Source organism: Alloscardovia criceti DSM 17774 (assembly GCF_000376885.1).
In the GTDB taxonomy this organism is placed as follows: Bacteria; Actinomycetota; Actinomycetes; order Actinomycetales; family Bifidobacteriaceae; genus Alloscardovia; species Alloscardovia criceti.
This window is the reverse complement of record NZ_AQXR01000008.1, coordinates 1-115,343: the sequence shown is the minus strand read 5'-3', so window position 1 is coordinate 115,343 and position 115,343 is coordinate 1. Positions and strand designations below refer to the sequence as shown.

The following is a 115,343-nucleotide window of genomic DNA, read 5'->3' as shown; positions in this document are numbered from 1 at the left end:
GCGAATTTCTATGCGCAAGCTCTAGAGAGCAGCCCTTCAAATCGATGATATTTTGTTGGTATTCACCCATGCCGTACAGATGCTCATTTGTGGGTGTCTCGAAAGATACACGTGCACCGTATCCGCCGTGAGAATGGTACAGATATTCGCGCGCTCGCAAATTGAGAGAACCACCGCGGGTAATTTCTGTGATCAGACTTGTGCCGTCTGCTCGGGCAAAATCTAGATGACAGATGAATTCAGGATAACCTGAAGCATCATTGCGCACTTGTTGCGCAGTAGCGGTGACCACGATGTTTCCATTTGAGAGCCTCAGAATCTCTGTATTCGTATCTGCATTCGTTTCAACTTTTTCGATAGAGAAGTTTTTCGAGGAGCTGTGGTCTAAGTCTGTTTTATCTAAGAGAGCCCATTGTGTGTCCTGAGGCTCATGCATCCGAGATGCGCGAACTCGGACGCTATCTGGTCCCCATGCATCGACTTGTAGATATTCTCCTTCGCCAGTCCATGTAAAACCTTCTGAATGAATAGTGAAAAAACTCATTTTGTTTCTCTTTTCTAGTCCTTAATAGCGCCTGCAGTGACGCCTGCTGCCACATACTTCTGGGCGATAATCAGCAACATTGCTGTTGGTACTGAGGCAATTACAGCGGTTGCCATCATTGGGCCCCATTCCTGATTTTGAGCGCCGATATAGTCGTAAATACCCATCGTTATCGGTCGGAGAAGACCGCCGCCTGAATTTAAGGTTGATGCAAACATAAAGTCTGACCATCCCCACAAGAAGGCAAACAGCGATACCGTAACCACCGAATTTCTGGATAATGGAACTACAACTGTGGTAAATATTTTCCAGTTTGAAGCTCCGTCTATCTTTGCAGCTTCAATAAGTGACTGTGGCATACCAGCCATGAAGGATGAAAGGAGCATTACCGCAAACGGAACGGCAATTGTAGTATCGGCGAGAATTAACCCGAATAAGTTATTGAGCAAACCAAGATTGTCGAAAATCTGATAAAAACCTAAAGCCATAACGACTGCAGGTATCATTTGCACAATAACTAATGCGAAATTAAGTCCTTGGGATTTATTTTTCCATAAGATAGCCAAGGCGTAAGAGGATGGCATAGCAATGAGCAGTGTCAAAGCGACACAGGAAAGCGCAATGACCAAGGAAGTAGCCAAGTACGGGAGTTGGTCATTGAGTACAGTGGCATAATTCTCGAGCGTAAACTGACGAGGATACAGATCTCCTGAACGGATGGCTTGCCTTTGCGTAAAGGAAATATTCACCATCCAATAAACCGGAAATAGCATCAGTGCGGTGAATACAAGACCAAGTGCGGTTTTCCACCATGTTGATCGATGTTTCATGTTTACTTCCTTAGTCTTTTCACGTTTTTTGGCTTGTCTTCATCACGTTGAACCCATAAATAAATGAAGGCGAAAATGAGCGCAATGATAATGAGAGTCGTGCCAATAACAGATGCTTCTGAATACCGAATTTGAGATGAATGGCCCTTTCCGAAAGCCATAGCATATGCCCAAGTTGCAAGTGTTTGGGAGCTTCCTGTGCCTTGCGTCATAATCCAGATGATGTCGACGGTTTTTAAGGTATATACAAAACCGAGTAAAAGCGTAATCATCGTGACCGGACGTAGAAGTGGGAAAGTAATTTTCCAGAATCGTTGCCAGGCATTGCATCCATCCAGAGAAGCCGCTTCATAAAGATCTGTGTTTATATTTTGCAAACCGGAGTAAAGAATTACGAGGTTGAAAGGGATGCCCAACCAAATATTTGCGATAATGACAGCCCATATGGAATGGTCTGCTTGTAACCACCACACAGGTGTGCCTCCGAAAGCGGAAATAATCTGATTGATGATTCCGTTATCGGCATCCATCATCCATTGCCACGTAGTACCAGAGATCATTGGCGGAAGCAGCCAAGGTACAAGGAATGCGGCTCGAAGTCCGGCTGAAAGCTTGAAGTTTTGGTTAAAAAATACAGCGAGCGCCAGTCCTAAAATGTATTGGAAAAGAATAGAACCAACCACAAAGACGAGTGTTTGACCCAGAGTTTTCCAAAATTCAGGAGACTGGTAGATTTCTTTGTATATTTCCATTCCTACGAATGGTGCTTCGCCGGTTACAAAGGTTCTTCGATCAAAACGATGAAGACTCATAGAAATGTTTTGAATCAGAGGAGCGATATAAAAAAGGATGAGGTAAATAAATAGCGGGAGTGCAAAACCTAATCCGGCAAGTTGTGTGCGACTGAGATGAAGTCTCGACCCGAAATGAGTTTTAGTATTACGCATGATTTTTCTTTTCTGCATAGTGCGCAAGTCATCCCCACCGAATCTTGAGGGGAAGCTAGAGAACTCATCAAGATTCGGCGAGATAACTTATTACACGCAACGCTTTCAGAAACTATTTGTTTAATGCATCCTGGAGTTTTTCGGAGATCTGTGCCGAGAGTGATTCGTATTCCATTCCGACTTCAGTGGTGCGGCCTTCTGCATTTTCAACGGAAGCCACCCATGGCTTCCATAATTCGTTTTGTGCAACTTGCTCTTCTCGGCTAGATTTCTTTGCGGCGAGATATCCCAGTGCTTCGTTGGTCTTAACCAAGTTTTCACTATTCGTCATGCAAGTAATAACGTCTGCAGAGGCTTTGGTTTTTTCTGTGTTTTCTGTCTTGTGATATGGCATGGCCGCAAACTCACCACCGGTAGGAACGGGTGCAGCCCCGCCATCTTTTGCTGGAATTGCTATGACTTCATAACCCTTCTCATGTGCAGATTCTGCTTGCCACGAGCCATTCTCGCCGAAACCATACTCGCCTGTCAAGAAAAGATCCCAGCTTGCTGATTGGTTATCTGTGGTCACGGATTTTGGTGCCCATCCTTGACGAACCCAGTTAGAAACAAGCTCTCGAGCTTCATCTGCCTTGGAGGAGGATGGATCTTGAAGCGTGGCTCCGGCACCCCAGTACCATGGAAGGAACTGGAATACACCTTCTTCTCCAGTAATACCTGAGAATGTAATACCCTTGCTACCGGACGCGACGACTTTTTCAATAGCGCTATTGAGGGAATCCCAGTCGGTTATGCTGGCTGGGTCAACGCCTGCTTTATCGAGGATTTCTGGGTTGTAGTATAAGCCTAATGCATTCGTTCCAAATGCTAATCCATACTGTACGCCGTCCACAATTCCTGGACCTTCGATATTTTCATCAAATCCAGCTGTATCCACACCAGCTTTGTTAAGATCAGTCAACAAACCTGCGTCAACTGCACTCGGCATAAATGGGTTATCGAGAAGAACAACATCAGGAGCGTTATCAGCTTTGACAGCAGTGGTGAGATTATTAAATAAATCGTTCTGTGGGAGACCCTGACGCTTAATTGTGTATCCGTCAGGAGCACATTTCTTTACGTATTCGTCCCAGTCAGAACCGGTCTTATGTTGTGGATATGGATCCCAGAATTCAATCGTTTTGGAGTCCGTCTGGCTTGACGAGCTCGAGCTTCCGCATGCTGTTAAACCAACGCATGCACCTAATACACAAAGTATAGATAAGGTCTTCTTCAGTCCGGTGTGTGCTGACATTTTCTCTCCTTTGATATTGCTTCTTTACAATATGGTTCAATGTTCTTCATTGATAATTGAACCGGTTCAATAAATATATCATATCGAAGTTAGGAACGCCAAATTTTTGATAACTATCTATGTATAGATGTCACGGATCCGTTGTCTACCAAGGGCTGATCGATGAAAATTTGTTCAGGCGCGAGGTCTGCATTGTTCATATGTGTAATGAGTAAATTCACTGTATCGAGAGCGACTTTATCAATATCAACCTCCACAGCGGTGTAAGGAATGTGCATGCCTATTCCCATTTGGTCCGGTACGATGCAAACCACGGACAAATCTTGTGGAACGGAGATTCCGATACTCGTCAGTTCTTGAGGGAGAGAGATAACCGCGGCATCATTGTGAACAACAATGCATGTAATGTCCGGATTCGTTTCCAAAGCATTTCTAATTTCATTAAAGGTTCCGAAGGTATCGGCTTGTGCTTTGAGCACATGTAATGTGATGTTCTTTTCCTGTGCTGACTTAATCGTGGTGTTATGGAAGCGCGTGACGAAGTTCAGATGAGCCTTGTACATTTCCTCTGGCCAAGTAATAAGAAGAATCTCCTTGTGTCCTCTGGAATGCACGTGTTCAATTATGGAGGTTGCTGCTTGTTCGAAATTGGTGTCTATGACGTTGAGGCCTTGGTTGTTGGTCGTTGAGCCAAGGAGTACTACTGGGAACTTCTTATTGCGAATGGCGTTGACACGTTGATCATCGTCATGGATATCCATCAGAATTAATCCATCAACTTTTCGTTCTCGAATCGCCGATTTCATAGATTCGACGTCGTTATCTCCAATGAGCAACAGCGTATCATAGCCAAGGCTACTAGCAGCATGTCCGATGCTGTAAAGATATGCGCCGAACGATAGTGAAAATCTTTCCCCGCGATGGTCGGGAGCAACGATTCCAATCGTTTTGGTTTGCTTTGTAGAAAGAACGCGTGCGGCGTGATTCACCGAGTATCCGAGTTTTTTCATGGCTTTGCGGACACGATTGGCAGTTTTTTCACTAATGAGCGGACTGTCAGCAAGTACGTAGGAAACCGTTGCTTTCGATACGCCTGCCTCTTTAGCGACGTCTTGAATGGTAACCATGTGATGCTGACCTCCTGCCGAGTATTAGAAGTATTCTAGCAAAACACGGGAGGTCTGTGAGAAAGGAACACAGGATAGAGAGCTTCAGCGATGTGGTACCCATCTCACATTCCGAACCAATAATCCCATTCTTAACCGTACTTGTAATACAACGGTATTTTAATATTTTTAAGAGTTTCATTCATAAGCAAGAAAAAGCTATCCAGCGGTTCAAAAAACTACGGAGGCTTGTTATGTATGAAAGTAGATACATACATACAGAGGATCTGATGGAAAGAGGAAAGAGAAATGCCACATTTCACTGCTCAGTAAATGTTGCATTTCATATCGTGTGCCGTGCTAAAAAGCGCATGATTGAACTCAAAACGAACATTAAATATGTGCGAAATGCATAGTCGAGTTCATCTTTCGCAGTCTTCAGACTGTACGTATCCATTACCTATCTCATACTGCAAAGTTCTATGGCTCATCGCCTGCGGTCGTCATAGGGGCAGCCACACATCGTCGGAGGAAAACATGGTCTCAGGTGAAAATCAGTTTCATTCCTTGGATTTAACCGTGAAACAAGCGGATGGTTTATACAATCCACGCTTCGAGCACGATGCGTGCGGCGTCGGTATGGTGACAACTCTCAACAAGGTTGCAGAGCATCGCATCGTGGATAACGCCTTGGAAGTGCTCGAGAATCTCGATCATCGCGGTGCAGTGGGGGCAGAGGAAAACACTGGCGACGGCGCCGGCATTATGATGAGCATGCCGGATGAATTTTTACGGGAGGTCTTCGAGGCCGATTTGCCTAGTGAAGGCGCATATGCCGCGGGCATTGCGTTCCTAGACCAGGACATCGCGCTCGCAGGTCAGCAGCAGCAGGCCATCTCGCGCATTGCTACTGAAGAAGGACTGGAAACGCTGGGGTGGAGGTTAGTGCCGACTAATCCGGCTAGTTTGGGTCTGCAGGCTTTGGCCACAATGCCTGCCTTCTATCAGATTGCGCTGAGTGACCCGGACGGCGAAAAATCTTGCATTGCATTAGACCGTGTGGCGTATCGCATTCGCAAACGTGTGGAGCATGAGGTGGGCGTGTATTTTGCTTCACTTTCCACGCGGATGATGACGTACAAGGGCATGCTGACGACTCAGCAATTGTCTGAATTCTTCCCAGATCTCAACGCCATGAGTATGAAGGCGCGTGTAGCCATCGTGCATTCGCGCTTTTCTACAAATACTTTCCCGAGCTGGCCATTGGCGCAACCTTTTAGGATGATTGCGCATAACGGCGAAATTAACACCATCCAGGGCAATAGAAACTGGCTAGCAGCGCGCTCCGGAAATTTGCAGAGTGCATTGCTAGGGGATATGAAGCAGTTGTTGCCATTGGATGTACCGGGCAATTCAGACTCTGGCACCTTTGACGAAGCCTTGGAATTGCTGAGCTTATCGGGGCGTTCGTTGCCGCATGCAGTTTTGATGATGCTGCCGCCGGCGTGGGAAAATAACCCCGACCTAGACCCGGATATTCGAGCATTTTACGAGTACAACAACACGTTGATTGAACCTTGGGATGGCCCAGCAAATATTGTCTTTACGGATGGCACGCTTGTGGGTGCTCAACTGGATAGGAATGGTTTCAGGCCGGGGCGTTGGCAGCTGGACAAGGACGGATACATCGTACTGGCTTCGGAAAGTGGCGTCTTGCCGGAAATTCCGCAAGAAGATATCGTGTCCAAAGGTCGTTTGGAGCCAGGCAAAATGTTCCTTGTAGACACGGCTGAAGGGCGCATAATTCCAGATGAAGAAGTAAAAAAGCAGCTGGCCAGTGAGCATCCGTATCAGCAGTGGATGCAGCACAATTCTGTGCGCCTGAGCGAACTGCCACCGCGTGAGCATGTGCGTTACTCCGGACAATCCGTGCAGCGTCGCCAGCGTGCTTTTGGCTACTCAGAAGAAGATTTGAAGATTATTCTGACACCTATGGCAAATACGGGCAAGGAACCGCTGGGTGCTATGGGCAACGATACGCCGATGGCAGCTTTGTCCTCGCGCAGTCGCATGCTCTTCGATTATTTCACGCAGAAATTTGCGCAGGTCACGAATCCGCCGCTGGATTGGGAGCGCGAAAAAATCGTTACCTCCCTGACCTCGGCCATCGGCCCGGAAACGAATTTGCTCACGGACACGGAGCTGGCGGCAAAGAAAATCGTCATCGATTACCCTGTGGTCAATTCGGATGAAATGGCTCAACTGAAGCGTTTAGACCGTGCCACGGTGCTGGAGGGATATTACCAGCCGTATGTGGTGCGCGGATTGTATCCGATGTCCGGTGGTGGTCCGGCGTTGAAAGCGCGCTTGGATGAGATTTTTGCAGAAATTGATCAGGCGATAGATGAGGGCAAAAACTTTATCATTCTTTCTGACCGCGATACGGATCATATGTGGGCGCCTATTCCGTCCCTTTTGCTCACCTCTGCTGTGCAGCATCATCTGCTGAGAAATCATAATCGCACGCGTATTTCCATGGCCGTGGAGGCGGGTGATGTGCGCGAAATTCACCATGTGGCGTTACTCATTGCTTATGGCGCTGCCTGCGTAAATCCGTATATGGCATTTGAATCCGTGGAGGAGCTCAGTCGTGAGGGCTACGTCACAGTCAGTGAGGCGCAGGCCGTGGAAAATCTACGCACGGCACTGTCCACCGGCGTGCTGAAAATTATGGCAAAAATGGGCGTTTCTACGATTATGAGCTATCGTGGTGCGCAATTATTTGAGGCAGTCGGCTTAAGCGAAGACGTCATCCGCGACTACTTCACGGGCACGGTTTCGCAAGTGGGCGGCGTGGGTTTGGATGAACTGGCAGAAGAAGTAGCTGTGCGCCATCGCATGGCGTATCCAACGCAGCCTACTGTGCGTCATCATGTGAACCTGCAAACGGGTGGACAGTACCATTGGAGGCGCACCGGTGAGGAGCACTTGAACGATCCTGAGGCGATTTTCCTCCTCCAGCAGTCCACGCAGCGTGGGGATTATGGCATGTTTAAACGCTATACCCAGCATGTCAATGACAATTCCAACCGCATTATGACCTTGCGCGGGCTGATGAAGCTGCGCAGTAACCGTCAGCCAATTGACATCGAGGATGTCGAGCCTGTCAGCGAAATTGTCAAACGCTTCTCCACAGGGGCGATGAGCTACGGTTCCATTTCCCAGGAAGCTCACGAAACCTTGGCAAAGGCCATGAACCAGCTCGGTGCTCGCTCCAATAGTGGCGAGGGAGGCGAGAGCCCAGACAGGCTCAGAGATCCTCATCGCGTCAGTCGTATTAAGCAGATTGCCTCCGCACGCTTCGGCGTCACATCCGAGTATTTGGTCAACGCCACGGATTTGCAAATTAAGCTGGCTCAAGGTGCCAAGCCGGGCGAGGGCGGACACTTGCCGGGTGCAAAGGTGCCGCCTTGGATTGCGCAAGTGCGTCATGCTACGCCTGGCGTGGAGCTGATTTCTCCGCCACCTCATCACGATATTTACTCGATTGAGGATTTGAAGCAACTGATTTTTGATGCGAAAAATGCCAATCCTGAGGCGCGCATTCATGTCAAACTTGTATCTGAATTTGGTGTGGGGACGATCGCCGCAGGTGTGGCGAAATGTCACGCCGATGTCGTCCTGATTTCTGGCTACGACGGTGGTACAGGTGCAGCTCCGCTCAATGCCATCAAGCATGCGGGCACGCCGTGGGAAATTGGTTTGGCAGAAACGCAGCAAACCTTGATCTTAAATAATTTACGTTCACGCATTACCGTGCAATGCGATGGCGAACTCAAAACCGGTCGCGATGTGGTGGTGGCTGCATTGTTGGGAGCCGAGGAATTCGGCTTTGCGACGGCGGCGCTTATCGTCGAAGGTTGCGTGATGATGCGCGTATGCCATCTCAACACCTGCCCGCAAGGCATCGCAACCCAAGATCCGGAGCTACGCCAGCGCTTTACCGGCAAGCCGGAACATGTGGTGAATTTCTTCCTCTATATTGCTCAAGAGGTGCGCGAAATTCTCGCCGAGCTGGGATTCCACAGTCTGGAAGAGGCTGTGGGGCATGTGGAGTGCCTGGACCAGGATGAAGCCATTGCACACTGGAAAACTCAAGGTATTGATTTGAGCAATGTGCTGGCGCAGGTGGGCCCAACTCCGGGCACGATTTTGCACAAAACCCAAGAGCAAAATCATGAGCTGGAAAAGGCTCTCGACCAGCAGCTGATTGATTTATCCTGGGATGCTTTGGAGTACAAGGATCCTGTGCGCATCGAGCTGCCGATTCGCAATGTCCACAGAACCATCGGCACCATGTTGGGCTATCACATTACCAAGAAGTTTGGGGCTCAGGGTTTGGCAGATGACACGATCGATATGACGTTGCATGGTAGTGCGGGTCAGTCTGTGGGCGCATTCATCCCACGCGGTGAAACCATTCGTATCCTGGGCGAGGTCAATGATTACGCAGGAAAAGGTCTGTCGGGCGGTCGTTTAATCGTGCGCGCAGAAGACGGTGTGCAGTTTGATACGCATACCAATGTCATTGCGGGCAACGTCACAGGCTTCGGTGCTACGTCTGGTGAATTATTCATCGCCGGTCGTGCCGGTGAGCGCTTCGCCGTGCGCAACGGGGGAGCCACCATGATAGTCGAAGGCACGGGAGATCACGCTTGCGAGTATATGACCGGTGGACACGCCATCATTTTGGGTTCCATGGGACGAAACTTCGGAGCAGGCTTCTCGGGTGGTCACGTGTATGTGCTCGATCTGGATATGCACAGTGTCAATCCTCAGGCCCTTGCGCACAAAACCCTGCTCTTCGAGCAGGTAACGGCGGATTCAGCGGAGGCGGAATTCTTGACGAAAAACCTGAAAAAATTCGCCCAAGAAACGCATTCGGTCTTTGCACAAAATCTCGTGCAGCAATTGGATGCTCATGAAGACTACGTTTTAGCACGTTTTACCCACGTAGTTCCGCGTCAATTCGTGGCGATGAGCAATGCCATGATCCGAGCGGAGAAAGAGCACATCGATTTCAATCAGCCGGGAGTATGGGAAAACGTCTACGAGCAGGTTATGGAAGGGGCACGATAATGGCTAATCCACGCGGTTTTTTGAAAGTGCGCACACGCGAAGAGTTGGACTCGCGCCCGGTTGAAGAGCGCATCCAAGACTGGCTGGATGTCCACGCACAGTCGGGTCTGCAAAGCTGGACCACGCAGCAGGCCGCACGGTGCATGGATTGTGGCACACCGTTTTGCATGACCGGTTGCCCGTTGGGCAATATCATTCCAGAATTTAATGACCTCGTGCGCCAAGGAAAGTGGGAGGATGCCTACAACCGGCTTTCTTCGACCAATAATTTCCCAGAGGTGACGGGGCTGATTTGCCCTGCGCCGTGCGAGCAGGCGTGCGTACTGGGCATACACCAGCCACCAACCATGATTAAGAACGATGAGCATACGATTATTGACCAAGCGTGGAAGCTGGACTTGGTAAAGCCTTTGCCACCTACGCGTTTGACGGATATGACCGTGGCTGTCGTGGGCTCCGGTCCTTCCGGTCTAGCATGCGCTCAGCAGTTGACACGTGCTGGTCATACGGTGGTGGTCTACGAGCGGGACGATGCCATCGGTGGTCTGATGCGTTATGGTATCCCGAATTTTAAGCTGGAAAAGCAGCTCATCGATAGGCGAGTGGAGCAGATGAAGGAGGAAGGCACGCGCTTTAAGACCGGTGTGGAAATTGGTCGCGATATATCGTGGGACGAGTTGCGCGGTCGCTATGATGCCGTGGTGGTGGCCATCGGGTCCACGGTGCCACGTGATATGAATCTCCAGGGTCGTCAGCTCGAGGGCATCCATTTTGCTATGGAATTTTTGCCGGATGCTACGCGCAGGATATATGGTGTCAAACCCGTGCACGACATTACAGCGAAGGATAAGCATGTGGTCATTATCGGCGGTGGCGATACGGGGTCGGATTGCTTAGGTACGGCTTTGCGTCAAGGTGCCAAGGATGTGACAGTCCTGCAGATTATGCCTCAGGAGCCACTCGAGCGTCCTGATAGTCAGCCATGGCCGACATACGCGCGCACGTATCAGCGCACCTCGTCTATGGAAGAGGGCGGTACCTATGTGTACAACACGGATTCTGTGGAATTTGAAGGTGCTTCGCGTGTGCAATCCCTGGAAGCTAGCGCGCCGGATTCCTTCATCGCAGATCAGACGGGCAAGGTGACGGGCCTGCGCATTGTGGATGTGGCGCCGGGCGAAGACGGACCATTTACGCGTCAGGCGGGCACGGAGCGCGTCATTCCCGCGGATTTGGTGCTGATTTCTGTGGGCTTCTTGCATCCGGATACGGCTACCCTTGTAGACCAACTACCGGTGGAGCTGGATAATCGTGGAAATATTGGCCGCAATCACAACTTCGAATCCAGTCAAGAGGGTGTATTTGTCTGTGGCGATGCGGGACGTGGGCAAAGCCTCGTCGTGTGGGCTATCGCGGAAGGGCGTTCCTGCGCTTCTGCTGTTGATCAGTATCTAAGCCATTCGAAGAGCACAGAATTGCCTACGCCTGTAGCACCGACCGACAGAGGGATGGCTCTTCCACGCGCATAAATTCGCGGATAAACAGCGACAAACAGCTTAGCGGGCAGGGTAAAAACTCTGCTCGCTTTTTGCGTTTTCTGGCACGAAAAAATACCCGTAAAACCCCACGAAAATTACTGAAATTTCAGCTTTTCTGAACCATCAGTAATCCTTACAAAAACTTCAAATATTTATTGTCCTCTATCAGAGTGTTGAGCGCATATTAGTAAGCCGCGATGCATAGAGTGGGTAGCGAATTAAGGAACCTACGATAAAAGAGGAGGAATACGGTTGCCTTATGTCGCAGTTTACCAGTAGCAACAAGTATGGAAAGTCCATATTTCAGCGCCTTTTCGGTGGCTACGGAGAACTCCTTTCATATCCTCATACTGCTCGGTACTCGGTCGGAGCAGTTATTGCCTCGATGCCATTCCCGATGGTGGGCATGTGCATCACGATTTCCGTGCAAAATATATACGGCAGTTACACGCTTGCGGGCACGCTTAGCGCTGTGCAAGCCATTGCCTTGGCGATTTTGACGCCAGTTTTTGGCAGACTGGTGGATCGATTCGGACAAACAAAGGTGTCTGTGCCTATCGTCATCGTGTGGATGATAGCGGCGGCAGCGCTTATTACGAGCATTCAACTGCACGCTCCGGAATGGATTTTGTACCTGCTGGTGCCGTTCATGGCTTTTATCCCACCTTGGGGTGCTATGAGCCGTGCGCGCTGGACACATTTGCTCAAAAATAAAGAGAACAGCTCTGAAAAAATCAATCGGGCCATGGGTTTTTCCTCCGTATTGGATGAAGCCATGTGGTTGGTGGGGAATCCTTTGTCCTCCATCCTTGCCGTCATTTCCGGCATGCTCTCCTTTTCTGTAACCGGAATTTTTGTAGCCATCGGTACCATTATGTTTCTGGGTGTGCGCTCCACAGAACCTCCAAGCCAAACGGATTTGGCACGAGAGGCCGGCGTCACGAGAAAAGAGCTTCGCGCGCAGGAAGCGGCTCGAGCTGCCGAGTTGTCGGGCGATGCGCGGGATGGTAAGAAAAAGTCATCCATTTTCTCCATCGGTTTCATCGCCATTTGTGCGACGTGGTTCGGATTGGGAGCCTTCCAAAGTGCTTCTGGTATTTCGATTATTGCTTTCGCTAAAGAGCAGGATGTGCAAGCATTGACCGGTTTTGTCTTCGCTTGCTTCTCCTTCAGTTCGCTCGTAGGAGCTACACTGTACGGCGCAAAATCGTGGAGCATTCCTTTGTGGATTCGTTTCTATTTCTGCATTATCGTAGTAGCACTGGGCTTGAGCTCCTTTATTTTCGCGAAGAATATTTGGGTAATTATGGTGGCGTACCTCTTCATCGGTGTGTGCCAGTCGCCGACATGGATTAACGGCAACCAAATTGTGCTGCACCTCATACCGCCCGCACAGTTTACGGAGGGTGTGGGCATTATGTCCGCCATGAATTCCATCGGTGGCTCCATCGGAAACTCCATCGCAGGATACTTCATCGACCAGTATGGCTCCCAGGGCGGCTTTATTACAGTCACCGCGCTGGCCTTCGTCGCACTGATTCTGGCTTTTGCGGGTGTGAAGCAGATTCGCGAAGCAACCCTGAAACCAATATTGACCAGCGTCGAGGTTTAAGAAAGCCTCCTGTCGCAATAAAATACCCCACGCAGTTCAATCCGCGTGGGGTATTTCGTAAATTCGTAGATCTGAAATTACAGCAGCAATCCGATAATCACAAATACTAAAGCAAAAGCGGGGAATGTACCTTGCTTGAAGGCTGCAGCTTGGTAGGAATTATCTTTCAACACCAAACCAATAGCAGCGGCAGTCATAGAAGCTACGCCCGCAATCATCAAAGTTCCGCCAATCGTGTACTGAGCGAAAAGTGTGACGATGATACCGGCAATCACTTCAATAGCGAGGAACAAATTATACAATCCTTGATTGTATGCGTAGAAGGTGAAAGGTTCCGCCTCTTCAGGCGTGCCTCCGAAAATCTTGCGGGCAAGCGAACCCTTCCATGCGTACATTTCCATGTAAGCAATAAGAATATGAATGGCAGCACTAATTCCGGCAAAAATGAGGCCAATAATTAAAACAGTATTCATATTTTCTATCATACCGTGAGTATTTGCTGTGAATTCTCTATGAAAAAATTTCTCGCATTTTTGTGAGCTAAATCATTCAAAGGCGGCTCTGATGGCCTGATCTAAGTCGTAAATCAAGTCTTCGGCGCTTTCCAACCCGATGCTCAAGCGAATCAGCTGCGGATTGAGCCCATCTTTGTGCCAAAATTCCTGAGGAATTTCGCGATGTGTGGTGCGCGCAGGATTGACGATTAAACTGCGCACATCGCCCACATTCGGCACATAAGAAAAAATGCGACAGGCATCGATGACCCTATCCACCTTGTCTTCATCACCCTCGAGTTCAAAGGAAAAAATCGAACCAATGCCCCGCGGGAAGTATCGCTGAACCAAATCCAGCTGAGCACAGTCCGGTTGATCCGCGTAATTGACGTGACGTACATGCGTATTACTACGCAGATAATCCACGATTTTCCGTGTATTCGCTACTTGCTTATCCAAACGTTCGGAAATAGTTTCTAAGCCAATAATTTCCAAATACGCCTCCTGAGGACCCAGCACCGCACCTAGCAAGCGCACATACTTGATTTTGATGCGCTGGATAAAAGCAGCAGCGCCAAACACCTCTGCAATGCTGGGCACATGGTCCAAACGGTCGTTATACAAGGTCAATTCCGGCTCGAAAAACTGTGGAAAACGTGCCTTGTGAGCCGACCAGTCGAAGCTGCTGCCATCCACGATGACACCGGACACCGCATTTGCATGACCGTTCAGAGCCTTTGTAGAGGAGTAGACCACAATGTCGGCGCCATGCTGGAGCGGTTTGAAGAGGTACGGGGTAGGGAAGGTGTTATCCACGATGACAGGAATACCTGCCTCATGCGCAACCTCAGCCACGCGCTCTAGATCCGTGATGACGGTGCGCGGATTTGTCACACTTTCTACGTAAATAGCCTTGGTATCTGGACGCAGCGCCGCTTTAATCTGCTCGGCATCGTTGATATCGTCTACGAAATCCACGTGCACCCCGAATTTAGGCAGAAAGCTTACCAGCACATCCAATGCGGCACCGTAAATATCGTGATGCGAAATAATGTGTCCACCGCCCTCGGCCACACATAGCAGGGCATTAGAAATGGCGGCCATGCCTGAGCCTACGCAGGCCGCCGCCACGCCGCCATCCAAAGCTGCCAAGCGTTGTTCCAGCACATCTACCGTAGGATTGCCCACACGCGAGTAAGTAAAGCCCGGGCGGCGACCTTCTGCCATATCCCGACCTGCCTGAGCGCTCGGCATAGCAAAAGCAGCCGTTTGGTACACGGGCACCTGGATGGAGCCGTGATGCTCAGCCGGATTATAGCCGGCATGCAGGCGTTGCGTTTCAAAACTACAGTCGGACTGTGATGACTGTGCGTGCTGGTCCTGTGCGCTCATAAATTTTCTCGCTTTCCTTTGTGGTCCGTGGCTTAGTACCTGAGCTTTTTAACAACCCCTTTATCCTCTCTCATTGTGCCGGGCATCGCTTGCAACATGCGGAAGACGGCTATAGCGATTTGTTATAAGTCGTATGAGAAGGGCTCAAACTGTGGGCTTAGCCGCATAGACGTTGACACTTATCGTGTACCTGTTTTAGTTTGGAAATATGACTGTAGACATTGCTTTAAAACGTGCATATGCTCCGGCGCAACCGGATATCGATGGATATCGCATTCTTGTAGACCGCTTGTGGCCGCGGGGCGTGTCCAAAGAGAAGGCTGCAATCGATGCGTGGAATAAGGATATCGCACCTTCTCCGCAGCTGCGCACGTGGTGGGGGCACAATGTCGATACATATGTGGAATTTGCTGAGAAATACCGGGCAGAGTTGGATGAAAATCCTGCGGTGGGCCAGCTCATTGAGCTTATGAAAGAGCACAGCGATGGCCGCATCACCTTGGTGTACGGTGCAAAAGACGGTGTCTTCAACCATGCGCATGTGTTGCGCAATTACCTCATCGCGCAAACTTCTGAGAAAATTGAGCCTGTGGTCAATTCCCAAGGCTTTGAAATTTCCACGATTCCCGCGAAAAAGACCACGCGTAAGACTTCCATGCCTCCGAAGGCAGCAGATCTCAGCGGTCTTGTTTTCCGCAAGTTGACCACCGATGATGCCACAGCCTTACAATGGGTGGAGGCTGTCACCTTTGAAGACACGTTTTTGCTGACCAGCGAGCCACAGGATAACGACGGTTTTATCGCCGAGGCTTTCCGTCTTGAGACCATCGAGGAGGAGCTCAGCACTGAGAAAATGCTCCACTTCGGACTGATCGATGAACACAGCGGCGAAATGGCGGCCTTTTTGAAGGTGAACCTGTATGGCGTCCAAACCGAGGATGGTCCTGAAATTCCCCGCAACAGCTTGGAAGTCCAGCGTTTGTATGTGATGCCTCGCTTTAAGAGGCGCGGATTGGGCACGTATTTGATGGAAAAGGCTGTGGACATCGCTCAGGAGCACGGCTGCACATCTCTCTGGCTGGGCGTGTGGCAGTACAATTTCGCGGCGCAGCAGTTCTACAAGAGCTGGGGATACGAGCGTTTTAGCGAGCACACCTTCATGGTTGGAGAGGATCCACAAGTCGATTTCTTGCTCCAGAAAAAGCTTTAAACCAGACTCCTGCACGTATGTATATAAAATAGGCTGTGAGGTACTCGACCCGCAGCCTATTTTTTTTCTTAGTTTCGAGGCAATTAGCGCTGTACAAAGCTTTCGGACAGAGCCAGCATGCGCTGATCATCCGAAGAATTGTCCAGCGTAATCAAGCCTTTATCCGTGCTATCGGTCAGCGCATCCCTCTGAGCCAGCACCTCCTGCAGATGGCGTGCTGTGCCCTCATTACCGTCCACGATAGTCACATGCTCGGGCAGTATCTGTCGGAAATAATCGTGATAATACGTAAAATGCGTGCAACCGAGCACAATCGAATTCACAGAATTCATATCGTAATGATCCATATACTCGCGCAAAGTGGCATTGACCAAATCAGCATTACCGATCTCGCCCTTTTCCACAATTTCGACGAGCTTCGGGCAGGGCTGCTTTTCGATGGTGTGCACAGCAGAAAAACGCTGCATGAGATTGGCAAATTTCTTTTCACGCAACGTCAGGGGAGTAGCGGTGACAATCACGTGCTGGGGCTCACCCTGCCCCAAGTCACAGGCGAGCTTGAGCGCGGGCTCCATGCCAATAATAGGAATATCGTACGCCTCGCGCATGGCCTGGGCAGCTGCACTCGTAGCCGTATTGCAGGCGATAACAATGGCCTTCACGCCCTGAGAAATCAGATGATCCGCCACACGAAAACTCAACTCCTGCACGTCCTTAGTAGAACGCACACCGTAAGGCGCATGGGCAGAATCACCATAAAAAATAATATCCTCATGCGGCATGAGCTTGTGAATTTCATTAACTACAGAAATCCCTCCGAGTCCCGAGTCAAAAACACCTATCGGAGCAGTATTAGTCATTCATATCGCCTTCAAAAAATCGTGTTATCAGCTCAGCCTTGCGCACGCCATCATCATACATATCCAGCAATCCCTGGCGCGTCTTGCTCAGCGTGCCCAGACCATACGTGTCATCTGGACTGATAATCAGCAGCTTGCCCTGCTCTTGATAACGCTGTGCCAAAGCCATTTCATCATTATAGGTTTGAGCACGGTTGCGCAAAGCCTGCGCCGCCGCAGGGTACGTTCTCCTTAGAATACGTGCCGGTGCGGCATCCTTTTTAGGATCGCGCACAAAGTCATCTGGATGCGTGGTAATGAGCACCACCTGGTCGCAGCCATCGTCAAACGCACGTTGCACAGGAATAGGATCCGTCAGCCCGCCATCAAAATATGGTGCGCCTTGAATCATCACCGGTCGATTCGCCACGGGCACGCAGGATGACGCCATAATAACCGAATAATCATCCTGCGAAAGATCACTCTTCGAAAAATAATGCGGATTACCCGTCAACGCATTACTGGCAATAACCGTCAACGTCGTCGGATTTTCTACAAAAGCCTCATAATTTAACGGATACTCGCCATCGCTATTAGACAGGGTGCCATAGGCATAATCCAAACCAATAAAATCACGCTTTGTCAGCATATTCCTGAAGGAAGCGTAACGGTGACGGAACGCATACTCGATGTAAAAACGGTAGTTGCGCTTATACTGACCCGCTAAAAAGGAGGTCAAATTGCCACTGCCAGCCGAAATTCCATAACTATGATCAAAACTGTGACCCGCCTGAAGCGCGCCGTCTAACACTCCTGCACCAAAAATATCGCGATATCCGCCGCCAACGTCAATAATTCCCGTAACCATGCTTTATAGTTTAATGCGTCCCCTTCTCTCAGTGCGAAGAATTCGTTTCATTGCTCGAAGCGAAACCCCGTGAGTACTATGGTGCTATGGCATACCCACAGACAGTAATAAAAGCGCATGGCACCGGTAATGATTTTGTCATTTATCTGGACAAGACGGGAGAATTTGAGCCCACTCCGGAGGAGATTCGATTTTTAGATGACCGGCATTTCGGCATCGGGGGAGATGGATTGATTCGTTTGACCCCGCCGGAATATGTCAGCGATATCAGCGCGGAGCAGGCTCAGGCATTTCACGAGGCCGGAGCACACTGGTTTATGGATTATCGCAATGCCGATGGTTCTGTGGCTGAAATGTGCGGCAATGGCACGCGTGTGACCGCAGCGTTGGCGATGCGCGAGGGGCTGACACAGGCCAGCGCGGATGAGCCTTTTGCCTTGGCCACGCGCGCAGGCATCAAATATCTCACCTTTTTAGGAGCCGTGGAAGGCTTGGGCGAGCATGTTTTTAGCATCGATATGGGTCCGTGGTCTGCAGGCATGCCAGACGAGTACTTGGTGAGTGTAGCCTCGTCTGAGCAGCAAGGTATGGGCACTTTCGTAAATATGGGAAATCCACACGTTGTGAGCGTGGTGGGGCAGCAGCTCGATTTGTCTCAGCTCAGTATGGGCATGCAGCTGTCTGTGCAGGTGAATGCGTTGCCGGATGTGGAGGAACTGGATCTTCGCCGTGCGCCTGAGGTAAGCCCGCAGCTACCGGAGGGACAAAATGCGGAATTTGTGCGCATCGATGCCTATGACACGAGCACAAATCAGGGCGAAGCTACCATGCGCGTGTACGAGCGCGGAGCAGGTGAGACTCTATCTTGCGGCACGGGTCTGTGCGCTACGGGCGTGGTGCTGGCTCAGCGTATTGAGGTGAATAATTGGAGGATTCATGTGCCTGGCGGCACCTTGCTAGTGAATGTCAGTCCAGAGCGCGTTATCTTGACGGGTGACGCGCAGCTCGTGGCGGAAGTGACGCTGTATTAGGCGGGCATTGGTAAGTCAGTACTCCAAGTATTGCGGCACGCTTTCGAGAACGAATCAGCGTTTGCGGATCGACTCGTAAAATTCGTCCAGAGTTTTATTGAAAACCTCCGGCACGTCCATATTGACGCAATGCCCTGCCTGTTCAAAAATGACCATCCGGCTGTCCGGCTCGCGCTGGTGCCATTGCCGGGCTGCTTCTCGTGCCATAGGAATATCGAATTCTCCGCAGCCAATGAGCAGGGGATAATCTCTATCGCCTGTTTGATGCTGATTGATTAGGCTGTTGAGCGTGGCTAAATACCGAAAAGATTTTTTCGGGAATGTGATATTCATGGCATAAAAAGCATGTTGCGCTTGCTCGGTGTGGGCAGAAATTTTCTTGTTTTCTTCTGCAAACCATTTTACTGAGAAGAGTGCTTTCGCCATCATCGCCATCTGTTGGGCGCCATTGTGCTTTTGCATCGCGGCATCAAAATTATTGATGTCATAACCGCCAAAGCAGGCAAGCGAGCGCACACGCTCGGGATGATGATTCGCAAAATCCTGCGCCAGCACTGCGCCGATAGAAACACCCACAATATGTATGTGTCTGATATTTTCTGCATTCAAGATGTCGTATATCCACTCAGACATCCGGTCGATGCTATCGCCTTTCTGTGCGTCCGTCGATTCTCCGTGACCGAGGATATCGATGGCCACCACGTTGTAGGATTGTTGAAAATACTCGATTTGCGCATCAAACATATGATGATGGACAAAAGCTGCGTGGATAAAAAGAATCCATTCGTCATGTTCCGTGCCGCTGATGAAATACGTGATAGGGCATTGAGAGAGCTTCATCGGTTTCATTTTTCCTCACATTTCATCCGGACTGCGTCAGGAGTTTTTCTCTGGAAAGTTCGGATTGTGCCTCACCGCATGTATCCGTTTATCCCTTGCAGTACCCGTTACTGAGCAATATACACGGTCTGGGGTGCCACGGTGCCGTTAACACAGAAAAAGCCCAGAACATACATCATTGTGTATTCTGGTCTTCCTGATAACCGTCTAGGGTTGTGAATATATCTCATCAACCTTCTTCTGGGTCAGCGTAAAACTATCATCGATGAGTTGCCGTAGCTGCTCTGTATCCGTGTGGGCGTCGAGTAGCACAGAAACCCAGTGCTTTTTGTTCATATGATACGCCGGGAAAATGCCCGGCTGCTCGATAAGAAACTCAACCTCACGCGGATCTGCTTTCAGATTGAGGACCTCGATAATTTTCGCACTATCGCTGATGCCGAGCAGACTTTCAGAAATATCCATGACCAGCCCGAACCATGCACGGCTGTAACCATGGCGTAAAACGGCAAAATTGGGATGATTCTGCCACGGATAATCCACTATGCAGTCGTAGTAATCATTCACAAAATCGATAACTGACTGTCCGGAGTCCAGCGCATCCATGATTCTTCTCGTATTATGAGGTCTAGCGGGATCATTAAGCGGCGAACAGGGCTGCCCCATACTTGAGCAGGATTATTGCTGCGACCGCTGCATACAGAAGCAAATCTACGAGCAAGTCAATATTGAGATGGTAGTAGTAATACAAAGCCTGAGATTTTCCGCCTATTCCTTGCATGGCAAAGGTGGCATGAGACATAGCCATGAATTGCAACATCGTGGACACGAGCAAAAGCATGCACCACGGGCACAGAGCCTGAATGACGAATACAGACTGGCTAAAAAGCCAGAGCGCATAGGCAAGCGCGAGCAGATTACCCACCCACGCGGCGAGAGCAAACCAGCGAGGCATCGTAATACGCGCTAAACCAATTACTGCCACAGTCACAAAGACGCTTTCTGCCGCAATGCCAAAGAAGGCATTAGGAAAACTCAACGAACCAAAGCGGATAAATTCCGACTGCCAAGAATTTGCCACATCCGAGCAGGAAATCACGGCATTTACATCACAGCCCAAGCTTGCTTGTGGATTGCGTGCTAATTGCAATGTTTCAGCGCTTAACACAAAGGAGACGAGCAGAGCCGTGGCCGAGGCTAGGAGCATGACGAGATATAACCATGTGGATGCATGACGCCAACCGTGAAGTTTTACCATAATTTCGCCTTTCGTTACGGGCTCAGTCTACGATAGAACTATGACTGCTTCACAAGATTTAGGGTGGGATTTGCATTGCCACACGGTGTTTTCGGATGGCACCTATAGTCCATCGGGATTAATTCGCTTGGCTCAAAGCCAAGGACTTCAGGGTGTGGCAATTAGTGATCATGACACGATAGCCGGTTGGCAAGAAGCAAAGAAGACATCCCTCGAGCTGGGGTACCCGCTCATCCGGGGCACAGAAATTACGGCTCAGCACGATCATGGTCGAGTCAGCGTGCACGTGTTGGCGTATCTCTATGACTGCGAAGACCACAATGTGCTGGACTTGTATGAGCGCATGCGGCAGCGCAGGGTAGAGCGTGCCAAAATCATGGTGGAGAAGATTTCGCAGGATTATCCTATTTCTTGGCAGTCCGTGTTGGATCAGGCGCACGAGGGGGACTCGACGACCATTGGTCGTCCCCACATCGCCGATGCCTTGGTAGAAGCGGGCGTTTACCATACGCGTTCGGATGCTTTTGCGGGCATTATTTCCGGTAAAAGTCCGTACTATATTCCTGTGCTTTCACCACGCGTGTCCGAGGTTGTGACAGCTTTGAAGAATGCCGGAGGCGTGGTGGTTTTGGCTCACTGCGGTGCACCTTCACGAAATCGCGAGTTGCTCAGCGATGAGGACATCGAATTCTTCACCAAAGAATGTGGCTTGGATGGATTGGAAGTGCATCATCGGGATAATCCTCAAGCCCAGCAAGAGCGTTTAACTCATCTCGCGCATAAGTTAGGTCTGCTTATCACCGGTGGGTCGGATTGGCATGGCAGTGGCAAGCCCAATGTCTTAGGCGAAAATACGACGGACAACGAGACGGCGATGGAAATTATACGCCGTGGTCGTATTAGAGTGCTTCCTTAACGTCACTCAAAAACGTACGAAAAAGGGGAATCCGTTCGGCCTGTCCGCGGATTCCCCTTTTTGATGGAGTATTTAGTGAGTTCGCTGCGTTTTACAAGGCACCAAAACCCACTGGATGCGTAGATTCAGAACCCACAATGGCATATGCCAAGGTGGTAACAGGCACAACGAAGGTACGACCCTTTTCATCGGTCAACTCCAAGGTGCGCTGAGCAGAAATTGCCTCATTAATCTTCGCACTCACGTCTTGAGCAGATTCTTTTGTTTCAAAAGTAAGGGCTTTTCCTACATTTTGTACGCCAATTTCTACAAGCATGATTTTCCTTTCGTGAACGAATACTGATACCCAGTTTAGTATTTATTGCTCGTCAGCAGCGTCGTTTTCATGGGCAGCGAAGACCGTTGTCTCGATCTCATCCTGCACGATGGCGGATTCGCCGGTGTCACTATCCTCGTCCGTGTGCTCCTGATTATCCACCGGGGACTGCGCTTGAGCGGGACCAGACACCTGAGAAAGGGTCTTATCCGAGCTCATCACAAAACCAAAGGAATCCACCGGCACGTAGCTGCTCTGGGAAGTGTAAGTCAGGCCTTCGCGTGCATGACGTGCTGCCGCTGCCGCGGACTGGGCCTGCATAGCAATCGTAGCTTCTTGATCGATCAATGCAGCATTGGTTAATTCCACGCTGGCCACATTTATATCTTCCAGACTTTCGGCCACTGCATCCGCGTCCGTTTGATCAGCTGTGTAGCCGTGGGATACAGGCGTCGCCTGCGAGTCTGAGGTAAAGGTAAAGCTTTCCGACTGGCTGGGCGTGGAATTCCAGTTTTTGCGAGCCGACTGCTGCGGTGGGGCAGGAGCCGTAGACGTACCGGCAAAAGCCTGTGTGCCGTCAAAAGTCTCAGACACATTGCGTGCAGACTCAATGGTGTTGTCATCCGTCGTGCCGCCGCTCATTTCAGCGCGCACAGGCGCATTCTCTTCCGCGTGCACCTGAGGAGAGCGCATACCAGAATCCACCACAAAGCGTGTGTGTGCAGCCTTGCTCGAGTGGCCACCACGCGAGCGAGTTTCTGCCTTTCCTTGCACGGCCTCCGGATTTTCCAGCAAATCGCCCACCGTCAAAGAGGACTTCTTTTCAATAGGCTCACGCTGAGGATTATTCTTCGCAATCTGATGCGCCAAAGAATTAACCTGAGACTTGAAGGCCAATATCTTGGTAGTATCTGCATTTGTCAGCGCGCGCATATACTCACCGACCTGCTCCATCTGCGTCCACAAGCCCGCACGCAGCCAAATCATATTGTCCAAACGGCTGCCCATCACGCGGCTGTATGCTGCAATAAATGCGTCCCGATGAGATTTATTCAAATGCGTAAAAATCCATGCCAAATCACGCGCAGGATCGTTAATCTGCATATTTTCCCAATGGCGGATAGCATTCACCGAATCAGCGAGGAACAGAAAATCGCCGTTTTCCATGCCGCCATGCACTAAGCGGGTATTGAAATTCCACAAGCCTTCTGTGCCAATAATATTTTTCCAATTACGGATAATCTCCGAAGGAATATGCCCAGCATTTTCCAAATTGCGAATCCACGCATGCAATTGGTTTTGGATATCCTTCGCCGTATAGGAAGGATATTTCGCAGCGCGTAGAAAGCCGGGGCGCAAACGGTGAATCGTTGCAATGGCAGTGCCCGCCGCAGTGCATTGGGCGGAGGTCAAATTGCGCAAGGCCACAGCATCGCCATCGATGTGTGGGGTAATGTACACGGCCGTATCAGCCGTAACGCCGCGAATATCATCACCGGGCATATATAAGGTGTACTTTTCCAGCGCAAAACTTAAACCCGCTGGAGTATTAGAATGTGACAGCACAAAGGCCGCTTTAGCGCGGTCCTTCAAAATTTTCTTGCCTTCCGGGCTAGATGAAACGCTGACATCATATTCCACGCCTTCAACGCTGGTAATGACAGCGGTTACGATATCTTTCTTGTCGCCACTCATGAAAAACTGTTCCGACCCGCGTGTGGACGCGACGGAAAGCTCAGGTATGGCGGCGGACGCAAGGGCTGCTATTTCTAATACTGAACGTTGACTCACAGTTTTAAGAATAATACACGGCGCATAAGTTGTGTACCATAGGTGTGTATGACGACATCTCCAGCTGCTTATGATTCCATTGTGGACGGGTTAGACGACAAACAGCGTGAAGCCGTCGAGTCCCTTCAAGGGCCGGTACGCATCATAGCCGGAGCAGGTGCAGGCAAAACGCGTACGATTACGCGCCGCATCGCATACGCATGCGCCACACGGCAGTGGAGTCCCGATGCTACTCTCGCTGTCACCTACACCAATAAAGCTGCAGATGAAATGAAAAACCGTCTCGCATCCTTGCAAGTCCGTGGTGTGCACACGAGCACCTTCCACTCCGCCGCATATTCGCAGCTTAGACGTGCATGGCGCATTCTCTCGCACCGAGATTCGCCGGAAATTTCCAGCGATATGAATCTTTACGCCAATGCCGCACTCTCGCGTGTGCTCGAATTTGACGATTATACGGATGCTGAAATTAGCCAAATCATCCAAGAAATATCCTGGATGAAAGTCAATCTCATCCCATATGAGGACTATAAACGCGTAGTCACCGCTCTTCATCGCACACTGCCGCTGGATACAACGCCTGAGCAAATACTAGATATTGCGCACAATTTTGAATTAGAAAAACGACGTCACAACGTCATCGATTTCGACGATAGCTTGCTGCTGCTATCGCATATTTACGAAAACTATGAGGAATTAGCCGAAGAATTTCGTCAAAATATGCGCCATATTACCATTGACGAGTATCAGGATGTGTCTGCGCTCCAGCACCGCTTGCTCACCTTATGGCTGGGCGAGCACAGAGATATTTGTGTGGTAGGCGATCCGGCGCAGACGATTTACTCCTACGCGGGTGCAACGAGTTACTATCTGACCCATTTTGATGAGGAATTTGCGCCAGTATCCAAGGATATTCAGCTCAATACGGATTACCGATCCAGCGGACATATCGTCGAATTTGCAAACGCCACGCTGGCTCACTCCTTAGAGGCTGAACATTACATAGAATTGCGCACAGACAATGAGCCCGGACCGAAAGTCAATATCGCACGATTCGATACGGATGAAAACCAGCTTCGAGGCATAGCTTCACGCATCCGGTGGCACATGAGTAGAGGCGCCAAACTCCGTGATTTTGCGGTGTTAACGCGAACACGGGCGCGCGCTCGCGAGATGGCGAGAATTTGCCGTCAGCAAGGACTGGAAGTCAACGTTAAACTCGATAACGACGTAGTGCTGCTGGGAGCGCAGGAGAAGGAAGCCGTAACGATTTCCACCATTCATGCAGCCAAAGGTTTGGAATGGGATACGGTGTTTATACCCGACTGTTTTGAAGGGAATTTACCGTATAACCCTGACCGCAGTGATGATCAGGATAATGAGCATCTCGAGGAAGAACGGCGCATTTTTTATGTGGCGCTTACGCGTGGCATTCGCCAGGTTTATCTGTGCTATGCGGACCGTGCATATGAAAACGCCTACGCAGGAGACCGTACCGTAAGCCGATTTGTGCGGGAAGCGCATAATGCCATTCGCCGGCAGCATCGTAAATCTTAGCTGGGTCAGGGGCACACGCGGCATATATTGCAGCGCATATAAACATATAAAAAGGTGGTGAAGCTCAGACTTCACCACCTTGAATCTCTAAAGTTGGGATTGTGGGGCAAGACTTTTAATCTTGCGCTCCCTGTTCATCCTCACTGTCCTGATCAGCGCCGTCCTGATTATCGCCCGCTTGATCCTCGTTCTGAGGATTCTCTTCAGAAGTATCCGAAGCATCGTCAGATTTTGTAGGCTTATCCTTGCTGGATTCTTCCGCATCCAGCAACTGCTCCAGCTCACTATCCCAGTCGATAGAGGAGAAGGAAGCATGGGACTGCGATGGAGTAGGAGCAGAGGAGTCAGTATTTTCGGTAGCCGATTGCGCCTGCGCAGGAGTTTGTGCAGTATTATCTTCAGAAGCAACAGCATTTTCGGCATCGTCATCCGGTTCGCTAAACAATCCAGAATCCAGCTCAGCCAAGTCCTGTGTAGACAGCGTTGTTTGCTTGTCTGCGCTTTTGAGCTCGCGCATTACATCATCAGCGAGTACCGGTAACGAATCCGGGTGCTGCCAATGCGCATCTCTGCCTTCCTGACCTTCCGCAAGCGTCAATGTTTCCCACATTTCGCTGGCTTCGCGCATCTTCTTCGGATGGAGACTCAAACCTACCAAAGATTCGAAACTCCGCGTAGCAGCAGAGCCAGAAATGCGCTCGCGACGTAGCATTTCGCGCAATTGCTCAATGTGCGGTAAGTACGGCATGCCCGCATGCCATACCACGCTATCCACCCAGCCCTCTACAAGTGCGAGCAGTGTTTCCAAACGATTCAAGGCCTCGCGTTGCTCCGGCGTGTTTGTAATGCCCACTTTGCCAAGATTTACAGCGCCTGCGATGGACTCCGGATTCATAGCCTGCGCCTCGCGCAGCTCCTGCTCCATAGCATCCAAATCTATGCTGATCGAGCGTGCATACTTGGAAATAAGCGCCTTAAACTGCGGCATCAACCACGGCACATTATGGAATAGTCGTGCATGAGCGCTTTCTACCAACAGCAGGTAGCTCAAGACCTCAGACTCGTCGATTTCCAAGGTGTCGGCGTATGCTTTCACATTTTCTGGCACGATGCCACCAGAAGGATTATCTGTCAACGCTATAATTTGGTCAAAGGTTCCACGCACTTCATGGGATAGCGCACCCGCTGCAGAGCCGAACTGCATTGCATACGAGGTATTGCCCAACACGCTGAGCAGTTTGCCAGGATCCTTTAAATCATCCGGCAGTGGAATATTAACCGGTCCTGCAAAAAGACCAGAAATTTCACCATCTAATCCTTGAGAGCCAAATCTTTCCATAAACACCGTAGACAAGGCATTATTCATGGAAGAAGCCACAGGAGCCGCAAAATCAAGCCATTGTGGCAGCGTTTCCTCCACCCATTCATTACGGGTGTATACGCTAATCGGCTCGGTCGACGGGATTAAAGTCGTGGCAGAATCCAGCCATAAATTGACTTCCGAATTTGCGCTGCGTACTTTCTGTGACTGAGCAGCGCTGATGACGGTGATATCTTCGCCTTCGCGCGCACGTTGCTGTGCTATATTTTTCGCCAATCGTCGATTAATCGGACCAGAATCCAAGGTATTTTGAATATCCGTAAACGAATTCATGCCGCTTTCGGTAAAGGCTTGCATCAAGGACTGTACTTCATGAGGATTTGGCAATCCCTTTTGGCCTTCGCGTAAAAGCTGTTCGCGCACGTATTCAGGAAGCTCTTGGAACTGCTGCCATGCCATCTCGCCTTCAAAAGGCCCGAAGGAGTCAATCATCCACTTGTGCAGTTCTTCTTCGTTCATACCGTCGTCCATAAGATCCAATCCTCGTAAAAGTTCCTTTGCCACAATATTATGAGAGTTATGAATGAAATGCATAATGAATTGCCGCCAGCGGAGAAACTTTCACTCCTTCAGCGTATTTCGCACTGGGTTTCTGCTCCATGGAAGCGCATGGGAGCGGGGAAGAGGCGTCGCGTGAAGGCATATATCGTGGCCTTCATCATTATGCTGGTGTTGTTGCTTGCGCCGAGTCCCTTTGCTATCGAGATGCCGGGACCCACAGCCAATGTGCTGGGCGCCGTCAGTGCCGAGTCTTCCGAGAAAATGATTGATATTTCTGGTGTACAAACCTACGCAGATAAAGGGGAGTTGCGTTTAGTCACGGTTTCAGCCACGGGCGTGCCGGGATACGCCATTCCGACGGCGGCCGCTATCTGGGCATGGTTTGATCCGCATATGGCGATTATGCCACAAGAAGCCGTGTACTCCGTGGATACTACTGCAGACGAATACGAGCAGGAGGGTGCCGATGAAATGACGTCGGCTCAAGACTCTGCCGTTACGGTGGCACAACGCTATGCGTCGGATAATCTGGGCATCGATACGAGTCATATGAGTGTTAAACTGCGTGTGGATGACATTGGCGGCCCATCGGCGGGCATGATGTATACCTTGGGAATCATTACTTCATTAACACCACAAGATGAGGCGGAAGGAAAGATTATCGCAGGTACCGGCACTATCGAATCCGACGGTAGTGTAGGAAAAATTGGAGGCATCCAACTGAAACTCCTCGGTGCCAAGCGCGATGGAGCCGACTATTTCATTGCCCCACAGAGCAATTGCGATGAAGTAACCGGACATATCCCTCAAGGTATGCAGGTCTTCTCCGTAACGAATATTGAGGAAGCCTACAAAACCGTGCAGGCAATCGGCTCAGGTGATACACAGGGATTGGCGAGTTGTCCGAGTAACTGACAGCGTGAGCCATTGTGGATAACACGCCTTAAGACACGCTTTTGGGTGGGAAATGCCGTTTTTCCGTGTGTTTTGTTATCCTCGAACTGTGTCTAATACAACAAATGAAGCACAGGAATTCGGATTCCAGCCAGGAGATGTAGTACAAGAGTGGCTGTGGGACGATGATGTGGATGAAACATTACGTTCGGCATTAGAAGACTACCTCGATGAGGAACTCGTCGACGAAGAATACGATTCAGGCGTTGACGGTGTAATCTTGTGGTGGCGCGATGGTGATGATGAGGACGAGCTTGCCGACACCATTGTAGATGCCACATCTTTGCTCAATGAAGGAGCACCAATCTGGGTGTTTACGCCAAAGCCAGGTCGTCCAGGAGCTATTCGTTCTACCACATTGCAGAATGCTGCAAAGACTGCAGGAATGAACGCTTCCACGCCGGAAACAATCGGCCCAGATTGGAATGGTATTAGACTCCGCGCATTCGGCCGTGGTCGTCAGTAAACTTAATTCACGTGTTGTTTCAGCGCCTGCATAGTCGGGCGCTGAAACTTAGTGTTTTAGTGTGGGGAGTATGCCTGATTGAGGTACCCCTCGAAAAACAGACTCTTTCACAAAAGACCTGCTCTTTTGCGGAGCGAAGTCTGTCTTTTGTGCGATGCGATGGAGCATCTTCTCTGTGTTCTGCGTCGACATATCTGGTGCGATATACCTTCAATCCTTTACACTTTTAATAGCACAATGTCAGTGCGGATGAAAGCACTGAAGTCAAACACAGTGAGCAAAGGAGCCTGCGATGGATATGTCATCTACTCAAAACCCAATGGAGGGTCCGGGATTTTCCGATAATTCTTCTGCCTCAGCCATTATTGAGCAGGCGAAAACACTGGGGAATTGGAAAGAAGCTGGACATCTGTGGTCGTATATCGATGAAGATTTACAGGCTGAGGGTGCTGAACATGTGTCTTTGATAGCTCGCAAAGCAGCAGTTCTTATGCGCTCAGAATGCTGTAAAGTCGATTTTCCTCGTATTATTTCATGGCAGTTACCAGAGGATGTGGTAGCGCATCTGGCCATTCCTTATATTGAGGACAATAATAGAGCGCACTATCTCGATGTTTTCGCACCTGCCGATGCGAATGCCGAGCGCCTCTATCCTGTGGTCATAGACGATCACGGTGGCGGTTTCGTGTATGGATTGCGCGAGCTCAATCGCAGTTTCGCTATGCATTTAGCACATCGTGGTTTTGTGGTGGTAGTGCCCAGTTATCGTCCGGGACCTCGCCATAACTTTGCAGAAATGCTCACCGATTTGTCCCAGGCTTACGCATGGACGAAAGAAAATATCGCTTCATTCGGTGGGGATACGTCGAAGCTGTTTCTTACTGGGGATTCTGCCGGTGGATGCATGGCGCTGTACAGCTCACAAATTGAAAATAGTGTAGAAATGAGCGAAAAGACCGGTGTGCCACAGGCGGGAATTGATATCAAAGGTTTGCTGCTTGTCTGTGGCGTTTACGATTTAACGGCGTGCATGAGCACAAAGCCAACAGGTAATGTGCTGGATGGTTTTAAGAAAGAGATATTCCAAACAGTCAGGGAAGGGTTTGAGCAGTATAGCAAGACGGATAATGTACTTGCCGCTGCCCCGCTTCCACCAGTATTTATCAACACGGCTGAGGATGATTTCCTCCACGATGAAAATGTGCAGCTGGCCGAGCGACTAGAAAAACTCGGCGTGGAGTGTGAGCTGGATGATGCCAGGACCAGCGAATCGGGGGAGCTTGGACACGTATATGTGGTCGGACTTGCTACACATCCACGCTCGCAAGAAACGCTGGATAAGATGGCTGCATTTATGACCCGTGTCATTACAGAAACCGATTAAAGGAAAACGCCGTGTTGCGTGCTGCTCGGCTGAGGTTGCAATCGCACTCACGGTCGGGCAGCAATGCATATCTCGAAGCGTCGCGCATACGGTAGTTGCACCATTGAAGGGAACACTATGATTAAAATCGCATTTTTTGATGTCGATGGGACTTTGCTCAAGATGGGGCACAAAGACCCCTCCGATAAAACCATTTTTGCCTTGCAACAATTACGCAAGAATGGTGTTTTGATATGTATGGCTACGGGCAGAGGATATCCGGCCGTGCCACAATTTGAAGGTATTGAATTCGATATTTTATTGACATTCAATGGTTCTTATGTGCGAAATAAGGAACAGGTTATTTTCAGTATGCCGCTCGATCAGGAGGATAAATTTACGATTGTCAAGAATCTTACCGCCATGAATCGGGCGGCTGCTGTGAGCACAGAATCTGAAATCGTCGCCAATGGTACGGATGACGCCTTGAAGCAGTATTTTGCGTTTGGCAGTGAAGACTTGGTTGTTTCTGCAGATTTTGACAGAATCTGTGCAGAAAAGGTTTTTCAGATGATGTGCTCCGCCACAGAAGCGGAGTATGAACAAGTACTGAAAGGCACACGGCATACTCAAATAACAGCATGGTGGGATAAAGCTTTGGATATCATCCCTGCAATGAGTGGAAAGGGGAGAGCTACCAAAGCCGTCTTAGATTATTACGGGTTTACCCCCGAGGAGGCCTTAGCATTTGGCGATGGCAGAAATGATATAGAGATGCTCGAAGCCGTGGGTACGGGAATCGCCATGGATAATGCAAAAGACGAAGTAAAAGCGCGCGCCGATGAGATATGCCAGTCCGTAGAAAACGATGGTATTTATTACTATTGCGTGGAAAAGCAACTGATTCACAGTGTGGATTAAAGCTTGATGCATAGTGATGCGTGATTGTGTTATCTTTCCAACTCAGCAAAACATACGCAAAAGATAAACTTACTCGTGCTCTCGCACATGTGCACACAACGTGAGCAATATGCGTGAAATGAGTAACAAAACAAAAAATCACTGAACACAAAATCCTAGTGATTTCATCTCAGTGATTTCCTATAATCGGTGGGCGATAAGGGACTCGAACCCCTGACATCCACGGTGTAAACGTGGCGCTCTAGCCAACTGAGCTAATCGCCCGACTTGGTATAAATTAGCAGAGGCTTAAGATAAGTGCAAGCTTCGGCGTGTTCGCGTTGGCATATGCTGTTGTATCCTTATATGTATTGAAGTAAAAGGAGACCTCATGGCAGATTCCCGTAGTCAGGAACAGGGCATTGCACGCGCTCGCAAGAACGAGTGGGGATACAGTGTAAGCCAAGTAGATGAATTCTTGCAGTCTACACGTCATTTATATGAGGAATCTGAGCCAAATATGACTCAGACTGAAATTCAGAATCAAGTCTTTGATTTGGAAAAGAATGGCTACGATGTAGCTGCCGTGGACGCTGCGATGAAGCGCTTGCAGGATGCCGTGGTGGACAAGCTGGCAGAGTGGACTATTTCACATGAAGGAGATGAGGCGTGGTTCGCGGAAACACAGCAGCTTGCTTTGACCATAATCCCACGTGCTCAGCGCGAAAAGGCGAAGATTTTCTCACGTGCTCGTGCGTTTAAGCCTGCCTACGACATCAAGGAAGTCGATGCCGTGGTATGGTCCTTGGCGCTGTTTATCAACGATGAACTTTCCTTGGGTGTTAACCTAGATGAACTCCCAGAAAATCCAGCCAAGAAGTCGCCTGCTCAAGATACGTACCATTCGCAGGATATCGAAGAAATCGGCTTTACACAGCGCTCGGGGCACAAGGGTTATGACGAGGCCGAGGTGGATGCCTTTATCAATCGTGCAGTTGAAGTGCTAACGCGCATGGAGTCCACTAAACGATTGGAAGAACGCGGCGAGCTTCAGGCGGCACAGCATGAAGGAACCCAGTCAGGCGTAGACAACTTGTTGAGCTACGATAATTACTTCGTTGCACCGCTGATTCCGGACGTGGAGCCTACGGTTTTTGATAAGAATTCCACAAGTTCTCAGACTTCAGCACACAGCAATGCGACCGGAATATTCGAGGACGCCAAGCTGACCCCGGATGCAGATTCGAGCACTTCACAGGACACAGAAAGTGGTGGTACTTCCGTGCTTGCACGATTGGCACACACCACAGAGCTGAGCAAGACAAGCGGTGCACAAGAACGCACTACCACGCCAGCACCAACCACTGTCCAGCCTGTGACGCCGCAGACACCTGCGTATACGGAAACTTCCTCGCATTTTGACGAAATCAGCCAGACAGAGCAGCAGATTTTCCATAATTCACACGCTCAGTCTGCTTCTGCCAACACAGAAAATGACAGATCCGTTACGCCGGACGCCGCACAACATGCACAGACATCGCCGGACACCGCATCCGCTCCTGTCACATTTGCGCCGACCTTTGCGCCATCCCCGCGTGCTGTCTCCCACAGGGCAGCGGAAAGCGCAGCCAGCTCTTTCGCGGAGGTTTCGCACACAGATAGCCACACTAGTAGCACTAGTAACGCATCCGGTGAAAAGAACACGAACACCCAGGCCGAAGCTGATGCCGCAGAAAACTCGGCTGCACAGACATCTGATGCGAACTTGGATCAGGATTCCTTTGTCGATTTCAGTACAGTTCTAGACACGGGCAGCATTCAGTCCGTACAGTTCCACATGCCACAGCTAGGCGATGACAAGAACGAGTAAAAAACGGAAGAGGAGAAGACTGCCACGCCTGTCCACCACGAAGGCGTGGTTTCTTCGTAATATTACGGATAATGAAGACGCATCTTGGAAAACGCTGAAACGCGTGCTTGTGGCCTGTGTAGTGGGCGCAATTTTGCTCGGTACCTTCATTGGCGTGTCGCATCTAACCAGTGGCTCGTGGGATTACGAACCCACCAATCAAACGGTGAGCAGCACAACGAGCGATACTTCCATCGTTTTTAACAACACCACCGGTGAAGACTTACCGAGGCGCGGCACATATGCAGTGAAGGAGATTCATCAGGTTATCGATATCGAGCAAATGGGTACGGGTGAAATCCAGCACGATAACGTCATTTTGCGCATTCCAGTAGATGCTGATGGGGAAGTCATCCGCACGGTGGCGGGTATGGAGAATGGCATTCCCGCAGCCGTTTTTGTGCACGGCGCAGGCACGGGCAACGCCAGCGATTCCTTTAATGATGTGGGTACGGATCTCGCCAGCGCAGGTTTTGCCACACTCGTTATGGACAAGCCCCGGTGGAGTACGTGGGATGCCACCCGCGACTATCCATCCTCCGCAAAGGCCTACGCAAAGGGCATCGAATTTCTCCGTAGCCTGGATTATGTCAATGATGATAAAGTAGGCGTTTTTACTACCTCCGAAGGCACATGGATCTCGCCATATATGATTCGTGATGATCAAAAAATTGCGTTCGAAATCATGATGAGTCCTATGGTGTTCAGTCCGCGGCATTCATTGGGTTTTTCAGTGGCGCAAATTTTTGCTATCGTTGGTGCAAATCAGGGGTATCAAGGTCTCGTCCAGCGCATTTTTAGCATGGATACGGCGATGTTTGGCATTACAAATATCGATTATGATTCTCAAGTGCCAGAAGGCTACGATGTGCCAATTCTCGTAGCATACGGTGCAAAAGACGTGCTCACCGCTCAGGTTTCAGGCGTGCAGCGCATCCTCGAAATGGCGCATTCTCAAGGCAATCAGGATGTGACTATTCGCACTTATCCTATAGGAAATCATGTGCTGCGCTTGGGCGACCAAACGCAGGCGAAAACCTTGTACGTGGATCATTATGAGTACGATTTCGTGGACTGGGCAGTGGGTGTAACGCGCGGACTGGATCAGACATCCTCTAAAATTTCGGGTTCGGATATTTTCCAGTCCATCGCCGTGCCGGAAAATTTGACTGCACATCGTCCTCTTACGGTGTATTTTGTGCTGATCCATGGCATTATGATCATTTTGTTGCTCCTTTCCTTGCTTATTGGCATGTATGGTGCGGCAAAAAAGATGTATTATCTGATTACCCGCAAACAGAAACACGTCTTTGGCTTTCAAGGCAGATATCAGGCCACTCTTGTCCGTACAACGGTGGTGACCTTGGCGGCATTGGTTATTTTCCTTATCGGTATTTCTCAGCTGATATGGCGTGTGGTGAACCTGATTTGGGGTGCAGCGCCACCGCGTCCAGGTATGACGTATTGGAGTTGGTATGTCATCCAGGCGGTGTGCATTTTGGTAATTATCACCTGGGCCTTTTTAGCGACGACCCTGCTGGAATCTTTGTCTGTTCGCCTCCAGCAAGATAAGAAAAATGTGCCTATTTTAGCTAGCGAGAAATTAGGAATATGGTATTTTAATATCACAACAATTGCACTCTTCTTTGTGCTTCTTGTCTTTGCTTACTGGGGGTTGTTCATCTACTAATGCCAAGCTATACGGATGAAGGTGTGGTCTTACGCACGGCGAAACTGGGTGAGGCGGATAAGATTATCACCATTTTGACGCCCGAGCATGGCAAAATCCGAGCAGTAGCCAAAGGTGTGCGCCGCACAAAATCGCGTTTTGGCGGACGGTTAGAACCCTTTTCGCGCAATAAATTCCTCATTTTTGAAGGCAGGGGAGAGCTCCAGCACATCAACCAAGCCGAGTCTTTGGTTTCTTATGGCAGTTCTTTCGTCGAAGATTATGACTGCTATATTGCGGCCAATGTGATGGTAGAGGCCGTAGATAAACTGCTGGATTCTGCCATTGATATGATGCCCAGTGATGTGCGTGCCTATTACCGATTACTTATCAGCGCCTTGGCATCGTTGTCGAGAAAAGAACACCGGGCGGAAGTGATTGAAAATTCCTTCCTTTTGCGCTTATTAGCAACCGGCGGGTGGTCCCCACACTTGGATAATTGCGAAGTATGCGGCAGACAGACGGATTTGAACTTCTTCTCTGTACAGGCGGGCGGCATGATGTGCTCCACGGATAGGCTGCTGGATGCGCGCGAAATTTCTCACGAATCGCGTGTGCAACTGTTTGCTCTACTCAAGGGCCGTTGGGATTTGCTCCCTGAAACGACGGGCAAGCAGGTCTTAAACCCCGATGTGCCAGAAATTGTTGAAGATTGGTTGCAATACTATGTGGAAAGGCCTATTCGGTCGCTGAAATTGGTAAAATCCGTACTATGAGTTTTGACACAGTAGATTACACGTCCTTGGATATACCAGCGGCGCCCTTTTCCAATCCGCAAATTATCCCTCCATTCCCGAAGAATGCTGTTCCTCGCCATGTGGGTGTCATTATGGACGGCAATGGGCGTTGGGCTCAAGAGCGCGGATTAATTCGCACGAATGGTCATCAAGCAGCGGAGCCAGTCGTTTTTGACATTATTGCGGGCGCTATTGAAGCAGGCGTGCGCTACCTGAGCTTGTACACCTTCTCCACGGAAAATTGGAAACGTTCACCTCAGGAAGTGCGCTTCCTCATGGGCTTTTCGCGCGATATTATTCACCGCCGTGTCGATCAGATGAATGAGTGGGGCGTGCGCGTCCGCTGGAGCGGGCGCCGACCAAAGCTGTGGAAATCCGTCATCGACGAGTTGGAAATTGCTCAGGAAAAAACGAAAAATAACAAGGTCATCGATGTTATTTTTTGCATAAATTACGGTGGGCGCGCAGAAATTGCAGATGCAGCAGCCGCTATTGCCAAAGAAGTAGCTCAAGGCAAGCTCAAGGGCAATAAGGTGACCGAAAAAATGTTTGCCGAGCATCTCTACCTGCCCGATGTGCCAGATTGTGATCTCGTATTGCGCACATCCGGCGAGCAGCGCACGAGTAATTTCTTGCCATGGCAGGCTGCGTATGCAGAGCTGGACTTTATCCCAGAGCTGTTCCCAGACTGCTCACGAGAAGTCCTGTGGCGTTCGATTGAAAAATTTACCAATCGTGATCGCCGATTTGGCGGTGTAAAAAAGTAGTGTGCCGGCAAGCCTGCGCATACAAGCGCCGGGCCGCCTACAAGTCCGATTAGGCAAGTAAAGTTTGCACAGTAGAAAAGTGCTCATAAGCCGTATGAGTACGCATAATTTTAAGGAGCAAATGTGGCTGAATCAAAGCTCGATGCTGTCGTATCTCTCGCCAAACGTCGTGGTTTCGTATTTCCTGCGGGAGAAATTTATGGTGGAACACGCTCAGCATGGGACTATGGCCCTCTTGGTGTGGCTCTGAAAGAGAACATCAAGGAGCAGTGGTGGCGTTTTATGGTTACTACTCGCGCAAATGTCGTAGGCGTGGATACTTCTGTTATCCTTCCACGCGAGGTATGGGTGGCTTCTGGTCACGTCACCGTTTTCAACGATCCATTGACCGAATGCTTGAACTGCCACAAGCGCTTCCGTGCGGATCACTTGGAAGAGCACTATGAGGCAAAGCATGGTCATTTGCCAGCTTCCCAGGCGGATATTGTCTGCCCAGAGTGCGGTACCAAGGGCAAGTGGACCGAACCACGTGACTTCAACATGATGCTCCAAACCCATTTGGGACCAGTGGCGGACGATAATTCTTTGCACTATTTGCGTCCTGAAACTGCTCAGGGTATCTTCGTAGACTTTGCGCAAGTGCAGTCTTCCACCCGCCAAAAGCCACCATTTGGCATTGCAAATATCGGAAAGAGCTTCCGTAATGAAATTACGCCAGGCAACTTCATTTTCCGCACGCGCGAATTCGAACAGATGGAGATGGAATTCTTCGTCAAGCCAGGCGAAGATGAGGCATGGCATCAGTACTGGATCGATGCGCGTAAGGCCTGGTATGTGGATTTGGGTATCGATGAGGACAATCTGCGTCTCTTCGAGCATCCAAAGGAGAAGCTGTCCCATTACTCTAAGCGCACCGTGGATATCGAGTACAAGTTCGGTTTCCAGGGCTCTGACTGGGGTGAGCTTGAGGGTATTGCAAATCGTACGGATTACGATTTGTCTGCTCATGCTAAGCATTCCGGCAAGGATTTGAGCTACTTCGACCAGGCAAGTGGCGAACGTTATATCCCATACGTTATCGAGCCTGCCGCAGGTCTGACGCGTTCCTTGATGGCCTTCCTCGTGGATGCTTATGACGTGGATGAAGCTCCAAATACAAAGGGCGGCGTTGATACGCGTACCGTGTTGCGTTTGGATCCACGCTTGGCTCCTGTGAAGGCCGCTGTTTTGCCGCTGTCCAAGAAGCCAGAGCTGCAGTCCATGGCGCAGAATTTGGCAGCAGAACTGCGTATGCACGACTGGAATATCGACTATGACGAGTCCGGTGCAATTGGTCGTCGTTACCGCCGTGAGGATGAAATTGGTACACCTCTGTGCGTCACCGTTGATTTTGATTCCTTGGATGATCACGCCGTCACCATCCGTGAGCGTGACACCATGGCTCAGGAACGTGTGTCCTTGGATAAGGTAGCCGATTATGTGGCTGAGCGTGTGGGCAACTCTATGAAGATGTATCCACAGGCTCCTGAGGCATAAACGATACCAGCCTTCGGCATTTTCGCATTTTTCAGAACTCACATCCTTGGGGTGTGGGTTCTTTGCTTATGTGGAAGCCTTCCGTAAGTTGCCCGTAAGTTGCGCTGATTGCGGAGTTTGTTTTTGGTTTCAGGGTTTACGCTAAAATTAACCCTTATGACTTCAACTGTTCAGTTACCAAGCATTGATATGGGAAACCACACCGTACACACACCCGTGATTTTGTCACCGATGGCAGGTGTGACAAACTGGCCATTTCGTGTACTGTGCCGAGAATTTGGCCCTGACGGTTTGTATGTGGCGGAGATGATTACGGCGCGTGCATTAGTAGCGCGCAATCCGAAAGCGGAGCGCTTATGCCGCTTCGATCCTTCGGAAAAATACCGCTCGTTGCAGTTATATGGTGTCAACCCATCCATCGTGGAGCAAGCGGCTCGGATTGTGGTAGACGAAAATATGGCCGATCATATTGATTTGAATTTCGGCTGCCCCGTGCCGAAGGTGACGCGTCGCGGTGGTGGTTCCGCATTGCCGTGGAAGAATGATCTTTTTGCGGACATTGTCAAACGTGTGGTTGCGGTCGCTCAGCCGGCTGGCATTCCAGTAACGGCGAAAATCCGTTTAGGCATTGACGACGAACACACGACCTTCCACGACTCCGCGCATATCGCCCAAGAGGAGGGATGCGCATTCGTCACCCTACACGGTCGCACCACTGCTCAGTATTACGGCGGTCATGCACATTGGGAAGATATTGCCACGCTGGTAGACGAATTAGACATTCCAGTCATCGGCAATGGTGACATTTGGTCTGCGGAAGATGCCATTGCTATGGTGAAAGAAACGGGCTGCGCGGGTGTGGCCATTGGGCGCGGATGTCAAGGGCGCCCATGGCTTTTTGGTGATATTGCTCACGCTTTTGCGGGTTCTGACGAGCGCATCAATCCAACCTTAGGTGAGGTGGGAAAGCTGATCGTGCGTCATGCGGAGCTCTTAACGGAGTTTTATGATGGCGATGAAATGATGGCCGTGCACGATTTGCGCAAGCACGTGGCATGGTATTTGAAGGGATTCCCCGTCGGTGGCGGCACGCGTGCAGCCTTTATGAAGTGCGAAAATGTGGAGGATGTGCGCCGTCAAGTGGAGCTGTTCGACCCTGATGTGGAGTTCCCTCAGGCCATAGCAGACAAGCCACGTGGCCGTGTGCGCTATGCGAAGAAGGTACATTTGCCTTATAACTGGCTGGAATCGCGCGAGCTTAGTGCTCAGGAGCGTGCGGATATGTTTGAAGACGACCCTATGGATGCTTCGTACTAAAGTAACCCGGGCGCCTTCGGTCAGGGCCGCTGAAAATCGGCTATTTTGTGCGCCTCGTATACTGAAAAGTAGGATGTGAATTTTTCTCAGCTTTTGTACAGTGACTTATGCAAAACTTCTTACGAAATTCTTGAAATTTTTGAATTACACATGTGAAGTTTGGGTATGAATTGTATTAGAGTTGTGTTTATACGTTAACGATAGGAGCACGATGACCAGCATTCAGAACCAGGAATTGGATGATAGCACCGTTATTAGGGTAGTAGGCGTTGGTGGCGCAGGCGGTAATGCTGTGAACCGAATGATTGGTGATGGTCTCGCGAACGTGGAGTTCGTGGCAATTAATACTGATGATAAAGATTTGGCACGCAGCGAAGCAAATATCAAGATTTCTTTATCGGATAGTTCAAGCCGCGGTTTAGGAGCTGGAGCAGATCCTGAGCGCGGGGCAAAGGCGGCGCAAGATCATCAAGCTGATATTGAGCAGGCGCTCAAGGGCTCGGATTTGGTCTTTATCACTGCAGGTGAAGGTGGCGGTACGGGTACGGGAGCAAGCCCAATTGTGGCACGTGCAGCCCGTCAGCAGGGTGCTTTGACCATTGCCGTAGTATCTCGCCCGTTTAGCTTTGAGGGCAAGCGTCGTAGTGCTTCCGCTGAGTCGGGTATCGAAAATCTGCGCAAAGAAGTCGATGCTTTAATCGTCATCTCCAATGATCGTTTGCTCGATATGTCTGATCGCAATATTTCCATGATGGATGCATTCCATAATGCCGATCAGGCTTTACTGTCCGGTGTTAAGGGCATTACCGAAACACTGGGTGCTAACGCTTATATTAATGTGGACTTTGCGGATGTGACATCCGTATTGAAGGATGCAGGTACCGCATTATTCGGCATCGGTGTGTCCCGTGGTGAAGACCGTGCGGTACAAGCTGCAGAAATCGCTATGAGCTCTCCTATGCTGGAAGGCAATATCGAAGGTGCTCATGCTGTGCTGGTCAACTTCTTCGGTGCCTCCGATCTTGGTCTGTTCGAAGTATACGATGCTATGAACCTCATCCACGAGGTCTGCAGCCCTGAAGCCAACATCATCTTCGGTGTGGCGTTGGACGACAATATGGGCGATGACATGTCAGTCACCGTAATCGCCACCGGTTTTGATGCGGATGCGGATACTAATGCAGCGCCGAATGAAGCCGGCGAACTCGTATCATCGCAAGCCACCGCTTCTGCAGGTGCGCAGACAGAAACTCCAGCAGAACAAGCTCCTGTAGATGCTCAGCCTGAGCAGTCCGATGCCACTTCTTCGGGACAGTTGCCAGCTCAGCCAGCTCCTGCTGTAGCTCAGCAGCCTGTAAGCCCAGCTCAGCCGGTATCTGCTGCTATTCCAACTGTGAATCCAGAGGATGACGAAGAGCAGGATTCCAATTACGATTTCGAAATTCCACCTTTCTTGCGCTAAGTAGGGAGTGAGTGAATTATGGCAAACATGTTTAACAGAGGTTTGAGTTTCTTCGGACTGGCAGAGCCTCAGGAATTTGAGGATGACGAATTGGAAACTGCACCATCTGAAGAGCCAAACGACGTTGAATATGATAGGGAAGAGCCTGTCAATGTACAGCCTTCCCGCTTGTCCGTGTCCAGTAGGGGTAGCGCTGCTTCGGGCTCGAATACGAATTTCCCAAAGAGTGTGATGAATCGTATTACCACCATTCACCCACGTAACTATAACGAGGTGGAAAGTGTGGGGCGTGCTCTGCGCGAGGGCACACCAGTGGTTCTGAATCTCACCGGCGTTTCTGACAAAGACGCGCAGCGCATCGTAGACTTTGCTACGGGTGTGGTCTTTGGCGTACGAGGTTCCGTGGAACGCGTTACACCCAGCGTACTGCTGTTAAGCCCGGCCGCTGTGTCCATTCGTCCGGAGCAGCCAAACCAATCCTCATCCACAGTTGGCATCTTTGATTAGTTCTTTGAATTCATCAAAGATGACGAATGATGGCAACTGACAAACAACGAGTACTGGAATTACCGCTGTGTATTTAATAAGATTTATACTTTCCTGGTTGATTGACGCATATATGTCAATCCTGTTTATCCGATTGATTTTGGATTGGGTAGCAGTGTTGACACGTTGGCAACCCCGAGGAGTTATTTACACATTAGTGAACGCTGTTTATGTGGTCACTGATCCGCCTCTCAATTTCTTGAGAAGGTACATCCGACCTATACCATTCGGCCCGGTAAGCTTCGATTTAGCTTATATCGTGCTGTGGTTCGGTTTAGGCTTACTGCGCTGGTTTATATAACCACATACAAGCCAGCGTCATGGAGGAGTCCTTCAGGTTCTTCTCAGCAAGCGTGATAATATAAAAGATAAAATGAAAAACGAGTGGCTCTACTGAGTCAAAAAGTGAGGTGAAGAGCTCGATGGCCCTTTTAACACCACAAGATATTCAGAAGCATACCTTCCCAACGGTTCGTTTTAAGGAAGGCTATGATATTGATGCTGTGGATGACTTCCTTGATGAAGTTGTTGTCACAGTAGAAAGCTTGGGTTCGCAAGCTGTTACTAGCGCTACCGCTTCTTTGGGCACAGACGTGGCTCCGCTCAACAACAAGATTGCAGAGCTTACTGAAGAAAATAACAATTTGCGTGCTCAGGTTAACGAAGCAAATGCGAAGGCTAACCAAGCAAATCAGGAACGTGAAAACGCCGCTCAGGAGCAGGTTGATACCCTGACAGCTCAAAATAACCAGCTGAAGACTCAGGTAGATCAGCTCAACGAGCAAATTGATCAGCTGACCGCACAGGCAGCTCAGGGTGGCGATTCCGCTAAGGCTTTGGGTGATCAGCTCGAAGCAATCAAGCGCGAACGCGACGAGTATATGCGCAATGGTGAAGCATTCCGCAACCAGCTCGCTGAGGCAAATGCAAAGCTCAATGATGCAAATAATGCATTGAATCAGGCACGTGCACAGGTGGAAGCATTCAATGGTTCTTCCTCTCAGAAGGATCAGCAGTTGGCTGCTCTCCAGGCACAGATTGAAAAGCTGAATGCTGATTTGAGCGCTTCTCGCGAACGTGAAGACAGCTTGCGCAAGCAGGTTTCCGCTTTGGAGCCAAGCTCCGAAACCGGTAGCCTCCAGAAGATTTCCTCTGCTGGTTCCGATGCAAACTCCGAGCCAGAGCGCGCTACCGCAATGCTGGCATTGGCTATGCAGCTTCACGATCAGTACGTTGACAAGGGTAAGGCTCAGAATGCTGAGCTCGTTGCAGAAGGTGAATCCACCCGTGACAAGCTCGTGGCAGAGGCCAATGAGTATGATCGCTCCACCCGTGGCAATGCAGATGCTTACTCTGCAAAGACCCGTAACGATGCAGATAACTACTCGTCCGTCACGCGCACAGAAGCAGACGAATACTCCCAGAAGGTACGCTCTGATGCAGATGCTTACGAGACTCAGGTCAAGAAGGCTGCAGAAGATTACTCTGCAAAGACTCATGACGATGCAGATAACTACTCTCGTCAGGTTAAGGATAAGCTCTACGCCGACTCCAAGGTTATTGAAGGCAATATCGAAAGCCTCAAGCAGTTCGAAGCAGATTATCGTTCTCGCTTGACCGACTTCCTCGGAAACCTCTCCGCTCAGATTAATTCTACGGATAATTATCCAAAGAAGGATAAGACCGAAGAAGGAAATAACTAAAGTGGTTCAAACCTCACCTAGACGGTCACACATCGGTGTGGCCGTCTTCGTTTCTACGGTCATTCTCGGACTCGTCCTCGATCAATGGACGAAAAGCCTTGCGCTCACGCATCTGACGACTTCCAGCAATATCCCACTTCTCGGTGACCTCATCACACTGACGCTCGTCCACAATCCTGGCGCAACCATGGGGGTGGGCAGTGGAGTCACGTGGATTATTAGCCTCTTCGCCATCCTTGCATCCCTCGTGTTTTCATACATTGCACTGAAAACAACGAATGCCTGGTGGTCTTTCGTGCTGGCATTGACGGTGTCGGGCGCGGTAGGCAATATTATCGACAGAGTCATCTACGCTGAAGGTTTCCTCAACGGCACGGTGGTGGATTTCATCAACTATGGCCCGTTCGTGGGTAATGTCGCGGATATTTATTTAACCGTTGCCGCTATTGCTATTATTGTGACTGTTGTGCGCGGTACCAAATTTGAGATACCCTTCTTGGATAACATTTTGTATGCAGAAGATTCTGACGAAGCACAGCAGACAGAAACCGAAGAAAAATCGTCAGTAACAGAGAATTCCACACATCTCGAAAAGGATAATTAACTCAATGGAAGGACTGGTTCCGGCTCCAGACGCCCTCGTCGGAAAACGCTTAGATGTAGCAATTTCTAAAATGATGGGAATTTCACGCTCGGCTGCTAGTGGTCTTATCGACTCGGGACAGGTGCGTGTCGTGGGGCATTCCAGCGATAAGTCACTGAGGCTGAGTGCAAAAGATTTTATCGAATTTGCGCTGGTGGAGGAGGAAGACAGTCCAGAACCTATTGATTTCGACATGCCTATCGTCTACCAAGACGACGATATCGTAGTGGTGGATAAACCTGTGGGCATGGCTGCGCATGCTTCAGCCGGGTGGACCGGATCGACTGTTCTCGGTTCGCTGCTGGCACGTGGTGTGCATATTACGGATTATGGCGCGGCTGGGCGTCAGGGCATCGTCAGCCGTCTGGATGTGGGCACCAGCGGCCTAATGCTGGTGTGCAAATCCGAGCTGGCATACAAGGAGATGCGCCGCCAATTTTCCGAGCATGAGGTGGTCAAAACCTACCATGCGGTCGTTCAAGGCAATCTCGATCAGGATAAGGCCACCATTGAGGCGCCGATTGGCCGGGATAAGGTATCCGATTTTCGCTTTACGGTTACGCCGTCTGGCAAGCAGGCCATCACCCATTGGGATGTGTTGGAACGCTTTGGTGAAGCAACTTATGTCAAAGTCAATTTGGAAACGGGCCGTACACATCAAATTCGCGTGCATTTTTCGTCTATCGGGCACCCTCTGGTGGGCGACTCTATGTACGGCGCAAACCCGAAATTGTCTGAAGCCACGCATTTGGATAGGCAATGGTTGCACGCCATGAAATTGGAATTTAAACATCCCCGCACAAAGTTATGGACCGTGGTGGAGTCCAACACGCCGAATGATTTGCGGCAGGCTTTGGAAATCTTAAGAGAACGTCACGCGCAGCGCATAACTGAGTAAAATCTTCGGGAGTGCTCACTACATTAGAATGCATGGCTGACGTAAAACCTTCTGATTTTGTTCACCTCCACGTTCACACTCATTACTCCATGCTCGACGGTGCAGCACCTATCGGCGCCTTGGTCAATGCGGTTAAGGATCAAGGGCAAACCGCAGTGGGTATCACCGATCACGGCAATATGCACGGTGCATACGAGCTGTGGTCTACGGCCGTAAATGCGGGAATTAAGCCAATTATCGGCATTGAAGCATATCTGACTCCAGGTACGTCCCGTTTTGATACCTCTCGCGTGCATTGGCGCACCTCGGAAGACCAAAAAAGCGATGATGTTTCTGCAAATGGTTCGTATACGCATATGACCATGCTCGCGGAAACGGATGAAGGCCTGACAAATCTGCTCAAGGCATCCTCGGTAGCCAATCTCGAAGGCTTGATGGGTAAGTCCCCGCGTATGGATAGGGAAGTGCTCAATACCTATTCAAAAGGCATTATTGCCACCTCAGGATGTCCTTCCGGCGAGATACAGACGCGTTTGCGCTTGGGACAATTCGATGAAGCCCTGCGCGCAGCCGGCGAATTCCAAGATATCTTCGGTAAAGACAATTATTACGTAGAACTTATGGATCACGGGCTGTCCATCGAAAACCGAGTACGCAAGGAATTGTTGGAGATTGCGAAGAAAATCAATGCTCCTCTCGTCGTGACAAACGATAGCCATTATGCGAGAAAATCTGATGCTTCAGCGCAAGATGCCTTGCTCTGCATCAACTCTGGCGCGCGCCTAACCGATCCCAACCGTTTTAAGTTTGATGGCACGGGTTATTACATTAAATCTGCAGAAGAAATGTACAGTCTCTTCAAAGAGCTGCCGGAAGCCTGCCGCAATACCGTAGAAATTGCGGAGCGCTGTAACGTGATTTTTGACGATCACCAAGACGGCGCCTTCATGCCAGAATTTACCTGTCCAGAAGGCTGGGATGAGACCTCGCTCTTCTTGAAGAGCGTGCAAGACGGTTTGATGCGCCGCTATGATGGCAATGTACCAGACGAGGTGGCACGTCAAGCGGATTATGAGTGTGGTGTGATTTGTCAGATGCAGTTCTGCGGTTACTTCCTCGTGGTGGCAGACTACATCAATTGGGCGAAAGAACACGGCATTATGGTGGGTCCGGGACGTGGATCGGCTGCAGGATCTATGGTGGCGTATGCTATGGGTATCACCGAGTTGGATCCGCTCAAGCATGGCCTGATTTTCGAGCGCTTCCTCAATCCTGAGCGTGTCTCTCTGCCAGATATCGATGTGGATTTTGATCCAGAAGGCCGCATGAAAGTGCTGGAATACGTGGCAGACAAGTATGGCCACGATAAGGTGGCACAATGCGTCACCTATGGCACTATCAAGACGAAGCAGGCTCTGAAAGATTCTGCGCGCATTATGGATTACGAATTCTCCATGGGTGAGCGCCTGACCAAGGCCTTACCACCAGCTGTGGGCGGTAAAGATATTACTGTGCATGACATCTTCAACAAGGATGCCAAGCGCTATGACGAGGCGAAAGAATTCCGCGAGTTGTATGATAGTGACGAGGATGTGCAGAAGATTACGCAGCAGGCCATGGGCATCGAAGGCTTGATTCGCCAAACAGGTGTGCACGCTTGCGCGACGATTATGGCGTCCAATCCTATTACCAACACCTCACCACTGCTCAAGCGTACGGATGGTACGGTGACGACCACCTTCGAGTACCACACTTGTGAAACGCTGGGCCTCGTGAAGATGGATTTCTTGGGGTTATCCAATTTAACGGTTATCCGCGATACCATCGCAAATATTGAAAACAATGGTAAGCCAAGCTTCAATATCCAAGACGTGCCAATCGATGACAAGGAGACCTATAAGCTGCTCTCGCGCGGCGATACCTTGGGCGTGTTCCAGCTGGATTCGGATGGTATGCGCAATTTGCTCAAATCTTTGAAACCCGATAACTTTAACGATATTTCGGCATTGATTGCGCTGTACCGCCCGGGTCCTATGGATGTGGATTCGCATAACAACTATGCCAAGCGCAAGAATGGCTTGCAGAAAATCGTGCCTATCCATCCGGAGGTGGCCGAGCCGCTGGCAGAGGTTTTGGATGAGACGTACGGCTTGATCGTGTACCAGGAGCAGGTGCAGTCTGCTGCGCGTATCTTGGCAGGTTATTCGCTGGGTAGAGCAGACGTGTTGCGCCGTGCAATGGGTAAGAAGAAACCGGAAGTGCTGGCTAAGGAGCAGGTGCCATTCTTTGAGGGCATGGCTGAGCATGGTTACTCGCGTGAGGCGGCTCAGGCTGTATGGGATATTTTCGTGCCATTTGCGGGCTACGCCTTTAACAAGGCACACTCCGCCGCATATGGTCTGATTTCCTATTGGACCGCGTATTTGAAGACCCATTATCCAACGGAGTTTATGGCGGCTTTGCTGGAAAATGCGAAGGATAACAAGAACAAGACTGCTTTGTACCTGGGTGAGGCCCGTCGCATGGGTATCCGTGTGCTGCCACCGGATATCAACGAATCTCAGCTCAAGTTCTCCGCAGTCGGCGACGTGGTCCGTTTCGGTTTGGCCGCTATCCGTAATGTGGGCGCTGACCGTGTGGCAGAAATTATCAAAGAACGTGAGTCTGATAAGGGCAAATTCGTCAACTTCCTAGATTTTATTAATCGTGTGCCTTTAAGTGTGCTCAATAAGCGCATGGTGGAATCGCTTATCAAGGGTGGAGCCTTCGATAATACGGATGGCAACCGGCGTGCCTTGGTCACCATCCACGAGGAAGCCATCGATATTGCGGCGCCTATTAAGCGCAAGCAGGCGGAAGGTCAGTTTGATCTTTTTGCGGATATGGCAGACGATGACGAGATTAATACCTTGGAAATTACCGTGCCCGACATCGAGGAGTGGGATAAAGCTACCAAGCTGAATTTCGAGCGTGAAATGCTGGGCTTGTATGTCTCCGACCATCCACTGTCCGGTATGGAAAGTGTATTGGCTAGTTTGCGCGAAACCTCTATCGCGCAGCTGCTGAACCATGCGTCGTCTTTGGACGAGCGCACCAGTGTGGTTATTGCGGGCTTAATTACCAGTGTGGAGCGCAAGGTGTCCCGCAACGGAAATCCATGGGCGGTCATTACCGTAGAAGACATGGAAGCCTCCGTGCAGTGTCTCTTCTTTGGCAAAGCCTACAAGGAGTACGGTGCATCGCTAAACGTGGATGCCATCGTACGCGTACGGGGATTTGCGGAGGCGCGAGATGAGGCCGTGTCTATTCGTGCTACGGAAATCGAAGTGCCAAAAATTGAGGATGCTGATACTTCGGTGCTCATGGTGAAGCTGCCAGAAACGGCATTGCAATCCGCCAAGCTACGCGAACTTTCGAGTATCTTGAAAGCGCATCCGGGCTATAGCGAGGTGCAGTTGGCCATTATTCACCCGGATAAATCTTGTACCGTGGTGACGCTGGGAGACGGATACAGAGTGAAGAAGGATTCCTCCCTGTTTGCGGATTTGAAAGTGCAATTTGGCATGCATAGCATCGAATAAATGTGCATAAAAATAGAAAAAGATAAAAACGGCTGAAATAAGCGCTCAAGAATGGGCGATTCTTATGTCAGCCGTTCGTCTTTTGAGATTGAAGACACACAAAGACCCCAATCTGTCAGCCTTTTTACTAGACTCGAAATATGGCAGAACAAATAATTCGTACTATTGATTTGCGCGGAACTTCTCTTTCCCGCGCTGCTCTTCTCGAAGCAGTTCCTCGTGCACAGATGGGCGTCAGCCAGGCCGAAGAACTCGTCGCTCCAATTTTGGATGCTGTAAAACAACGTGGTGCCGCAGCACTTCGCGATTATGCTGAAAAATTCGATCATGTTCGTCCACACAACCTCCGCGTACCGGTTGAGGCTATGCAGGAGGCATTAGCTACGCTTAAGCCGGAAGTGCGTGCTGCGATTGAAGAATCCGTCACCCGCATGCGTAAGGTGTGCCAGTCACAGGTGCCGCAGAACTTCTCTACACCACTGGCTCCAGGTGCTCAAGTATCCCAGCGTTGGATTCCCGTAGAACGCGTGGGCTTGTATGTACCTGGCGGCAAGGCGGTATATCCAACGTCTGTCATTATGAATGCGGTGCCTGCACAGGCTGCAGGGGTGGAATCTTTGGCTATTGCCACACCACCATCCGCAGATAATCCGGATGGACTTCCGAATGCCACAATTTTGGCAACCTGTGCCATTTTGGGCATAGAGGAAGTGTACGCGGTCGGCGGCGCTCAGGCTGTGGCCATGTTTGCGTACGGTGCTAAGGGGAGCGAAGAGCAAGATGGTGACGTCTTGTGCGAGCCTGTAGATATGATTACGGGCCCAGGAAATATCTTCGTAGCCACTGCTAAGCACATGATTTCTGGTATTTGTGGCATCGATGCGGAGGCTGGTCCATCCGAAATTGGTATTATCGCAGATTCCACGGCAAATCCTGCATGGTTGGCCGTCGATTTGATGGGACAAGCAGAGCACGATGAGCTGGCTGGTGCTGTGCTCATTACGCATGACGAAAAGCTTGCCGAACAGGTGATTGCTGAGCTCGAGCAGCGCGTGCCACGCACGAAGAATCGCGAACGCATGACAGCCGCGTTACAAGGCACACAGTCCGCTATCGTACTGACTGATGATGTGGATATGTCTATCGACGTGGCAAATGCTTACGCAGCCGAGCACTTGGAAATTCACACTGAAAATGCCGATGACGTGGTCAAGCGCATCCGCAATGCGGGTGCAATCTTCCGTGGGCCATACTCGCCAGTGCCGTTGGGTGACTACATGTCCGGATCCAACCACGTACTTCCAACCGGCGGTACTGCGCGTTTCCAGTCTGGTTTGGGTGTCCACACCTTTATGAAGGCCGTGGAAGTCATCGAATACGATGAGGAAGGTCTCAAGGCTTTGGCTCGCAAGGTCAATGATTTTGCGGTGAGCGAGGACTTGCCAGCACACGGCGAGTGCGTGCTCACGCGTTTCGTAGAGGATCCATACGATAAGAGCACGCTTGCAGAGCAGGAAGATAAAGCAGGCTTGTAAATCTGAGCCAATAATCAGATGAGGCGTGATATCGAGTTAAGAGGATGCGTGCGAGGCTGAGCTTCGTGTTCTCTTAACTCGGTTCATTTTTGTGTTTTTTTGTTAATGTGTACGTTTAAGGTCAAGTGAAGGTTTTCATGAGTTCTAGCATTCCATCGTATATCCCATTGCGCAATGATTTAGCCGGGGAGGAGCCTTATGGTGCTCCACAGCTTGATGTTCCTGTATGTTTGAACGTCAATGAAAATCCTTACTCGCCAAGTCCGGACGTTATCGAGAGCATCGTTCAGCGTATCGCCTCCATTGCGCCAACCATTAACCGGTATCCAGACCGTGAGCATATCGCGTTGCGCGAGGCTTTGTGCACCTATCTCCAGCGTGAAACAGGCACTTCTTTGTCCGTAGAGCAGGTATGGGCGGCAAATGGCTCTAACGAAATTATGCTTCAGATTTTTCAGGCCTTCGGTGGTCCCGGACGTGTAGCCGTGGGCTTTGCGCCTACGTATTCTATGTATCCGGAGTACGCGCGCGACACCTTTACTCAGTGGACCACGATTGCGCGCAAAGACGATTTCACTATTGACGTGGATAACGGCATTGAAGCACTTCAGAAAATTAAGCCATCCATCGTTGTCATTACCAGCCCAAATAATCCTACGGGTACGGCCATTAGCGTTGATGATATTTCCCGCATTGCACAGGCGTGCGAGAGCATCGAGGTCGAAGGTGCCTCTGAAGCATCTCACCCGTTGGTCATCGTCGATGAAGCTTACGCGGAATTTAGGAAGCCGGGCACACCTTCGGCGCATTCCTTGATTGCGCAGCATAAGAATATTGCCGTCAGTCGCACATTATCGAAGGCTTTTGCTTATGCGGGCGCACGTGTGGGTTACCTCGCCGGAGATCAGGGCATTATCGATTCCTTGCGCATCGTACGCATGCCATACCATCTTAGTGCGTTCACACAGGCAGCTGCCTTGGCCGCATTAGAGCATACGGATGAGCAACTCAGCCAGGTGGAGCATCTGCGTCAAACGCGTGAAGCTACTGCACAATGGCTGGCTGAGCAGACATATCAGGGCGAGAAATTGTCGGTTCCTCCAAGCGAATCCAATTTCATCCTGTTTGGACGTTTTCAGGATCGTCACCTCGTATTCCAAAAAATGCTCGACAAGGGCGTGCTAATCCGAGAAGTAGGGCCGGAAGGGTATTTGCGCGTATGCATGGGCACGGATAAAGAGATGGACATTTTTAAGAGCGTCTTTACCGAAGTCTTGGCAGAAATCAACGAGGCATCACGGTAAAATAGAAACTGGTGTCCAGCAGGGGATTCGACATTTTTCTGTCAAAAGTCCATACAACGAACGGGCATCGCAGTATTCGGAGGAGACATGGCAAGAACGGCTACTATTACACGGACAACCAGCGAATCATCCATTGAGCTGACACTCGATTTGGATGGAAGCGGTAAGACGGATATCCACACCAGCGTTCCGTTTTATGATCATATGATGACGGCTCTAGGCAAGCATTCGCTCATCGATTTGACGATTCATGCCAGCGGCGATACGGATATCGACGTGCATCATACCGTGGAAGATATTGCCATTGTGTTCGGTGAGGCTTTGAAGCAGGCTTTGGGCGATAAGCGCGGTATTGTTCGCTTTGCCGACTGCTTAGTGCCGCTGGATGAGGCTCTAGCGCAATGTGTCATCGATATTTCAGGCCGGCCTTACGCACAATGCTCGGGTGAGCCTGAAGGTTTTGAATTTGCTATGATTGGTGGACATTTTACCGGTTCGCTGGTGCGGCACGCCCTCGAATCCATTGCTTACCACGCAGGTATCTGCCTGCATATGCGTCTGCTGTCGGGCCGCGATCCCCATCATATCGCCGAGGCAGAGTTTAAAGCGCTGGCACGCGCACTGCGTCAAGCCGTCAGCATCGATCCACGCGTAGACGGCATTCCAAGTACTAAAGGTTCTTTATAAATGGCTGATGATTTTTCACAGACACCAGATGCGCCGGATTCTTCCGACTCCTCTGATTCTTCAGATTTGAGCGATGATCAGGTGAATGCGGCTTTTGCCGACTTAGAAAAACAATTTTCTGATTCTTTCACCTCCGATTTGGATCAATTGGACGATAATTTATCCGATCATTACTCCATTGATCCGCAATTTGACGATGAGCTCGCAGGCTTGCTGGGCAATAAGGCGAAGATAGCCATTTTGGTGACGCGTTTGGCAGATGCTAAGTTTTTAGCGGCCCTGTGCAAGGTAGCGGGTGTGGATGCGCTCGCGGTGGGCTTTACATCCGGTGCCGGGGCAATACTTCACGAGGATGAGGGCAGTGCGCCTGAAGAGGCGGCGCAAGGACTGTCCAATTTGTTGGCCGGTTTATCTATCGTGGCGTGCATTAATCGTGCAGATAAAATCACTATGGGGCACTGGCTTAACGGTCAGCAGATTAACGATTTTTCGCCTCCGATGATGTTTGCAGCTTTGGATGGCACAATCGAGGATTTACTCATTGGCGCTCAAAGCCTGTCCGATTTGGAAGTTTCGGGCTATCCACGTGTGGAGTCGTCCAGCTTTGCACATGAGGAGGAGGCCATGGATTTCATTCGTTCCTTTATGAAGAATCCTCCTGAGTCTGATGACTTCGATAATGCTGAGGAGAACTAATGACCTCACTGGTAGTTTTTGATTACGGTTATGGAAATGTGCGCTCCATGGTGCGCGCCCTGGAGAATATCGGTGCAGACGTGGTGCTCACCAACGATCGCAAGGCTTCGCTGGAAGCTGACGGTTTGGTCGTACCCGGCGTAGGTGCCTTTGCAGCCTGTATGCAAGGTTTGCGCGATGCGCACGGCGATGACATCATCTACGAACGCATTTCCCAGTCACGCCCGGTGCTGGGTGTGTGCGTGGGTGAGCAGGTCATGTTTGATCGTGGCGATGAGCGCGGTAGCGTGTGCGAAGGTCTTGGTCTCATTCAAGGCGATATTACGCGTATTGACGCGGATGTAGTGCCACATATGGGGTGGAATACCGTACAATCAGCCGAGCACAGCCAGCTCTTCGACGGCGTTGCATCGCAACGTTTCTATTTTGTCCATTCCTTTGCTGCCCACGATATGACAGAAACTCAATCTGCGCATCATGAAGATGTTTTTCCACAGAACTTCGAGCCACGCTTCACGACTACGCAGTACGGGGATGATACCTTTGTGGCCGCGGTGGAAAAAGGACCTTTGATGGTGACACAATTCCATCCTGAAAAATCAGGTGAGTCTGGTGCTCAACTTTTGAAAAATTGGATGCACAGTTTTTAACGTAACTCAACTCGACAGTGTCAACCGCGCGATATCAAGGAGCGTACCATGCTAACTCTTCTTCCAGCTGTAGATGTGCGAAATGGAAAGGCCGTCCGCCTGCGTCAGGGCGAGTCTGGCTCTGAAACCGATTACGGTAGTCCCTACGAGGCTGCTCAGCAATGGGTAGATCAAGGTGCTGAGTGGATCCACATGGTGGATTTGGATGCGGCTTTCGGTACGGGGGACAACCGTGCGCAGGTGCATAGCATCGTTGAGCAATTGGGCGATCAGGTGCATATTGAACTTTCCGGTGGTATCCGCGATGATGCCTCCCTCGATGCAGCCCTGCAAGCCGGGGCGGCGCGGGTTAATATCGGTACTGCCGCCTTGGAAAATCCGGATTGGACCGCCGACGTGATTTCCCGCTACGGTGACAAAATCGCTGTGGGCTTGGATGTGCGCGGCACCACGTTGGCGGGGCGTGGGTGGACGAGCAAGGGCGGAGACTTGTTTGACATGATTGAGGTGCTCAACCAAGCGGGCTGCTCACGCTACGTGGTCACCGATGTCAACCGTGATGGCATGATGTCCGGTCCAAATGTGGAGCTACTCGCTGAGGTTTCCGCGCACACCGCGGCGAAGGTGACGGCATCCGGTGGCATTTCTACTTTGGATGATCTGCGCGCGCTGTCCTCTTTGGGTGGAAACGTAGATGCAGCAATCCTCGGAAAATCTTTGTATAGCCACGCCTTTACCTTGCCAGAAGCCTTGAAGGTGGCTCAATTATCTGAGTAGAGATGAGCGCTGTGCGAGGGCTGTACGCATCGTGGCACGCGTAACACAATGAAACATTTGATTGAGATAATAAGCATATGAATAAGCAACAAGAATTTGCATTGCGCTCTGTAGAAGAACGAGATATTCGTTTTATCCGTTTGTGGTTCACGGATGTGCTCGGACAGTTGAAATCCGTGGCTATCGCTCCTGCAGAGTTGGAAGATGCATTTGAAGAGGGTATTGGTTTCGATGGTTCGGCCATCGAGGGCTTAACACGTGTGTCTGAGGACGATATGATTGTGCGTCCCGACCCTACAACTTTCCAAATTTTGCCGTGGCGCGGCGGTCCACAAGGCACAGCGCGCATGTTTTGCGATGTGCTCACCCCAGAAGGACAGCCATCCTTAGGCGACCCCCGCTATGTGCTGAAGCGTACCTTAGCTCAGGCGAAGGAAATGGGCTTCACCTTTTATGTGCATCCGGAGATCGAATTTTATCTGTTTGAACCTCAGGATGATTATTCTAAGCCACCTGTGCCTATTGATGCCGGTGGATATTTCGATCATGTGCCACGCAGTTCGGGTATGGATTTCCGTCGAGCTGCCGTGAATATGCTCGAGCAAATGGGCATTTCGGTGGAGTATTCCCACCATGAAGCCGGCCCAGGTCAAAACGAAATCGATTTGCGTTATGCGGATGCCCTAGCGATTGCGGATAATATTATGACCTTCCGCACAGTGGTCAAAGAGATTTCCTTGGAACGCGGCATTCATGCCAGCTTCATGCCAAAGCCTCTGGCCGATCAGCCAGGCTCCGGCATGCACACGCATTTGAGCCTGTTCGAGGGTGATGCGAACGCCTTCTACGAAGCAGGTCAAGAGTTTAATATGAGCCAGACTGCCCGCCAGTTTGCGGCAGGCTTGATTTACCACGCCGCAGAAATTACGGCGGTTACCAATCAGTACGTCAATTCTTACAAGCGTTTGTGGGGTGGGGCAGAAGCTCCAAGCTTCATCTGCTGGGGACATAATAATCGTTCCGCATTGCTGCGCATTCCACAGTATAAGCCGGGTAAAGGCAATTCGGCACGCATGGAGTTCAGAGGGCTAGATCCGGTGACCAATCCATACTTGGCATATTCTGTGCTGCTGGCTGCGGGCCTGGATGGCATTAAGCAAGGCATGGAACTGGGCGAACCAACCAGTGATGACGTGTGGGAGCTGACCGATATGGAGCGTCTCGCCATGGGCATCCAGCCGCTCCCAGATTCCTTGGATACGGCGCTGAAAATCATGGAGAAATCCGATTTCGTGGCGTCCGTATTGGGCGAGCATGTATTCGAGTATTTCTTGCGCAATAAGCGTAAGGAATGGGAGGAGTATCGCATGCAGGTGACCCCATACGAATTGCAAAAGTATTTGCCGCGCTTGTAGTAATGCAGAGCATTCTCGATAACACAATGTGCCACCACGGTGGCACATTTTTATTGCGCGTATGGCTTTACCACAAAACGGGGATGGTGGTTATTCACCATCCCGAATACTTTAGGCGGCAGCTTTTCTCAGCCGCTTCATACTTATTGGATACGTTGTGCCATACTCTTGAGCCCACAGGGAGACGAGGAATTCCTCATACATCCAGCGCAGATTTTCTGCCTTATGTACGGCCTCATCATGCGTAGGGCCGGCAGGAGACTTATCGGCACGCTGCTGTGTCTGAGTAACGAGGTTCTGCGCCTCATCTGCCTCCCATGCCCACTGCACGTCGCGATCGCGATTCTGCTTTGCCTTTTCAATGCGTAGAATATCCGCTTGCAAATAGCGCTTCACACGGGGCAGATACTCCGCAGGCGTTTCGGCGATAAAACCGGTATGGACCAAAGCTTGCGCATGTGAACGTACGGATTGTAGCACGGAGAGCAAAGGCAAATCCGCTTTGCCGCTGACCACGGAGCTCACATGGCCATAGGCTTGTAAGATGCCTATAACATCATGAGCGACGGCGTATACGGTATCCTCGAAAATATTGAGAATGCCCGCTACCGCATCGGCCAGTTCTGCATCCGAATTGATGGCGTCGATGCGTGGCAGGAGCCGCTTTACGGCTGCGAGCTGCATATCGTCAATCGTGGCATCGATATTCGCGTACGGAGCCGTAGCGAGAATCAACGCCTCATTGCCTAGCCAACGCGAACGAATCCGCTCATTTGGCAGCTTTACCGCCTTGAGCACGCTCTGCCACAGCATATCCTGACGCAATTGCGTAGTCGCGCCAGCATTGTGGAGCAAATCCGCACGCTGCACGTCATGTCCAGCTGCCTGAGCCTTTTGAGCCTGCTGAGAAATCGTATGTTGTGCCGATTGCTGAGCCCGTTCGCTAAAGTGCTGCTGAAGTTCTGCCAAATTCTTGGAGGTTGCCAAAATCTGAGGTTTTCGCTTTCGGCGACCATGAGCTGTGCGTACGGGATCCGTTTCCACCGCAAAATTCAAACGCACAAAATTCGGCAAACGCTCCACTTGTTCCGCATCAAAATCTTCCGGATGTAATTGCGCATTCGTCACACTAATTGCAGCCTGCGTAAAAGCATGCGTAAAATCAGGAATTTCCCTATCCAAGGCCTCCCGCGAACCTGGGAGAGCTTCGAAACGCTCATCAAACCATTCACGTATACGCGCAGCCGTATTCGGTGCAGGTACAAACTGTACACGCAATGCCTTAGGCAGCGATTTGATAGTATTCACTATCAAATCATCTACAAGACCAGGCACGGTCCACGTGAAATCACGGGCTTGCACACGCAACAAAGCTGAGAGCGGGATATGCACGGTGACGCCATCGTTGTCTGCCTGAGGATCGTACACATAGCTCAGTTTGAACGCAAATTCCGTGGAATCTGTGCCGCGCACATACCACACATCCGGATAATTGCTCAAATCTGAGGATTCAGCATCGGCTAAACGCGTCACCTGCGCAGGGTCGAAATTCAGCAATTTCGGATGCTGTGCGTGCTCCTTCTTCCACCACGAGGCCAGCTCGGCCACTGACGTCACATTCTGAGGCACAACCGCGTCATAAAAATCAAACAAATCCTCATCGCTGACCGTTTCTGCGATATGACGTGTGCGATGCACTTCCTCGCCGGCCTCTTCAAGCACAGCACGATTACGTTCCACAAAGTCATCAAAGCTGAAACGCCGAGTAATATCCCCCTCAATGAGGCCCTGACGGATGAGCAAATTGCGTGCCTCGGCAGGATTGATACGACCCCACTGTACCTGTCGGTCAGAAATAATAGGCAAACCATACAAATGAATAGTCGAGCTAGCCACCGCGCTGCCCGCATTACCAGACCAATGCGGAGCGCCATAGGAGGTGCGCGTTAAATCGCGCGCAAGGTCATACGCCCATTGCGGATTAATGGCAGCACTGGTACGCGCCCACAAGCGTGAGGTTTCCACCAATTCACTCGTCATCACCCATGATGGGGTAGTAGAAGCCACCGCGGACCCGGGGAAGAGCGCGAAATGCGTACCACGAGCACCCTGATACTCATTTTTAGACAATCGCGCCGCACGTTTCATCGCGCGAGCACGCGCTGCACCCTTCAAACCCGCAAATTGCGACGCCTTTGGCTCGCGAATCACCTGCATGCCCATAGACGAGAGCAGACCGGCTAGCATCGAGCGATGAATGCTCTCATCATCCCAAGAGCTTGCCAAAGAGCCCGCTGCCTGCTGAGCCGGCGGCAAAGCCAAAATCTCCGCACTTGGACGCTTCAAAGGCGTGACCGAACCCACCTTCCACTTCATATCCGCACACATGGCCACCAATTGCTGATACAAGTCACGCCACTGACGCATACGCAGGAAATTCACAAACTCGGCTTGGCAGAGCTTTCTAAACTGCGAATTCGACAAACGCTTATCACGCTCGTAGAAATACACCCACAGATTCAGAGCCGTCAAGAAATCGGACTGATCATTGACAAAACGCTTATGAATGCGATCGGCCTCATCACGCACCTCTTCAGGGCGTTCACGCGGATCTTGCAAACTCAAAAACGCCACAATTGCCAAAACAGCAGCTAAATTATTTGGTGTGGTCGAGCTGGCTTCCACTATCATGCGTGCTAAACGCACATCGATAGGAATGCGAGATAACTGCCGACCAATTTTCGTCAGCACGATATCCGTCTTGCCCGAACGGCTCCGACGCTGCTTCACCCGCTTAATCGCACGTAGCTCCAGCAATTCATTAAAACCATCGCTCACTGCCCGCATATCCGGCGGATCAATAAAACCGAAATCCGTCACATCGTTAGCTGTATGTGCCACCCCTACGGCCAGCATTTGGAGAACGACAGAGCCCAAAGAGGTACGCAAAATTTCGGGATCGGTAAACTCCGGTCTCGACTCATAATCATCCGAAGAGTACAAACGAATAGCTATACCATCTGCCACACGACCGCATCGGCCCGAACGCTGATTCGCGCTCGCCTGAGAAATAGGCTCAATGGGCAAACGCTGAACCTTCGCCGTCTTGGAATACCGTGAAATGCGTGCAAAACCAGGATCAACCACATAGCGGATACCCGGCACAGTCAAAGAGGTTTCCGCCACATTTGTAGCAATAATAATGCGCTGATGTGCATGTTCCTCAAACACCTTGTGCTGGTCGCGCGCACTCAGACGCGCATATAGAGGGACAATTTCGATAGCATCACTGCGGCGCTGGTCGGACACACGCGCACCGAAGGTCTTAGAAATTGCCGTGGCATATTCGCGAATATCGCGCTCGCCAGCTGCAAAAACGAGTATATCGCGTGGCCCTGTGGTATGTGTGGAATGCACGACCAGCTGAGCGCACGCGCGTGCTACGGCCGTAGAGACGACCATGTCATCATCGAAATCATCAGCATCGGCATTATTGGCATCGTCTGAGACCTCGCTGGCGTGATTGCCATGATGAAGCGCAGGAAATTGGCTTAAATTCCGTACGAGACTCGGGGAGTCGCCCACAGCTTCATACAGGACCTGCACGGGATAGGTGCGACCACTGACTTCGATAATCGGCACCCTTTTGCCCGTAACCCGCGAAAAATGCTCCTGGAATTTCTCTGAATCGATGGTTGCAGACGTGATAATAAGCTTCAAATCTGGTCGCTGCGGCAAAACCGTGGTTAAATACCCCAGCAAAAAGTCGATATTCAAGCTACGCTCATGCGCTTCATCGATCATAATCGTGTCATAGGCGCTCAAAAGCGGATCGCGCTGAATATGCGCCAGCAAAATACCATCTGTGGCAATAACGAGGCGTGTGTGCGCCGAGCTTTCGTCCGTAAAACGCACACGATAACCGATGTCCTCACCTAAGCGTGTCCGGGTTTCCTCTGCAATGCGTTCGGCAACGGAGCGGGCCGCAATGCGTCGCGGCTGCGTTACGATAATCTTCTTTCCATGCGTGCCGCGTCCCATATCCAAGAGCATTTTAGGAATCTGCGTGGTCTTACCGGAGCCTGTCTGACCCGAGACGATGACGACCTGGGAGGATTGAATCGCCTGCACAATCTCGTCTCGTGCATTGCTGACAGGTAAAACATCCGGGTAGCTGAAGTGTAGGCGCGACGCGTGTGGCTGTGCGTGCGTGTTGGTACTCTTTTGCTTCGCATGTGCAGAGCGTACAGAGGTGGAATCATCGCGCTTCTGCTGTGTTTTCTGTGTGCTTTCTGCCATTAATTACGTGTCACCTCAATAATGCGATACCCCTTCGCTGAGGCGAATTTGGATACCGTAAATCTTTGTTCATTCATATCTGAGCTGGTATCTGTGTTGGAATTCAGGTTGTCCTCCAGCCATCCAATCAGCGGATCTGCGCCCAAATGTTTTTGTACAACCAAATAGGCATGTCCGCCGCGTGCAAGACGCGGCAGATAGGTCATCAGCAATGTGTGCAGTGCCTCTTTACCTATACGAATTGGGGGATTAGACCAGATAAGGTCAAAGGCCGCATCCGTCCACTCGGATGAGAAAGTGCTCTCCAAGCTATCCACAGTTCCGGCACGAACCTGTGAGAAGCCGGCTTTTTCCGCGTTGCGCCGTGTCAGCTCGACAGCGCGCTCATTGACGTCCAATGCCCAAATTGTGGCATCCTGTGGGGCTTCAGCGGCAACGGCCAGCGTAATAGGCCCCCAGCCGCAACCTAAGTCCAAGATGTGTGCAGCTGCAGGTAGATCCTCAGCAGAAGGTACACGATCGAGCAAAACCTTGGTGCCGAGATCCAAACGATGATTAGAAAAAACGCTATTGGAGACTTCCACCTCAAAATCGTGGCCACGCACGCTGATAGTTAACGTTCTACGCTCATCATCCGTATGTGGTTGAGCGCTAAAATACTGCTCATTCGCCTGTGCGGGAGCAAGTCCCTGTGCACGCTTTTTTGTATTGCCTTGAGCGTCTTTGTGCTGTTGTGCCACGGTGTCCTCTGTATTCTCGTCCGTATTCCGTCTGTATTCTCGTTCTAGCTTTCTGCTTTCTGACGCATGGTCAGTTGTTCGTGTTCTGGGGAAAGCAGCCTGCTCGTGAGGTGCACACGGTGTGTCGTATAGGGATGACCTCGATTATTGCTGTTGTTTATTCTACAAAATTCCTACGAAACTCTACGCTTTTTCCATAAATACACACCGGTGTTTCGCTGAACGCCAATCTCCTGCTATTATTAAATCACTGCTGATTAAACGCTTAACCAATGAAGTGTTGGAGCGAGGTAGTACAAGCTTCATACGATGTTTTACGAGTCTAGGTGTAGAACGGAAGTATGAACAGACAACCGAAAGGTGAACGATAATGTCAAAGAAGATGATTCTCGACCTCGACACAGGTGTAGATGATGCTATGGCTATTGCCTATGCGTTAGCTAGTCCTGAAGTAGAGTTAATCGGTATTACCGGTACCTACGGAAACGTATTGGTTGATCAGGGAACGCGCAATGCTCTGGCTATCACCGATATGCTCGGACACCCAGAAGTGCCCGTTTTTCGCGGAATTGAGCACTCGAGTACTACAGATTCTTTCGAAGTTCTCGAAATTTCTGAATTCATCCATGGCAAGAATGGCATCGGCGACGTAGAAATTCCAGATTCTCCTCGCCAGGTCGAAGAGCAAAGTGCTGTGGACTTCATTATCGAAGCAGTCCACAAGTATGGCAAGGATTTGATTTACGTACCAACAGGTCCGGATACCAATATCGCTGCGGCCATTGAAAACGATCCAGAAATTGTCGATCTGATTGGCAACATCGTCATCATGGGCGGCGCTTTGACGGTACCAGGCAACGTAAATGCTTGGACTGAGGCAAATATTTCTCAGGATCCAGATGCTGCAAATTATCTCTTCCGCTCCGGCGCACCAGTAACCATGGTGGGCCTGGATGTTACCCTTCAGACTCTTTTGACATACAAGGATACGCAGAAGTGGCGCGACACCGGTACTCAGGCTGGCGCACACTTTGCCGATATCGTGGACTACTACATCAAGGCATACGAAACCACAGCACCATATCTGGGCGGTTGTGGTTTGCATGATCCTTTGGCTGTAGCGGTTGCTATCGACCCATCCTTTGTCACTCTGCTGGATATCAATATGAAGGTGGATGTGGATGGTCCAACGCGCGGCCGCACAATTGGTGATGAGAAGAAGATTACGGATCCTCGTAAGAGCATGAAGGTGGCTGTAGCTGTTGATGCAGATCGTTTCGTGAACGAGCTCATTGAACGCATCGGCACCTTGGTTGCGCGCAGTAAGTAGGGTTGTAAGCCGCTCAAGGATTCCAATTTCATAAACACATAATCAACCCGCTTTAGACGTGTCGGGGTGGTAACTTTGGATTGTCAATGTTCTCACCCCGCTATCGTCCTGTGTTTTGAAGATTTTAACCTGCCTAAACGTGGAATTTCTTCGCGCTATTGGCACGTGAAAAGTCTGAAAATGCAGGAATAACGAGAAGATTTTAGAAAATTAATAGGAGAGAAGTCACATGGCACAGACTCAATCATCAGCTTCGGCTGTAGAGCCAAACACCTCCGCTAAGCCAGTAATGACTAGCGATATGGCTGTTCGTGCGTTGATCCCATTGCTCATTACCTTCATTTTGGGTACATTGTGCTTGCAGGGATTTAACCTTGTATTCCAGCAGATCGGTCAAGATGTAGGGGCAACGACCGGTCAAGCATCACTGATTACTGCAATTCCAAGTATTATTTTGGGTATTGTCTGCTTCGTTTACGGTTCTTTGGGTGACTTCGTGTCTCTGAAGAAGCTTGTAACCTTTGGTATCACCGGCCTCGTTATTGGTTCTGTTTTCGGTTTCGTAGCAAGCTACTTCTTCACACCAAACTTGTGGATTGTCATCATCGCCCGCGTACTTCAAACCGCAGGTGAGCAGGTTGCAGGTTCTGCATTCCTCGTTGTGGCAACCAAGTATTTGAAGGATTCCTTGAAGGTTATCTTCTTTGGTTTGTTCACCGCGGGTTACCAAGTTTCTGCGGCTATCGGTGTATTTGCTGCAGGTTTCTTCAGCTCCATTCACTGGTCTTTCCTCTTCCTCATCCCAACCGTGACCTTGCTGCTGCTGCCAATTCTTTTGGCAAACTTGCCAAACGCAACCGGCAATGGTGAGAAGGTAGATGCGCTCGGCTTCATCATCTTCGGTTTGGCTGCAGCATTCTTGGCTATCTTCTTCTCCTATAACGCATGGTGGATGATGATTGTAGCCATCGCTTTGTTCGCACTCTTCGCAGTGTACATTCACAAGGCAGAGCATCCATTCGTTACCCCAGAATTCTTCAGGAACACACGCTGGCTCATCGCCACTGGCTATGTGCTCTTGCTGTTCTTCCCGAACTACTTCTTCTCGCCAATGTTTAACTATGTGGCTACGGGTGTATACGGAATGACCACCAGCACGGCATCTCACTACATCGTGTGGGGCTTCATCGTAGCCGCCATCTTCGGTACCAGCTCCGGTTGGATTATCGGTAAGATTGGTCGTCACGCCACCTTGATTTCTGCCATGACACTCATGACCTGCGGATTCTTGCTCGGCGCCTTCCTTATCAATATGGGACCTTTGGCTATGACCGTAGCAGCTATCGTCTTCTACGCAGGTGCAGGCATGCTCTACTCGCCAACGGTTTCCCTCGTTTTGGGCAGCCTTCCACAGGAAGAGTCCGGACGTGGTGTGGGTATGAATGATTTGGCTATGAACACCACTGCTTCTATTGGTATTGCCATCTTGGGCACCATGATGGTAGCCCAGCCAGAAGTCAGCTCTAGCCTCATCGGTGCTTCCGGCGTAGCAGGCAACGCTTCGAACCTCTTCATCGGCGCAGCTGTGGTCGTTATCATCGGCTTCATCGTGTACCTCTTCACTCATAAGAAGGTGGAGGAGTAAAGCTCAGCATTGTGCTGAACCCTGTACTCGTTACTGCTCGTGCTCACGCTGGTGAGTACGAGCAGTTTTTTATGTGCTGAATGTTTGTTTACTTTGCCTGCAGTGAAAGCGGATTCTACCCCATGGCATGGCAAGGGTTTATGGCTATACTAAGTACATACACAAAATTGCTATCAATCGTAAAGGGCATATGGAAGAAAATAATAACTTTTCTCATGTTTTAGATGCGCACTCCGATGTTCTGCTGGATGAACATGTGGGCGAAGTGGCCGAACAGGAAGTTCAAGGTTTAGCAGGAGAGCAGGAATGGGAGGAGCGCGAAGGGCGAAATAAACTGCGCCGCGTCGAAGGTCTGGGCGAGCTTCAAGATATTACGGAAGTGGAATACCGTAAAGTTCGTTTGGAACGCGTGGTACTCGTCGGCGTGTGGTCCAGCCAAGAAACCACTCTGGCTCAGGCGGAAGAATCTTTGCGAGAGCTAGCGGCTCTAGCACGCACCGCCGGTGCGGAAGTTATGGATGGCGTTTTGCAGCATCGATCGAGGCCGGATAAAGCCACGTATATCGGTTCGGGTAAGGCGAAGGAAGTAGCGGGCATCGTTGCAGCCACCGAGGCGGATACGATTATCGTCGATGCCGATTTGCCGCCAAGCCAGCGTCGTGCTTTGGAAGATGTGACTAAGGTACACGTGGTGGATCGCACGGCTGTAATTTTGGATATTTTCGCGCAGCATGCCACCAGTCGTGAGGGTAAAGCTCAAGTGGAGCTGGCACAGATGGAATATATGCTTCCGCGTTTGCGTGGTTGGGGTGGATCCTTATCCCGTCAGGCAGGTGGTCAGGCTGCCGGTCAGGCCGGTGGTATTGGTTCGCGTGGTCCAGGTGAAACCAAAATTGAGTTGGACCGTCGTGTCATTCGCACGCGTATGGCGAAACTGCGCCGCCAAATTGCACAGATGGCGCCTGCACGTGAGGTTAAGCGTGGTTCTCGTCGGCGTCAAGGTTTGCCGACCGTGGCCGTCGTGGGCTATACCAACGCGGGCAAATCTTCGCTGATCAATCGATTAACAGGCTCGAGCGAGTTGGTAGAAAACGCGTTGTTTGCCACCTTGGATACGGCCGTGCGCGGCACCAAAACGGACGAAGGCCGCAGCTTTATGTATGTGGATACTGTGGGCTTTGTGCGCAAACTTCCGACTCAGCTTATCGAGGCTTTTAAATCCACCTTGGAAGAAGTGGCGGATTCTCAGGTGATCGTACACGTGGTGGATGCTTCTCATCCGGATCCCTTCTCGCAGATTGATGCCGTAAATGCTGTCTTGGAGGACATCGACTCCATAGCACATATGCCTACGGTTATCGTTTTCAATAAAATCGACCGTATCGATGAGCAGGCCTTGGAACGATTAAAAAATCTGGTTCCGGATGCATATTTTGTCTCGGCTGCAACGGGAGAGGGCTTGGCGGAGCTGAATGCACATGTGCAGTCCCTACTTCCGCGTCCGGATGTGCATGTTGAAGCCTTGATTCCCTTTACGTTTGGTAACTTGATTTCGCAAGTGCGCGAGCAAGGAAAGATTGAAAGCATCGAGTATACCGAAAAAGGCATTCAGATTTCCTGCGAAGTAGACAGCGCTTTGGCATCCGCGTTGTTGAAGGCGGAGCAGAGCGTCCAGCTCGAGGTATAACGGCGCTAAAGGCACAAGTTCTACGTTTGTGTGGTGCTGTGAAGGTGGGTTTTTATGTACATAAAATCCCGCCTGAATGCCGTATAGCATTGTGAGCGAATTCACGGTTTAAGACACTGTGAACGCTTTGTTTCGTAGAGTGGTTTCGCTAATCTTGATAGTGAAATGATTCCTCTATGGATACTTATTTCCACTATGAAAATCCAGGAAAGAAGGGTTCAATAATGGCAGTTTCGCCAGTAAAGCCAACTAAGCTCGCTATCGTAGGTGCAGGTGCTGTTGGTTCCACTATTGCATTCGCAGCAGCTCAGCGTGGTATCGCACGCGAAATCGTACTTGAAGATATCAATATCAAGCGTGTAGAAGCTGAAGTTCTCGATATGCAGCACGGCTCTAGCTTCTATCCAACCGTGTCTATCAGTGGTTCGGATGATCCTGAAATTTGCCGCGATGCCGATGTAGTTGTTATTACTGCAGGAGCACGTCAGCAGCCAGGTCAGTCTCGACTTGAGCTTGCCGGTGCAACCATTAACATTATGAAGTCTATTATTCCAAATCTTGTGAAGGTAGCTCCTAATGCAATTTATATTCTCGTAACCAATCCTGTGGATGTAGTAACTCAGGTAGCTTTGAAGCTTTCTGGTCTGCCAGCAAACCAGATGTTTGGTTCTGGTACCAACCTTGATTCTGCTCGTCTGCGCTTCCTTATTGCTGAGCAGACTGGTGTCAACGTCAAGAATGTTCACGCATACATTGCCGGTGAGCACGGTGACTCTGAAGTAGCTTTGTGGTCCTCTGCAACCATCGGTGGTGTACCTATGCTGGAGTGGAAGGAACTTGAAGGTCACGCTCCTTTGACTGCTGAAGTGCGCGAGCAGATTCACCAGGATGTGAAGAACGCTGCATACAAGATTATTGAAGGTAAGGGTGCTACCAACTACGCAATTGGTATGTCTGCCGTCGATATCGTAGAGTCCATTCTCAAGGATTCTAACCGCATTCTTCCAGTTTCTTCTTTGCTGGGCGACTTCCACGGCATTTCTAATGTCTGCATGTCTGTGCCAAGCGTTTTGAACCGTGAAGGTGTGGATACGCGTTTGAACACGCCATTGAATGACGTAGAGCTTGCTGCTTTGACGCGTTCTGCTGAGACTTTGCGTGCATCTGCTGCAGAGTTTGGCTTCTAGCTTGAATTTTATCGACTAGTTGAGCGCTGGTCGAGATGATAAAGGTGAGGTATGCATACCTCACCTTTTTTGTTTTTTGATGTGGCAAGGGTTTGAATGGTCGTGACCGCTGGAAACCTGCTAATCGCTAAAATAATAAGAGATGATTGTAGCTCTGAGGTGATTCGAGGTTGAGCATGATGGGGCACTTAGGATTTTCATATGTGGGCTTATGCTTTTTGCTTTTACTTTTTTTTCCCGAATATTCTTTGGCTAAAGTTTCAGCCGAGCAATTACTCGGCGAAGAACGAAAATCGTGTGTTGCTCACCCTAGAGCGCCTCGGGCAGGTGATGGTCACTGTGAGTGTGCTAATCTTTGACAATTTTAACCTGAAAGTCTGGTCCGCATGGAGCTGGTGGCTTGTGGCGGCCGCTGTGTGTATGCTGCTCTATGAGTTGTGGTGGATACGCTATTTTCGTAGCGAGAAGACTCTTGCCGATTTCTACAGTGGCTTTTTGGGGATTCCGCTGCGGTGGCAACGCTACCTGTGATGGCTTTTTTCTTGCTGGGCGTTTATGGGAAGGTGGTATGGTTGCTTATTTCGAGCGTCGTCCTTGGAATCGGACATATCGGCATACATGTCCAGCATTATCAGGAGCTTAATAACACTGAAAAATAACAGCTGAGGATACTTTGCGAGATGAATTGTCATAAGTATCCTGGGCTGTCGTCTTCATCTCTACGTTAACGATGAAGAAATATCTAATCTAAATTTTTCTCAACACTGTCACGACTTTACCCATGATGCTCGCATAAGTTCCGTCGATAGGTGAGTAGGCTGGATTGTGCGGAATGAGCCACACGTGCCCTTTTTCTTTTCTAAATGTCTTCACGGTGGCCTCGTCGTCCAGCAGGGCTGCCACAATATCGCCATTCTCAGCCGTGGATTGCTCACGGACCACGACAAAATCGCCGTCGCAAATAGCGGCATCAATCATGGAATCACCGTGAACTTCCAGCATAAAGAGATTTCCTTCTCCGGTAAGTCGCTGTGGGAGCCGCATTACATCATCGATATGCTGATCTGCTGTAATAGGCGTACCAGCGGCAATGCGACCAACCAAGGGAATATCATGCGACTGAGCAATGGAGTCGCTGTCCTCATTGCTGGCAAATCGTGAGCTAGGGAAAGCATAGATTTTCGCAGGATGTGCCTGTGTGTCCACATCTGAAGATCTCGCTACCGATGTGGTGGATTCTTGTGCACTAGAAATATCACGTGGAGACGTCACAGTGCGCTGAATTTCCGGCTTTATAGGATCGATGAGCTCAATGGCTCGACCTTTGCCTGCGTTGACTTTGAGAAGACCGAGCTCCGTTAATGTATGCAATTGATGCTTGACGGATGATGTGCTTTTAAGCCCCACAAGTTCACCAATTTCGCGCAATGTTGGCGCAAAACCATGATCCTGTATATGCATACGGATAGCTTCATAGACCTGATACTGACGCGCAGATTTTATCCCGAGTTGCGCCGCCTTGTGTGCATCGAACTCAGTTTGTGCCGGTTTCTCCGGTATGGTGCTCATACGTATCCTTCCGTAGCTTGTTATAACTCTATCGTGAATATTCCGTAAAAGCAAACAGATGTTCGAAAAACATGTTGAATTAGTCGAACATATGTGCGATGATTAGAACATACGTTCGATAGAACAAATGTTCGAAAAGGGAAATGCTTTGACTGCTTTATCTCACACCCAACGTGAGATGACTGTTAGGTAGCAAGGCGAGGATTGAAGGTTCTCAAGAGAAGGGGATTGCGATGGTAGAACAATATGTGAAGCACGGGGATGTTCAGCATGGATATGTTCAGCACAGCGGAGCAATGGAAGCGGGTGCGTCTGAGCGGCGTGCAACGAAACAACGCTCCGTTGTGCAGAAGAGCAGAGTTAAGTTGTGGGTAGGTATTCTATCTGCAATCGCTCTTCTTGCATTTGTTATTATTCCTAGTGCTACCGCTCAGTCAGAGCCACCTGAAACTGTCAGCTACACAGTGCAGCCACATCAGACCCTGTGGGATTATGCATCTGAAGTTACGCCTGCGGGTGGTGATATTTACGATACGATGGAGCAGATTAAGCAGCTGAATCATATGGATACGGATCAGCTTATTACTGGTCAAACCCTGCTTGTTCCACAGGAATAGGCAATGATATTCTTGACTATATGCATTGTCCTTTTTGCCAAAGTTTAGATACAAAAGTTATAGATACGCGAGTAAGTGAAGACGGTTACTCCATTCGTCGCCGCCGTGAGTGTACCGTATGCTCAAAAAGATTTACTACGCAGGAATCCATGGTGCTCACCGTTGTGAAGCGTGACGGTAATTCAGAGCCTTTCAATCGAGACAAAGTCGTTTCGGGTGTGCGCAAAGCATGTAAGGGGAGGCCAATCGATGAAGAAGCGCTCAAGCAACTAGGAATTCAGGTGGAGCGTGAATTGCGCGCTCGAGGTGTGGCAGAGGTCAAAGCAGAAGAAGTAGGCCTAGCTATACTCGAGCCACTGCGCAAGCTAGATGAAGTCGCTTATATGCGCTTTGCGTCAGTTTATCAACATTTCAATACGCTTGAAGATTATTCACGCGCTATAGATGCGTTGAAAGAAGCGCGCGAGAAATAGAACAATATACTGTTTTTGTAAGCCCTGCACAATACGCTGTGTAGGGCTTTTTTGTATATATGCGTTTCGGGGATAAGTATTAATCGCACAGATTCGTCATGATAGAGCTAAATACCTCGGATCCTTTCGAGTCACCTATTTGTCTTGCAGTCCGCATAATAAGATGACACCGCAGAGTTGCGAAATTTTATGAGCAGAACCTCAGAAAGCGCATAGGAAGCTTTAAAAATCGTTAAAGATTATCTTCAAAGATTAACGAGGAAAATTTGCATATTTTAGAGGTTTGAGCAGAGCAAAATCCATGAAAAATGCCAAAGAAGGCCTCTAGAAGTCTTTATTTACACGGAGTGTCACATAATCATCACAAGTCTGGGGGGGGGGGTAGCGTAAATAGCAAACATCTCCAAGGGAGTGAGGGTAATCCTAACGAGAGAGGGAAGGGTATGTCCAATAAATGGGCAAAGGTGGTAGTCACTATCGCCATTATCACTTTCATGGCATCGCCAGTTATCGCGATGATTCCGTCACAGGCGGCGGATTATTCAGCTATGACTTCTTCTGCTCTCGATACTGATTTTGTAGGGAATGTATACTTTTCGGATTCACAGAGGAATCATGAAATTAAAGGTCGTATGAACTTTGATGAATTTAATCAAGCTGACGATGCAACTCAAGATTTCGATTCCGTTGTTGACTCTGACCATAACTACATTTCACACACAACCATGGATGCTCTTTCATTGACGAGGAGCATAACCACTAAGACTTTACAAGGCATTGGGGTTGAGGAATTTCAAAGTCTTGTTTAGAAATTTCCATTTACTCAATTGAAAAATTGAATAAGAGAATGAATAAGGAAAGAAGGGAAAATGGCAACACATGCAAAGCATGCTGAAGAAAAAGAGAACGTTCTTGGTCGTGCTCTTGGAATGACTTCAGCTGGCATTGGTGTAGCAACAGCAGCTGTAGCGCTCGGTACTGTTGGTATGGCAATGGCTGCGGAAAATGCTGATACAACACCAGTAGCAGATGACACACAGGTAGTTACTGCACCTGAGACCACTACCGATGAGACTGCAGCTCCTGAGTCTAATGACGAAGTTCAGCCAACAGTCGAAGAGCAGAATGCTGCTGATGAACAGCATGCTCAGGAAGACGAAGCAAATGCAGATCAGAAGGACACTGAAGCTGCAGATGTAAAGCAGAACGAAGTGGATCCAGCCAAGGACAACATGGACAAGGCTGCAGATGCTGTTAAGGACGCTCAGGAGACAGCTGACAAGGCTGACCAGAACGTTAAGGATGCTGAGAATGCTCCAAGCGTCATCGATGAACAAAATGACAAGATTCAGAAGGCGCTTGAGGATGCAGACAAAGCAAAGGCTGATGTTGCTGATGCTGATGCTGCTGTCAAGGATGCTCAGGATACAGCTGATAAGTCTGATGCTGATGTTGATGCTGCTCAGAAGGCACTCGATGCTGCTAAGGCTGCTTTGGGTAATAACACCGATTTCAGTCTCAAGGGATACGTTGAGTATCTCAAGCAGAATGCAGCCGATGAGCATGAAGCAAATCATTACAATCAGCTCCTCAAGCTTATCGAGCAGTATGAAAAGGCATACCCAAGTGCTGATGCTTCTGATCCTCGTAATGCAAGCTCGAATGAGATGCTCAATGAGGCATTGTCTCTTTATCAGTACCTGAACTTGGCTTACAAGCTGGACTCAACAACACACAAGGAGCTCAAGGTTGATCTCGAAGCTCTGATTCACGAAGTTTATCGTGTGAACGCAAGCGCAAAGAACAACGGTACTAAGTCTTGGAACAGCTCTGGCGAAGTCGAAGATTTGTTCAACAATGCTGCTGGCGATGCAAAAGATATCAACAAGGGTATTGCTGATGACTACTACATGAAAGGTGGTACAGATCAATACGATAACTTGTTGAATAACAACGCAATTGCTATCGCTGCTGGTAAGTACACGGATGCAGACGGCAACGAAAAGGTTGTTACTGGCGTTGCTTACACTACGGTTACCGGTACAGACGCTTACTCTCAGCTGACTGTCTCTGACTTTGTAAAGTCTGTTCAGGCATACAACAAGTTGGTTGAGGATATCAAGACTGCACAGGCAAATCTTGCTGCTGCTCAGGATGCTCAGGCTAAGGCACAGGCTGCTCTTAAGGCAGCTCAGGAGAAGGCAGAAGCTACTAAGGCAGAGGCTGCAAAGACTCTCGATGATGCAGATGCACGTATTGCTGCTGCTCGTGAGGTAATTGCTGATCAGTATGAGTTGCTCTCTCAGAAGGATCTCTTCAAGCTTGAGGCTGCTAAGGCACACCGCGATCTCAACATTGCAATTGCTGATTACAACCAGGCTGAGAACGCATACAATGCTGCACTTGCTAAGTATAACGGTCTTCTTGAAGAGGCTGCTAACTTCCGTGCACATGCTGCAGCTGATCGCCAGGCTATTGCTGATCGAAACAAGGCTGCAGAAGAAGAGCAGAACACCGATGAAGAAACCATTACAAACACAGACGATGCTGTTGTCACAGACGCTGAAGCTGTAGTTGCTGACAATGGCAACGTAGTGGCTGCAACTGAGACCGTTTACGGTTCTGAGCTTGCTAATACTGGTGTAGCTGTAGAAGCCCTAGCTGCTTCCTCCATGGTTGCCTTGATGCTCGGTCTCGGTATGGCTGAGACCAAGCGCCGCAAGCGCATCTAATGTAGATATTATCTACATTTTCACACGCTAAGTTAAAAGAGGTCGAGTTCTTCCTTTGTGGAGGACTCGACCTTCTTTACTACATCTCTGAATTGTATGACAATTTTGTAGGCTATATAAAGTTTTGGGTGGTGTTTCACGATTGTGGACACCACCCAAAACTCTATGTCTAGCAAATGAATTGCGTGAACTATTTCATCACGTGTACGCGTACGGTGCCTGGGATATCCTCCAAGGCCTGGATATCTGCATCGCTCAGGCTTCCTGCAATATCCGTAACCACATAACCCAGCTCACCCTCAGTAGCCAAAGATTGTGCCACAATATTGAGTTCTTGGGCGGATAGTACGTTATTAAGCTTCGCCAAAATACCTGGCAAATTCGTATGCAGATGGCTGATGCGCGTCAGTGGTGTTGTGGCTAAGTATTCGCTATCCAGACGCTGCTTTTTGCCGCGAGCCTCAACATTTAAATTAGGCAAATTCACCGAAAGAGATGTATTGCCTTCGGTCAAATAGTCATACAGTTTATGCGAAACAAATTCGCCGATAGCTTTTTGAGCTTCCAAGGTGGATCCGCCCACATGAGGCGTCAAAATTACATTTGGAATTTCCGTCAAAGGTGTGGAGAACTCATCGCCAGCAGCCTTCGGCTCGGTAGGGAAGACGTCCACGGCTGCGCCGCTCAAATGACCGGACTTGAGATGATTATATAAAGCATTGACATCGATGATGAATCCACGAGAAAGGTTCAAAAATACCGCATCCTGCTTCATCATGCTGAAGTACTGCTCGCCAAAAAGACCCGCATTGGACTTGCGACCGTCCACGTGGATGGTGACAGCATCGGATACGCGCAGCAGCTCTTCCATGGAATTCATGCGCGTAGCATTACCTAAAGCAAGCTTTTCTTCCAAATCGTAAAATACGACATTCATGCCCAAGGCTTCCGCCAAAATAGATACCTGCGAGCCAATGTTTCCATAGCCGATGATGCCGAGGGTCTTACCGCGAACTTCGTGGGACTTCTTTGCAGACTTATCCCACGTGTGGTCACGAATAGACAGCGTATGCTCCGGCACCCTGCGCATCAGAGCAATAATGTCAGAAATCACCAGCTCCACCACGGAACGTGTATTGGAGTAAGGGGCATTAAATACAGCGGTACCATGCTGAGCGGCGTATTCGAGGTCCACTTGATTCGTGCCAATGGAGAAGCAGCCCACAGCGGTTAGATGAGGATTGGCTTCCAAAACGCGTGAAGTCACGTTTGTCTTGGACCTCACACCGAGCAAATCCACATCCTTCAGTGCCGCGATGAGCTCATCTTCATCCAGAGCACCATGCTCCGTTACGACATCAATACCTCGGCTGCGCAAAAAATCGGCAGCATCGGGGTGAATATTTTCTAACAGTAATGCTTTGGTCATGCATCTATCCTATAAAGAAATTCTTTGTTTATCTTCTTCTGTCTGCAAAATGACTAATTTTTGCGTTGGGCGAGTCATCGCCACATACAAATCAGCCGCTGCAGAAAGGCGAGAGGGGCTATTTTGAGAAATCAGTCCCGGTTCACACAATACCACGGCGTCGAACTCCAACCCCTTGACTTCGGTAGGCGTGTAAACAGCCACCTGCGCATCCCACGCTGCCTGAGAGGTTAAACGCTCAAATTCAGAATCCTGAATATCCTCAGAATTCTTCAAAGACAAGCGCAACTGCTTATCCACGGCATCGCGAATCTCGCTATCACAGATAATGGCCACGCGGCCGGAACCATCACGAGAAACAAACTGTGTGGTGAGCTCAATAGTGTGATAAATTGCAGAGTCGATAACAGAATTCAGCGAGGACAGTGTTTTTTGAGTAACGCTGTTCTCGATAGTGCGCACGGCAGACACGGTCGAAATATATAACCCCTCGGAGGCAGCAAATTTACCGGCAATATCGGAAACCTCTTGAGGATTTCGATAATCAATCGTCAGTTCATTCAAATCCCAGCCATCTGTGCCGAAAATGCTATCGAGCATGGTACTCCAATTATGTGTACCTCCCAGAGCTGAGGTTTGTGCCACATCGCCCACGATAGTAAAGGAGCGGGAAGGGCAGCGGCGAATGAGCATGCGCCAATCCATAGCCGTCAATTCCTGAGCTTCATCCACGACGATATGACCATAGGTCCATTCGCGGTCAGAGCCGGCACGCTCTGACAAGGTGAGATCGTCAGAATTATTCATATTTGAGAGCACGGTTTGAGCGGAAACGCCAGAACCCTTCAAACCCATGGACTCCATCATGTCATTGACATAACTTTCATCGGAGGATTGGGAACGGTTGCGTGATTCCTGACGCTGCTGCTCGCGTGGGTCAGGGCCGAGCAATTCGTAAGCCTCATCCAAAAGCGGGATGTCGGAGATGGTAAATGCCGAACCCGATGGTCGTGTCAATGCCTCCACCTGCTCGTCATTCAGCCATGGCGCAAATTGCTTGATGCGACGCGGTTTGGACAGCATATCATTGATCATCCACTGCGCATCCATCGGAAGCCATGCGGTATTCAAGGTGCGGCGTAATGTTTCACTCATGCGAATCGTATTTGTAGCGTTTTCTACCTCGGACGGTTCCGGATCGTAATCGAGCTGCTCGTTAAAACGATTCGTCAGCAATGAAATCATGGCTTTGACGAAGGTATTGCGGGCGATATTGTGTGGCTGATGCGTGCGACGCGCATTGGACTGCGCCTGCTCGATGTCCTCGCGTGTAATTGGTACGCGCACGCCGTTGACCTTGAGCACCGGCAGCTCAGAGGGAATGCGTACGCGCGCAGATACGGCATTTGCTACAGCCTTTGCCATGCGCTTGTCGCCCTTAATGCGCGCAGCAAAAGGATCATCCTCGGCAGACGTCTGAATGCCTGGAATGAGGTTGCCCATAGTACGCGAGATGACGCCCGTTTCGCCCAAGGATGGCAACACCTGATCGATATAATGCAAAAAGGCGGGTGAAGGTCCGACGATGAGCACACCTGAGCGCTGCAAAGTGGAGCGATGCGTATACAGCAGATAAGCAGCGCGATGCAAGGCTACGGCGGTTTTACCTGTACCTGGACCACCTTGAACTACTACAGGACGATTCAGCGGACTACGGATAATGCGGTCCTGCTCGCCTTGAATCGTGGCGACGATATCGGTCATCTTGCCCGTGCGTCGGCTGGAAAGTGAGGCCAGCAAAGCACCTTCACCCGTAAGTGTGCCGGATTGTGAAGCATTCGTCACATAATCCGAGTCCACGTTGAGCACCTCGTCTTCAATGGCCACCACATCGCGGAATTTCAACGTAATATGGCGGCGCATGGCGATATTTCCACGATGCTGTGGAGTTGCCTCATAAAACGGACGCGCGGCTTCTGCACGCCAATCCACCACGATAGCCTCATGGTCCTCGCTTTGCAGGCCGATGCGACCGATGTGAAGTTGTTTATTGTCTTCTGTATCGAGGCGTCCAAAGACAAGGCGATCTTCAACGGAACGCAATTGATACAGTCGGTCTTCATACATTGCAGCAAAGGAGTCGCGCTCCGAACGTTGCGTAGGGGAGCCATGTGCTCCACGACCGCGCACTTCGCTCAGGCGATCTCGCGTTATTTGACGGATTTCATCGAGGCGCGAATAAGCACGATCAACTTTTGACTGCTCTTCGCGGATCTGGTCTGAATAATCGGACACGTGATAATTCCCTTTTTCTAACATAAAAAACTGCCATACAAATGTACTCTGAAGCCTCTACATTTTCAACATTTTCTGAGGGTGAATTTCTTTCCTGCCTTTTCGACGGACCTGCGTTATGGATGCCGAATACGGTCTTTAAAAAATGTAACGTACATGAAAAATCTGAAAACCGTTTTTTCTCCTTTTCCATTCGAGAATGAATCGTTTTGAATTGCTCAAAAATTAGCGTCCACAAGGGGAGAAAAATATCAAATTTTTGTAAATTGTGGGGAAAAGTGGGGCGAAGTGGAGTAAAGTGGGGAACGATGTGGTTGTTTTGGAAAGGTTCCGAGGCTGCTGATTCATAAGAAAGGAGGGGGAAATGGTTGAAAATACAGGTCTAAACGATGGTTTGGCTGCCGCTGTGTCGGCGGAGACATCTGTAGGGAAAAATCTCCCCCTTCCAGATCTTTTGCTCGGAACCTACACACCGAAAATGGATGCCAAGGGGCGCGTGGCTATTCCAGCTAAATTGCGCAAACAGCTCGGTTCGGGTTGCGTCATGGCCCGAGGTCAGGAAAGATGCGTGTACTTGCTTCCTAATGACGAATTTCGCCGCATTGCACAGCAAATTCAGCACGTCTCGCTCAGCAATAAAGCGGCACGCAATTACCTGCGTGTTTTCCTCTCCGGTGCCGTGGATTTAGAGCCAGACAAGCAAGGGCGCATTATGGTGCCTCCTATGCTGCGCACATACGCAAATCTCAGTGATGATGTGGTGCTCATTGGCGTTGGCACCCGTGCAGAGCTGTGGAATCGCGAGAATTGGGATACTTATTTGGCTGCACAAGAGGACGATTACAGCGATATGGCGGAGGATATTCTCCCGGGAGGTGATTTTGCATGGTAAATTCACCACTGGATGCCACCCAAGCCGCGGCGCATATCGATCAAATTCACAAACCTGTGCTCTTTGACGAGTGTGTAGATCTCGTCACGAGTCACGCCGAGGTCAGTGCGCGTAACGATGGGCGAGAGTTCCCGGTCATTGTGGATTGCACGCTCGGCTTAGCTGGTCATACGAGCGGATTTTTGAAGGTATTGCCTACGGCGCGCGTTATCGGCATCGATCGTGATGCGCAGGCACTCGCGCTTGCAACGAAACGCGTGCAGGATCAAGGGTTTGCCGACCGTTTTATCCCCGCACACGCTGCTTTTGATGAATTTACAGAGGTTATCCATCGCGCCGGCTTTACACAGGTAGATGCCGTGTTTATGGATTTAGGCCTGTCTAGCCTGCAAATTGATGAGGCAGACCGCGGCTTTAGCTATTCCCATGATGCGCCGTTAGATATGCGCATGGATACGAGTCAAGACTTTACAGCGGCGGACATTCTAGCACAGTACGAATACGGCGATTTGGTGCGCATTTTCAAGGAATACGGCGAAGAGCGCTTTAGCGGCCCTATTGCACGCGAAATTATCCGTTTGCGTGAATCGGGTCACCTCATTCGCACCTCCCACGAGCTCAGCGAGATGGTGGACCACATCGTACCTCGTGCAAAGCGACCAGCGGGCAATCCTGCAAAACGTGTATTCCAAGCCCTACGCATTGAAGTCAACGGCGAGCTGACCAAGCTGGCAGATACGTTGCCACAGGCTCTGCGCGCCTTATCCGTGGGAGGCCGCTTGGTGGTGGAGTCCTATCACTCCTTGGAAGACAAATGTGTGAAGAAATTTGTCTCTCGAGGACTGACGGCCAATGTTCCGGCAGGCATGCCCGTCATCCCAGATGAGGCGCAGCCATATCTCAAGGACTTAACGCATGGCGCTTTAAAAGCAGATGCGGAAGAAATTGCACGCAATTCTCGCTCCGCCTCCGTGCGTTTACGAGCAGTACAAGTGACCCGAGAAATTCCGGAATCGGCTTTCAAACCGGATGCAGAGACTCGCTCCACACATCGCAGTTTTACACATAAAACACATAAATCACGCAACACATATTCACGAGGTAGGGGAAAAAATGGCCGCCGCTGAAGCACGAAGCATTCGCTCAACTCGTTCTCGTAGTTACTCCGCTGCTGCCGATTTTGCAGCATCACCATCGACGCGTCCTTCCACACGCACTGGATCGTATGGGAGACCACAGCCTCGAGTAACACAACGCGAAGAAACGCGTAGCACGCTTCACGTCATTTCAACGCAGGCGCGACCATCGATTAGCCGTAAATCCTCGGTAATCGTATTCGTTAGCTCCATTATTTTCCTCGTAATCAGCTTGATGGCGACCTTGGCCATGCGCACGTCCATGACGGAAAACGCATTCGCCATCTCTGAAACGCAAAATTCTGTCACACAACTTACACAGGACGTCCAGCAAGACCGTGCTAAACTAAACGATTTGCAATCGCAACTTCCTGAGCGTGCTCTCGAAATGGGCATGCAGCAGGGCAGTAGCAGTATGACAATCGATTTAGGGAATGCTCAGTAATGGCTCGTTCGCCTCAGCGCACACATCGTACACGCGGTACAAACGGCAGGAAGAATACCTCCCACGGTCACACTATTCGCCGCAGAACATTGGCGATTATCGTCATCTGGGCTTTGGTCATAGCCATTTGTATCGGTAAACTTGCCTACCTGCAGATTTTCAATGCGGCAGGTGTGGCACAGGATGCAGAAAACTCGCGCACTGTTACCGCAAAAGTGCAGGCTATGCGCGGTAGCATTGTAGATACGAACGGTGAGGTACTAGCCCAAAGCGTCGAAGCCTACAAAATTTACGTAGATGAGGTAGGTGTACAAAACTTCACGCCTACCTCTTGCACTGTCAAGCGCACGAAAAGCATGACAGATGAAGAATATCAGCAAAAGACGGAGGCGCTCAGAAGTAGCTGCCACAGCATTGATGGGCAGGATGTGCCTGGAAAAGGCGCATCGGCCGTGGCACGCATCCTCGCCCCGGTACTTAATCTCAATGTGCAAGAGCTCGGTGCACAAATCGCCGGCAACTCCCGCTATGTAGTCGTGGCATCCAGCGTAACGCCAGAGCTCAAACGTAAAATCGACGATTTGCATCTCTCCGGTGTAGTGGGTGCGGAGCTCATTAGCCAGCGCGTGTACTCAAATCCATCGCTGATTGGCGCTATCCTCGGTGGTGTCAACGCAGATGGAAATAGCGTAACGGGCATCGAGTCTATGGCAGATGCCTCACTTCAAGGCATCGATGGCGTCGAAACCTATCAGCAAACTAATCCGGTATATGGTACTGCCAAAATTCCAGGCACGGAAAAGGTGCAATCCGAAGCAAAGGCAGGCGGCACAGTGACGCTGACCATTGATTCGGATGTGCAATGGTTCCTCAATAAAGAATTGAAAGCTCGCGTAGAAGAGCAGAATGCAACGTGGGGCATTGGCGTGGTCCAAGAGGTCAAAACGGGCAAAATTCTTGCTATCTCCGACTCTAATCAATATGAGGCCAACTCCACGGATGCATTAACCAAGGGCTCCATGGCTATGCAGACGACCTTCGATCCGGGTTCTACGGGAAAGATCATTACGGCGGCTGCGGTTTTGCAAGAAGGCTTGCACAAGGCTACGGATCAATTCACGGTGCCGTATAGCTTGGAATACTTGGGACAAACCTACCACAATGCTATCCCGCATTCGCCAGCAAATTTGACGCTTGCAGGCATTTTGTATCACTCCTATAACACGGGCACGATTATGACTGCGTATGATTTGTCCACGGAGAAGCGCTATGAGTACATTACAAAATTTGGCATTGGTCAGGCTACGGGCATTGATTTCCCGGGTGAATCGGATGGTTTGCTGACCAATTACACAAATTGGGATACGCGTACGCGCGAAACGGTGCTTTTTGGTCAGGGCTATACGGTGAATGCCTTGCAGATGACAAATGTTATCGCCACTATTGCTAACGGGGGTGTACGTTTAGGCCAGCGCCTGATTGAAAAATCCACCGATGCCAACGGCAAGGATACTACGCCCGCAGCGGCTCCCTCGGAGCGCGTCGTATCCGAGGAAACGGCCTCTACTGTGCTCAACATGATGGAAAATATCGGTGAAGAATATGCAAAAACTGCCGGTGTGGAGGGTTACCGTATTGCGAGCAAGTCCGGTACTGCGGAAGTTGCAGGCGATAATGGTCAGCTCACCAGCATCGTGGGTGACTATATCATCGCTATCCCAGCAGATGACCCACAATTTGTGGTGGCCGTATTTATGAAGGACGCCAAAGGCTACTACGGTGGTACGTCCACCGGTCCTGTAGTGCAGAAAGTGGCGCAATTCCTGATGCAGAAGTATCAGGTGCCTCAGTCATCTCCGCGCACCGATGCCATTCCGGTGGATTGGTAGAGTCAGTGGTAATGTGGAATAGATATGTCAAGCGTAAGTGAATCCATTACAGAACATATCACCATTGGTGATATTCGTCGTCGATACGGGATAAGTACCATCGGCACGCATCGTGACGCAGTAACGTTGACTTCTGTGGCAGACGCCTTAGAGGACATTACTCCGGGTGCTCTTTATATCAGCTCTACCTCTCAGTATGATCCACGCATTGTGCATGCGGCTGCGAAAAGGGGAGCATATGCCGTGGTCTTCATGGCTCCAGACAAGTCACGCATCGGTCAGGACACCGATGATTCAGATGCGGAGGCGACCTCGGATGTCATCGATGTGCCCATAGATCCTGAAATTCCTGTCCTTTTTGCAGACTTGCATAACGATACACGTGCGCGTATTGCGGCGGATATGACAGCTATGCCTTCTGCCTCTTTGGCTGTTTTTGCTGTGCAAGGGGATAATGCGCCGCTTGTAATGGCAGAGTTATACCATTTGCTCCATTATTTAGGTAATCCTTTAGGCATTATCGATACACGTGGCGGAGTCAGTTTAGAACGTGAATTGGGATTAAAAACGCCACTTTCTCCACTGGATATACAAAAAATGCTGTATATCATGCTCGAGGATGGGGCTACATCCGTCATTATTCAGGTGGATGACTCCGTGTTGGAGGCGCTTGCCCTGACCAGCGTCAAAGTGGATGTGTACACGAATACCTCGCGCGAAACATTCAACGTGCCGGAGTTGGAAACCCAAAGCATGGAAACGCAGCGTTTGACACAACGGACGTTTTTGAATAGACGAGCCAATCGTAACGATGCCGAAGAGTTAAGACGCCTTGCACGTCAAGATGTGCAGGCCTATGGCGCAGATATTAGTAACCAAACCTTATGCGTGGAAGTTACGGAAGAGGCCATGGCACTCGTTCGTGAAATTATCGGCGAGAAAAATACAGAACACTTTAATGAACTTGCAATGGCCGTTAGTATGGTCCTCGCCGCTGGAGTCAAGCGCAATAGCATTAAGAGCGCTTTGGGCTTGTCTCATGAACTGAAAGCAGATAATCGATGATTTCTACCCACCTCAGCGAATTTTTGGACGCCGAAATTGGGCAATTGTATGTCAATGGACAGTTCGTTTCCGCAGTATCCGGGGACGATGACTTCGTTCTCACTCATGTCACCTCGGATTCACGCCAGGTGCGCGAATCCAGCGTGTTCGTGGCTATTGCGGGTGAGCACGTCGATGGACACAGCTTCGTGAGCAAGCTCAGTGGGCTGGTAGTGGCTGTGGTTGATCATGCGATTGAAGATGCTGCTGTGCCTCAGCTTGTGGTGATGGACACGGTGAAAGCATTGGGTGATATCGCTCGCCTCAATATCCGTAAGCGCAAGGCTTTTGCGGCTCGGGGTATGAATGAATTTACCATTATTGGTATTACCGGTTCTGTGGGCAAAACCACGACGAAGGATATGCTGCACGCGGTGTTGTCTCGTGTGGCTCCGACCGTCGCTCCTCAAGGCTCTTTCAATAACGATATTGGATTGCCTTTAACGGCTCTTGAGGTCAACGAAAAAACCCACTTTTTTGTGGCCGAGATGGGCGCATCTGCAATTGGCGAGATTGCTTATCTCACCACCATAGCGCCACCGGATATCTCCATTGTGCTCAAGGTGGGCGTTGCACACTTGGGCGGTTTCGGCAGTGTAGAAGGCATCCGTGATGCAAAATCCGAAATTGTGCGTGCCCTAAGCAGTTCCGGTGTAGCCATTTTGAATGCCGATGATGATTATGTGCGCACCATGGTGGATATGACGAAGGCTTCCAGCATTATTTGGTTTAGCCGTCAAAATGCGGAAGACTTTGCTAAGCCAAAAATTTCCTCCATGGCTTCTTCGGTGATACTGCGAGGCACGCATACACAGGTGGACGAGCTCAACCGTGCACGATTTACGGTGGCCTTGCCCGATGGCAATTCCTTCGATTTACGCTTGGGCATTAGTGGAGAGCACAATGTGTACAATGCACTGGCCGTGCTCAGCGTTATTTATAGTTTAGATATTCCTGAGCATATTGCCGCACAGATTCTGTCTCAGATGACAGCGATTAGCCCACACCGTATGCATATTGCAGATGTGCACCATGGGGAAGCGGCTTTTACGGTCATCGATGACTCTTTTAACGCCAATCCGGATTCTATGAAGGCTGGATTAGATGCGTTGAAAGCCTTCCGCGCGCAGGATGCGGTTCAGCGTATCGCGGTTTTGGGTTCCATGCTGGAGCTGGGACCTACCGAGAAGGAAGCGCACCGGTCTATTGGCGCGTATGCCATGCGCAAGGCGGATGTCGTTGTGGCTGTGGGATTGGACAGTGACAGTAACTTGATGGATTTGGCTCAGAATCTTGCAGACGGTGCTCAGGCCGAGCTGAAGTCTGTGAATGCAAGTGTAGGGGTGGATACGCGTGCGGATGCGAACTCGGATGCTGACTCCTTGGAAACCAATACGAAGCGTCGCGTCTTCGTCGCGCACAACGCCGATGAGGCTGACCAGATTGTAGCTTCGCTTGCGCGTAATAACCGCTCTATAGTCTTGCTCAAGGGTTCCCATGCTTCTGGTTTGAGCGCTCTTGCATCGCGCTGGTTGGGGACAAACTAACAACGAACTCACCAGATCTCTTTCACTATTCACTATCGAGAAACGAAAACAGAAGCCAGAGAAAACTAGAACCAGGAGAGTCTTTCACACATGATTGCAGTAATCATCGGTCTTGCAGTGTCATTGATTGTCACATTCGTGGGTACGCCAATCATCACGCAAGTCATTACCGAACTTCATTACGGTCAATACATTCGTCAAGATGGCCCGCAATCCCATCTTGTCAAGCGTGGCACTCCGACCATGGGTGGCGTTGTGATCAACCTCGCCATCGTTCTGGGATGGCTCTCCTCGGCGCTGTACCGTTGGGTCGCAGTGGGCAATTCGCCCTCTGTGAACGCCATGCTGGTGCTCTTCGTGATGCTGTCCATGGGAGTGCTCGGCTTTATCGATGATTTTGCTAAGGTAGCTAAGAAGCAAAACGAGGGATTGTCCATCGGTGCAAAATTGACCGGGCAAATTATTTTCGCCACCATTTATGCTGTATTATCTTTGAATTTCAAGGCTCCCGATGGCACAGTTTCTGCGCATTCTGGCATCACCTTTATCGAAAAGCCGTTTATTAACTTTGAATCCACTGGCTACATTCTTTCTACCATTTTGTTTATCATTTGGGTGAATTTCTTGCTGGCAGCATGGACAAATGCCACGAATTTGACCGATGGCTTGGATGGATTGGCTGCGGGTAGCTCTATGGTAGCCTTCATCGGTTTCGCCATGATTAGCATGTGGCAGTCGTATCATCGTGTGCCAATGCCAAACTCCTACAGCTATACGGTGCAGGACCCACAAGATTTGGCCATTATCGCCTTATGTGCCGTTGCCTCCTGCTTTGGCTTCCTGTGGTTCAATAGCAATCCTGCCACCATTTTTATGGGCGATACGGGTTCCTTAGCACTTGGTGGATTGTTTGCCGCTCTGTCTATTGCCACGCACACTGAGGTATTAGCTGTACTTATTGGTGGACTTTTCGTATGGGAAACGGTTTCGGATGTCATCCAGATTTTCTCCTTCAAGGTCTTCCACAGGCGCGTCTTTAAGATGGCACCAATTCACCATCATTACGAGCTCAAAGGCTGGTCGGAAAACAAGGTAGTTGTACGTTTCTGGATGATTGAAATGGTGTGTGTCATCGTTGCGCTGGTCATCTTCTATCTGGATTGGGTCGTGCGTTCGGGCATCTAAATCCCGCGCATGCATGATTAAATAATCTTAAATACACGAAAAATCAAAACAGAAAGCCTTCTCAGCGTCCAACGCACAAGAAGGCGAAGCGATGAAGGTAAACATGACGAAGTCATATCTTGTGGTGGGTTTGGGCGTTTCTGGTCTGAACGTTGTAAAAGTACTCCACACTCTAGGACAGCAGGTGACAACGGCAGATGATAATAAGCCTGCCGATTACACCATCGCCCAGATTAACGCGGAAGATTTTGATTTTACGGCCTTCGACGCTGTAGTCACCTCACCAGGTTTTAAGCCTGCCTCTGCATTCGTCGTACATGCGGGTCAGGCTGGCATTCCTGTTATCAGCGATGTGGAGTTGGCATGGAACTTCCACAATCACAACGAGGATACACGACGTCAAACATGGATTGGCATCACCGGCACGAATGGGAAGACCACCACAACGGAGATGACCGAGGCTATTATGCTTGCGGATCAGCGTCGTGCTCAGGCCGTGGGAAATATTGGAAACCCCATCACATCTGCGGCAACGGACGAGAGCTTAGATACTTTAGTCGTGGAGCTGAGCTCCTTCCAAATGCATTACACGGATTCTTTGCATCTTCATTGTGCGGCTATTACAAATCTTGCGGATGATCATTTGGACTGGCATGGCGGATTTGAGAACTACGCAGCGGATAAGGCAAAGGTCTACCACAATGCGCAGCAGGTTATTGTCTATAACGCCGACGATGCGCGTGTCAGCGCATTGGCACGTCAGGCGTATCCATCCGAGGTAGCACCGGGCTGCACACTGGTGGGCTTTACCCTCTCCGCTCCACAGGCGGGACAAATTGGCGTCCAAGACGGGTGGATTCTAGACCGCAGCAACCTGCAAGGCGATGCCACAGAGGCCCGCACCCTCGCGCGCATTGATTCTTTCCGTCATCTTACTGAACCGGATGGCACGGTCTACCCGCATTTGCTGGCGGATGCATTATGCGCTTTGGCTTTGGGTATGGGCGCCGGCGTGCCCGTGCAGACAGCTATTCAAGCTCTTCAAGATTTTGCGCCTAGCGGACATCGCATTCAAACGGTTGCTACGGCTGAGCTCGGTGACGGTGTCATCCGTTTCGTAGATGATTCGAAAGCTACAAATGCACATGCAGCTGCTGCTTCTCTGAGTAGTTATGCAGATAATTCGGTGGTATGGATTGCGGGAGGTTTAGCAAAAGGTGCTGAATTTGGCGATTTGATCCAGCATCAAAAGCACGTGATTAAGGCAGCAGTCATTATCGGTGTGGATCAGCAGCCTATGCTCGATGCCTTTGCTGAGTTTGCGCCAGATATTCCTTTGACCGTTATCGATCCACAAACTGCAGACACGCAGGCCATTATGCAACAGGCCGTCCACGCGGCCGCAGACCTTGCTACGGCTGGGAATGTGGTGCTTATGGCTCCTGCCTGCGCATCCATGGACCAGTTTGTATCCTATGCTGATCGAGGCAATCAATTTGCACAGTATGCGCGTGAATGGGTGAATGACCATGCCAAGTAGGAGCTCCCGGAACTCTCAGGAAGAAAAAAATCTCCTCTACACTGCACACGATGCAGTGAGTAATTCTGCTTGGGGCGACAAGTGGAGGAGATGGGTGAGCTCGCTCGTCTCAGCCGTAACAGTCGGTTCTCGCCTCGAACACGATGGCAGGGAAAAACGCGAAAATTATACGGGATGGCGATTGTTTCTCAATCCTGTAGCCAGTTATTGGACGCTGGTCATCAGCACCGTAGTATTGACGGCTATTGGCCTCGTTATGGTGTTTTCCAGCTCGACCGCAAAGTTAGCAGGCACAAATCAGTCCGTCTGGATTGCCATTATGCGTCAGGGTAGCTTTGCTGTAATGGGCTTTGCTGTGCTCATTGGTACGCAGTTTATTCCCGCCCGGTATATTCGCCGGTACAGCGCGGCATTCTTGTTTTTTGCGCTCTTCTTGCAAGCCCTCACACTGACATCTCTGGGCGATAGCGCAGGTGGTAATGTGGGCTGGATTATTATCGGCCCGTTGCGTTTCCAGCCGGCGGAGGTGCTGAAATTTGCCTTGAGTATTTGGCTACCACAGGCGTTGATTCAGGCCAAGAAAAAAACGGATATGCAAGGCAAACACAGGTTGGATATCGCTCCCTTCATCGGTCCGGGTCTCATTTGGTTCCTCTCTCTCGGTTTAGTCATGTTGGGTAAGGATCTGGGAACGGCTATTATCGTGGGAATCATCGGTCTCGTAGCCTTCTTCCTTGCGGGTTTTCCACTGACTTACATCGTTTTGGGCGGAGGAGCGCTGGGTGTGGCTATTTTCCTCCTGCTTGTGCGGGGAAGTTCCAATCGTTGGGCGCGCATTACCGCGACCTACGGTGGTTGCTCCACCCGTGAGGCTGCACAATCCAAGGCAATTTGTTTCCAAGCCTTGCATGGCGATTACGCTTTGGCCACAGGTGGTCTTACAGGTGTAGGATTGGGCAATTCTCGCGAAAAAACCTATCTGCCGGCACAAGATAACGATTATATTTTTGCAATTATCGGCGAAGAATTGGGCTTTATCGGTGCGCTGGCTGTGATTTTGTTTATTGCGGCGATGGCGTGGGCAATCATTAATCTGTCTTTGCGTCATCAAATTGTGTACATGCAATTAGTGCTTATGTGCTTTGGCGTGTGGTTTGCGGCACAATCCTTCATAAATATTGCTGTCGTGTTAGGTCTCTTGCCAGTGATGGGTCTACCGTTGCCGTTCATCTCCTCAGGTGGATCGGCGCTGGTGATGTGTTTGGCAGGAGCCGGTGTTTGTATTCGTTTTGCGCGCGAACAAGAAGATGTACGCGCGAGCAGAGTCCATGGGTAGGGCGGTTGCGTAATAATGGGAAGTATGAATCATACTGCACCCCTTCATATAGTGCTTGCTGGTGGCGGAACAGCTGGTCATGTCAATCCTTTACTCAGCATCGCTCAAGCCATTCGGGAATTAGAACCTGAAGCACAGCTTTCAGTTATTGGGACAAAAGAGGGCTTAGAATCGAGGCTTGTGCCTGCCGCAGGTTTTGAGTTGGATACTATTGAAAAGGTTCCTTTTCCACGGTCTTTAAACCTGTCCACCTTTACCTTTCCGGTACGCTTTGTGAAGCAACTCAGTGCTGTCAAGCGGATTTTTGCACATCGCAAGGCAGATGTAGTCGTAGGCGTCGGCGGTTATGCAGCAGCACCAGCCTATGTGCAGGCGCATCGTATGAGACTTCCGCTCGTCATCCATGAGCAAAACGCACGCGCAGGCATGGCAAACAAGCTGGGCGCGCGTTGGGCGCATTACATTGGTGTTACTTACGATAATTGCGGCTTGTTGGCTGGCAAGCATGGTCGTATGAAGAGGGTGGGTCTGCCTTTACGCGCCGTTATTTCGCAGCGTGCTCAGGAAATTGAAAAATCGCGCAGTGCTGCAAAAAAAGCTGCAGCGCAAGAACTCGGGCTGAACCCAGATATTCCAATCATCGTGGTTACGGGCGGATCTCTGGGTGCCTTGAATGTCAATACTGCAGTGGCAAACGCTTGCCGAGAATTGCTCGAAGTGGCACAAATTGTGCATCTTACAGGAAAAGACAAATCCAAAGCTGTACGCAAAATCGTCAAAACCTTAGCGGATGAAGATACCTTACGCGAGTTTGGCGCGGACCACGTGACCGAAACCGCCGGTAATAAGAATCATTACTATGTCAGCGAATACTGGGAAGGCATGGACGCACTGTTTGCGGCCGCAGACCTTGTCATCTGTAGGTCGGGTGCAGGCACCGTAGCTGAGCTTACAGCTCTGGGTGTGCCGGCAGTGTATGTGCCATTGGCCATCGGCAACGGCGAGCAAATTTATAATGCTCAACCTGTGGCCGAGGCCGGGGGCGGCATTATTGTCCAAGATCATGATTTTAATGCCGACTGGATCAAACGCCGTGTCATCCCCATGATTACCAATGAATCCCAGCTGGATCGCATGAGCGAAGCGGCTTGGAAATACGGTAAAAGAGATGCAGCACAAAAAATGGCGCGTAAAATTATCGAGTTAGCATACGCAGCGCGGAAGTAAAGCGGGAGAGAAGAATGGACCAGATTGTTTTAGACCCCACACATCAGCCAATCGACTACGAGCATGTCGATGTGAGCAAATGGGACCAAGTTCACTTTATTGGCATCGGCGGAGCCGGCATGAGTGTGCTCGCTGAAATGCTTATCGAGCAGGGCGTGAAGGTTACTGGTTCTGATAGTGCGAAAAATGCTAAAACAGCCCGCCTCGAAGAAATGGGAGCTACGATCTACGAAGGCCAGGAGGCCGCCCATGTCGAAGGCGCATCCATTGTGGTGTATTCTTCCGCCATTAAGCCGGATAATCCGGAAATTGTGCGCGCCTACGAACAGGGCAGTCTTCTCATGCATCGTTCGGATATTTTGGCGGCCTTAATGGCGCACAAGATTTCCATAACGGTGGCTGGCGCACACGGCAAAACTACCACGAGTGCTATGATTGCCCAGATTTTTACCAGTGCGGGCGAGAACGATTTAGCCGATCCTAGTTATGCCATCGGTGGCTCCATTCATACTCCAGATGGTTTACACGAAGGTGGGCATGCCGGTCACGGAGATGTTTTTGTGGCTGAAGCGGACGAATCCGATGGAAGTTTCCTGAAGTATCGTCCGAATATTGCCGTTATCACCAATGTAGAGCCGGATCATTTGGATCATTATGGCAGTGCTCAAGCCTTTACACATGCCTTCGTTGAGCATGCGCAACATGCTCAAGAGCATGTTATTGCTTGTGGTGATGACCCGGGCGCTTTAAGTGTGGTCAAATCTATGAATGATGAGGAACGTCAGCGTGCTATCGTGTACACCACAAATCCCGAACTGACCATGAAATTTGCCCAGGTCGTGTACATTCATACAGATAATCAAAGCACCTTTGATGGCGGTCAAGACTTCTCCATCCGCTGGGCGGAGCGTTATGGTGAGGAGATGCTGCACTCGCACATTCGTATCCCAGGCATCCATAATGTGCGCAATGCAACGGCAGCTCTGATCGCAGCACTGATCGTGGGAGTTAATCCTCAGCTGGCCGTGCGCGCCTTGGATGATTTTAGGGGAGCTGCACGTCGTTTCGATGTGAAAGCTGTAATTAACTCGATTACGGTGGTTGATGATTATGCGCATCATCCTACAGAGGTGGCCGCTTTGATGGATGCGGCACGCATTCGTTTTCCTCACGAGCGTATTCGTGTGCTATTCCAGCCGCATCTGTTCTCCCGTACGTATTATTTTGCCCAGCAATTTGCTCAGGCTTTAGAACATTCGGATGAGGCGATTGTGACGGGTATTTATCCAGCGCGTGAGCAGCAGAAGGATTGGCCAGACATCACCTCACAGACGATCCCAGAAGCGGCAAAGGAACTGGGCAGTTTGACGCATATCCGTGCGGTAGATGATATGACCAAAGCAGCGGGATATCTGGTAGACACCGCCGAGCCCGGAGATGTGATTTTCACGGTGGGCGCAGGTTCAATTACCACCATGGCTGATGTGATTGCGGATGGTTTGGAAAAAAAGTTTGCTCCACAGAAATAACGTGTGGATGGTTCAGTAATGGTTGATAAAAGAAAGCCACGTACAGTAGCCTCATCTTCTGGCACATCACCACGTTCGACTTCTGCGCGCTCATCCTCTTCTCGTTCAGCCTCTTCACAAACTGAACGAGAGCAAACACGTCATGTCTCAACTCGTGACACGCAGAATTCAACGAGTTCACGCACATCCTTGCGTGAGCGCCTGTTTGGGCAGAAATCATCGGGTGCCCAACCGAGGGAAAAGCGCATTGTACGCGCATCTAGTATGACTGCAGATGCCCAGAAAAGCACATCACGCAAGCCATCCGAAATGGTTGATGCGGCCAAAATCATTGCACGAGAAGAAGCGCGCACGCGCAAAAAAACCATTAATTTCGAGCAGCGCAAAGCAGAGCAACGCCAAGCCAGCCGTCGTTTTTGGGCGTTGCGCATTTTCATCGCCGTGATCAGTGTGGCTGTCCTTTCTTTTGCCGTGTGGGCATTGATTTTCTCCCCCTGGTTAAAGGTGCAGTCCAGTAAGATTTATATTTCTGGTGCCAATAATTGGGTCAATCTATCCAATGTGCGCGAGTACACGGATCAGACAATAGATACATCCTTATTCTTGCTGTCCGAAACGGATTTGCAAACCAAGATTGATGACGTGCCAGGTGTACAGTCCGTCACCGTGACGAAAGAATATCCCCACGGTCTGAATATTGCTATTACCGAGGAAACACCTGCGGCTTTGCTGTATGCGGAAGATGCCCAGGATTACGTGGCAGTAGACGGTCAGGCGCAGCAAATTTCCACGAAAAAGGAACCCACGGACGGCATTCCTGTCATCAATGTGCCAACGGCGAACAGCGGACTGCGCAATGAATCCGTCGTACAAGCTATTGCCGTGCTGGCGGGTTTGGACGACAATATCCGCGGGCAAGTCACCGAAACCATTGCCAATACTCAGGATTCCATTACGACCGTGCTGAATAGTGGATATACGGTGGTTTGGGGCAATTCGGGCAGTATCGAAACGAAGCAAAAAATCGTGGAAAAAATTATCGAACAGTTACAAGGTGAGGGAAATACTTCGGCCACCATCGATGTGAGTGCTCCTTCACGGCCGATTATCAAATAATGCATGAGGTGTCCGCGGGTTCAGTGTCGTGCATAACTCGCAATTATGCTGTGTGCGCAACGCTAGAAATCGTGTATTATAGATTAACGTGCTTTTATGCATGGCGTTATGAAAATGCGGTTTCATAATTCAATAAGGGGTCGATCGGTTTCGACGGTGATCTGTACGCTGGAGAGAAGCGTGTCGAGAACGCGGGGGTCCACTCGTAAACGTGCCACCCGTAAAAAATAAGTGCTAAATCTAACCGCACTGAGTTTGCACTCGCTGCCTAAGCTTCGCGCTAGGATTAACCAGCTGAGTTTTCAACTCCGTTCACTCTCTCATGTCTTTGGGGAGATGTTGAGCGTCATGTAAAGACTTGCCTTAGGTTTTGAGTTTCAGGGAACTTAGGGGACTTTAACTGCGACTATTCCTGCAAACCGTGGTTTGCGACGATGTTTGAGGAAGAAAAAATGCCAAAAGGCCAGCAAACTACACACGTAGAAGGCTACAGGCACGGTCATCGGACCCGGGTTCAATTCCCGGCGGCTCCACTTGCAGGGTTACAGGCAATCGCTTGTAACCCTTTATTTTTACCCAAAAGCGGTGCCGGTAGGGGACAATCAGTAGCTGTAATTCAGCAGTTTTCCTGTGTAATGAATGCCTACACCGACCTATATCTCCGTGTTGTGGGTTCATATGCGAGCACGGGTATGTGATGCGTGATCTGGACCGAGCCACCGATGGAGTAGTGCGCGTACCCGTCATAGTAAATGTCGTGTATCGGGATCTCTTGAAATCTCGCTGGTCGATGCAAAACTTCACAGCTAAGATATGTATGAGATGGTGCGGTGAAGCATTTCTTCCGAATGGCTGAGACATTAATCCTCATTCGAAAATAGCTAATATGATGTGCCTACACAGTGCAGGCTCAACTATTCCAAAGAATTTTCTTATAGGGTGTGAAAGAACACGTCAAAAGCAGATTCTGCATTGAGGTTCCTTCGTTTCTTTTCACTATGCGTTTGTATAATGTTGAAAGCATTGATAGAAAACAATCTGCCTACCTGCAGACATATAGAAGTGAGAAACATGAATTGGTTTGGCATTCTTGAGTTGGTTCTTCTTTTTTCGTCCTTAGGGGCTTCATTTACGGCGCTGATTATCGCGAATAAGAAGTATAAGAAGGAAAAAACTTCGGCTCGACACAAGCCATCAATCGAGCACTCTCTTCGAGCTCAGGAGGAGAGTAGTGAGTCTGAAAAAACACCGGCAGTGCAGGCTGAATCGGCAGAAAATGCTGAACTGGCCCCTGAGACTCGGTCTGATGATGTGGCAGATATCACCATTCCGCTGATTGATTTCAATGCAGAGGATTCAAAGAAGCGCAATACTACGGTCGAAGCCTCTGAGGTCACAGGCGCAACGTCACAAGCACGCTCTGCAGTCGTGCAGACGGAAGAACAAGACACAGAGGACAAAACCGAGTCAGACTATCCAAGTGTAGATCCAGAAGCGGAAACAGAAATTTTCCCACAGACGCAAAAGGAAATGGCTGAAGAGCAGGACACAGGAACTCTAGGCACGGACACTCCAGACACTGAAAAGCTAGGTTTGAACTGGTATCTCATCGTAGCAGTGTTGTCCCTGATTACTTCCATGTATGAGATTTTCGTGCTCAGCAATGTATGGAACGGCCTGTTCTGGCTTGTCGTTACAGGTATTTATACCGCCATCGTTGTTTGGGGAGTTACACGTAGCCGACAGTCAGACAAATAACGCAATCAATACCACGTATAGCAATGGTGACGCATATGTACTTCTACGTCACCATTTTTTGTACTGGAAGTATGGACCCGAAGCGTGTTCCGCGAGCATACAACGACAGATTACTCCGATAGTGTGCGCACAACGCGCGCAGGTACACCTGCAACTACGCTGTTTGACGGCACATCCTTCGTGACGACTGCGCCCGCAGCCACGACTACGTTGGAGCCGATATGTACGCCACTGAGAATCGTACAATTTCCCCCAATCCACACGTCATCGCCGATGCTGATGGGAGTGGAAATAGCTAAGCGTTGGCGCCTTTCCTCGCCTTCGAGGGGATGGCCCGTAGTAGAAATCAGCGTACCCGGACCGACCATGCAGTAATCTCCGAATCTTACCTCTGCACCATCGAGGATAGTGACGTTAAAATTGGCGGTAAAACGCGCGCCCACATGAATGTTTTTGCCATTATCGCAGTGAAATCCGGGTTGGATATCCAATTCTTCACCGGCGCTGCCTAGCAGCTCTCGGGCCAGCTTCTCGCGCTCAGATGCATCGGTTGGGTCAGCCGCGTTTAAACGTGCACACAATAGGGACGCACGGTCCTTAATGTCGGCAATAGCCTTATCGTCAAAACGATAAGGTAGCCCAGATTGCAGTTTTTCATATTAGCTGAGTTGCTCCGTCATACTCCTAAACTTTCTGTATCCTGTATATCCATCTGTATCCGCAAAACTCTGGAAAGCTTGCCCAAAATGGGTGCTTTATTTCGATTTTTCGAATTCTTTGCGAGAAGACCACCACATCACCAACAAATCCAAAGCTTCAGAGCTTTTCTGGTCGGCGGCCGAATAGATAAACAGTGTTTGTGTGTCATCATCGGGTACGGTAAACGCTTCCCAGTTGATAGTCAGCCTGCCTGCAACCGGATGGGCGAAACGCTTCGTACCGGATGTGCGGCCTTGTGGATGGGGCTCCATCCACCATTGCGCAAAATCTGTGCTCACAGCGCTTAGCTCGTCCACTAAAGACCGGATGAGTGCATCATGAGGGCGTGCGCTGGCCTCGAGCTGGAGCACACCCACCATTTCACTGGCCACCGTTTCCCAGTCAATATACAGGCTCTGTGCTGCAGGGTCCGTAAAAATCCAACGCAACATATTGCGGTCATGTGCTGGGCGCGCAGGGAAATCCGTGAGTAAAGCCCACGCCGCATTATTGCCCTCCAACACCTCCATGCGAGGTCCGAGCAAAAAGGATGGTTGATGCGTAAAACCATGAATCATTCGACTAATACCGGGACGAACCGAAGGCAGGGAACTAGCCTTTTCTCGCGTCGCAGAAGGCCGCGCAAGATTAAATAAATAAGCGCGCTCCACATCGTCCAGTCGCAAGGTACGCGCAATAGCGTCTAAAACAGCCTCAGAAGGAGTCACCTGCCGCCCCTGCTCTAAGCGTACATACCAATCCACACTTACGCCCGCCAGCAGAGCCACCTCTTCGCGCCGTAAACCCGGCACACGGCGCGCACCAGAGTCGATAATCCCCACATCTGCAGGCTTAAGTTCCGACCGCTTCGTCTTCAGAAATTCGCTGAGCGCTCTCTTCTCCATAGTCATATTTCTATTATGACGGAAAATCTGCTAGTGAAACAGGGATAAAAAGTCCTATGATATTTTCGCCCTTGTTGAGCAGAAATACCCGCGATTAAATCGAATTAAAGCTTGGTCTGCACAAGCAGGACGGTCAAGCGAAATAATGACAATCATCAGAGAAATGGATAAGACATGACGACATGGTTTATCACGGGAGCATCCCGAGGTTTTGGGCGCGAAGTCGCGTTAGAAGCATTGCGCAAAGGCGACAAGGTTGTGGCGACTGCACGCACACTCGAGTCCTTGAGTTATCTTGACGCCTTCGACAAGGAGAAGGCACTGCGCTTAAAGCTAGATGTTACGCAGCCAAATCAAGTTCAAGCTGCTGTATCTGCAGCTTATGCATGGTCAGAGGTGGATATCCTGCTCAACAACGCAGGCATTGGTTACTTTGCTGCTGTCGAAGAAAGTGACGAAAAAGAGTACCGTCACATGATGGAAATTAACGTCTTTGGTCTTGCAGCGGTGACCAATGCAATTTTGCCACATATGCGCGCTCGCAGATCTGGCACAATTATGAACGTATCCTCCGTCGGCGGTGTGCGCGCCTTCCCAGCAGTGGGTTGGTACAATGCTTCCAAATTCGCAGTAGAAGGCCTTTCTGAGGCCTTAGCTCAAGAGGTGGAGCCGCTGGGCATCCGGGTTATTCTTATCGAACCCAGCGGTTTTGCGACGGATTGGGCAGGAAATTCTGCTTCCGAGGTGGAGCCTGAAAATATTATTGCAGATTATGATGCCACAGCCGGTGCACAGAGGCGCGCATTCCGCGAAACGGCTGGACATGAGGCTGGAGATCCTGCGCGTGCGGCACACGTCATTGTGGCGGTCGCTCATGAAGAGAATCCTCCACAGCGTCTGCCATTGGGTAATTATGCCTATGATGGCTTGCTGGAGAAGCTGGATACTGTGCGCAAGGATATTGCTGCACGCGAGGCTTTGAGCCGTAGCGCCGACAGAGAAGTGTAAGCGATTCACACATGCATAAGACACGGCTGTACGGTGCAAAAAGGCAAATCCGACGGCGCCGCACAGACACAGCCACGGCCACCTTAGTGCCGTTGAATGGCAGAGTCTACGATAATGGTCACCGGACCATCATTTGTCAGCTGGACATTCATATGTGCCGCAAACACGCCGGTTTTCACTGGGAGATGATATTCCTCGGACAGTGCAGTATTCAACGACTTCCACATCTCTTGCGCATGCTCAGGCGCACCTGCATCCACAAAACTTGGGCGATTTCCCTTGCGGATATTCGCATACAACGTAAACTGCGAGACAGACAGGATGCTGCCGTGCACATCCAGGACACTGCGGTTCATTTTGCCCGCTTCATCCTCAAAAATGCGCATCTGAGCTATCTTCTTTGCAGCCCACTGCACATCTGTTAGGGTATCCGCATCCTCTACACCCACGAGGAGTACGAGACCGAGCCCAATGCTACGTTCAGACTCGGGTTTTTCGTTAAAATGCACACTTTCAGGAAGCTCAGCATCGGCTTCTACTGAAATGGTGGCCTGTGATACTTTTTGAAGAATAATTCGCATACGACCAGCTTACGATAGACCCCGACTCTCATCCCCGCAACTGCCCGAAAACGCGGGAAAATGGCGTAAAATGGCAGGTATGAATCGTTTGAAGTTACTGTTTTTTATCGAGCCAGATGTGGACGAGGACGTATCCTCTTACGATAAAGCGATGCTCGTGGTCATTGCCTTAAGCTTCTTACCATTGATGGCAGGCAATGAGATTCCGCTGTGGCTGCAATGGCTAGACATGCTCTGCACGCTGATATTCTTGGTCGACTACATTTTGCATTGGATTTGTGCCGACTTGTCTGAAGCTATCGAGCACAAGCACCGTAGCCGTCTGATGTGCTTCCTCCTATATCCCTTGAGGCCCATGGCCATTATCGATTTGCTGTCCATTCTGCCGGGATTTTTCCCTATCAACCACGGTTTGCGCATTTTCCGGCTTATTCGTCTGCTTCGCATCATCCGAGGCATGATGATTTTCCGCAATATTCGTCGTCGCCGCTCCGTGGATTTGCTGGTCAAAGCATTTAAAAAGCAGAAAGAATCCTTAAGCATTATTTTTTGCATAGCAGTGGGCTATATTTTTATCTCTGCCTTAATTGTCTACAACGTGGAGCCGCAGACGTTTAAAAGCTTTTTCAACGCCTTATACTGGGCCACGGTGTCCTTAACTACTGTGGGCTATGGAGATATTTATCCGGTAACCGCCGTGGGCAAGTTGTTTACCATGCTTTCTTCAATTTTGGGCATAGCCGTCATCGCGTTGCCGTCGTCTATTTTGACGGCTGATTTGATGATTATTTTGAATGAAAGCGATGATGATACTTCAAATGATGTGGTCGCAAGCCCAGGCCATCCGGCATATACGATTGTGAATTCTATTGTGCTCGATGATGATGAGAAAACGAAAGATTCTGCCGACACAGAAAAAGATTTACCCGATTATTAATGTGTCATTATTTGTTCACAAAAAATCGTCTCCCTGCGAGTGGTTGCCGGCAGGGAGACGATTGCGTATGTGGAGTCCGAATAGATTAGATCTTCTTTACCATAGTAATAGAGATGATATAAGCCACCGCATAGAGACCCGCCAAAATAATGAAGACGAGATTGTAAGAACCCGTGGTGTTGAGCACGGTAGCGGTAATCTGATTACCGGTTAAGCCTGCAAAAGCCCATGCAGACAACGCAATACCGTGGATGCCCGAAATTTTCTTCATACCAAAACGGCTGGAAAGCAAGGCTGGCAAGGTGCTGAAACCGCCACCGTAGCCTGCGTTTACGACGAGGAGCATAATAACGACGAGCACGACTAGGGTGCTGACACTGATGCCTTGGGTAGCGAAGACCACAGCAGTAGCAATCAAGCTGGATGCGAAGATAATCTTGTACACCGTATTGCGATCACGCATGAAGTCGCTGATCATGGAGTAGCCTAAACGGCCCAAAGCATTGCTAGCTGCAGTGAGCATCTGGATAATCGAAATAACGGCAATGCCTACACCCAGCACCTTGAGCAGGGACTTTTCATAGGAAATCAGCGCAAGGCCACAGGTGATATTGAGGTAGAACATGAGCCAAATGCCTACGAATTGCTTGTTCTTAAAAATGCTAAAGTCTGGCTTGGTGCTAGCGGAGGTGTCTTCCTTCCAACCTGCAGGCTTTTCGAGGAGGAGGTGGCCGATGAGCATCATGACGAAGTAGACTGCGCCGAGGATGTAGAACATGGATGGAATGCCCACTTGCTCTTCCAAAGTATTCATAACTGGGCTAGCAATAGCCTTTGCCAGGCCAAAGCCCATAATGGAGATGCCGGTGCCCAAGCCCTTGTTATCGGCAAACCAGAGCATCAAGGTTTTCACAGGTGTGATATAACCGATGCCCAAGCCAATGCCCATAATGACACCGTAGAAAAGGAAGATAAGAATCAGACTGGCAATTGGTCCCAATTGGTTGGTGAATTGTGCAGTCAAGCCTGTGCCAATCATGCCTACGGTGAAGCAAATGCAGGCGATGAGTGAAGCTTTGTGGATATTGTGTTCTACAAACGACCCTGCAAAGGCAGCAGACATTCCGAGGAAGAAGATTGCAAGGCTAAACGCCCATCCCAGTACAGAAGTTGGCACTCCGACTTCCGCGGATAAGCTTTCGCTGAAAGAAGACCAGCAATACACTGTACCAATGCTGATGTGAATGAGAAGCGCTGGAATTGCAGCCACTGTCCATTTGTTTTTCACAAGGAACCTCATTGAAATAGACAATAAAAAAGAAGCCCAAAATCTCTGGGTTTCTTTTGCCCAGACGGTCGGCTTCTTACGGTTATACTCCCATGTGGTTTTCCACTTCCGTCAGTCATATAACACTTCTACTGTATCAGAGGGGTGGAATGGACGAGCACCTCCCAGATGTGAGTCTCGTCACTTTTCACGTTCTTGTATGCTCTATCGTGCCGATTATCTTACAATCAAAATATGAGTTTTACAGCCCGCGCTTTTGGCGTATTTGATGTGGAAGGTTTAGAGCCACGCATGACAGCTATTCGAGCAGAGCTGTGGCCTTTATTTAATACCTATGGAGCAGCAATCTCTCAGCGTGTTAGTGATTCTTTGCATCTGGAGGAGCCGCTTGCGGTGCATATTGCTCAGCATTTGCGCCGTACCACGCATGCGCCGGAGAGCACGTGGGTGGCCATCGGTGGGGATAAGCGCGGCTATAAAAAGTATCCGCATTTTCAAATCGGCATTAACGATGAGTATGTGTTCATTGCGTTAGCGTGTATTGATAGACCTGTGCATATCGTGGATATTGCGCAGGATTTTGCTCAGAATGGGGAAGACATCCGCGCGCTTTCGCAGGATTTTGTCCTCATTCCAGATCACACGAAGAAAGCATTTTTCCGTATACAGGACGTGGCTTTAGAAGAGTTTTTTGCACGAGTAGCGCAGGTAAAAAGTTCTGAATTTATGATGGGACGGTTGGAAAAACCGGGCTCGCCGACCTTGCGCAGTGCGAAGGCCTGTAAGGCTTGGATTTTGTCTACTGTGGACGAGCTCATACCCCTATACGCGCGGGCGATGTCTTGGTATGAGGCTTAATTGTGAGTCACACCCGTGCGCGCTAGAAGAGTGGTGCAAGTAAGCGCAGGATAATATCCGCAAACTGTGTCAAGGATGCCTTATCCGAATACCTCTCGGACACATCCTCGCTGACGGCTATCGTCTGCTGGAAATCTTGTTTCACTTGGGCGATGGCATCGTATCCGTAAAAGAGTACCGCGTTTTCAAAATGGTGATACAAACTGCGGTAATCGAAATTAATCGTGCCCACGATGGCGAGCTCATCATCGATGAGCACCTGCTTTTCATGGATAAAACCAGGAGTGTACTCATGGATATGCACGCCGTGTGACGTCAAACGGCCGTAATACGAACGTGTAACGCGGTAAATCAGCTTTTTATCTGGGATGCCCGGCGTAATAATATGCACGTCCACACCACGCTGTGCAGCGAGGGACAGTTCGCGATTCATTTCATCCGAAATAATGAAATATGGTGTGGCGATATACACGGATTCTTTGGCATTTTTTATGGCATTCAAATACACATTTTCACTGGTAAAGGCATTATCTGTAGGTGTATCGGCATAGGGTGCGATAAAACCGGTGTGCTGAGCCGTGTACTCATGGATGGTCAGATATGCGGAGAAATCCTCTTGGTCTTTGTCCGCGTAATGCCACATTTCCAAGAAGGATGCGGTAAGGCTTTGCACCGCGTCGCCTTGCAGGCGCACGCCCGTGTCTTTCCAATGGCCGAAGGGGTTGACGAGGTTGAAGTATTCGTTTGCGAGATTATATCCGCCAGTAAATCCGACCTTGCCGTCGATGACTGTGATTTTTCTATGATCACGATTATTCATAAAAATATTCAGCACCGGATGTAGAGGATTGAAAACCTTGCATTGAATGCCCATAGCATTCATTTTTGAAACGAATTTACGATTGATAAAACCTAAGGAACCCACCTCATCATACACAATGCGCACTTCTACGCCCGCGTGTGCGCGTTCTTGCAGAATTGTGGCAATTTTATGGAAGGATGCGCCATCTTCGATAGCATGGTAGTCCATAAAAATAAAGTCTTGAGCCTGGGCTAAATCCTCAAGCTGCGCAGTGAGACCGTCTGTTGCATCTGCAAAAAATTGCACATCTGTATTGCTGTATACCGGGAAATTTTCTTGATTCTGTAAATATCTAAACTGATTAGCTATGCCTTTGTCTGTGGCGTCCAACTGCGCTAAAAGTTGAGGATTTTTAGAGAGCTGCTGCGATAACTCCTTATGATTCTTATTAAATGCGTCTTTGCTGCGGCGAGTGGCGGTGGGCGTGCCAAAGAGGAAATATACGATGAGTCCCACAATTGGTATAACGCCGATGAAAATTATCCACGTAATTTTAAAGGCTGAATTGGTATCGCGCCCGACGATGTACAAAATAACAAAAAAGGCGATGGCGCTCAGTACAGAGGATGCCCATGCGATGCGCTGCTCGAATCCTAAGAAAAACAGGATGATAACGGCGAGCTGGAAGATAAAAGCAAAAGCGACAAAAAACATGCGAATGACGCTGTTTGCGCTGTCAGTTTTAATGTTATGTGCCATCTCTTCTCCTCATCGTCTGCTTGATATTTATTGTAGACGAGGCTGTAGCGGCGTGCGCAGTCGCTAGCTCACGGCAAAGTCTAGGATTTCTCGGGTTATAAGATTGTGAGACTTTGCACAAATATGTTCCAAGGGTTTATTGAGCCGGTAAAATATGAATAAACGCCTAGGCTAAAGGAACAAGGGCAGGAGACGAGGATGTCACAGGATTTCACACAGGATTTTGCACAGAAGGGCACTCATAACAATGCAAGTACGTCTCCTACCGGGCCGATACTGGCGGTACCTCCACAGCAGGAGAATGAAGAATCTGCACAGTTCGCATCAATACAGTACAACCCAGTTGTCCACGCGCATTCTGAGCAGGATACGTACGCTCCATATAGCCAAGAGTATTCACAAGGCAATGCATCGTATAGCCAGGGCTACTATGGCTATGATCAAGGCTTGGAAAGTGATGACCCTCAGCACAAGCATGCCTCAGACGATGAATCGAGATATGCCGTACCACAATCAGCGTATGCGACCTCGTCATCTTCGAGCCCGCATAGTCCACGGCATCCTCATATCCCACAACGCAGGGCGATACCGTCTCACTCGAGTTTTAGTTTCACAAGCGCTCTGACCACGATTTGCTATGTTATGTCGATGCTTGTGCTCTTATTCGCTTGGTCGAGAGGACTGTGGTAAATATCTCCAGACTGCTGAGGAATTAAGCTTCGTTCGTGCGCATGTTTGCCTTTCGTGGTGTACTATCGGTGGTGCATGGGATGGAGGCTGGAGTTATGACACAGGAGCAGACACAGGCATACAATCAATCACAAGCGCGGACAGAAGCAAAGTCGCGCGAATACGCCATCGATGCCCGCAATATTGTTAAACGTTTTGGTGATGTCACTGCGCTTTCCAACTTTAGTCTTCAGGTCGAAACGGGCACGATTTTCGGTCTTATTGGCCCAAATGGAGCGGGAAAAACCACCTTTATGCGCACACTTCTCGACTTTCTTAGACCCACCTCCGGTGAGGTATCCGTGCTGGGGCACAATGTGCGCACAGCATCGGCTACATTGCGTACACAAATCGGTTATTTGCCGGGTGAGTTGCGGCTCGATCCGAATGTGAGTGGTCACAGCCTCATCAACTATTGGGCAGGGTTGAGCAAACATCCACGACAAGCACGCAAATATGCGCGCTCGCTGGCGAAGGAATTCGATATTGACTTAAAACGCCGAGTGGGCACGCTCTCCAAGGGCAATAAACAGAAAATTGGTATTATTCAAGCCTTTATGCACAGTCCCGAACTGCTGATTTTAGACGAACCCACTTCAGGCCTCGATCCAGTGTTGCAGCAGAATTTTCTTAATCTCGTGCTGCGTGCCAATCGGGACGGTGCTACGGTGTTGCTGTCTTCTCATATCCTTTCTGAGCTGGAGCATATTGCCGATAGGGCAGCGGTGATGTATAAAGGACGACTGGTGAGAGAAGCAACCATCGCACAGCTACGCGAATCCACACGACGACATCTGAGCGCTCGTCTGATGGGAGCTGAAATAGGCAATGTGCGGATTGCCCTAGCCAGCGCAGGCCTGAAGGTGGCAGCAAGTCCGGCTGAGGATTCGGTGATGATTGAAGGCGACGTCGAAGGTCAAGCAAACCAGATCATTCACGCTCTTTCTCAGTTTGATGTCCGTGATCTTCTCATAAGTGAACCATCCTTAGAGGAGTCTGTTCTTCATTTCTATGAGGCTCAGGAGGCGCGCAAATAATGTTTGCGGTTTTGCGATATGATCTGTTGCGTGGCTGGCATGCATTGCTGGTGTGGTGTGCTGCTCTCGTGGGCGTGCTCGTTTTATATAGTGCGTTTTACCCCTCTATGGGTATGGGCGATGGCATGAGTGAATTACTCCAACAACTGCCACAAGGTCTTGTAGAGGCTCTTGGATTTACGGATATTACCAGTGGCGCTGGTTGGGTGCATTCCACGTTCTTCTCACTGCTAGGTTTGTTCCTCCTCGTGGGAGCCGCGGTATCGTGGGGAAGCGCTGCCGTGGCAGGCGCGCAGGAGAGCGGATTCCTCGAGCTGACTCTTTCTCGAGGCGTGTCTCGCACAGCCTATTTCTGCGGACGATTACTAGGCATTATTGTCCGTTTCCTCATCGTCGGGCTGATTATTGCTCTGAGTTTGTTTGTCATTAACGAGCCTGCGGAGCTGTCTTTGCAGTTCGACAATGTGCCTGCGCAAATGTGTGCGTTTCTAGCACTCGGCGTTCTTGCCTCGAGTATTTCCCTCGCAATAGGCAGTGTGACAGGCGTGCGGCAGTGGTCGATAGGCGCAGGCGCTTTTATCATCGTTCTCGCATATGCCCTGAATATGATTGGACGTTCAGCAGATTCTTACGACTGGTTGCAAGACGTGTCGCCCATTTCTTGGGTATATAAAAATACGCCGCTGATTCATGGATGGCAGCTCACAGGCCTAGCAATTACGCTGGGTGTTTCCATACTTTTTATCGTCATAGGTCTTATTGCTATAAATACACGTGATCTTGATAATTAGGTGTCGTGTTTTCGTGGGAAGGGACATTCGTGGCTTTTGATTTTAAAAAAGAATTCAAAGAATTATATATGCCTCCTCTGAAGCCGACTCTAGTAACCGTCCCTCGGATGAACTACCTTGCCGTGCGCGGTTCAGGAGATCCAAACGTGACAGATGGGGCGTATCAGCGCTCCATAACCTTGCTCTATGGCGTGGCCTATACGCTGAGAATGAGTAAAAATACAGAGTATACAATTCCTGGATACTTTGACTATGTAGTGCCGCCTCTGGAAGGTTTTTGGTGGCAGGAGAGCGTGCAAGGCGTGGATTATACGCACAAAGAAAGGTTCGAATGGATTTCCGCCATACGATTACCAGATTTTGTAAGAGCGGATCATGTCCAATGGGCGGTGGAGCAGGCGATGCAGAAAAAGAAAATAGACTTTTCAGCAGTCGAATTTTTCAGCTATGACGAAGGACTCTGCGTGCAGTGCATGCATAGGGGGCCGTATGATGATGAACCTGCCACCGTTGAACGCATGCACGCGTATATGCAGGAGCACGGTTATACGTTAGACATCACAGAGAAACGCATGCATCATGAAATCTATCTCAGTGATGTGCGCAAGGTGACTCCAGACAAGCTCAAAACGGTGACACGACATCCGATAGTACAGCAACGCGGATAATCAGCGTTATCAACGTCTAGGCGGTCAGCTCGGCACGTGGACACAATCCTACTGATAAGCTGGAGATAGGCAAAGGCGTTGATTACACGGTTTTGCTGGTTTACTCTCCATGACGGTCTGCATAGAAGGAGGCCCCGAGTGACCAACCAGATTATGAATATTTCTCACCTGTACAAATCCTTTGGGGATGTGAAGGCCGTCAACGATCTTAGTTTTCACGTCAACGAAGGCGAGCTCTTCTCCTTCCTCGGTGTGAATGGTGCAGGCAAATCCACCGTCATCAACATTATGTGCGGTCAATTATCCAAAGACTCAGGAACGGTGGAAATTTGCGGTACCAACCTAGACGCGGAGCCGGATTTAATTCGCCGTCAGCTCGGGGTTGTTTTCCAAAACTCTGTACTGGACAAAGAATTAACCGTGCACGATAACCTCGTCAGTAGAGCAGCACTGTACGGGATATACGGCGCGCAATTCGAAAACAGACTGGCGGAGCTTGCGGATATTCTGGGATTTGAAAATCTGCTTAAGCGGGCAGTGGGGAAGCTTTCCGGAGGGCAACGACGTCGCATCGACATAGCACGTGCATTGCTTCACCACCCACGCATATTAATCCTCGATGAACCCACCACCGGCTTAGATCCTCAGACAAGACAATTACTCTGGTCGGTTATCGACGAACTGCGTCGAACGAGCGGACTCACCGTCTTTCTCACCACGCATTATATGGAAGAAGCCGCAGACGCGGACTATGTGGTCATCCTAGACAGCGGCCAAATCACGGCAGAAGGCACGCCACTCGAACTTAAAAACAGATATACCGGAGATTTCATTACGCTGTACGGGGTAGAAGCATCCGCAGTAGCACAACTGGGTTTGCCTTTTGACACGCTGAAAGATTCCTTCCGCATAGCCGTCCCCAACACAGCTGCAGCTACTGAGCTCATCGTGACATGGCCGCAGTTATTTACAGACTACGAAATTACCAAAGGCAAGATGGACGACGTCTTTCTCGCAGCCACCGGCAAGAAACTAGTGGGAAGTGATGTACGATGACAGCATTACGCATACTTGTGTGGCGAAACACCAAACTGTACTTCAAAGATCGCGGCATGTTTATCTCCTCCATGATGACACCCATCATCCTGCTCGTTTTGTACGCCACCTTTCTCAAACGCGTATTTGAAAACTCTTTCACAGCAGCCTTTAGCGCCGCAGGCATGACTATCAGTGACAAACTGCTCAACGGGCTTGTCGGCGGACAACTTGTGTCATCGCTGCTTGCAGTCAGCTGTGTGACCGTAGCCTTCTGTTCTAATCTGCTTATGATTCACGACAAAGTGAACGGTGCGCGCAAGGACCTGACCATGGCGCCGGTGCGCGAAAGCACGCTGAGCATTGCATATTATCTGTCCACCTTGCTGTCCACATTGATAGTCAACGGCATCGCGCTCGCCGTCTGCTTGGGATATTTAGCCACCGTGGGGTGGTATATCAGCGCGAGTGAGGTGGCACTTCTCGCCCTAGATGTGTTTTTGCTGAGTATGTTTGGCACCGCCATATCCTGCTGTATCAATTGTTTACTCAGCACGGATGGGCAGGCCTCAGCTATGGGCACCTTGGTCAGCGCCGGATACGGCTTCGTGTGTGGTGCGTATATGCCTATCTCCAGCTTTAGTTCGGGACTGCAAAAGGCATTGTCCTTCCTGCCCGGCACGTACGGCACCAGCCTTGTGCGCAATCATGCCATGGGTGGTGCTTTCCGCGAGCTAGCCTCGGACGGTTTGCCCGAAGAAGCGGTCAAAGCCATGCGGGATGCGGCAGACTGCAACCTTTATTTCTTCGGCAAACAGGTGCAGATGGGCACGATGTACACGATTATGGTGGTGAGCATTATCGTTCTGATTCTTGTGTACGTGGTGCTCAGTAGATGCGCCACCTTGCGCAAGCGTAGATGAAGCCAAACTAGTGGTTTTTCGGCTGATACTACCGCTTTCTTCCATTTTCTTATTTGTGAACGAAAGGAAGTAAACGGAGCAACTGTATTGATGTGTATCCACTTCCATACCGGCCACGCGGACGGGGTGGAGGAGGCCCAAGCGCGCTGATGTGGTTGGAAGAGCTCCTCTTTGCTGAGTGCGTGTACGAGCTGCATGACCTGTATGACCAAGCTGTGGAATTGCTGCGTTAATTCCTCAGCCGTAGCCGTTTCCCAACGCTTATAAAAGGACTCATACAAGCGGCCTAGCTGATTCCATTTATATCCTTCAGCAGGTGTAGCAACGTCTTTTCCTGCTTGCTCGTCACGCTCCCAGCCGAGGAGTAAGTCCATCCAGCCGAGTTGATAGGCAATCATCTGCCGAGGCGTGCGATCCACACCTTCTACGAAAGAATCCCAGTCTTCTTTGGAGATATCCTCAAATTCATGGATAAATAATTGGCTGGTTTTCTCAATGTGCACAGCGAGATCTGCACCGGATTCATACGATTTCACGAAGCAGTACCTCCTTGCACGTTCCCTGTCTTGTACCATCGTAATAGATATGTATGGAACGTGTCTGGCTGTGTCTGAAAAGCCGCGGATGGAAGGGGAGTAGTTATGGATGCAAATGAGGTGCTTATGAATGTTTTACACGATTACGCTACCGCAAAAACGGCCGCATTTAGCGCAAAATTAGCGCCGACGGTCGATTCGGGGCGTTTTCTGGGCGTAAAAAGTGCAGATATGAAGACTGTCTCACGGTTGCTACTTGCCGGGAAACTGCCGATTAGCGCCGCCGCATTTCGCGCATCGACTCCGCATCCCTATGTGGAGCTCGATATGGTGCACGTTCACACGCTGAATGCGCTGAAAAATGCTGATCAGTGGCGTGAGGCATGCGAGGAGTTCTTGCCCTATATCGACAATTGGATGGTTACGGATTCCTTCGATCCGGTGCTTCTGCATGGGAAGCGCAGTCTGGGCAGTGAGGCTGCGGAGAAGATTATTTGTGCTGGTCATGATTGGCTCGGAAGCTCATGCGGAGGAAACACAGATGCTGTGGCGCACACTTATACAGTCCGTGCTGGTGTACTTGTGCTCCTCCAGGCTTTGCACAAAGGCCATTTTGCGCCGGAACAGCTCGAATGGGTGGCATCAGTGCGGCACCCGGACTACTATGTCTCCATTGCCGTGGGCTGGTATTTCGCCACTGCCTTCGATAAATATGAGCAGGAAACACGACCTTATCTGGAGGAAAACGGGCGCTTACAGTTGGACACACACCGTCTGGCTGTGCGCAAAATTATCGAGTCACGCAGAACGTCTGCTGAAAATCTAAATTGGGCTAAGGCGAAACGTGCAGAATTGACACAGCGTGCGAAAATGATGAAATCAGTAAATATTGAAAAAGAAAAATAAAAGTGGATGCTTAGTGACCCATTTTGATACAAGACCCTGGGTGGGTGCAGAACTGGGCGTGGTGGGTGCAACTTGCCGTGTTGGCGAATCACCTCATCGTTTCGGTGGGATCGCTAGGTAGACGGGTTCGTCTGCACCGATCTCATCAAGGACCAGATTGTCTGGGAGAGGACGTTGCATCGCTCCACCTGCCGTAAACGTCTTTCGAGACAATGGGGGTACCTCGAAAGAGTCTTCTAAGCTCAGCCGGAGGAACGCGTCTCTGTTACGGACAGACTCAATTCGGAGGGCGGTAGCGCAGGGGTTAACGATCGCGTACTGGATGCCTTTAACCCATTCGATTCGCGGGTGCAGCGCAGTGTTGCCTGATGCGAGGGTGTTGTGGAGGTCGGCTCCGGACTTTTCAACCGCCTCCGCAATTGCGGGCAACTCTTGTTGGAGAACCTCGACCTGCTGTTGTACAGCACCCAGGAGGCTTTCAGCGGTCTGCACTGCCTTAGCCGCGCGTTGTTCGGCTAGGTTCGCTTGTCTGTGCTCTTCTTCTGCTTCGGTTTTCGCTTTCTTCGACAGGTTCGACCGATAGTACGAAAAGCCGCCACCAGCTATTGAGATCACGGCAGCTGCAGCCGAAACCCACGATGCAATATCCATGCCTCAATTCTAGGCTTCTCAGTGACAGTACCATCCGGAATGAACGGAGGGGCAGAGTCTTTAACTAGCTTGTATAGGTCGACGTCATCCTTGAATTCAGCGACGTGTATCGCCCTGGTTGAGCCCTGTACACTTGTAGGATCTCACCCTCTTGTTGATGTTGCAGGAACACTGCTAGGAACAGTAACTCGGTCAGGGTGATGACGCCTGAGACTGGATCAGAGAATCCCAGGGTAAAGGCTCGACGAGACGATCCAGAGACGGCCAAGACAAGTCACTCTGCGTGGTGTCAGTTTGCGGGCAGGGTGCGGCCGTCTTTGAGCGTGAAGGTGATGGTTCCGTCGGTGTTGATGGTGGCATGGTCGATGAGGGTTGCCCAGGCATCGTCGCTGTATTCGATGCTGGGGTGCTGGCTGCGGTACCGGTGGATCTGGCGGATCTGGATTGCCCGGTGGTTCTTCTATTCGATCTGCGCCTCGACCTGTTCGATGCGATGGGTCTGCTGCTGATATTTCTTTTCGCGCTCAGCGAAGGATTGCATGTAGTCGTCTTGGTCTTGTGTGTTGTGGGCGTTGGTGGCCACGGCCTGGTTCATGCGAGTGACCAACGCGTCGTGCTGAACCTGCAGCTGCGTGAGTTTGCGTTCTTCGCCGCTGATGTCGCAGGTCGTCTTGATGGCTTCGTCCAGCACCTGCTGGCTGGGTGACGGAGCGAGACTGGCTATGTCTTGGGTGAAGGCGTCACGGATGGCGTCTTCGCTCAGGTGTGGTGCGATGAAGGAGGTATGGCGCTCGTATTTGTTGTTGCACCGCCAGATGTGCCGAGCGTATTTGCTGTTTGAGTGCCAGGTTTTGCACCCATACCATCCCCCACATTGGCCGCACTTGATGTGCGAGGCGAAGGGGTGGGTGGTGGATGCGCCCTTGGTTTGGCGTCTGGCGAGTTCGGTTTGGACGATGTCCCACGTGTCGGGGTCGATGATCGCCTCATGGCTGGCGGTGACGTGGTACTGGGGTATTTCCCTTCGTTGGATTTGGTGCGTTTGGCGAGGAAGTCCACGGTGAAAGTCTGTTGCAGCAGGGCGTCACCCTTATATTCTCGTTGGTCAGGATCGACCGAATGGTCGTGGTGGACCACACGCGCTTGCCCGTGGTGTGGGCACGCCCTCAAGCGTGAGCGTCTTGGCGATCGTCTTGGGTGAATGCCCGGTGAGGAAGTCGGCGTAGATGCGCCGTACGACCTTGGTCTGGCCGGGGTCGATCTCGGGCTGGCCGTCAGGGCCTTTGCGGTATCCCAGGAAGTTTGAGTAGGGCATGAGGAGCTTGCCGTCGGCGAAGTGTTTGCGGTGCCCCAGGTAACGTTTCGCTGATGGAGCTGGATTCCTCCTAGGCCAGGGAGCTCATGATGGTGATGAGCAGTTCGCCTTTGTAGTCCAGGGTCCAGATGTTCTCCTTCTCGAAGAACGCCTCCACACCTTTGTCCTTCAAGGCGCGCACGGTGTCAGGGAGTCGACGGTGTTGCGGGCGAAACGCGTCACGCGACACGTTTTTCGCGATGATCAGGTCGATGCGTCCCTGCAGTGCATGGCGGATCATGGTTTGGAAACCGTCGCGGTGCTTGGTGGAGGTGCCGGTGACGCCTTCGTCTATCTAAAAGCCATCTTTGATACAATTTTACATTCTGACGGGTTCATTTTTGGTCGGACGGGTTCAAAATTTTAACCTTTCCATAGACAGGGTAAGAAAAAAGCCTCCGAACCATAATGATTCAGAGGCAATCTTTGTTATTCTGTCTTTTCGTATTCTTTGTTGACCAGGTTAAGTCCGTAATCCTTCAGTTCTCCATTAATTGCATCCTGCAACCATCCTGCCACAGACTGTTTCTGTTCTTCAAAGGAAAGCCAGACAGCCGGTGTAGCAATGATCGTATGAGCAGTAAGATTTCTGGGATCGTCATACCAGCCTACACCGTCAAAGATGAAGAGACTCACACCAGCTTCCTTGAATAACGGGATATTCCGTTTTAAAGTCTCCTGGAATTCATCTCCCTGAGATTCGTCCACATCATTCTGCATGGATAATCCGTTTTGCAGAGAATGCTGTACTTTGGCCAGATCGCCATCTCTTGTGGAACAGTCAAACATCAGATGAATACCATCACCGTATTTTTCATGCAATGCCTTAAGACTATCCATAGTCAGATTGTTTGTCGTGAGTTTGTCTGATATTTCCTTTGGAGTTTTCCAGACATTCTCCGCAACATCTTTCCAGCCGTCATACTCGATCAAAGACGCGTCGACCAGCACATTCTTATTCTCCGCGTTTGGGAAGTAGTTGGTATAGATGTCATCAGAGAGCAGCGCCGTCGCAAACCCACCTGCAGAATAGCCTGTGACGAGTACTGTATCAGCGTTTTCGATTCCTGCTTTCTCCATGATCTCTTTCATAGCCAGGGTATAGTTGTTGTAGCCGTTATGATAGAGGATCTTGTCTTTTCCGTCTGTATCGACATAATGGAACTCACCGGTACCGGAGTGAAAATCTCCGGTGGCATAAGGGAACAGTATGATTGTCCAGTCATTGAACGGACTTCCTTCCACATCGGATGCAATACCGCCCATATTCATGGTCGTATTTGCCAAAAGATCCGGCCAGAGCTCTTTGGTATTGTAAGTGTCTTCTTTTGCACTAACCTCGTCTACGGATACTCCGCCTCCGGCGAAGTAGATCATCACATTGTTTTCGGACCCTTTGCGAAACAAGGCATGATAGTGGTTTCCTTCGGAATCCTTCATTGCAGTATCAGACACACGATACCATTTACCAACTTTGGGATCATTCTTGATCTCCGGATAATTCACCACGAATTTGATCACACATCCGGCAATGATCAGCAGCACGAGGCATATGATTCCCATTACTTTCAAGATCTTCTTTAATACTTTCACCTCTATTCCTCCAGATCGATCCTCTGTCCCTGATAGTCAGGATTGTTTAACAGTTCAGGGCTGTCACCGATAAATGCTCTGGCGGCTTCTTCGTCACCTTGCAGCTGCCATCTGAACCATGCCATAACATAGCCGCCGGCGGAATACATCATCTGATCGTGAGTCATGCCGATCCTTCTTGCCATTGCCTTCGGTGATGTGATCTTGTCATACTGCTCGTTCAGCAGCTCGATCGGGATCACGGTATCCATTTCGAACTCACCCTCAGTGCCGGCCATGATAAGGATAGGGCATTTTACCAGTGATGAATCATACGTATAATCCGTAACCTGTGCTGTCATATATTCACTGACCGGTGAAAGCGGTACGGCAGTCTTGATATATTTGGCTTCTTCATACTTGGTCAGCACATTAAAAACACCGGCTCCGCCCTGTGAGAAACCAGTCAGACCGATATTCTCAAGATCGATCTTATGATAGAATAGACTGCCTTCATCTTCGTTCAGGACAAGCATATCGTTTAAGACTTTTACGGTAGTCTTACCGGTTCCGGTTCCTTTGTCCTGTGTGCCCACAACGATAAAGCCCCATGAGGCATACATCTCAAACTGCGGTTCATATTTGGTAGCCTTTCCACCGGTTCCGTTCATGACCAGAATCATCGGATATGTTTTATCAGAATTCTCCATCTCCTCCGGATAGAAAACAGATACCTTCTTTATGGGATTCTCTTCCTTGAATGTTGTCTTGTTTACCGTGAGATTACCACCCAGAAGATATTTTGCTTCAATCTCGCCGCCGGTCTCTATCTCTTTATTGTATCCATTTTTAATATCTGCCTTATTGTCGGAATAGAGATACCAAGCACCGAAAACAGCGGCCAAGGCGACAGGAACTGCGATCAAACCAATCACAACCTTTTTCCATGTCTTCATTTTCCTTTTTTCATTACTCATAACAGATAACCTCTCAACATTTTTTTCACAATACCTTGACAACGAGGCATCCGTTGCGGTATTAAGTGATGGAACAATTATACCATCAAAAGACTAAAATTAAGATGTTTACGAAAATTGGCACAAAAGAAGGGTGAATGTACCATCATGGGAAATGCAGAGAGAAATTCATTTGTGAAGGCGCAAATTACAGAAGCAACGATCCGACTCCTCGGCGAGAAAGAGCTGTTTGAAATATCTATCAGCGAAATCATAAACAAAGCTGAGGTCAGCAGGAATTCTTTCTACCGCAATTACACCGATAAGACCGATGTGATACTGCAGTATTTGCGAAAACTTTACAGCGAATGGGATACAAAACTTCACGAGAATGGCGAAATATCTAATAATGAGCTATATGCGAGTCTGTTTGGACACATCAAGGCAAACAGCGAGTTTTACCTGCTTTTAAAGCACAGAGGACTTTCCCATCTGTTCCTTACAGTTCTAAATGAACAGAACGGAGCACAGTCTTCTGATGATAACCTGTGGGCATATATTAAGAGTTATCTGACCTACGGTACTTTTGGTTGGATCGAAGAATGGGTTAAACGAGGGATGAAGGAATCGGAAGAAGAAATGATGGCACTTTTGCAGAGTCAAGATAAACAGCAGCAATAAAAAGCGCCTCCGAGTCACAAATGGTTCAGAGGCGTTCTTTCTATTGATCTTCACACAGCTATCTCCATTCCGTTCCGGAAGGTCACTCTGATGTCATCCTTGTCGTAAACTGTGATGTAATCGCAGAGTGCGTACCACGTTCCATCATCGAAAATCTCGACCTGCTCCGGCAGTGAGCGCAGCAACTCCATGAAGTTTTCCATCATCTGCCGCTGCGCCTGTTTCTTGGTGATTGCCGCCTGTGTCTCGTCCAGCTTTGCTTTCGCTGTGTCAAACCGCTGAACCAGGGCATCATAGCGTTTCTCGTATTCAGTCTGATCTTGCGCCACACGGGCGTTCTCATCGATGTATTTCTGTATCAGTTCTGCGACCGTGTTTACCTCGCCGTTCAGCACCTGGACCTCCGCCTCAAGAGCCTCGGTCGAAAAGGCCGTATCCCGGATTTCTTCAAATCCTGCGATGATGAGTTATCGTTCCTTGCCGAGGATGTTCAGAGCCTTCACGAAAAGCTGCTTGATGGTTTCTTCATCCAAGTGCGGCGTGGTGCATTTTTCTCCGCCGTCAAACTTGTGATTGCACTGCCAGATGACATTTCTGTACTTGTCGTTGGAGCGCCACACCTTCGAGCCATACCAGGAACCGCAGTCCCCACACTTTATCTTGCTGGAAAAGATGCTCACACAGCTGTTGCGATTCTTCCCCGGTTCACGAGCCTGCATCAGAATCTGCACCTGGTCAAATACCGCAGGGCTGATGATTGCCTTGTGGTTTCCTTCCACATAGTACTGCGGAACCTCGCCCTCGTTCTTCTTTTTCTTCTTGGTAAGAAAGTCCGTGATGTAAACCTTCCGCAAAAGGGCATCGCCTTTGTATTTCTCGTTGGTAAGGATGGATGCAACCACAGCCTTGCCCCATACCTTCTTGCCGCCCGGAGTCGGTATGCTTTCCTCTGTGAGCAGCTTGGCGATTTGGTACGGCGACCGTCCTTGCAGGAAGTACCCGTAGATTTTGCGGACGATTTTTGCCTGTTCCTCATTGACCACAAGGTTTCCGTCCTCGCCCCGGTCGTAGCCGAGGAATCGTCCAAAAGGAACCGTGACCTTGCCGTCCGCACACCGCTTGCACCAGCCCCCTGTGCAGTTCTCGGAAATGCTCTGGCTTTCTTCCTGCGCATGGCTCGACATGATGGTGATGAGAAGCTCGCCCTTGGAATCAATTGTCCATATGTTCTCTTTTTCAAAGTAGCACTCGCAGCCGTTGTCCTTCAGCTTTCGGATGGTGGAGAGGCTGTCCACGGTGTTCCTTGCAAATCGGCTGAAGCTCTTTGTTATGATGAGGTCGATGCGTCCGGCAAGGGCATCCTCTATCATTTTGTTGAAGCCCTCACGCTTGAAAGCGTTACAAGCGGTTATGCCTTCGTCAGAATACAGTCCGACAAACTCCCAATCATCACGGCTGCGGATGTACTCGGTGTAGATGCCCGCCAGCTCCCACTCGGTGTGGTCGTGGATGTAGCTCGTGTAGTAATCGATCTGCGCCGCGTAGGAGGTTTACTGCTCCTCCAGGTCGGTGGACGCGCGCGTAGGCGGCGACCCGACGGCTGGGCGCCTGCGCGGTGGCGGTGCGCTTTCCGATCGGCCGGGTGGCGTGGATCGCGGTGACGGTGCGGTTCATGCCGGATGTTCTCCTCGGCCAGGGCGTGGGTGGTGGCGGTGCCGTCGGCGTAGTGGAGGGTGAGTCGGTCGGGGTGGGCGGACAGATAGTCGGAGGGTTCGGGCATCGCCTCGTCCGACAGAAGCGCGCCTTCGCCGATGTCTTCGCCGTCCAGGTCGAACGGGTCGAACGATGCCGGCTCGGCCAAGCGGGTGGCGTCCTTGCCGGCGTTCATCTTTTCGACCAACGGCTGGGGTTTCGCGCCTGAACGTACGCGTCGTCCGCCCCCTGTGGGTTCCGTCTTTGGCCATAGGTCACCTCCCGTTTGTATAATAATCGTGCTTTTCGGTTCTGGGGTCTATGTGAGGTGCGGGTGGTTGGGTCTTTCAAACTGTTTATTCGTACCTATGTGTATTGGGTAGGGTTCATCCTCGGCTTTGCGATATTTCCCGGTTATCTGCTCTTCGCTACCGGACTCACCTTGGTGAACCCTTCATTGTGGCTTGCACCTCTGGCCGGGCTGCTTCTCCTTGTCATTGATCGACCATCAGCATGGGAGACGCCGCAGTGGCGATCATGGCTGATCCGAGTGCTTGGTGCAGGATTCGCGACCGCCGTGCTCGTCGCGTATGTATCCGTTTCTGCCCGCTACGGTTCTCGCCACTGGTTTGAAACGTCCCTATCTCTCGGTCTGGGTTGGGTTGTCTTCGCTGTCGTGTCAGGACACATGCTTAAGGGCCGCTCCGCCCGACTCGACGTTCCCGCCCGCATGGGAAGGGATGCGCTCCGTGCATACGCGGCATGGGGCGGGATCGCTTTCGGGATTTTCTATATCCCGGCTACGGGTCTGTCTGCGGCCGGCACCCTTTGGATGATTCTTCCCCTTTTGGGCACGTTCTTCGTCGGTATCGTCCTTTTGGCGGCCGACCCGCCACGTCGATGGCCGCAACCCCGATTCGTGTCGCTGTGGATACGACTTCTTGCTAGCGGGGCCGCGGCATTCCTATTCACCGTAACGAGCTCGGTGTATTGCGATGCGCGCACACACGAGGTCTACATCGGCGACTGGCAGGAAAACCTGGTCTTCTGCATGGGCGCTTGGGGACTTTATGCTGCAATGGCTACGATAGTATCGCTTATGCGGAATGTCAGCCAGAAACCATAGGCAACCTCAGTAGATGAATTCGGCCAAGGCTTGGCACGCTGCCTTCTTGACTTCTTCGCTGGGTTTAACGCCCGAGTAGCCGTATGTACCCCTGAAGCCACCTGTAAGAAGATCGACATACCTGTCATCCAACGGACCTTCAAGTTCTTGTAGAGCCTGTTTTTTGCGGTTCCTTTATCGCTTGCACCGATGCTCTCCGGGATTGCCTTGAATCGCTGGGATAGCGAAACGAGATTGTTGTAGTAACCCCTCAGCGTACGGGACAGAAGGTTCGAGTCATCGGCTCTTGAGCCTTTCAGCATCGCAGTCAGTCTGATTGACTCCCTGTCGCTACATAGGTCGGAGTAGTTACAGTTGTTCGGCAGATTATCGGGGATGGTCAAACCGCGAAGTCCGGTATGGTTCCTGTCGTCCTCCCTTGGCCAACGAGCGCCCGAGCGATTGCGACGGCATTTGAACCCGGATTCGGGTCGACTACCCTTGAATCGGGCCGAGTGCCGACGCCAAATCGCTTGCCCAGCCAGTCCATTTATCTGGAACAAACGGGTTAACATTGATGTAGCCCAGAGTGGTCACGCTCATATGCGCGACGTCTACTGCGCCACCCGCAGGATCTGTCCAATCCTTTCGATCAGAGCCAATCCACTTATTCAAGGCTGAGATTATCGGGAGCGCTTGAGCATCTTCTTCCAGCCTTTTCACGTCCTCCTCCCGATATGCTTCAGCCGACGCAGACCATTTTGAGTTTCCCGTTCCATCCATTCAAGCTGGTATGCGATCATCTGACATGGTGTACGGTCAACACCATAGACGAGGAAATCCCAAGTTCCTTCGGGCATGTCCGCAAATTCATCGATAAACAAGCCGCCAGACTTAGCAATTTGTTCAGCTAACGCCGCACCGGATTCATATGATCTCACCTGATATTCCTCCCTCACAATAGAGGGCTACCGAGATAGATCTCCGAGCACTTTTTAACGCAAGCCCGATGTCAGTGATCTTGGCTATGTAGAAAGGGTATGACCTAGGCATCTATAGCCCAGCCACGGCACAAACGGGATGCTCTCAGAAGCTCTGAGCTACGAACAAAACCTCGCTATTTCAACGAAAAACACCCATTCGAACCTCCGCCCTCAGTCCTGAGAGCTTTGTATCCAAATGGG

102 protein-coding genes, 1 tRNA gene, 1 other RNA gene, 3 pseudogenes and 1 riboswitch (1 of these 108 running past the window's edge) are annotated in these 115,343 nt (G+C 50.1%); of the genes and pseudogenes, 70 read left to right on the top strand and 37 right to left on the bottom strand.

Going from position 1 to position 115,343, the window contains the following annotated elements:
* From D570_RS0102040 to D570_RS0102020, 5 genes are all read right to left on the bottom strand, one after another.
* Positions 1-544 carry the beginning of a glycoside hydrolase family 31 protein gene (locus tag D570_RS0102040; protein ID WP_018142739.1) on the bottom strand. 1,547 nt of this gene lie to the left of the window's left edge, so only the first 544 of its 2,091 coding nucleotides appear in the window; its start codon is at positions 542-544; its stop codon lies beyond the left edge, outside the window.
* 14 nt (positions 545-558) lie between these two features.
* Entirely contained in the window at positions 559-1,374 is an 816-nt protein-coding gene (locus tag D570_RS0102035) for a carbohydrate ABC transporter permease (RefSeq protein WP_018142738.1), read from the bottom strand.
* Between the two features lie 2 nt (positions 1,375-1,376).
* Positions 1,377-2,321 carry a carbohydrate ABC transporter permease gene (locus D570_RS0102030; RefSeq protein ID WP_018142737.1) on the bottom strand — a complete coding sequence of 315 codons (945 nt, stop codon included), beginning with the start codon at positions 2,319-2,321 and terminating at the stop codon, positions 1,377-1,379.
* A 112-nt stretch (positions 2,322-2,433) separates the two neighbouring features.
* The gene (locus D570_RS0102025; RefSeq protein WP_018142736.1) at positions 2,434-3,615 is read right to left on the bottom strand and encodes an ABC transporter substrate-binding protein; all 1,182 of its coding nucleotides are present in this window, start codon (positions 3,613-3,615) and stop codon (positions 2,434-2,436) included.
* Positions 3,616-3,728: 113 nt separating this feature from the next.
* On the bottom strand, positions 3,729-4,742 hold the full coding sequence (locus D570_RS0102020; protein WP_018142735.1) for a LacI family DNA-binding transcriptional regulator: 1,014 nt from the start codon (positions 4,740-4,742) through the stop codon (positions 3,729-3,731).
* Between the two features lie 516 nt (positions 4,743-5,258).
* Here D570_RS0102020 and gltB point away from each other — a divergent pair.
* The 3 genes from gltB to D570_RS0102000 all read left to right on the top strand — a co-directional run bounded on the left by gltB (position 5,259) and on the right by D570_RS0102000 (position 13,010).
* Complete coding sequence (gene gltB / locus D570_RS0102010) at positions 5,259-9,860, top strand: glutamate synthase large subunit (RefSeq protein WP_018142733.1); 4,602 nt, start codon at positions 5,259-5,261, stop codon at positions 9,858-9,860.
* Positions 9,860-11,389, top strand: a complete 1,530-nt coding sequence (locus tag D570_RS0102005) for a glutamate synthase subunit beta (RefSeq protein WP_018142732.1) — start codon at positions 9,860-9,862, stop codon at positions 11,387-11,389. Before gltB ends, D570_RS0102005 begins: the two co-directional genes overlap by 1 nt.
* Before the next feature lie 268 nt (positions 11,390-11,657).
* On the top strand, positions 11,658-13,010 hold the full coding sequence (locus D570_RS0102000) for an MFS transporter (RefSeq protein ID WP_018142731.1): 1,353 nt from the start codon (positions 11,658-11,660) through the stop codon (positions 13,008-13,010).
* Between the two features lie 77 nt (positions 13,011-13,087).
* Here the strand turns inward: D570_RS0102000 and D570_RS0101995 are convergent, their stop codons facing one another.
* Both D570_RS0101995 and D570_RS0101990 read right to left on the bottom strand, forming a co-directional pair.
* Positions 13,088-13,483, bottom strand: coding sequence for a DUF1304 domain-containing protein (locus D570_RS0101995; protein ID WP_033376800.1), 396 nt, complete (start codon positions 13,481-13,483; stop codon positions 13,088-13,090).
* 72 nt (positions 13,484-13,555) lie between these two features.
* The gene (locus tag D570_RS0101990) at positions 13,556-14,896 is read right to left on the bottom strand and encodes an O-acetylhomoserine aminocarboxypropyltransferase/cysteine synthase family protein (RefSeq protein WP_018142729.1); all 1,341 of its coding nucleotides are present in this window, start codon (positions 14,894-14,896) and stop codon (positions 13,556-13,558) included.
* Positions 14,897-15,104: 208 nt separating this feature from the next.
* Here D570_RS0101990 and D570_RS09605 point away from each other — a divergent pair.
* Together D570_RS09605 and D570_RS09675 are read left to right on the top strand one after the other, a co-directional pair.
* Positions 15,105-15,476 (top strand): annotated as a pseudogene (locus D570_RS09605) (DUF488 domain-containing protein); the annotation flags it as partial.
* A 75-nt stretch (positions 15,477-15,551) separates the two neighbouring features.
* A complete protein-coding gene (locus D570_RS09675) occupies positions 15,552-16,106 on the top strand; it encodes a GNAT family N-acetyltransferase (RefSeq protein WP_033376795.1) in 555 nt (184 codons plus the stop codon).
* 83 nt (positions 16,107-16,189) lie between these two features.
* On the opposite strand, the gene murI is transcribed toward D570_RS09675, so the two are convergent.
* Together murI and D570_RS0101970 are read right to left on the bottom strand one after the other, a co-directional pair.
* The gene (gene murI / locus D570_RS0101975) at positions 16,190-16,966 is read right to left on the bottom strand and encodes a glutamate racemase (RefSeq protein ID WP_018142727.1); all 777 of its coding nucleotides are present in this window, start codon (positions 16,964-16,966) and stop codon (positions 16,190-16,192) included.
* Complete coding sequence (locus tag D570_RS0101970; RefSeq protein WP_018142726.1) at positions 16,959-17,813, bottom strand: patatin-like phospholipase family protein; 855 nt, start codon at positions 17,811-17,813, stop codon at positions 16,959-16,961. Before D570_RS0101970 ends, murI begins: the two co-directional genes overlap by 8 nt.
* A gap of 86 nt (positions 17,814-17,899) precedes the next feature.
* Here D570_RS0101970 and dapF point away from each other — a divergent pair, with 86 nt between their 5' ends.
* A complete protein-coding gene (gene dapF, locus D570_RS0101965) occupies positions 17,900-18,844 on the top strand; it encodes a diaminopimelate epimerase (RefSeq protein WP_018142725.1) in 945 nt (314 codons plus the stop codon).
* A gap of 54 nt (positions 18,845-18,898) precedes the next feature.
* Here the strand turns inward: dapF and D570_RS0101960 are convergent, their stop codons facing one another.
* From D570_RS0101960 to D570_RS08225, 3 genes are all read right to left on the bottom strand, one after another.
* Positions 18,899-19,693 (bottom strand): alpha/beta fold hydrolase, encoded by a 795-nt coding sequence (locus D570_RS0101960; protein WP_026181780.1) that lies wholly within the window; start codon positions 19,691-19,693, stop codon positions 18,899-18,901.
* Positions 19,694-19,891: 198 nt separating this feature from the next.
* A complete protein-coding gene (locus D570_RS0101955) occupies positions 19,892-20,290 on the bottom strand; it encodes an MmcQ/YjbR family DNA-binding protein (RefSeq protein WP_018142723.1) in 399 nt (132 codons plus the stop codon).
* A gap of 34 nt (positions 20,291-20,324) precedes the next feature.
* On the bottom strand, positions 20,325-20,942 hold the full coding sequence (locus D570_RS08225; protein WP_018142722.1) for a vitamin K epoxide reductase family protein: 618 nt from the start codon (positions 20,940-20,942) through the stop codon (positions 20,325-20,327).
* 40 nt (positions 20,943-20,982) lie between these two features.
* On the opposite strand from D570_RS08225, the gene D570_RS0101945 reads away from it, so the two are divergent.
* A complete protein-coding gene (locus tag D570_RS0101945) occupies positions 20,983-21,858 on the top strand; it encodes a PHP domain-containing protein (RefSeq protein ID WP_018142721.1) in 876 nt (291 codons plus the stop codon).
* A 91-nt stretch (positions 21,859-21,949) separates the two neighbouring features.
* Here D570_RS0101945 and D570_RS0101940 read toward each other — a convergent pair whose 3' ends face one another.
* Together D570_RS0101940 and D570_RS08220 are read right to left on the bottom strand one after the other, a co-directional pair.
* Positions 21,950-22,174 carry a DUF3107 domain-containing protein gene (locus tag D570_RS0101940; protein WP_018142720.1) on the bottom strand — a complete coding sequence of 75 codons (225 nt, stop codon included), beginning with the start codon at positions 22,172-22,174 and terminating at the stop codon, positions 21,950-21,952.
* 42 nt (positions 22,175-22,216) lie between these two features.
* Positions 22,217-23,869: a phosphotransferase gene (locus D570_RS08220; protein ID WP_018142719.1), complete on the bottom strand. Its 1,653-nt coding sequence runs from the start codon at positions 23,867-23,869 to the stop codon at positions 22,217-22,219.
* Positions 23,870-24,013: 144 nt separating this feature from the next.
* Here D570_RS08220 and D570_RS08215 point away from each other — a divergent pair, with 144 nt between their 5' ends.
* A complete protein-coding gene (locus D570_RS08215; RefSeq protein ID WP_018142718.1) occupies positions 24,014-25,522 on the top strand; it encodes an ATP-dependent helicase in 1,509 nt (502 codons plus the stop codon).
* A 115-nt stretch (positions 25,523-25,637) separates the two neighbouring features.
* Here D570_RS08215 and D570_RS0101925 read toward each other — a convergent pair whose 3' ends face one another.
* Complete coding sequence (locus tag D570_RS0101925; RefSeq protein ID WP_033376790.1) at positions 25,638-27,362, bottom strand: zinc-dependent metalloprotease; 1,725 nt, start codon at positions 27,360-27,362, stop codon at positions 25,638-25,640.
* Positions 27,363-27,422: 60 nt separating this feature from the next.
* Between D570_RS0101925 and D570_RS0101920 the strand changes: the two genes are divergently transcribed.
* The 4 genes from D570_RS0101920 to D570_RS0101905 all read left to right on the top strand — a co-directional run bounded on the left by D570_RS0101920 (position 27,423) and on the right by D570_RS0101905 (position 31,108).
* On the top strand, positions 27,423-28,319 hold the full coding sequence (locus D570_RS0101920) for a YlbL family protein (RefSeq protein ID WP_169331212.1): 897 nt from the start codon (positions 27,423-27,425) through the stop codon (positions 28,317-28,319).
* Between the two features lie 52 nt (positions 28,320-28,371).
* A complete protein-coding gene (locus D570_RS0101915) occupies positions 28,372-28,824 on the top strand; it encodes a DUF3052 domain-containing protein (RefSeq protein ID WP_018142715.1) in 453 nt (150 codons plus the stop codon).
* Between the two features lie 292 nt (positions 28,825-29,116).
* Positions 29,117-30,208 (top strand): alpha/beta hydrolase, encoded by a 1,092-nt coding sequence (locus tag D570_RS0101910; RefSeq protein ID WP_018142714.1) that lies wholly within the window; start codon positions 29,117-29,119, stop codon positions 30,206-30,208.
* A 117-nt stretch (positions 30,209-30,325) separates the two neighbouring features.
* Complete coding sequence (locus tag D570_RS0101905) at positions 30,326-31,108, top strand: HAD family hydrolase (RefSeq protein ID WP_018142713.1); 783 nt, start codon at positions 30,326-30,328, stop codon at positions 31,106-31,108.
* A 190-nt stretch (positions 31,109-31,298) separates the two neighbouring features.
* Here D570_RS0101905 and D570_RS0101900 read toward each other — a convergent pair.
* Positions 31,299-31,372: transfer RNA gene (locus tag D570_RS0101900), tRNA-Val, on the bottom strand.
* Between the two features lie 106 nt (positions 31,373-31,478).
* Between D570_RS0101900 and D570_RS08990 the strand changes: the two genes are divergently transcribed.
* The 20 genes from D570_RS08990 (at position 31,479) to D570_RS0101805 (ending at position 54,979) form a co-directional block, all read left to right on the top strand.
* A complete protein-coding gene (locus D570_RS08990) occupies positions 31,479-32,957 on the top strand; it encodes a DivIVA domain-containing protein (protein ID WP_018142712.1) in 1,479 nt (492 codons plus the stop codon).
* On the top strand, positions 32,941-34,686 hold the full coding sequence (locus D570_RS0101890) for an alpha/beta hydrolase family protein (RefSeq protein WP_156812201.1): 1,746 nt from the start codon (positions 32,941-32,943) through the stop codon (positions 34,684-34,686). The genes D570_RS08990 and D570_RS0101890 overlap by 17 nt, the downstream gene beginning before the upstream one ends.
* The gene (recO, locus tag D570_RS0101885; protein ID WP_018142710.1) at positions 34,686-35,441 is read left to right on the top strand and encodes a DNA repair protein RecO; all 756 of its coding nucleotides are present in this window, start codon (positions 34,686-34,688) and stop codon (positions 35,439-35,441) included. The genes D570_RS0101890 and recO overlap by 1 nt, the downstream gene beginning before the upstream one ends.
* Positions 35,438-36,229 carry an isoprenyl transferase gene (locus D570_RS0101880; protein WP_018142709.1) on the top strand — a complete coding sequence of 264 codons (792 nt, stop codon included), beginning with the start codon at positions 35,438-35,440 and terminating at the stop codon, positions 36,227-36,229. Before recO ends, D570_RS0101880 begins: the two co-directional genes overlap by 4 nt.
* 123 nt (positions 36,230-36,352) lie before the next feature.
* Positions 36,353-37,765 (top strand): glycine--tRNA ligase, encoded by a 1,413-nt coding sequence (locus D570_RS0101875; protein ID WP_018142708.1) that lies wholly within the window; start codon positions 36,353-36,355, stop codon positions 37,763-37,765.
* A 156-nt stretch (positions 37,766-37,921) separates the two neighbouring features.
* Positions 37,922-39,082 carry a tRNA dihydrouridine synthase DusB gene (gene dusB, locus D570_RS0101870; RefSeq protein WP_033376774.1) on the top strand — a complete coding sequence of 387 codons (1,161 nt, stop codon included), beginning with the start codon at positions 37,922-37,924 and terminating at the stop codon, positions 39,080-39,082.
* A 211-nt stretch (positions 39,083-39,293) separates the two neighbouring features.
* The gene (ftsZ, locus tag D570_RS0101865; RefSeq protein WP_018142706.1) at positions 39,294-40,544 is read left to right on the top strand and encodes a cell division protein FtsZ; all 1,251 of its coding nucleotides are present in this window, start codon (positions 39,294-39,296) and stop codon (positions 40,542-40,544) included.
* Positions 40,545-40,562: 18 nt separating this feature from the next.
* Complete coding sequence (locus D570_RS0101860; protein WP_018142705.1) at positions 40,563-41,051, top strand: cell division protein SepF; 489 nt, start codon at positions 40,563-40,565, stop codon at positions 41,049-41,051.
* Positions 41,052-41,118: 67 nt separating this feature from the next.
* The gene (locus D570_RS09270; protein WP_407636337.1) at positions 41,119-41,391 is read left to right on the top strand and encodes a YggT family protein; all 273 of its coding nucleotides are present in this window, start codon (positions 41,119-41,121) and stop codon (positions 41,389-41,391) included.
* 121 nt (positions 41,392-41,512) lie between these two features.
* Positions 41,513-42,793, top strand: a complete 1,281-nt coding sequence (locus D570_RS0101855; RefSeq protein WP_018142704.1) for a DivIVA domain-containing protein — start codon at positions 41,513-41,515, stop codon at positions 42,791-42,793.
* Between the two features lies 1 nt (position 42,794).
* The gene (locus tag D570_RS0101850; protein WP_018142703.1) at positions 42,795-43,397 is read left to right on the top strand and encodes a signal peptidase II; all 603 of its coding nucleotides are present in this window, start codon (positions 42,795-42,797) and stop codon (positions 43,395-43,397) included.
* 4 nt (positions 43,398-43,401) lie between these two features.
* On the top strand, positions 43,402-44,334 hold the full coding sequence (locus D570_RS0101845; protein WP_018142702.1) for an RluA family pseudouridine synthase: 933 nt from the start codon (positions 43,402-43,404) through the stop codon (positions 44,332-44,334).
* Positions 44,335-44,366: 32 nt separating this feature from the next.
* The gene (gene dnaE, locus D570_RS0101840; RefSeq protein ID WP_018142701.1) at positions 44,367-47,915 is read left to right on the top strand and encodes a DNA polymerase III subunit alpha; all 3,549 of its coding nucleotides are present in this window, start codon (positions 44,367-44,369) and stop codon (positions 47,913-47,915) included.
* Positions 47,916-48,055: 140 nt separating this feature from the next.
* Complete coding sequence (gene hisD, locus D570_RS0101835) at positions 48,056-49,450, top strand: histidinol dehydrogenase (protein ID WP_018142700.1); 1,395 nt, start codon at positions 48,056-48,058, stop codon at positions 49,448-49,450.
* Between the two features lie 137 nt (positions 49,451-49,587).
* Positions 49,588-50,754 carry a histidinol-phosphate transaminase gene (locus tag D570_RS0101830; RefSeq protein WP_018142699.1) on the top strand — a complete coding sequence of 389 codons (1,167 nt, stop codon included), beginning with the start codon at positions 49,588-49,590 and terminating at the stop codon, positions 50,752-50,754.
* An 87-nt stretch (positions 50,755-50,841) separates the two neighbouring features.
* Positions 50,842-51,441, top strand: a complete 600-nt coding sequence (hisB, locus tag D570_RS0101825; protein ID WP_018142698.1) for an imidazoleglycerol-phosphate dehydratase HisB — start codon at positions 50,842-50,844, stop codon at positions 51,439-51,441.
* Positions 51,442-52,137, top strand: a complete 696-nt coding sequence (locus D570_RS08205) for a hypothetical protein (protein WP_018142697.1) — start codon at positions 51,442-51,444, stop codon at positions 52,135-52,137.
* Positions 52,137-52,787: an imidazole glycerol phosphate synthase subunit HisH gene (gene hisH, locus D570_RS0101815; RefSeq protein WP_018142696.1), complete on the top strand. Its 651-nt coding sequence runs from the start codon at positions 52,137-52,139 to the stop codon at positions 52,785-52,787. Before D570_RS08205 ends, hisH begins: the two co-directional genes overlap by 1 nt.
* A gap of 48 nt (positions 52,788-52,835) precedes the next feature.
* Positions 52,836-53,564, top strand: a complete 729-nt coding sequence (gene priA, locus D570_RS0101810) for a bifunctional 1-(5-phosphoribosyl)-5-((5-phosphoribosylamino)methylideneamino)imidazole-4-carboxamide isomerase/phosphoribosylanthranilate isomerase PriA (protein WP_018142695.1) — start codon at positions 52,836-52,838, stop codon at positions 53,562-53,564.
* 77 nt (positions 53,565-53,641) lie between these two features.
* Positions 53,642-54,979: a glutamine synthetase family protein gene (locus tag D570_RS0101805; protein WP_018142694.1), complete on the top strand. Its 1,338-nt coding sequence runs from the start codon at positions 53,642-53,644 to the stop codon at positions 54,977-54,979.
* Positions 54,980-55,090: 111 nt separating this feature from the next.
* Here D570_RS0101805 and D570_RS0101800 read toward each other — a convergent pair whose 3' ends face one another.
* Positions 55,091-59,278 (bottom strand): DUF3418 domain-containing protein, encoded by a 4,188-nt coding sequence (locus D570_RS0101800; RefSeq protein WP_018142693.1) that lies wholly within the window; start codon positions 59,276-59,278, stop codon positions 55,091-55,093.
* Positions 59,278-60,018, bottom strand: coding sequence for a class I SAM-dependent methyltransferase (locus tag D570_RS0101795; RefSeq protein ID WP_018142692.1), 741 nt, complete (start codon positions 60,016-60,018; stop codon positions 59,278-59,280). Before D570_RS0101795 ends, D570_RS0101800 begins: the two co-directional genes overlap by 1 nt.
* 370 nt (positions 60,019-60,388) lie before the next feature.
* On the opposite strand from D570_RS0101795, the gene D570_RS0101790 reads away from it, so the two are divergent.
* The 5 genes from D570_RS0101790 to D570_RS08860 all read left to right on the top strand — a co-directional run bounded on the left by D570_RS0101790 (position 60,389) and on the right by D570_RS08860 (position 66,398).
* Positions 60,389-61,348 (top strand): nucleoside hydrolase, encoded by a 960-nt coding sequence (locus D570_RS0101790; RefSeq protein ID WP_018142691.1) that lies wholly within the window; start codon positions 60,389-60,391, stop codon positions 61,346-61,348.
* Positions 61,349-61,637: 289 nt separating this feature from the next.
* Positions 61,638-62,993 (top strand): MFS transporter, encoded by a 1,356-nt coding sequence (locus D570_RS0101785; RefSeq protein WP_245531841.1) that lies wholly within the window; start codon positions 61,638-61,640, stop codon positions 62,991-62,993.
* A gap of 190 nt (positions 62,994-63,183) precedes the next feature.
* Positions 63,184-64,680 carry a GTPase HflX gene (gene hflX, locus D570_RS0101780; protein WP_018142689.1) on the top strand — a complete coding sequence of 499 codons (1,497 nt, stop codon included), beginning with the start codon at positions 63,184-63,186 and terminating at the stop codon, positions 64,678-64,680.
* 224 nt (positions 64,681-64,904) lie between these two features.
* Positions 64,905-65,867 carry an L-lactate dehydrogenase gene (locus tag D570_RS0101775; protein WP_018142688.1) on the top strand — a complete coding sequence of 321 codons (963 nt, stop codon included), beginning with the start codon at positions 64,905-64,907 and terminating at the stop codon, positions 65,865-65,867.
* A gap of 201 nt (positions 65,868-66,068) precedes the next feature.
* Complete coding sequence (locus D570_RS08860; RefSeq protein WP_211204875.1) at positions 66,069-66,398, top strand: hypothetical protein; 330 nt, start codon at positions 66,069-66,071, stop codon at positions 66,396-66,398.
* A gap of 216 nt (positions 66,399-66,614) precedes the next feature.
* Here the strand turns inward: D570_RS08860 and lexA are convergent, their stop codons facing one another.
* A complete protein-coding gene (lexA, locus tag D570_RS0101765; RefSeq protein WP_018142686.1) occupies positions 66,615-67,436 on the bottom strand; it encodes a transcriptional repressor LexA in 822 nt (273 codons plus the stop codon).
* 233 nt (positions 67,437-67,669) lie between these two features.
* On the opposite strand from lexA, the gene D570_RS0101760 reads away from it, so the two are divergent.
* The 4 genes from D570_RS0101760 (at position 67,670) to D570_RS0101745 (ending at position 71,258) form a co-directional block, all read left to right on the top strand.
* Positions 67,670-68,053 carry a LysM peptidoglycan-binding domain-containing protein gene (locus D570_RS0101760; RefSeq protein WP_018142685.1) on the top strand — a complete coding sequence of 128 codons (384 nt, stop codon included), beginning with the start codon at positions 67,670-67,672 and terminating at the stop codon, positions 68,051-68,053.
* A gap of 20 nt (positions 68,054-68,073) precedes the next feature.
* A complete protein-coding gene (nrdR, locus tag D570_RS08195; RefSeq protein WP_033376772.1) occupies positions 68,074-68,526 on the top strand; it encodes a transcriptional regulator NrdR in 453 nt (150 codons plus the stop codon).
* A gap of 443 nt (positions 68,527-68,969) precedes the next feature.
* Positions 68,970-69,335 (top strand): hypothetical protein, encoded by a 366-nt coding sequence (locus D570_RS0101750; RefSeq protein ID WP_018142683.1) that lies wholly within the window; start codon positions 68,970-68,972, stop codon positions 69,333-69,335.
* A gap of 60 nt (positions 69,336-69,395) precedes the next feature.
* Positions 69,396-71,258, top strand: coding sequence for a prolipoprotein diacylglyceryl transferase (locus D570_RS0101745; protein WP_018142682.1), 1,863 nt, complete (start codon positions 69,396-69,398; stop codon positions 71,256-71,258).
* Positions 71,259-71,448: 190 nt separating this feature from the next.
* On the opposite strand, the gene serA is transcribed toward D570_RS0101745, so the two are convergent.
* Positions 71,449-72,687, bottom strand: a complete 1,239-nt coding sequence (gene serA, locus D570_RS0101740; protein WP_018142681.1) for a phosphoglycerate dehydrogenase — start codon at positions 72,685-72,687, stop codon at positions 71,449-71,451.
* A 9-nt stretch (positions 72,688-72,696) separates the two neighbouring features.
* Positions 72,697-74,982, bottom strand: a complete 2,286-nt coding sequence (locus tag D570_RS0101735) for a HelD family protein (protein ID WP_026181774.1) — start codon at positions 74,980-74,982, stop codon at positions 72,697-72,699.
* Positions 74,983-75,346: 364 nt separating this feature from the next.
* On the opposite strand from D570_RS0101735, the gene mraZ reads away from it, so the two are divergent.
* From mraZ to D570_RS0101665, 14 genes are all read left to right on the top strand, one after another.
* A complete protein-coding gene (mraZ, locus tag D570_RS0101730; RefSeq protein ID WP_018142679.1) occupies positions 75,347-75,874 on the top strand; it encodes a division/cell wall cluster transcriptional repressor MraZ in 528 nt (175 codons plus the stop codon).
* Entirely contained in the window at positions 75,868-77,001 is a 1,134-nt protein-coding gene (gene rsmH, locus D570_RS0101725) for a 16S rRNA (cytosine(1402)-N(4))-methyltransferase RsmH (RefSeq protein ID WP_018142678.1), read from the top strand. The genes mraZ and rsmH overlap by 7 nt, the downstream gene beginning before the upstream one ends.
* On the top strand, positions 76,988-77,455 hold the full coding sequence (locus D570_RS08985) for a hypothetical protein (protein ID WP_018142677.1): 468 nt from the start codon (positions 76,988-76,990) through the stop codon (positions 77,453-77,455). Before rsmH ends, D570_RS08985 begins: the two co-directional genes overlap by 14 nt.
* A complete protein-coding gene (locus D570_RS0101715) occupies positions 77,455-79,344 on the top strand; it encodes a peptidoglycan D,D-transpeptidase FtsI family protein (protein ID WP_018142676.1) in 1,890 nt (629 codons plus the stop codon). The genes D570_RS08985 and D570_RS0101715 overlap by 1 nt, the downstream gene beginning before the upstream one ends.
* Positions 79,345-79,368: 24 nt before the next feature.
* Positions 79,369-80,409: a hypothetical protein gene (locus tag D570_RS0101710; protein WP_018142675.1), complete on the top strand. Its 1,041-nt coding sequence runs from the start codon at positions 79,369-79,371 to the stop codon at positions 80,407-80,409.
* Complete coding sequence (locus D570_RS0101705) at positions 80,406-81,995, top strand: UDP-N-acetylmuramoyl-tripeptide--D-alanyl-D-alanine ligase (RefSeq protein ID WP_018142674.1); 1,590 nt, start codon at positions 80,406-80,408, stop codon at positions 81,993-81,995. Before D570_RS0101710 ends, D570_RS0101705 begins: the two co-directional genes overlap by 4 nt.
* Before the next feature lie 90 nt (positions 81,996-82,085).
* A complete protein-coding gene (gene mraY, locus D570_RS0101700; RefSeq protein ID WP_018142673.1) occupies positions 82,086-83,180 on the top strand; it encodes a phospho-N-acetylmuramoyl-pentapeptide-transferase in 1,095 nt (364 codons plus the stop codon).
* Positions 83,181-83,271: 91 nt separating this feature from the next.
* The gene (gene murD, locus D570_RS0101695; protein ID WP_018142672.1) at positions 83,272-84,720 is read left to right on the top strand and encodes a UDP-N-acetylmuramoyl-L-alanine--D-glutamate ligase; all 1,449 of its coding nucleotides are present in this window, start codon (positions 83,272-83,274) and stop codon (positions 84,718-84,720) included.
* Between the two features lie 55 nt (positions 84,721-84,775).
* Positions 84,776-86,056, top strand: coding sequence for an FtsW/RodA/SpoVE family cell cycle protein (locus D570_RS0101690; protein ID WP_169331210.1), 1,281 nt, complete (start codon positions 84,776-84,778; stop codon positions 86,054-86,056).
* A 24-nt stretch (positions 86,057-86,080) separates the two neighbouring features.
* Complete coding sequence (locus D570_RS0101685; RefSeq protein ID WP_018142670.1) at positions 86,081-87,283, top strand: UDP-N-acetylglucosamine--N-acetylmuramyl-(pentapeptide) pyrophosphoryl-undecaprenol N-acetylglucosamine transferase; 1,203 nt, start codon at positions 86,081-86,083, stop codon at positions 87,281-87,283.
* Between the two features lie 14 nt (positions 87,284-87,297).
* Entirely contained in the window at positions 87,298-88,812 is a 1,515-nt protein-coding gene (gene murC, locus D570_RS0101680) for a UDP-N-acetylmuramate--L-alanine ligase (RefSeq protein WP_018142669.1), read from the top strand.
* An 18-nt stretch (positions 88,813-88,830) separates the two neighbouring features.
* Positions 88,831-89,928, top strand: a complete 1,098-nt coding sequence (locus tag D570_RS0101675) for a cell division protein FtsQ/DivIB (RefSeq protein WP_083907360.1) — start codon at positions 88,831-88,833, stop codon at positions 89,926-89,928.
* Between the two features lie 136 nt (positions 89,929-90,064).
* Positions 90,065-90,464, top strand: a transfer-messenger RNA (tmRNA) gene (gene ssrA, locus D570_RS09265).
* A 535-nt stretch (positions 90,465-90,999) separates the two neighbouring features.
* Positions 91,000-91,686 (top strand): hypothetical protein, encoded by a 687-nt coding sequence (locus D570_RS0101665; RefSeq protein ID WP_018142666.1) that lies wholly within the window; start codon positions 91,000-91,002, stop codon positions 91,684-91,686.
* Between the two features lie 110 nt (positions 91,687-91,796).
* Here the strand turns inward: D570_RS0101665 and D570_RS0101660 are convergent, their stop codons facing one another.
* On the bottom strand, positions 91,797-92,336 hold the full coding sequence (locus tag D570_RS0101660) for a sugar O-acetyltransferase (protein ID WP_026181771.1): 540 nt from the start codon (positions 92,334-92,336) through the stop codon (positions 91,797-91,799).
* A gap of 105 nt (positions 92,337-92,441) precedes the next feature.
* Positions 92,442-93,296 carry a helix-turn-helix transcriptional regulator gene (locus D570_RS0101655; protein WP_026181770.1) on the bottom strand — a complete coding sequence of 285 codons (855 nt, stop codon included), beginning with the start codon at positions 93,294-93,296 and terminating at the stop codon, positions 92,442-92,444.
* Between the two features lie 168 nt (positions 93,297-93,464).
* Here D570_RS0101655 and D570_RS0101650 point away from each other — a divergent pair, with 168 nt between their 5' ends.
* Positions 93,465-94,298 carry an oxidoreductase gene (locus D570_RS0101650; protein WP_018142663.1) on the top strand — a complete coding sequence of 278 codons (834 nt, stop codon included), beginning with the start codon at positions 93,465-93,467 and terminating at the stop codon, positions 94,296-94,298.
* A gap of 83 nt (positions 94,299-94,381) precedes the next feature.
* Here D570_RS0101650 and dtd read toward each other — a convergent pair whose 3' ends face one another.
* Positions 94,382-94,879, bottom strand: a complete 498-nt coding sequence (gene dtd, locus D570_RS0101645) for a D-aminoacyl-tRNA deacylase (RefSeq protein WP_018142662.1) — start codon at positions 94,877-94,879, stop codon at positions 94,382-94,384.
* Positions 94,880-94,958: 79 nt separating this feature from the next.
* Between dtd and D570_RS08185 the strand changes: the two genes are divergently transcribed.
* The gene (locus D570_RS08185; RefSeq protein WP_083907363.1) at positions 94,959-95,816 is read left to right on the top strand and encodes a potassium channel family protein; all 858 of its coding nucleotides are present in this window, start codon (positions 94,959-94,961) and stop codon (positions 95,814-95,816) included.
* Positions 95,817-95,901: 85 nt separating this feature from the next.
* Here D570_RS08185 and D570_RS0101635 read toward each other — a convergent pair whose 3' ends face one another.
* On the bottom strand, positions 95,902-97,104 hold the full coding sequence (locus D570_RS0101635) for an OFA family MFS transporter (protein WP_018142660.1): 1,203 nt from the start codon (positions 97,102-97,104) through the stop codon (positions 95,902-95,904).
* A 51-nt stretch (positions 97,105-97,155) separates the two neighbouring features.
* A riboswitch (ZMP/ZTP riboswitch) is annotated at positions 97,156-97,233 on the bottom strand.
* A 105-nt stretch (positions 97,234-97,338) separates the two neighbouring features.
* Here D570_RS0101635 and D570_RS0101630 point away from each other — a divergent pair.
* Entirely contained in the window at positions 97,339-97,962 is a 624-nt protein-coding gene (locus D570_RS0101630) for a DUF1054 family protein (protein WP_018142659.1), read from the top strand.
* A gap of 22 nt (positions 97,963-97,984) precedes the next feature.
* Here D570_RS0101630 and cls read toward each other — a convergent pair whose 3' ends face one another.
* Positions 97,985-99,523 (bottom strand): cardiolipin synthase, encoded by a 1,539-nt coding sequence (gene cls / locus D570_RS0101625; RefSeq protein ID WP_018142658.1) that lies wholly within the window; start codon positions 99,521-99,523, stop codon positions 97,985-97,987.
* A 198-nt stretch (positions 99,524-99,721) separates the two neighbouring features.
* Here cls and D570_RS0101620 point away from each other — a divergent pair, with 198 nt between their 5' ends.
* The 6 genes from D570_RS0101620 (at position 99,722) to D570_RS0101595 (ending at position 104,706) form a co-directional block, all read left to right on the top strand.
* Positions 99,722-100,213 carry a hypothetical protein gene (locus tag D570_RS0101620; protein ID WP_018142657.1) on the top strand — a complete coding sequence of 164 codons (492 nt, stop codon included), beginning with the start codon at positions 99,722-99,724 and terminating at the stop codon, positions 100,211-100,213.
* A gap of 95 nt (positions 100,214-100,308) precedes the next feature.
* A complete protein-coding gene (locus tag D570_RS0101615; RefSeq protein ID WP_018142656.1) occupies positions 100,309-101,289 on the top strand; it encodes an ABC transporter ATP-binding protein in 981 nt (326 codons plus the stop codon).
* Positions 101,289-102,080 (top strand): ABC transporter permease subunit, encoded by a 792-nt coding sequence (locus tag D570_RS0101610; RefSeq protein ID WP_018142655.1) that lies wholly within the window; start codon positions 101,289-101,291, stop codon positions 102,078-102,080. The genes D570_RS0101615 and D570_RS0101610 overlap by 1 nt, the downstream gene beginning before the upstream one ends.
* Positions 102,081-102,109: 29 nt before the next feature.
* The gene (locus tag D570_RS0101605) at positions 102,110-102,748 is read left to right on the top strand and encodes a GyrI-like domain-containing protein (RefSeq protein WP_018142654.1); all 639 of its coding nucleotides are present in this window, start codon (positions 102,110-102,112) and stop codon (positions 102,746-102,748) included.
* 138 nt (positions 102,749-102,886) lie between these two features.
* Positions 102,887-103,804, top strand: coding sequence for an ABC transporter ATP-binding protein (locus D570_RS0101600; RefSeq protein ID WP_018142653.1), 918 nt, complete (start codon positions 102,887-102,889; stop codon positions 103,802-103,804).
* Positions 103,801-104,706 carry an ABC transporter permease gene (locus tag D570_RS0101595; RefSeq protein WP_018142652.1) on the top strand — a complete coding sequence of 302 codons (906 nt, stop codon included), beginning with the start codon at positions 103,801-103,803 and terminating at the stop codon, positions 104,704-104,706. The genes D570_RS0101600 and D570_RS0101595 overlap by 4 nt, the downstream gene beginning before the upstream one ends.
* Positions 104,707-104,753: 47 nt before the next feature.
* Here the strand turns inward: D570_RS0101595 and D570_RS09595 are convergent.
* Positions 104,754-105,281: pseudogene (locus D570_RS09595) on the bottom strand (ClbS/DfsB family four-helix bundle protein); the annotation flags it as partial.
* 66 nt (positions 105,282-105,347) lie between these two features.
* On the opposite strand from D570_RS09595, the gene D570_RS0101585 reads away from it, so the two are divergent.
* Complete coding sequence (locus D570_RS0101585) at positions 105,348-106,148, top strand: DNA alkylation repair protein (RefSeq protein ID WP_018142651.1); 801 nt, start codon at positions 105,348-105,350, stop codon at positions 106,146-106,148.
* Between the two features lie 93 nt (positions 106,149-106,241).
* Here D570_RS0101585 and D570_RS0101580 read toward each other — a convergent pair whose 3' ends face one another.
* Entirely contained in the window at positions 106,242-106,799 is a 558-nt protein-coding gene (locus tag D570_RS0101580; protein WP_018142650.1) for a hypothetical protein, read from the bottom strand.
* Between the two features lie 358 nt (positions 106,800-107,157).
* Here D570_RS0101580 and D570_RS09590 point away from each other — a divergent pair, with 358 nt between their 5' ends.
* The gene (locus D570_RS09590; protein WP_156812199.1) at positions 107,158-107,505 is read left to right on the top strand and encodes a hypothetical protein; all 348 of its coding nucleotides are present in this window, start codon (positions 107,158-107,160) and stop codon (positions 107,503-107,505) included.
* Positions 107,506-107,580: 75 nt separating this feature from the next.
* Here the strand turns inward: D570_RS09590 and D570_RS09725 are convergent.
* Positions 107,581-107,688 (bottom strand): annotated as a pseudogene (locus tag D570_RS09725) (recombinase family protein); the annotation flags it as partial.
* Between D570_RS09725 and D570_RS09580 the strand changes: the two are divergent.
* A complete protein-coding gene (locus D570_RS09580; protein ID WP_245531844.1) occupies positions 107,674-108,000 on the top strand; it encodes a hypothetical protein in 327 nt (108 codons plus the stop codon). The pseudogene D570_RS09725 and the gene D570_RS09580 sit on opposite strands and share 15 nt — an antisense overlap.
* On the opposite strand, the gene D570_RS09720 is transcribed toward D570_RS09580, so the two are convergent.
* The 4 genes from D570_RS09720 to D570_RS0101555 all read right to left on the bottom strand — a co-directional run bounded on the left by D570_RS09720 (position 107,905) and on the right by D570_RS0101555 (position 110,702).
* Positions 107,905-108,114, bottom strand: a complete 210-nt coding sequence (locus D570_RS09720) for a recombinase family protein (RefSeq protein ID WP_211204874.1) — start codon at positions 108,112-108,114, stop codon at positions 107,905-107,907. The genes D570_RS09580 and D570_RS09720 overlap by 96 nt on opposite strands.
* A gap of 70 nt (positions 108,115-108,184) precedes the next feature.
* Positions 108,185-108,394, bottom strand: a complete 210-nt coding sequence (locus tag D570_RS09515) for a hypothetical protein (protein WP_026181767.1) — start codon at positions 108,392-108,394, stop codon at positions 108,185-108,187.
* A 188-nt stretch (positions 108,395-108,582) separates the two neighbouring features.
* Positions 108,583-109,746 (bottom strand): pectin acetylesterase-family hydrolase, encoded by a 1,164-nt coding sequence (locus D570_RS0101560; protein ID WP_026181766.1) that lies wholly within the window; start codon positions 109,744-109,746, stop codon positions 108,583-108,585.
* Positions 109,747-109,748: 2 nt separating this feature from the next.
* On the bottom strand, positions 109,749-110,702 hold the full coding sequence (locus tag D570_RS0101555; protein WP_156812198.1) for an alpha/beta hydrolase family protein: 954 nt from the start codon (positions 110,700-110,702) through the stop codon (positions 109,749-109,751).
* A 117-nt stretch (positions 110,703-110,819) separates the two neighbouring features.
* Between D570_RS0101555 and D570_RS0101550 the strand changes: the two genes are divergently transcribed.
* Complete coding sequence (locus tag D570_RS0101550) at positions 110,820-111,362, top strand: TetR/AcrR family transcriptional regulator (RefSeq protein ID WP_156812197.1); 543 nt, start codon at positions 110,820-110,822, stop codon at positions 111,360-111,362.
* A gap of 50 nt (positions 111,363-111,412) precedes the next feature.
* Here D570_RS0101550 and D570_RS09510 read toward each other — a convergent pair whose 3' ends face one another.
* Together D570_RS09510 and D570_RS08850 are read right to left on the bottom strand one after the other, a co-directional pair.
* Positions 111,413-111,757, bottom strand: coding sequence for a hypothetical protein (locus D570_RS09510; protein ID WP_018142644.1), 345 nt, complete (start codon positions 111,755-111,757; stop codon positions 111,413-111,415).
* 72 nt (positions 111,758-111,829) lie between these two features.
* On the bottom strand, positions 111,830-112,774 hold the full coding sequence (locus D570_RS08850) for a recombinase family protein (RefSeq protein ID WP_245531839.1): 945 nt from the start codon (positions 112,772-112,774) through the stop codon (positions 111,830-111,832).
* A gap of 203 nt (positions 112,775-112,977) precedes the next feature.
* Between D570_RS08850 and D570_RS08170 the strand changes: the two genes are divergently transcribed.
* Positions 112,978-113,283, top strand: a complete 306-nt coding sequence (locus D570_RS08170; protein ID WP_169331209.1) for a hypothetical protein — start codon at positions 112,978-112,980, stop codon at positions 113,281-113,283.
* A 105-nt stretch (positions 113,284-113,388) separates the two neighbouring features.
* Entirely contained in the window at positions 113,389-114,180 is a 792-nt protein-coding gene (locus D570_RS0101535; protein WP_018142449.1) for a hypothetical protein, read from the top strand.
* A gap of 474 nt (positions 114,181-114,654) precedes the next feature.
* Here D570_RS0101535 and D570_RS09505 read toward each other — a convergent pair whose 3' ends face one another.
* Together D570_RS09505 and D570_RS08160 are read right to left on the bottom strand one after the other, a co-directional pair.
* On the bottom strand, positions 114,655-114,882 hold the full coding sequence (locus D570_RS09505) for a hypothetical protein (protein ID WP_018142448.1): 228 nt from the start codon (positions 114,880-114,882) through the stop codon (positions 114,655-114,657).
* Positions 114,879-115,100 (bottom strand): ClbS/DfsB family four-helix bundle protein, encoded by a 222-nt coding sequence (locus D570_RS08160; RefSeq protein WP_018142447.1) that lies wholly within the window; start codon positions 115,098-115,100, stop codon positions 114,879-114,881. Before D570_RS08160 ends, D570_RS09505 begins: the two co-directional genes overlap by 4 nt.
* Positions 115,101-115,343: the final 243 nt, after the last annotated feature.

What these genes read in the sequence shown, in the direction of transcription:
- D570_RS0101880 (WP_018142709.1), top strand. Translation starts at nt 35,438, where the DNA reads ATGAGTTTTGACACAGTAGATTACACGTCCTTGGATATACCAGCGGCG.
- hisB (WP_018142698.1), top strand. Translation starts at nt 50,842, where the DNA reads ATGGCAAGAACGGCTACTATTACACGGACAACCAGCGAATCATCCATT.
- D570_RS0101960 (WP_026181780.1), bottom strand. Translation starts at nt 19,693, where the DNA reads ATGAAACCGATGAAGCTCTCTCAATGCCCTATCACGTATTTCATCAGC.
- dtd (WP_018142662.1), bottom strand. Translation starts at nt 94,879, where the DNA reads ATGCGAATTATTCTTCAAAAAGTATCACAGGCCACCATTTCAGTAGAA.
- D570_RS0101995 (WP_033376800.1), bottom strand. Translation starts at nt 13,483, where the DNA reads ATGAATACTGTTTTAATTATTGGCCTCATTTTTGCCGGAATTAGTGCT.
- D570_RS09675 (WP_033376795.1), top strand. Translation starts at nt 15,552, where the DNA reads ATGCCTCCGAAGGCAGCAGATCTCAGCGGTCTTGTTTTCCGCAAGTTG.
- D570_RS0102035 (WP_018142738.1), bottom strand. Translation starts at nt 1,374, where the DNA reads ATGAAACATCGATCAACATGGTGGAAAACCGCACTTGGTCTTGTATTC.
- D570_RS0101685 (WP_018142670.1), top strand. Translation starts at nt 86,081, where the DNA reads ATGAATCATACTGCACCCCTTCATATAGTGCTTGCTGGTGGCGGAACA.
- murD (WP_018142672.1), top strand. Translation starts at nt 83,272, where the DNA reads ATGAAGGTAAACATGACGAAGTCATATCTTGTGGTGGGTTTGGGCGTT.
- D570_RS0101800 (WP_018142693.1), bottom strand. Translation starts at nt 59,278, where the DNA reads ATGGCAGAAAGCACACAGAAAACACAGCAGAAGCGCGATGATTCCACC.
- D570_RS0101555 (WP_156812198.1), bottom strand. Translation starts at nt 110,702, where the DNA reads ATGAGTAATGAAAAAAGGAAAATGAAGACATGGAAAAAGGTTGTGATT.
- murI (WP_018142727.1), bottom strand. Translation starts at nt 16,966, where the DNA reads ATGACTAATACTGCTCCGATAGGTGTTTTTGACTCGGGACTCGGAGGG.
- D570_RS0101955 (WP_018142723.1), bottom strand. Translation starts at nt 20,290, where the DNA reads ATGGATGCGCTGGACTCCGGACAGTCAGTTATCGATTTTGTGAATGAT.
- D570_RS0101785 (WP_245531841.1), top strand. Translation starts at nt 61,638, where the DNA reads ATGACTAGCGATATGGCTGTTCGTGCGTTGATCCCATTGCTCATTACC.
- dnaE (WP_018142701.1), top strand. Translation starts at nt 44,367, where the DNA reads ATGGCTGACGTAAAACCTTCTGATTTTGTTCACCTCCACGTTCACACT.
- D570_RS08990 (WP_018142712.1), top strand. Translation starts at nt 31,479, where the DNA reads ATGGCAGATTCCCGTAGTCAGGAACAGGGCATTGCACGCGCTCGCAAG.
- D570_RS08860 (WP_211204875.1), top strand. Translation starts at nt 66,069, where the DNA reads ATGTGGGCTTATGCTTTTTGCTTTTACTTTTTTTTCCCGAATATTCTT.
- D570_RS0101655 (WP_026181770.1), bottom strand. Translation starts at nt 93,296, where the DNA reads ATGACTATGGAGAAGAGAGCGCTCAGCGAATTTCTGAAGACGAAGCGG.
- ftsZ (WP_018142706.1), top strand. Translation starts at nt 39,294, where the DNA reads ATGACCAGCATTCAGAACCAGGAATTGGATGATAGCACCGTTATTAGG.
- D570_RS0101705 (WP_018142674.1), top strand. Translation starts at nt 80,406, where the DNA reads ATGATTTCTACCCACCTCAGCGAATTTTTGGACGCCGAAATTGGGCAA.
- D570_RS0102000 (WP_018142731.1), top strand. Translation starts at nt 11,658, where the DNA reads ATGTCGCAGTTTACCAGTAGCAACAAGTATGGAAAGTCCATATTTCAG.
- D570_RS0101790 (WP_018142691.1), top strand. Translation starts at nt 60,389, where the DNA reads ATGTCAAAGAAGATGATTCTCGACCTCGACACAGGTGTAGATGATGCT.
- D570_RS0101915 (WP_018142715.1), top strand. Translation starts at nt 28,372, where the DNA reads ATGCCGTTTTTCCGTGTGTTTTGTTATCCTCGAACTGTGTCTAATACA.
- recO (WP_018142710.1), top strand. Translation starts at nt 34,686, where the DNA reads ATGCCAAGCTATACGGATGAAGGTGTGGTCTTACGCACGGCGAAACTG.
- D570_RS0101845 (WP_018142702.1), top strand. Translation starts at nt 43,402, where the DNA reads ATGGAAGGACTGGTTCCGGCTCCAGACGCCCTCGTCGGAAAACGCTTA.
- mraY (WP_018142673.1), top strand. Translation starts at nt 82,086, where the DNA reads ATGATTGCAGTAATCATCGGTCTTGCAGTGTCATTGATTGTCACATTC.
- D570_RS0101925 (WP_033376790.1), bottom strand. Translation starts at nt 27,362, where the DNA reads ATGAACGAAGAAGAACTGCACAAGTGGATGATTGACTCCTTCGGGCCT.
- D570_RS09720 (WP_211204874.1), bottom strand. Translation starts at nt 108,114, where the DNA reads ATGCCCTACTCAAACTTCCTGGGATACCGCAAAGGCCCTGACGGCCAG.
- mraZ (WP_018142679.1), top strand. Translation starts at nt 75,347, where the DNA reads ATGGTTGAAAATACAGGTCTAAACGATGGTTTGGCTGCCGCTGTGTCG.
- D570_RS0101665 (WP_018142666.1), top strand. Translation starts at nt 91,000, where the DNA reads ATGAATTGGTTTGGCATTCTTGAGTTGGTTCTTCTTTTTTCGTCCTTA.
- D570_RS0101940 (WP_018142720.1), bottom strand. Translation starts at nt 22,174, where the DNA reads ATGCTTGTAGAAATTGGCGTACAAAATGTAGGAAAAGCCCTTACTTTT.
- D570_RS08185 (WP_083907363.1), top strand. Translation starts at nt 94,959, where the DNA reads ATGAATCGTTTGAAGTTACTGTTTTTTATCGAGCCAGATGTGGACGAG.
- D570_RS0101650 (WP_018142663.1), top strand. Translation starts at nt 93,465, where the DNA reads ATGACGACATGGTTTATCACGGGAGCATCCCGAGGTTTTGGGCGCGAA.
- D570_RS08205 (WP_018142697.1), top strand. Translation starts at nt 51,442, where the DNA reads ATGGCTGATGATTTTTCACAGACACCAGATGCGCCGGATTCTTCCGAC.
- dusB (WP_033376774.1), top strand. Translation starts at nt 37,922, where the DNA reads ATGACTTCAACTGTTCAGTTACCAAGCATTGATATGGGAAACCACACC.
- D570_RS08985 (WP_018142677.1), top strand. Translation starts at nt 76,988, where the DNA reads ATGGCCGCCGCTGAAGCACGAAGCATTCGCTCAACTCGTTCTCGTAGT.
- D570_RS0101775 (WP_018142688.1), top strand. Translation starts at nt 64,905, where the DNA reads ATGGCAGTTTCGCCAGTAAAGCCAACTAAGCTCGCTATCGTAGGTGCA.
- rsmH (WP_018142678.1), top strand. Translation starts at nt 75,868, where the DNA reads ATGGTAAATTCACCACTGGATGCCACCCAAGCCGCGGCGCATATCGAT.
- murC (WP_018142669.1), top strand. Translation starts at nt 87,298, where the DNA reads ATGGACCAGATTGTTTTAGACCCCACACATCAGCCAATCGACTACGAG.
- D570_RS0101675 (WP_083907360.1), top strand. Translation starts at nt 88,831, where the DNA reads ATGGTTGATAAAAGAAAGCCACGTACAGTAGCCTCATCTTCTGGCACA.
- D570_RS0101970 (WP_018142726.1), bottom strand. Translation starts at nt 17,813, where the DNA reads ATGGTTACGGGAATTATTGACGTTGGCGGCGGATATCGCGATATTTTT.
- hisH (WP_018142696.1), top strand. Translation starts at nt 52,137, where the DNA reads ATGACCTCACTGGTAGTTTTTGATTACGGTTATGGAAATGTGCGCTCC.
- D570_RS0101610 (WP_018142655.1), top strand. Translation starts at nt 101,289, where the DNA reads ATGTTTGCGGTTTTGCGATATGATCTGTTGCGTGGCTGGCATGCATTG.
- D570_RS0101990 (WP_018142729.1), bottom strand. Translation starts at nt 14,896, where the DNA reads ATGAGCGCACAGGACCAGCACGCACAGTCATCACAGTCCGACTGTAGT.
- hflX (WP_018142689.1), top strand. Translation starts at nt 63,184, where the DNA reads ATGGAAGAAAATAATAACTTTTCTCATGTTTTAGATGCGCACTCCGAT.
- D570_RS0101745 (WP_018142682.1), top strand. Translation starts at nt 69,396, where the DNA reads ATGGCAACACATGCAAAGCATGCTGAAGAAAAAGAGAACGTTCTTGGT.
- D570_RS0102020 (WP_018142735.1), bottom strand. Translation starts at nt 4,742, where the DNA reads ATGGTTACCATTCAAGACGTCGCTAAAGAGGCAGGCGTATCGAAAGCA.
- D570_RS0101710 (WP_018142675.1), top strand. Translation starts at nt 79,369, where the DNA reads ATGTCAAGCGTAAGTGAATCCATTACAGAACATATCACCATTGGTGAT.
- D570_RS0102005 (WP_018142732.1), top strand. Translation starts at nt 9,860, where the DNA reads ATGGCTAATCCACGCGGTTTTTTGAAAGTGCGCACACGCGAAGAGTTG.
- D570_RS0101595 (WP_018142652.1), top strand. Translation starts at nt 103,801, where the DNA reads ATGACAGCATTACGCATACTTGTGTGGCGAAACACCAAACTGTACTTC.
- D570_RS0101860 (WP_018142705.1), top strand. Translation starts at nt 40,563, where the DNA reads ATGGCAAACATGTTTAACAGAGGTTTGAGTTTCTTCGGACTGGCAGAG.
- D570_RS0101910 (WP_018142714.1), top strand. Translation starts at nt 29,117, where the DNA reads ATGGATATGTCATCTACTCAAAACCCAATGGAGGGTCCGGGATTTTCC.
- D570_RS09590 (WP_156812199.1), top strand. Translation starts at nt 107,158, where the DNA reads ATGGTCGATGAGGGTTGCCCAGGCATCGTCGCTGTATTCGATGCTGGG.
- D570_RS0101620 (WP_018142657.1), top strand. Translation starts at nt 99,722, where the DNA reads ATGTCACAGGATTTCACACAGGATTTTGCACAGAAGGGCACTCATAAC.
- lexA (WP_018142686.1), bottom strand. Translation starts at nt 67,436, where the DNA reads ATGAGCACCATACCGGAGAAACCGGCACAAACTGAGTTCGATGCACAC.
- D570_RS0101905 (WP_018142713.1), top strand. Translation starts at nt 30,326, where the DNA reads ATGATTAAAATCGCATTTTTTGATGTCGATGGGACTTTGCTCAAGATG.
- D570_RS0101585 (WP_018142651.1), top strand. Translation starts at nt 105,348, where the DNA reads ATGGATGCAAATGAGGTGCTTATGAATGTTTTACACGATTACGCTACC.
- D570_RS08215 (WP_018142718.1), top strand. Translation starts at nt 24,014, where the DNA reads ATGACGACATCTCCAGCTGCTTATGATTCCATTGTGGACGGGTTAGAC.
- D570_RS0102025 (WP_018142736.1), bottom strand. Translation starts at nt 3,615, where the DNA reads ATGTCAGCACACACCGGACTGAAGAAGACCTTATCTATACTTTGTGTA.
- D570_RS0101920 (WP_169331212.1), top strand. Translation starts at nt 27,423, where the DNA reads ATGAATGAAATGCATAATGAATTGCCGCCAGCGGAGAAACTTTCACTC.
- D570_RS0101760 (WP_018142685.1), top strand. Translation starts at nt 67,670, where the DNA reads ATGGTAGAACAATATGTGAAGCACGGGGATGTTCAGCATGGATATGTT.
- nrdR (WP_033376772.1), top strand. Translation starts at nt 68,074, where the DNA reads ATGCATTGTCCTTTTTGCCAAAGTTTAGATACAAAAGTTATAGATACG.
- gltB (WP_018142733.1), top strand. Translation starts at nt 5,259, where the DNA reads ATGGTCTCAGGTGAAAATCAGTTTCATTCCTTGGATTTAACCGTGAAA.
- dapF (WP_018142725.1), top strand. Translation starts at nt 17,900, where the DNA reads ATGGCATACCCACAGACAGTAATAAAAGCGCATGGCACCGGTAATGAT.
- D570_RS0101750 (WP_018142683.1), top strand. Translation starts at nt 68,970, where the DNA reads ATGTCCAATAAATGGGCAAAGGTGGTAGTCACTATCGCCATTATCACT.
- hisD (WP_018142700.1), top strand. Translation starts at nt 48,056, where the DNA reads ATGGCAGAACAAATAATTCGTACTATTGATTTGCGCGGAACTTCTCTT.
- D570_RS0101580 (WP_018142650.1), bottom strand. Translation starts at nt 106,799, where the DNA reads ATGGATATTGCATCGTGGGTTTCGGCTGCAGCTGCCGTGATCTCAATA.
- D570_RS09515 (WP_026181767.1), bottom strand. Translation starts at nt 108,394, where the DNA reads ATGATCCGCCATGCACTGCAGGGACGCATCGACCTGATCATCGCGAAA.
- D570_RS0101890 (WP_156812201.1), top strand. Translation starts at nt 32,941, where the DNA reads ATGACAAGAACGAGTAAAAAACGGAAGAGGAGAAGACTGCCACGCCTG.
- D570_RS0101805 (WP_018142694.1), top strand. Translation starts at nt 53,642, where the DNA reads ATGAATAAGCAACAAGAATTTGCATTGCGCTCTGTAGAAGAACGAGAT.
- cls (WP_018142658.1), bottom strand. Translation starts at nt 99,523, where the DNA reads ATGGCACATAACATTAAAACTGACAGCGCAAACAGCGTCATTCGCATG.
- D570_RS0101630 (WP_018142659.1), top strand. Translation starts at nt 97,339, where the DNA reads ATGAGTTTTACAGCCCGCGCTTTTGGCGTATTTGATGTGGAAGGTTTA.
- D570_RS0102030 (WP_018142737.1), bottom strand. Translation starts at nt 2,321, where the DNA reads ATGCGTAATACTAAAACTCATTTCGGGTCGAGACTTCATCTCAGTCGC.
- D570_RS0101615 (WP_018142656.1), top strand. Translation starts at nt 100,309, where the DNA reads ATGACACAGGAGCAGACACAGGCATACAATCAATCACAAGCGCGGACA.
- D570_RS0101715 (WP_018142676.1), top strand. Translation starts at nt 77,455, where the DNA reads ATGGCTCGTTCGCCTCAGCGCACACATCGTACACGCGGTACAAACGGC.
- D570_RS0101830 (WP_018142699.1), top strand. Translation starts at nt 49,588, where the DNA reads ATGAGTTCTAGCATTCCATCGTATATCCCATTGCGCAATGATTTAGCC.
- D570_RS08225 (WP_018142722.1), bottom strand. Translation starts at nt 20,942, where the DNA reads ATGGTAAAACTTCACGGTTGGCGTCATGCATCCACATGGTTATATCTC.
- priA (WP_018142695.1), top strand. Translation starts at nt 52,836, where the DNA reads ATGCTAACTCTTCTTCCAGCTGTAGATGTGCGAAATGGAAAGGCCGTC.
- D570_RS08220 (WP_018142719.1), bottom strand. Translation starts at nt 23,869, where the DNA reads ATGAGTGGCGACAAGAAAGATATCGTAACCGCTGTCATTACCAGCGTT.
- serA (WP_018142681.1), bottom strand. Translation starts at nt 72,687, where the DNA reads ATGACCAAAGCATTACTGTTAGAAAATATTCACCCCGATGCTGCCGAT.
- D570_RS0101945 (WP_018142721.1), top strand. Translation starts at nt 20,983, where the DNA reads ATGACTGCTTCACAAGATTTAGGGTGGGATTTGCATTGCCACACGGTG.
- D570_RS0101855 (WP_018142704.1), top strand. Translation starts at nt 41,513, where the DNA reads ATGGCCCTTTTAACACCACAAGATATTCAGAAGCATACCTTCCCAACG.